This is a genomic window from Microbacterium sp. H37-C3, from assembly GCF_027157935.1.
In the GTDB taxonomy this organism is placed as follows: domain Bacteria; phylum Actinomycetota; class Actinomycetes; order Actinomycetales; family Microbacteriaceae; genus Microbacterium; species Microbacterium plantarum.
In genome coordinates, this window is record NZ_JAPVLR010000002.1 from 508,880 (window position 1) to 620,672 (window position 111,793).

General features: G+C 71.2%; 108 protein-coding genes and 2 tRNA genes (2 of these 110 cut by a window edge). 66 read left to right on the forward strand and 44 right to left on the reverse strand.

Annotation, left to right across the window (positions count from 1 at the left end):
* Positions 1-1,344 carry the 5' portion of an acyltransferase family protein gene (locus tag O1W71_RS07385; RefSeq protein ID WP_269267212.1) on the reverse strand. It extends 1,098 nt beyond the left edge of the window, so only the first 1,344 of its 2,442 coding nucleotides appear in the window; it begins with the start codon at positions 1,342-1,344; the stop codon falls past the left edge of the window.
* Positions 1,345-1,454: 110 nt separating this feature from the next.
* Between O1W71_RS07385 and O1W71_RS07390 the strand changes: the two genes are divergently transcribed.
* The 5 genes from O1W71_RS07390 to O1W71_RS07410 all read left to right on the forward strand — a co-directional run bounded on the left by O1W71_RS07390 (position 1,455) and on the right by O1W71_RS07410 (position 6,553).
* Complete coding sequence (locus tag O1W71_RS07390) at positions 1,455-2,216, forward strand: hypothetical protein (RefSeq protein WP_269267213.1); 762 nt, start codon at positions 1,455-1,457, stop codon at positions 2,214-2,216.
* A gap of 4 nt (positions 2,217-2,220) precedes the next feature.
* Positions 2,221-3,861 (forward strand): RecQ family ATP-dependent DNA helicase, encoded by a 1,641-nt coding sequence (locus tag O1W71_RS07395; RefSeq protein WP_269267214.1) that lies wholly within the window; start codon positions 2,221-2,223, stop codon positions 3,859-3,861.
* 270 nt (positions 3,862-4,131) lie between these two features.
* A complete protein-coding gene (locus O1W71_RS07400) occupies positions 4,132-5,442 on the forward strand; it encodes an LCP family protein (protein ID WP_269267215.1) in 1,311 nt (436 codons plus the stop codon).
* Positions 5,443-5,534: 92 nt separating this feature from the next.
* Positions 5,535-5,626, forward strand: a tRNA-Ser gene (locus O1W71_RS07405).
* Positions 5,627-5,746: 120 nt separating this feature from the next.
* Positions 5,747-6,553, forward strand: coding sequence for a sugar nucleotide-binding protein (locus O1W71_RS07410; protein WP_269267216.1), 807 nt, complete (start codon positions 5,747-5,749; stop codon positions 6,551-6,553).
* A 123-nt stretch (positions 6,554-6,676) separates the two neighbouring features.
* Here O1W71_RS07410 and O1W71_RS07415 read toward each other — a convergent pair whose 3' ends face one another.
* The gene (locus O1W71_RS07415; protein WP_269267217.1) at positions 6,677-7,273 is read right to left on the reverse strand and encodes a TetR/AcrR family transcriptional regulator; all 597 of its coding nucleotides are present in this window, start codon (positions 7,271-7,273) and stop codon (positions 6,677-6,679) included.
* A gap of 62 nt (positions 7,274-7,335) precedes the next feature.
* Here O1W71_RS07415 and O1W71_RS07420 point away from each other — a divergent pair, with 62 nt between their 5' ends.
* Both O1W71_RS07420 and O1W71_RS07425 read left to right on the forward strand, forming a co-directional pair.
* Positions 7,336-9,390 (forward strand): beta-galactosidase, encoded by a 2,055-nt coding sequence (locus O1W71_RS07420; protein ID WP_269267218.1) that lies wholly within the window; start codon positions 7,336-7,338, stop codon positions 9,388-9,390.
* Positions 9,391-9,409: 19 nt separating this feature from the next.
* Positions 9,410-10,423, forward strand: coding sequence for a squalene cyclase (locus O1W71_RS07425; RefSeq protein ID WP_269267219.1), 1,014 nt, complete (start codon positions 9,410-9,412; stop codon positions 10,421-10,423).
* On the opposite strand, the gene O1W71_RS07430 is transcribed toward O1W71_RS07425, so the two are convergent.
* Both O1W71_RS07430 and O1W71_RS07435 read right to left on the reverse strand, forming a co-directional pair.
* Positions 10,402-11,679, reverse strand: coding sequence for a glycosyltransferase family 2 protein (locus O1W71_RS07430; RefSeq protein WP_269267220.1), 1,278 nt, complete (start codon positions 11,677-11,679; stop codon positions 10,402-10,404). The genes O1W71_RS07425 and O1W71_RS07430 overlap by 22 nt on opposite strands.
* Positions 11,676-12,734, reverse strand: coding sequence for a hypothetical protein (locus O1W71_RS07435; protein WP_269267221.1), 1,059 nt, complete (start codon positions 12,732-12,734; stop codon positions 11,676-11,678). The genes O1W71_RS07430 and O1W71_RS07435 overlap by 4 nt, the downstream gene beginning before the upstream one ends.
* A 115-nt stretch (positions 12,735-12,849) precedes the next feature.
* Between O1W71_RS07435 and O1W71_RS07440 the strand changes: the two genes are divergently transcribed.
* From O1W71_RS07440 to O1W71_RS07455, 4 genes are read left to right on the forward strand one after another with little or no spacing between them, the layout of a single operon-like run.
* On the forward strand, positions 12,850-13,977 hold the full coding sequence (locus O1W71_RS07440) for a glycosyltransferase (RefSeq protein ID WP_269267222.1): 1,128 nt from the start codon (positions 12,850-12,852) through the stop codon (positions 13,975-13,977).
* Positions 13,974-15,092: a glycosyltransferase gene (locus O1W71_RS07445; RefSeq protein ID WP_269267223.1), complete on the forward strand. Its 1,119-nt coding sequence runs from the start codon at positions 13,974-13,976 to the stop codon at positions 15,090-15,092. The genes O1W71_RS07440 and O1W71_RS07445 overlap by 4 nt, the downstream gene beginning before the upstream one ends.
* Positions 15,089-16,099: a glycosyltransferase gene (locus tag O1W71_RS07450; RefSeq protein WP_269267224.1), complete on the forward strand. Its 1,011-nt coding sequence runs from the start codon at positions 15,089-15,091 to the stop codon at positions 16,097-16,099. The genes O1W71_RS07445 and O1W71_RS07450 overlap by 4 nt, the downstream gene beginning before the upstream one ends.
* Positions 16,096-16,893: a glycosyltransferase family 2 protein gene (locus tag O1W71_RS07455; RefSeq protein WP_269267225.1), complete on the forward strand. Its 798-nt coding sequence runs from the start codon at positions 16,096-16,098 to the stop codon at positions 16,891-16,893. The genes O1W71_RS07450 and O1W71_RS07455 overlap by 4 nt, the downstream gene beginning before the upstream one ends.
* Here O1W71_RS07455 and O1W71_RS07460 read toward each other — a convergent pair.
* The 4 genes from O1W71_RS07460 to O1W71_RS07475 form a co-directional block, all read right to left on the reverse strand.
* Positions 16,853-18,055, reverse strand: coding sequence for a glycosyltransferase family 4 protein (locus O1W71_RS07460; RefSeq protein ID WP_269267226.1), 1,203 nt, complete (start codon positions 18,053-18,055; stop codon positions 16,853-16,855). The two genes, O1W71_RS07455 and O1W71_RS07460, sit on opposite strands and share 41 nt — an antisense overlap.
* The gene (locus tag O1W71_RS07465; RefSeq protein WP_269267227.1) at positions 18,052-18,354 is read right to left on the reverse strand and encodes a DUF7882 family protein; all 303 of its coding nucleotides are present in this window, start codon (positions 18,352-18,354) and stop codon (positions 18,052-18,054) included. The genes O1W71_RS07460 and O1W71_RS07465 overlap by 4 nt, the downstream gene beginning before the upstream one ends.
* 85 nt (positions 18,355-18,439) lie before the next feature.
* On the reverse strand, positions 18,440-19,900 hold the full coding sequence (locus O1W71_RS07470; protein ID WP_269267229.1) for a glycosyltransferase: 1,461 nt from the start codon (positions 19,898-19,900) through the stop codon (positions 18,440-18,442).
* Positions 19,901-19,907: 7 nt separating this feature from the next.
* Positions 19,908-20,600, reverse strand: a complete 693-nt coding sequence (locus tag O1W71_RS07475) for an SDR family oxidoreductase (protein ID WP_269267231.1) — start codon at positions 20,598-20,600, stop codon at positions 19,908-19,910.
* Between the two features lie 220 nt (positions 20,601-20,820).
* Between O1W71_RS07475 and O1W71_RS07480 the strand changes: the two genes are divergently transcribed.
* The 3 genes from O1W71_RS07480 to O1W71_RS07490 are packed head-to-tail and all read left to right on the forward strand — an operon-like array spanning position 20,821 to position 25,035.
* Positions 20,821-22,725, forward strand: a complete 1,905-nt coding sequence (locus O1W71_RS07480; RefSeq protein ID WP_269267232.1) for a beta-glucoside-specific PTS transporter subunit IIABC — start codon at positions 20,821-20,823, stop codon at positions 22,723-22,725.
* Complete coding sequence (locus tag O1W71_RS07485) at positions 22,712-24,163, forward strand: family 1 glycosylhydrolase (RefSeq protein ID WP_269267233.1); 1,452 nt, start codon at positions 22,712-22,714, stop codon at positions 24,161-24,163. The genes O1W71_RS07480 and O1W71_RS07485 overlap by 14 nt, the downstream gene beginning before the upstream one ends.
* 44 nt (positions 24,164-24,207) lie before the next feature.
* A complete protein-coding gene (locus tag O1W71_RS07490) occupies positions 24,208-25,035 on the forward strand; it encodes a PRD domain-containing protein (RefSeq protein ID WP_269267234.1) in 828 nt (275 codons plus the stop codon).
* 7 nt (positions 25,036-25,042) lie between these two features.
* Here O1W71_RS07490 and O1W71_RS07495 read toward each other — a convergent pair whose 3' ends face one another.
* The 6 genes from O1W71_RS07495 to O1W71_RS07520 are packed head-to-tail and all read right to left on the reverse strand — an operon-like array spanning position 25,043 to position 31,552.
* The gene (locus tag O1W71_RS07495) at positions 25,043-25,846 is read right to left on the reverse strand and encodes an HpcH/HpaI aldolase family protein (protein ID WP_269267235.1); all 804 of its coding nucleotides are present in this window, start codon (positions 25,844-25,846) and stop codon (positions 25,043-25,045) included.
* Positions 25,831-26,616: a 2-keto-4-pentenoate hydratase gene (locus O1W71_RS07500; protein WP_269267236.1), complete on the reverse strand. Its 786-nt coding sequence runs from the start codon at positions 26,614-26,616 to the stop codon at positions 25,831-25,833. Before O1W71_RS07500 ends, O1W71_RS07495 begins: the two co-directional genes overlap by 16 nt.
* Before the next feature lie 27 nt (positions 26,617-26,643).
* Positions 26,644-27,804 (reverse strand): 3,4-dihydroxyphenylacetate 2,3-dioxygenase, encoded by a 1,161-nt coding sequence (hpaD, locus tag O1W71_RS07505; protein WP_269267237.1) that lies wholly within the window; start codon positions 27,802-27,804, stop codon positions 26,644-26,646.
* Positions 27,805-27,857: 53 nt separating this feature from the next.
* Entirely contained in the window at positions 27,858-29,369 is a 1,512-nt protein-coding gene (gene hpaE, locus O1W71_RS07510; protein WP_269267238.1) for a 5-carboxymethyl-2-hydroxymuconate semialdehyde dehydrogenase, read from the reverse strand.
* Positions 29,370-29,396: 27 nt separating this feature from the next.
* Positions 29,397-30,092 carry a GntR family transcriptional regulator gene (locus O1W71_RS07515; protein ID WP_269267533.1) on the reverse strand — a complete coding sequence of 232 codons (696 nt, stop codon included), beginning with the start codon at positions 30,090-30,092 and terminating at the stop codon, positions 29,397-29,399.
* On the reverse strand, positions 30,092-31,552 hold the full coding sequence (locus O1W71_RS07520) for a fumarylacetoacetate hydrolase family protein (protein ID WP_269267239.1): 1,461 nt from the start codon (positions 31,550-31,552) through the stop codon (positions 30,092-30,094). Before O1W71_RS07520 ends, O1W71_RS07515 begins: the two co-directional genes overlap by 1 nt.
* Positions 31,553-31,628: 76 nt before the next feature.
* Here O1W71_RS07520 and O1W71_RS07525 point away from each other — a divergent pair, with 76 nt between their 5' ends.
* Together O1W71_RS07525 and O1W71_RS07530 are read left to right on the forward strand one after the other, a co-directional pair.
* Positions 31,629-33,029: an MFS transporter gene (locus tag O1W71_RS07525; protein ID WP_269267241.1), complete on the forward strand. Its 1,401-nt coding sequence runs from the start codon at positions 31,629-31,631 to the stop codon at positions 33,027-33,029.
* A gap of 22 nt (positions 33,030-33,051) precedes the next feature.
* On the forward strand, positions 33,052-34,941 hold the full coding sequence (locus O1W71_RS07530) for an FAD-dependent monooxygenase (protein ID WP_269267242.1): 1,890 nt from the start codon (positions 33,052-33,054) through the stop codon (positions 34,939-34,941).
* Between the two features lie 9 nt (positions 34,942-34,950).
* Here O1W71_RS07530 and O1W71_RS07535 read toward each other — a convergent pair whose 3' ends face one another.
* Both O1W71_RS07535 and O1W71_RS07540 read right to left on the reverse strand, forming a co-directional pair.
* Positions 34,951-36,603, reverse strand: a complete 1,653-nt coding sequence (locus O1W71_RS07535) for a thiamine pyrophosphate-binding protein (protein WP_269267243.1) — start codon at positions 36,601-36,603, stop codon at positions 34,951-34,953.
* A gap of 156 nt (positions 36,604-36,759) precedes the next feature.
* Positions 36,760-37,116 carry a DUF7882 family protein gene (locus O1W71_RS07540; protein ID WP_269267244.1) on the reverse strand — a complete coding sequence of 119 codons (357 nt, stop codon included), beginning with the start codon at positions 37,114-37,116 and terminating at the stop codon, positions 36,760-36,762.
* 175 nt (positions 37,117-37,291) lie between these two features.
* Here O1W71_RS07540 and O1W71_RS07545 point away from each other — a divergent pair, with 175 nt between their 5' ends.
* The gene (locus tag O1W71_RS07545; protein WP_269267245.1) at positions 37,292-37,801 is read left to right on the forward strand and encodes a MarR family winged helix-turn-helix transcriptional regulator; all 510 of its coding nucleotides are present in this window, start codon (positions 37,292-37,294) and stop codon (positions 37,799-37,801) included.
* 59 nt (positions 37,802-37,860) lie between these two features.
* Here O1W71_RS07545 and O1W71_RS07550 read toward each other — a convergent pair whose 3' ends face one another.
* Positions 37,861-37,983, reverse strand: a complete 123-nt coding sequence (locus O1W71_RS07550) for a hypothetical protein (protein WP_258524624.1) — start codon at positions 37,981-37,983, stop codon at positions 37,861-37,863.
* 104 nt (positions 37,984-38,087) lie between these two features.
* Here O1W71_RS07550 and O1W71_RS07555 point away from each other — a divergent pair, with 104 nt between their 5' ends.
* The 5 genes from O1W71_RS07555 (at position 38,088) to O1W71_RS07575 (ending at position 41,930) form a co-directional block, all read left to right on the forward strand.
* Positions 38,088-38,306 (forward strand): multidrug transporter, encoded by a 219-nt coding sequence (locus O1W71_RS07555; protein WP_269267248.1) that lies wholly within the window; start codon positions 38,088-38,090, stop codon positions 38,304-38,306.
* Positions 38,303-39,478 carry a zinc-dependent alcohol dehydrogenase gene (locus O1W71_RS07560; protein WP_269267250.1) on the forward strand — a complete coding sequence of 392 codons (1,176 nt, stop codon included), beginning with the start codon at positions 38,303-38,305 and terminating at the stop codon, positions 39,476-39,478. Before O1W71_RS07555 ends, O1W71_RS07560 begins: the two co-directional genes overlap by 4 nt.
* Before the next feature lie 24 nt (positions 39,479-39,502).
* Positions 39,503-39,943: an SRPBCC family protein gene (locus O1W71_RS07565; protein WP_269267251.1), complete on the forward strand. Its 441-nt coding sequence runs from the start codon at positions 39,503-39,505 to the stop codon at positions 39,941-39,943.
* The gene (locus tag O1W71_RS07570; RefSeq protein ID WP_269267253.1) at positions 39,940-41,394 is read left to right on the forward strand and encodes a phytoene desaturase family protein; all 1,455 of its coding nucleotides are present in this window, start codon (positions 39,940-39,942) and stop codon (positions 41,392-41,394) included. The genes O1W71_RS07565 and O1W71_RS07570 overlap by 4 nt, the downstream gene beginning before the upstream one ends.
* An 86-nt stretch (positions 41,395-41,480) precedes the next feature.
* The gene (locus O1W71_RS07575) at positions 41,481-41,930 is read left to right on the forward strand and encodes a MarR family winged helix-turn-helix transcriptional regulator (RefSeq protein WP_269267256.1); all 450 of its coding nucleotides are present in this window, start codon (positions 41,481-41,483) and stop codon (positions 41,928-41,930) included.
* 2 nt (positions 41,931-41,932) lie between these two features.
* On the opposite strand, the gene O1W71_RS07580 is transcribed toward O1W71_RS07575, so the two are convergent.
* Positions 41,933-42,232: a DUF7882 family protein gene (locus O1W71_RS07580; protein WP_269267257.1), complete on the reverse strand. Its 300-nt coding sequence runs from the start codon at positions 42,230-42,232 to the stop codon at positions 41,933-41,935.
* A gap of 173 nt (positions 42,233-42,405) precedes the next feature.
* On the opposite strand from O1W71_RS07580, the gene O1W71_RS07585 reads away from it, so the two are divergent.
* The 3 genes from O1W71_RS07585 (at position 42,406) to O1W71_RS07595 (ending at position 44,064) form a co-directional block, all read left to right on the forward strand.
* Entirely contained in the window at positions 42,406-42,702 is a 297-nt protein-coding gene (locus O1W71_RS07585) for a hypothetical protein (protein ID WP_114589261.1), read from the forward strand.
* Between the two features lie 44 nt (positions 42,703-42,746).
* The gene (locus O1W71_RS07590) at positions 42,747-43,706 is read left to right on the forward strand and encodes a Gfo/Idh/MocA family protein (RefSeq protein WP_269267258.1); all 960 of its coding nucleotides are present in this window, start codon (positions 42,747-42,749) and stop codon (positions 43,704-43,706) included.
* 64 nt (positions 43,707-43,770) lie between these two features.
* Positions 43,771-44,064, forward strand: a complete 294-nt coding sequence (locus O1W71_RS07595; RefSeq protein ID WP_112616550.1) for a hypothetical protein — start codon at positions 43,771-43,773, stop codon at positions 44,062-44,064.
* 13 nt (positions 44,065-44,077) lie between these two features.
* Here O1W71_RS07595 and O1W71_RS07600 read toward each other — a convergent pair whose 3' ends face one another.
* Entirely contained in the window at positions 44,078-44,533 is a 456-nt protein-coding gene (locus O1W71_RS07600) for a CinA family protein (RefSeq protein WP_269267260.1), read from the reverse strand.
* A gap of 181 nt (positions 44,534-44,714) precedes the next feature.
* Between O1W71_RS07600 and O1W71_RS07605 the strand changes: the two genes are divergently transcribed.
* Positions 44,715-45,305 carry a DoxX family protein gene (locus tag O1W71_RS07605; RefSeq protein WP_269267261.1) on the forward strand — a complete coding sequence of 197 codons (591 nt, stop codon included), beginning with the start codon at positions 44,715-44,717 and terminating at the stop codon, positions 45,303-45,305.
* 53 nt (positions 45,306-45,358) lie between these two features.
* Here the strand turns inward: O1W71_RS07605 and O1W71_RS07610 are convergent, their stop codons facing one another.
* Positions 45,359-45,964, reverse strand: coding sequence for a response regulator transcription factor (locus O1W71_RS07610; RefSeq protein WP_269267262.1), 606 nt, complete (start codon positions 45,962-45,964; stop codon positions 45,359-45,361).
* Between the two features lie 38 nt (positions 45,965-46,002).
* Between O1W71_RS07610 and O1W71_RS07615 the strand changes: the two genes are divergently transcribed.
* Positions 46,003-46,557, forward strand: a complete 555-nt coding sequence (locus tag O1W71_RS07615; protein ID WP_112616556.1) for a TetR/AcrR family transcriptional regulator — start codon at positions 46,003-46,005, stop codon at positions 46,555-46,557.
* Positions 46,558-46,612: 55 nt separating this feature from the next.
* The gene (locus tag O1W71_RS07620; protein ID WP_269267263.1) at positions 46,613-49,099 is read left to right on the forward strand and encodes an MMPL family transporter; all 2,487 of its coding nucleotides are present in this window, start codon (positions 46,613-46,615) and stop codon (positions 49,097-49,099) included.
* Positions 49,100-49,114: 15 nt separating this feature from the next.
* Here the strand turns inward: O1W71_RS07620 and O1W71_RS07625 are convergent, their stop codons facing one another.
* Together O1W71_RS07625 and O1W71_RS07630 are read right to left on the reverse strand one after the other, a co-directional pair.
* Positions 49,115-50,440, reverse strand: coding sequence for an NtaA/DmoA family FMN-dependent monooxygenase (locus O1W71_RS07625; protein WP_269267264.1), 1,326 nt, complete (start codon positions 50,438-50,440; stop codon positions 49,115-49,117).
* A complete protein-coding gene (locus O1W71_RS07630) occupies positions 50,437-51,774 on the reverse strand; it encodes an O-acetylhomoserine aminocarboxypropyltransferase/cysteine synthase family protein (RefSeq protein ID WP_269267265.1) in 1,338 nt (445 codons plus the stop codon). Before O1W71_RS07630 ends, O1W71_RS07625 begins: the two co-directional genes overlap by 4 nt.
* Before the next feature lie 161 nt (positions 51,775-51,935).
* Here O1W71_RS07630 and O1W71_RS07635 point away from each other — a divergent pair, with 161 nt between their 5' ends.
* Positions 51,936-52,793: a sulfurtransferase gene (locus O1W71_RS07635; protein WP_269267266.1), complete on the forward strand. Its 858-nt coding sequence runs from the start codon at positions 51,936-51,938 to the stop codon at positions 52,791-52,793.
* A 20-nt stretch (positions 52,794-52,813) separates the two neighbouring features.
* On the opposite strand, the gene O1W71_RS07640 is transcribed toward O1W71_RS07635, so the two are convergent.
* The gene (locus O1W71_RS07640) at positions 52,814-53,383 is read right to left on the reverse strand and encodes a flavin reductase family protein (protein ID WP_269267267.1); all 570 of its coding nucleotides are present in this window, start codon (positions 53,381-53,383) and stop codon (positions 52,814-52,816) included.
* A gap of 85 nt (positions 53,384-53,468) precedes the next feature.
* Between O1W71_RS07640 and O1W71_RS07645 the strand changes: the two genes are divergently transcribed.
* The 3 genes from O1W71_RS07645 (at position 53,469) to O1W71_RS07655 (ending at position 56,608) form a co-directional block, all read left to right on the forward strand.
* Positions 53,469-54,281, forward strand: a complete 813-nt coding sequence (locus tag O1W71_RS07645; RefSeq protein WP_269267268.1) for an NADPH-dependent oxidoreductase — start codon at positions 53,469-53,471, stop codon at positions 54,279-54,281.
* Between the two features lie 156 nt (positions 54,282-54,437).
* On the forward strand, positions 54,438-55,457 hold the full coding sequence (locus O1W71_RS07650) for a pyridoxal-phosphate dependent enzyme (RefSeq protein ID WP_269267269.1): 1,020 nt from the start codon (positions 54,438-54,440) through the stop codon (positions 55,455-55,457).
* The gene (locus tag O1W71_RS07655; RefSeq protein ID WP_269267270.1) at positions 55,454-56,608 is read left to right on the forward strand and encodes a cystathionine gamma-synthase; all 1,155 of its coding nucleotides are present in this window, start codon (positions 55,454-55,456) and stop codon (positions 56,606-56,608) included. The genes O1W71_RS07650 and O1W71_RS07655 overlap by 4 nt, the downstream gene beginning before the upstream one ends.
* A 22-nt stretch (positions 56,609-56,630) precedes the next feature.
* On the opposite strand, the gene O1W71_RS07660 is transcribed toward O1W71_RS07655, so the two are convergent.
* On the reverse strand, positions 56,631-57,131 hold the full coding sequence (locus O1W71_RS07660; protein WP_269267271.1) for a J-domain-containing protein: 501 nt from the start codon (positions 57,129-57,131) through the stop codon (positions 56,631-56,633).
* Positions 57,132-57,198: 67 nt separating this feature from the next.
* Here O1W71_RS07660 and O1W71_RS07665 point away from each other — a divergent pair, with 67 nt between their 5' ends.
* The 7 genes from O1W71_RS07665 (at position 57,199) to O1W71_RS07695 (ending at position 65,036) form a co-directional block, all read left to right on the forward strand.
* Positions 57,199-58,275, forward strand: coding sequence for an FUSC family protein (locus tag O1W71_RS07665; RefSeq protein ID WP_269267272.1), 1,077 nt, complete (start codon positions 57,199-57,201; stop codon positions 58,273-58,275).
* A 63-nt stretch (positions 58,276-58,338) separates the two neighbouring features.
* The gene (locus tag O1W71_RS07670; RefSeq protein ID WP_269267273.1) at positions 58,339-58,926 is read left to right on the forward strand and encodes a PadR family transcriptional regulator; all 588 of its coding nucleotides are present in this window, start codon (positions 58,339-58,341) and stop codon (positions 58,924-58,926) included.
* Between the two features lie 185 nt (positions 58,927-59,111).
* Positions 59,112-59,723, forward strand: a complete 612-nt coding sequence (locus O1W71_RS07675; protein ID WP_269267276.1) for a hypothetical protein — start codon at positions 59,112-59,114, stop codon at positions 59,721-59,723.
* Between the two features lie 91 nt (positions 59,724-59,814).
* Positions 59,815-60,834 carry a LacI family DNA-binding transcriptional regulator gene (locus O1W71_RS07680; RefSeq protein ID WP_269267280.1) on the forward strand — a complete coding sequence of 340 codons (1,020 nt, stop codon included), beginning with the start codon at positions 59,815-59,817 and terminating at the stop codon, positions 60,832-60,834.
* Between the two features lie 89 nt (positions 60,835-60,923).
* Positions 60,924-62,537 (forward strand): xylulokinase, encoded by a 1,614-nt coding sequence (locus tag O1W71_RS07685; RefSeq protein WP_269267282.1) that lies wholly within the window; start codon positions 60,924-60,926, stop codon positions 62,535-62,537.
* 28 nt (positions 62,538-62,565) lie between these two features.
* Positions 62,566-64,068 carry an L-arabinose isomerase gene (araA, locus tag O1W71_RS07690; RefSeq protein WP_269267283.1) on the forward strand — a complete coding sequence of 501 codons (1,503 nt, stop codon included), beginning with the start codon at positions 62,566-62,568 and terminating at the stop codon, positions 64,066-64,068.
* A gap of 32 nt (positions 64,069-64,100) precedes the next feature.
* Entirely contained in the window at positions 64,101-65,036 is a 936-nt protein-coding gene (locus O1W71_RS07695) for an aldose 1-epimerase family protein (RefSeq protein ID WP_269267284.1), read from the forward strand.
* A gap of 39 nt (positions 65,037-65,075) precedes the next feature.
* Here the strand turns inward: O1W71_RS07695 and O1W71_RS07700 are convergent, their stop codons facing one another.
* Entirely contained in the window at positions 65,076-65,621 is a 546-nt protein-coding gene (locus tag O1W71_RS07700; protein WP_269267285.1) for a hypothetical protein, read from the reverse strand.
* Entirely contained in the window at positions 65,621-66,037 is a 417-nt protein-coding gene (locus tag O1W71_RS07705) for a DUF4383 domain-containing protein (protein WP_112616587.1), read from the reverse strand. Before O1W71_RS07705 ends, O1W71_RS07700 begins: the two co-directional genes overlap by 1 nt.
* 219 nt (positions 66,038-66,256) lie before the next feature.
* Between O1W71_RS07705 and O1W71_RS07710 the strand changes: the two genes are divergently transcribed.
* The 4 genes from O1W71_RS07710 (at position 66,257) to O1W71_RS07725 (ending at position 68,874) form a co-directional block, all read left to right on the forward strand.
* Entirely contained in the window at positions 66,257-66,685 is a 429-nt protein-coding gene (locus O1W71_RS07710; protein WP_269267286.1) for a YdeI/OmpD-associated family protein, read from the forward strand.
* A 44-nt stretch (positions 66,686-66,729) separates the two neighbouring features.
* On the forward strand, positions 66,730-67,347 hold the full coding sequence (locus tag O1W71_RS07715) for an asparagine synthase (RefSeq protein WP_269267287.1): 618 nt from the start codon (positions 66,730-66,732) through the stop codon (positions 67,345-67,347).
* Between the two features lie 76 nt (positions 67,348-67,423).
* A tRNA-Arg gene (locus O1W71_RS07720) sits at positions 67,424-67,496 on the forward strand.
* Positions 67,497-67,620: 124 nt separating this feature from the next.
* Entirely contained in the window at positions 67,621-68,874 is a 1,254-nt protein-coding gene (locus O1W71_RS07725; protein ID WP_269267288.1) for an FAD-binding protein, read from the forward strand.
* Positions 68,875-68,887: 13 nt separating this feature from the next.
* On the opposite strand, the gene O1W71_RS07730 is transcribed toward O1W71_RS07725, so the two are convergent.
* Entirely contained in the window at positions 68,888-69,958 is a 1,071-nt protein-coding gene (locus tag O1W71_RS07730) for an FUSC family protein (RefSeq protein WP_269267289.1), read from the reverse strand.
* An 89-nt stretch (positions 69,959-70,047) separates the two neighbouring features.
* Here O1W71_RS07730 and O1W71_RS07735 point away from each other — a divergent pair, with 89 nt between their 5' ends.
* Together O1W71_RS07735 and O1W71_RS07740 are read left to right on the forward strand one after the other, a co-directional pair.
* Positions 70,048-71,457 (forward strand): L-serine ammonia-lyase, encoded by a 1,410-nt coding sequence (locus tag O1W71_RS07735; RefSeq protein ID WP_269267290.1) that lies wholly within the window; start codon positions 70,048-70,050, stop codon positions 71,455-71,457.
* Positions 71,458-71,607: 150 nt separating this feature from the next.
* Positions 71,608-72,033 carry an Hsp20/alpha crystallin family protein gene (locus tag O1W71_RS07740; protein ID WP_064956137.1) on the forward strand — a complete coding sequence of 142 codons (426 nt, stop codon included), beginning with the start codon at positions 71,608-71,610 and terminating at the stop codon, positions 72,031-72,033.
* A gap of 138 nt (positions 72,034-72,171) precedes the next feature.
* On the opposite strand, the gene O1W71_RS07745 is transcribed toward O1W71_RS07740, so the two are convergent.
* Both O1W71_RS07745 and O1W71_RS07750 read right to left on the reverse strand, forming a co-directional pair.
* Positions 72,172-73,566, reverse strand: a complete 1,395-nt coding sequence (locus tag O1W71_RS07745) for an HNH endonuclease signature motif containing protein (RefSeq protein ID WP_269267292.1) — start codon at positions 73,564-73,566, stop codon at positions 72,172-72,174.
* Between the two features lie 134 nt (positions 73,567-73,700).
* Positions 73,701-74,132, reverse strand: a complete 432-nt coding sequence (locus tag O1W71_RS07750; protein WP_112616601.1) for a MarR family winged helix-turn-helix transcriptional regulator — start codon at positions 74,130-74,132, stop codon at positions 73,701-73,703.
* Between the two features lie 35 nt (positions 74,133-74,167).
* Between O1W71_RS07750 and O1W71_RS07755 the strand changes: the two genes are divergently transcribed.
* Together O1W71_RS07755 and O1W71_RS07760 are read left to right on the forward strand one after the other, a co-directional pair.
* Positions 74,168-75,967, forward strand: coding sequence for a DUF2207 domain-containing protein (locus tag O1W71_RS07755; protein ID WP_269267293.1), 1,800 nt, complete (start codon positions 74,168-74,170; stop codon positions 75,965-75,967).
* Positions 75,968-76,267: 300 nt separating this feature from the next.
* A complete protein-coding gene (locus O1W71_RS07760; RefSeq protein WP_112616605.1) occupies positions 76,268-76,600 on the forward strand; it encodes a hypothetical protein in 333 nt (110 codons plus the stop codon).
* Positions 76,601-76,623: 23 nt separating this feature from the next.
* Here O1W71_RS07760 and O1W71_RS07765 read toward each other — a convergent pair whose 3' ends face one another.
* From O1W71_RS07765 to O1W71_RS07775, 3 genes are all read right to left on the reverse strand, one after another.
* Positions 76,624-77,688: a sodium:calcium antiporter gene (locus O1W71_RS07765; RefSeq protein WP_269267294.1), complete on the reverse strand. Its 1,065-nt coding sequence runs from the start codon at positions 77,686-77,688 to the stop codon at positions 76,624-76,626.
* A 69-nt stretch (positions 77,689-77,757) separates the two neighbouring features.
* Positions 77,758-78,996: an amidohydrolase gene (locus O1W71_RS07770; protein WP_269267295.1), complete on the reverse strand. Its 1,239-nt coding sequence runs from the start codon at positions 78,994-78,996 to the stop codon at positions 77,758-77,760.
* Between the two features lie 23 nt (positions 78,997-79,019).
* Positions 79,020-79,292: a VOC family protein gene (locus tag O1W71_RS07775; protein WP_269267297.1), complete on the reverse strand. Its 273-nt coding sequence runs from the start codon at positions 79,290-79,292 to the stop codon at positions 79,020-79,022.
* Between the two features lie 86 nt (positions 79,293-79,378).
* Between O1W71_RS07775 and O1W71_RS07780 the strand changes: the two genes are divergently transcribed.
* Positions 79,379-79,507, forward strand: coding sequence for a hypothetical protein (locus tag O1W71_RS07780; RefSeq protein ID WP_256978038.1), 129 nt, complete (start codon positions 79,379-79,381; stop codon positions 79,505-79,507).
* A gap of 95 nt (positions 79,508-79,602) precedes the next feature.
* Here O1W71_RS07780 and O1W71_RS07785 read toward each other — a convergent pair whose 3' ends face one another.
* The gene (locus O1W71_RS07785) at positions 79,603-80,625 is read right to left on the reverse strand and encodes a lytic transglycosylase domain-containing protein (protein ID WP_269267299.1); all 1,023 of its coding nucleotides are present in this window, start codon (positions 80,623-80,625) and stop codon (positions 79,603-79,605) included.
* Positions 80,626-80,855: 230 nt separating this feature from the next.
* Here O1W71_RS07785 and O1W71_RS07790 point away from each other — a divergent pair, with 230 nt between their 5' ends.
* From O1W71_RS07790 to O1W71_RS07805, 4 genes are all read left to right on the forward strand, one after another.
* Positions 80,856-81,329 (forward strand): S-ribosylhomocysteine lyase, encoded by a 474-nt coding sequence (locus O1W71_RS07790; protein ID WP_269267300.1) that lies wholly within the window; start codon positions 80,856-80,858, stop codon positions 81,327-81,329.
* Positions 81,330-81,353: 24 nt separating this feature from the next.
* Positions 81,354-81,995, forward strand: a complete 642-nt coding sequence (locus O1W71_RS07795) for a hypothetical protein (RefSeq protein ID WP_269267301.1) — start codon at positions 81,354-81,356, stop codon at positions 81,993-81,995.
* Positions 81,996-82,077: 82 nt separating this feature from the next.
* Entirely contained in the window at positions 82,078-83,553 is a 1,476-nt protein-coding gene (locus O1W71_RS07800) for a PepSY-associated TM helix domain-containing protein (protein ID WP_269267302.1), read from the forward strand.
* Positions 83,554-83,641: 88 nt separating this feature from the next.
* Positions 83,642-85,735 carry a glucose PTS transporter subunit IIA gene (locus O1W71_RS07805; protein WP_269267303.1) on the forward strand — a complete coding sequence of 698 codons (2,094 nt, stop codon included), beginning with the start codon at positions 83,642-83,644 and terminating at the stop codon, positions 85,733-85,735.
* A 102-nt stretch (positions 85,736-85,837) separates the two neighbouring features.
* Here O1W71_RS07805 and O1W71_RS07810 read toward each other — a convergent pair whose 3' ends face one another.
* On the reverse strand, positions 85,838-87,472 hold the full coding sequence (locus O1W71_RS07810; protein WP_269267305.1) for an FAD-dependent oxidoreductase: 1,635 nt from the start codon (positions 87,470-87,472) through the stop codon (positions 85,838-85,840).
* A 66-nt stretch (positions 87,473-87,538) separates the two neighbouring features.
* On the opposite strand from O1W71_RS07810, the gene O1W71_RS07815 reads away from it, so the two are divergent.
* On the forward strand, positions 87,539-88,093 hold the full coding sequence (locus O1W71_RS07815; RefSeq protein ID WP_112616623.1) for a helix-turn-helix domain-containing protein: 555 nt from the start codon (positions 87,539-87,541) through the stop codon (positions 88,091-88,093).
* Positions 88,094-88,187: 94 nt separating this feature from the next.
* On the opposite strand, the gene pgi is transcribed toward O1W71_RS07815, so the two are convergent.
* Together pgi and aztA are read right to left on the reverse strand one after the other, a co-directional pair.
* Entirely contained in the window at positions 88,188-89,873 is a 1,686-nt protein-coding gene (pgi, locus tag O1W71_RS07820; protein WP_269267308.1) for a glucose-6-phosphate isomerase, read from the reverse strand.
* Complete coding sequence (gene aztA / locus O1W71_RS07825; RefSeq protein WP_269267309.1) at positions 89,870-90,589, reverse strand: zinc ABC transporter ATP-binding protein AztA; 720 nt, start codon at positions 90,587-90,589, stop codon at positions 89,870-89,872. Before aztA ends, pgi begins: the two co-directional genes overlap by 4 nt.
* Positions 90,590-90,643: 54 nt before the next feature.
* On the opposite strand from aztA, the gene aztB reads away from it, so the two are divergent.
* From aztB to O1W71_RS07855, 6 genes are all read left to right on the forward strand, one after another.
* Positions 90,644-91,525, forward strand: a complete 882-nt coding sequence (gene aztB, locus O1W71_RS07830; RefSeq protein ID WP_269267310.1) for a zinc ABC transporter permease AztB — start codon at positions 90,644-90,646, stop codon at positions 91,523-91,525.
* Positions 91,522-92,769 carry a hypothetical protein gene (locus O1W71_RS07835; protein WP_269267311.1) on the forward strand — a complete coding sequence of 416 codons (1,248 nt, stop codon included), beginning with the start codon at positions 91,522-91,524 and terminating at the stop codon, positions 92,767-92,769. Before aztB ends, O1W71_RS07835 begins: the two co-directional genes overlap by 4 nt.
* On the forward strand, positions 92,766-93,668 hold the full coding sequence (locus tag O1W71_RS07840; RefSeq protein WP_269267312.1) for a metal ABC transporter substrate-binding protein: 903 nt from the start codon (positions 92,766-92,768) through the stop codon (positions 93,666-93,668). Before O1W71_RS07835 ends, O1W71_RS07840 begins: the two co-directional genes overlap by 4 nt.
* Positions 93,669-93,697: 29 nt before the next feature.
* Positions 93,698-94,882 carry a zinc metallochaperone AztD gene (gene aztD / locus O1W71_RS07845; protein ID WP_269267313.1) on the forward strand — a complete coding sequence of 395 codons (1,185 nt, stop codon included), beginning with the start codon at positions 93,698-93,700 and terminating at the stop codon, positions 94,880-94,882.
* A gap of 77 nt (positions 94,883-94,959) precedes the next feature.
* On the forward strand, positions 94,960-95,790 hold the full coding sequence (locus O1W71_RS07850) for a hypothetical protein (protein ID WP_269267314.1): 831 nt from the start codon (positions 94,960-94,962) through the stop codon (positions 95,788-95,790).
* A gap of 57 nt (positions 95,791-95,847) precedes the next feature.
* Entirely contained in the window at positions 95,848-97,254 is a 1,407-nt protein-coding gene (locus O1W71_RS07855) for an MFS transporter (RefSeq protein WP_269267315.1), read from the forward strand.
* Here O1W71_RS07855 and O1W71_RS07860 read toward each other — a convergent pair.
* The 4 genes from O1W71_RS07860 to O1W71_RS07875 form a co-directional block, all read right to left on the reverse strand.
* Positions 97,229-98,440: an MFS transporter gene (locus O1W71_RS07860; protein ID WP_269267317.1), complete on the reverse strand. Its 1,212-nt coding sequence runs from the start codon at positions 98,438-98,440 to the stop codon at positions 97,229-97,231. The genes O1W71_RS07855 and O1W71_RS07860 overlap by 26 nt on opposite strands.
* Before the next feature lie 220 nt (positions 98,441-98,660).
* Positions 98,661-99,545: a hypothetical protein gene (locus O1W71_RS07865; protein WP_269267319.1), complete on the reverse strand. Its 885-nt coding sequence runs from the start codon at positions 99,543-99,545 to the stop codon at positions 98,661-98,663.
* Positions 99,542-100,219, reverse strand: coding sequence for a response regulator (locus O1W71_RS07870; RefSeq protein ID WP_269267321.1), 678 nt, complete (start codon positions 100,217-100,219; stop codon positions 99,542-99,544). Before O1W71_RS07870 ends, O1W71_RS07865 begins: the two co-directional genes overlap by 4 nt.
* Positions 100,207-101,475, reverse strand: coding sequence for a sensor histidine kinase (locus O1W71_RS07875; protein WP_269267323.1), 1,269 nt, complete (start codon positions 101,473-101,475; stop codon positions 100,207-100,209). The genes O1W71_RS07870 and O1W71_RS07875 overlap by 13 nt, the downstream gene beginning before the upstream one ends.
* Positions 101,476-101,595: 120 nt before the next feature.
* Here O1W71_RS07875 and O1W71_RS07880 point away from each other — a divergent pair, with 120 nt between their 5' ends.
* From O1W71_RS07880 to O1W71_RS07890, 3 genes are all read left to right on the forward strand, one after another.
* On the forward strand, positions 101,596-102,399 hold the full coding sequence (locus O1W71_RS07880; protein WP_269267325.1) for a Cof-type HAD-IIB family hydrolase: 804 nt from the start codon (positions 101,596-101,598) through the stop codon (positions 102,397-102,399).
* 63 nt (positions 102,400-102,462) lie between these two features.
* The gene (locus tag O1W71_RS07885) at positions 102,463-103,293 is read left to right on the forward strand and encodes an aldo/keto reductase (protein ID WP_112616649.1); all 831 of its coding nucleotides are present in this window, start codon (positions 102,463-102,465) and stop codon (positions 103,291-103,293) included.
* Between the two features lie 23 nt (positions 103,294-103,316).
* Positions 103,317-105,389, forward strand: coding sequence for a S9 family peptidase (locus tag O1W71_RS07890; RefSeq protein ID WP_269267327.1), 2,073 nt, complete (start codon positions 103,317-103,319; stop codon positions 105,387-105,389).
* Positions 105,390-105,480: 91 nt separating this feature from the next.
* Here O1W71_RS07890 and O1W71_RS07895 read toward each other — a convergent pair whose 3' ends face one another.
* The 4 genes from O1W71_RS07895 to O1W71_RS07910 all read right to left on the reverse strand — a co-directional run bounded on the left by O1W71_RS07895 (position 105,481) and on the right by O1W71_RS07910 (position 108,040).
* Positions 105,481-106,206, reverse strand: coding sequence for a YidC/Oxa1 family membrane protein insertase (locus O1W71_RS07895; protein ID WP_269267328.1), 726 nt, complete (start codon positions 106,204-106,206; stop codon positions 105,481-105,483).
* 116 nt (positions 106,207-106,322) lie between these two features.
* Entirely contained in the window at positions 106,323-106,604 is a 282-nt protein-coding gene (locus O1W71_RS07900) for a DUF6412 domain-containing protein (protein ID WP_269267329.1), read from the reverse strand.
* Positions 106,604-107,143 carry a DUF805 domain-containing protein gene (locus tag O1W71_RS07905; protein ID WP_269267330.1) on the reverse strand — a complete coding sequence of 180 codons (540 nt, stop codon included), beginning with the start codon at positions 107,141-107,143 and terminating at the stop codon, positions 106,604-106,606. The genes O1W71_RS07900 and O1W71_RS07905 overlap by 1 nt, the downstream gene beginning before the upstream one ends.
* 111 nt (positions 107,144-107,254) lie before the next feature.
* Entirely contained in the window at positions 107,255-108,040 is a 786-nt protein-coding gene (locus O1W71_RS07910; RefSeq protein ID WP_269267331.1) for a siderophore-interacting protein, read from the reverse strand.
* 100 nt (positions 108,041-108,140) lie between these two features.
* On the opposite strand from O1W71_RS07910, the gene O1W71_RS07915 reads away from it, so the two are divergent.
* The 4 genes in view from O1W71_RS07915 to O1W71_RS07930 are tightly spaced (at most 54 nt apart) and all read left to right on the forward strand, a layout consistent with a single transcriptional unit that may run on beyond the window.
* Positions 108,141-109,127 (forward strand): siderophore ABC transporter substrate-binding protein, encoded by a 987-nt coding sequence (locus tag O1W71_RS07915; protein ID WP_269267332.1) that lies wholly within the window; start codon positions 108,141-108,143, stop codon positions 109,125-109,127.
* Between the two features lie 54 nt (positions 109,128-109,181).
* Positions 109,182-110,156, forward strand: coding sequence for an ABC transporter permease (locus O1W71_RS07920; protein ID WP_269267334.1), 975 nt, complete (start codon positions 109,182-109,184; stop codon positions 110,154-110,156).
* Positions 110,149-111,141 (forward strand): iron chelate uptake ABC transporter family permease subunit, encoded by a 993-nt coding sequence (locus O1W71_RS07925; protein WP_269267335.1) that lies wholly within the window; start codon positions 110,149-110,151, stop codon positions 111,139-111,141. Before O1W71_RS07920 ends, O1W71_RS07925 begins: the two co-directional genes overlap by 8 nt.
* Positions 111,138-111,793 carry the 5' portion of an iron ABC transporter ATP-binding protein gene (locus O1W71_RS07930; protein WP_269267337.1) on the forward strand. It continues 103 nt past the right edge of the window, so only the first 656 of its 759 coding nucleotides appear in the window; its start codon is at positions 111,138-111,140; the stop codon falls past the right edge of the window. The genes O1W71_RS07925 and O1W71_RS07930 overlap by 4 nt, the downstream gene beginning before the upstream one ends.

Sequence of the window (111,793 nt, forward strand, 5' to 3'; positions counted from 1 at the left end):
TGGAACCTCCGGAACGCCCGGGCCGTCGCCGAGGTCCGCGCGGCTCAGCTCAGGAGCGCCGCTCGACGCGCTCGTGGACGTGGCCGAGGGCACCCCGGGGTAGTACCGCGTCCCGGGAGTCCAGCCCGCGGGGCGGGTGCTGAGCGCGCGTGGAGCCGGTGCTGGAGCGGCATCCCGAACCGGCGCCGCAGTGCGAGCCGGCACCGGGGCCGCGGCGGCATCCTCGAGCGGCGTCTCGCTTGATTCGCCGCCGACGGGCCGGCCGTACGGCGCGAACCGGAACGGCCGTTCGACGAGGTGGTACGACGCCACGGCCAGGACGAGGGTGATCGCCAGCACGAGCGCCGTCGTGGCGTCGCGGGCGGGCAGCAGCACCGCGGCGAACACGATGACCGGGAAGTGCCACAGATACAGCGAGTACGACACGTCGCCCGCGAAGACGCTCACCGGGTTCGTCAGCGGGAAGAGATGCCGGTGCCGCGGGTCGCCCGGCACGCCGCCGGCGAGGACGAGCGCCGTCGCGGCGACGGGAAGGACGGCCCACGGAGCCGGGAATCCGCCCGCCTCGGGATCGATGACGGCGAAGGCCACGATGAGACCCCCGACACCGATCCACGACACGAGTCCGCCGACGACGGGCGGGATGCGGCGCAGCAGCGGCACCGCCGCGGCGAGGAGCGCCCCGGCCGCCAGCTCCCACGCGCGGGTGAAGGTGGAGAAGTAGGCCGGGACGGCGGCATCCGCGCTCTGCAGCAGCGCCCACGCGAACGACGCGGCGACGACGACCGCTGCGAGCGCGGCCACGGCCCCGGTCGCCGCGGCGCCGCGACGACGAGCGGCGGGCAGGAGCGAGACGGTCAGCAGGAGCAGCAGCGGCCAGGCGAGGTAGAACTGCTCCTCGACGGCGAGCGACCAGAAGTGCTGAAGCGGCGAGACCGCGTCGTCGGCGTGGAAGTAATCGGTGCCGACCGCGGTGAATCGCCAGTTCGCGGCGAGCCCCGCCGACCAGAGGGCGTCGAGGAGCGTCTGCTCGGCGCGCGGGCGATTGAAGACGACGAAGGCGCTCGCCGCTGTGGCGATGAGTACGACGACCGCGAGGGGCAGGATGCGGCGGGCGCGCCGACCGGCGAAGGCGGCGAGGCGGATGCCGCCCGTCAGCTGCACCTCGCGCAGCAGCGCGCTGGTGATGAGGAAGCCGGAGACGACGAAGAACACGTCGACCCCGACGAATCCGCCACGTGGCCAGCCGACCGCGTGCGCGCCGGTGACCGCGAGGACGGCGAGGGCCCGGAGGCCCTGGATGTCGCGTCGCGGTGTCGGGTGGGAGGGCGTGGGGCTGTTCACATGGCGTCCGGAAGGGCGTCCCCGAGTGTAGTGGGAGCGATCTCATAGCGCATCGACGTCCCAGCGCAACCCCGGTGCGCAAGATGCGGGAAATCGGGTTCGGTGGTGCTATGACAGCTCTTCCTCGAGCACCTCTCGCCCGCGGCGCCGGAATGCTGCTCCGCGGGTTCTTCGGCGCTCTGCTGGTTCTGCGTCGACCGCGTCCGATCCACGTGCGCGGCACGATGCTGACGGGCACGGTCCGCTGGGTCGGGCCCGAGCGCCGGTCGGGCATCTCGTGGATCGACGAGCCGCCGCAGCCGGGTGAGGCGAGGGTCGTCGCCCGACTGTCGCGTTCCGTGGGGCTGCCGGACGCCCTGCCCGATATCTTCGGGCTCGCTCTGCGCCTCTCGGGCGAATCCGCATCACCGGAGGTCGACGCCGGCGACATCGAGTTCGCCTCGACAGGACGGGGCGTGCCGCTGCGCTACGCGCTGCTGCCCCTGCGCCGGCCCGAGCGCGCACGCTTCGGCATCCTGCTGCCCTACCGCGGTCGTCGCGGTCCGGTGCTGCTCTCGGCGACGACCGTGGACGGCAGCCCGGATGCCGCGGACTGGCGGCTCGTGCTCTCGTTCGCCTCACCGCTCGGCCCGTGGCGTCCGTTCGCGCTCGTGCGGCTGACCCGCGCCGCATGGCCGGGTGAGCAGCCCCGATTCGACGCCGGGCGGCGGGTGCTGCCCGGTGCGCGGGTCTACCCCTGGGTGCGCGCCCTGCGCCAGCCGTCCTACGACCGTGTGCAGCGGCGCGGGCTGCAGCCCGCCGACGACGCGCCTTCCACACCGGAAGCGCCGGCGCAACCGGCGTGCACGGTCGCAGCGGGCGCGATGGACTGAGCCGGTGCAGCCCGATGAGATCGCCCGTGTCGCCCGAGAGTCCTTCGGCATCGAGGAGCTGCGCCCGCAGCAGCTCGATGCCATCGAGGCGGCGGTCGCCGGGCGAGACGTGCTGGTCGTCTGGGCGACGGGTGCGGGCAAGTCTGTCGTCTACCAGGTCGCTGCGGCTCTCCGGCCCGGCCTGACCGCGATCGTCTCGCCCCTCATCGCGCTGCAGGAGGACCAGCTCGCGCGCATCGAGGAGGCGCCCGATGCGCCCGACGGCGTCGCCCTGAACTCGAGCCGGGGCGTGCGCGCCCAGCGCGAGGCCTGGGACGCGATCCGGTCGGGAGAGGCCTCTTACGTCCTGCTCGCGCCCGAACAGCTCGCGAAAGACGACGTCGTCGCCGAGCTCGCCGAGGCCGGGGTCTCGCTGCTGGTCGTGGACGAGGCGCACTGCATCGCAGCCTGGGGGCACGACTTCCGCCCGGACTACCTGATGCTCGGCGAGGTCTCCGAGCGTCTGGGGCGGCCGCCGATTCTCGCGATGACGGCGACGGCCACCAGCCCCGTCCGCACCGAGATCATCGAGCGGCTCGGCATGGACGACCCGGCCATCCTCGTGGGTGATGTCGACCGGCCGAACATCGAGCTGAACGTCCGCCGTCACTCCGAGAAGTCGGGCAAGCGCGACGCCGTGATCGACGAGGTGGCCGGGCTGCCCAAGCCCGGGCTGCTGTACACCGCTACCCGGCGGGGCGCCGAGGAGTACGCGGGGGCGCTGCAGGACCGCGGCATCGACGCCGTCGCCTATCACGCCGGTCTGTCATCGAAGGAGCGAAACGGGGTGCACGAGGCGTTCCACGATGGCGAGGTCGAGGTCGTGGTCGCCACCTCGGCGTTCGGGATGGGGATCGACAAGGCCGACGTGCGCTTCGTCGTCCACGCCGACATCCCCGACTCGATCGACGCCTACTACCAGGAGCTCGGTCGCGCCGGCCGCGACGGCGAGCCCGCGACGGCGACGCTTCACTATCGGCCCGAAGACCTGTCGCTGCGACGTTTCTTCGCGGCGTCGGCACCGAAGCGGGGCGAGCTCAAGAGACTCGTCGACGCCATCGCCGGTGCGACGCGGTCGCGCGCCGAGATCGCCGCGGCCGGCGGGCTGTCGGCCCGTCGCCTGACCGCGCTGCTGACGGTTCTCGTGGATGCGGGCGCGGTGCGGACGAGTCGCGCTGGGGTCGCGCTGCGGCGGGGGATGACCGTGGAGCGCGCCGTCGACGCTGCGTTGGAGAGGTCGGCCGAGCGGGAACGCATCGACGCCTCCCGTATCGAGATGCTCCGCAGCTATGCCGAGACCCGTCGGTGCCGGCGGGCGACGCTGCTCGGGTACTTCGGGCAGGACTACGTCGAGCCGTGCGAGAACTGCGACACGTGCGCGGCATCCGCGAACGACCGTGCGGCGCGCGAGGATACCTCGGAGGAACGGGGTGATCACGCCGACGGTCCCTTCCGCGTCGACGACGTCGTGCGCCACCACGAATGGGGCGAGGGAACGGTCATGGCGGTGGAAGACGACCGCGTCACCGTGTTCTTCGAATCGCAGGGGTACAAGGTACTCGCCACGGAACTCGTCGCCGAGCGCGGTCTGCTCGAACCCGCCTGACCGCCGGTCGCGACTCGCCCCTGGGAGCGGTTACCAGTCTCGTCCCGTTCCGGCCGGTTGCCCGCTGGCGGCTGGTTAGCGTGCAGGTGAGCACGGCGACATGTCGGGCGGTGGCGGCTGAATGGGGGGCGTCACCGCCTCGCATGTCCGGGGCGCTCACGGACTTTCCAGACATCCGTCCCTATGATGAGTCGGTCACCGGGAGTGCCTGCGCGACGCGAAGAGCGTGCACCCGAACGCACTCCTCGCCGGCTCGTCGAGAGGACACCCGTGAGCGCACGTTCCGATGCGAAGGCGTCGCGGCGCCGTCGTCGTCCCGTCGCCCGGCACGGCCAGCTGCGGTCGCCGAACCCGCTGACCCAGATCCTGGCGGTGCTCGGCGTCATGGTCGCCGTCGTGGTCGTGAGCGGTGTCGCCGTCGGCGGCTTCTACGTGTGGAACGCCACGCAGGTCGTGGCCGACGCCGGCGTCTCGATCGGCGACGACGACTCGCAGCTCCCCCCGACGATCGGCGAGATCGAGGGCGGCGTGAACATGCTCGTGGTCGGCACCGACTCGTGCGAGGGCGCGAACGCCGAGCTCTCGTCCGCCTGTCAGGCGAAGGACACCGACGGTGAGCGCAACGATGTGACGATGCTCGTGCACATCAGCGACGAGCCGCGGCGCGTGACCGTCATCTCGTTCCCGCGCGACATGATCGTGCCCATCCCCGCGTGCACCGGCGAGGACGGCACCCAGTACTCGGCGATGAGCGCGCAGATGCTCAACGTCTCGTACATGTACGGCGGTCTCGCGTGCTCCGTCAGCACGATCGAAGAGCTGACCGGGATCGACATCCAATTCGCCGCCGCGACCCGCTGGACCGGCGTCATCAACATGTCCGACGCGATCGGCGGCGTCGACGTCTGCGTGTCGGATGACGTCAACGACTCTCACACGGGGCTGAGCCTGACCAAGGGCAACCACACCCTCCAGGGCACGGAAGCGCTGCAGTTCCTCCGCACGCGGTACGCGATCGGCGACGGATCCGACCTCGGCCGGATCTCGAACCAGCAGCAGTTCATGAGCTCGATGGTGCGCAAGCTGCAGTCCGACGGGGTGCTCGGAAACCCCACGGCGCTGCTCAACCTCGCCACCACCGCCGTCGACCAGGTCGCCAGCGGGCAGATCAAGCTGAGCTCGTCGCTGTCGAGCCCGCTGCGGATGGTGCAGATCGCCCTCGCCATGCGCAGCGTGCCCTACGAGGACATCGTGTTCGTGCAGTACCCCACGGCCTACGTCAACGGCGGATCACGTGTGCAGCCGGTCGAGAGCGCCGCCAAGGTGCTGTTCGACGCGCTCGCCGCGAACCAGCCGGTGCAGCTGAGCGGGTCGACGAGTGACGGCTACGGCACCGAGGTCGTCGGCGAGGCGGCTCCTCCCGCGCCCGCTCCGACCGATTCCGCAGCGCCCGCCGACCCGGCGGCGACGCCGGACGCGCCCGCGACGGACGTGCCCGAGGCGGGCGGACCGGTCGTGCTGCCGGAGTCGGTCACGGGCCAGACGGCGGCGCAGGTCACCTGTACCGTCAGCTCCCGGTGAGCCGGGGTGCTCTCCGGTCCTCGATTCGGAGCCTGAGGCAGTCCGGGCTATGATTGCCGGGTGCATCCGCGCCGTCTCGCGTCGGATGCCGTGGAGACGTCGCATAGTCAGGCCTAGTGCACCACCCTGCTAAGGTGGAGTCCCCTCACGGGGACCGAGGGTTCAAATCCCTCCGTCTCCGCCACGAAAGAAGCCCCGGTCCGCCGGGGCTTCTTCGCGTCGGCTGTATCTCCAGGCGAGGTCTCCTGGCTCCCCGGCCCCCTCCCCGGCCCCGGCCCGGGCGCGCCCTGGGAAGATGGGGGGCATGACTGCTCGACGTACGCTCTTGGTCGGATCCGGCAAGGTCGCCACTCGCCTCGGCGAGAGTCTCGTCGATGCGGGGCAGGAGGTCGTCGCGATCCGGCGGAGCGCCGGCGGCATCCGGCCTGCGTTCACGCCGATCGTCGCCGATCTGGCAGCGCCCCTCGACACGACGTTGCCCGCGGTCGACGCGATGGTCGTCACGCTTCCGCCGGGGGATGACCCCGGCTTCTACCGCGCCGCGCTCGAGCGGATCGCTCGCGCGCTGCCGAAACCGCCCGAGCGCTCCGTCTTCGTGTCGTCGACGCGGGTCTTCGAGGGGTGGGATCCGGAGCGTCCCCTCGACGAGGACGACGAGCCCCGGCCGACGAGCACGCGCGGCGAACAGCTCGTCGACGGCGAACGTGCGGCGCGCGAGATGTTCGACGCGATCGTCGTGCGGCCCGCCGGGATCTACGGGCCCGGACGTGAGCGGCTGATCCGGCAGGTGCTCGCGGGCGAGCCGGTCGACTACGAGCGTCGCACCAACCGCATCCACGAGGTCGACCTCGTGCGCGCGATCGCGCAGCTGCTCGACGCGGACGCGCCGCCCACGCTTCTGCACGGCGTCGACCGGCGACCCGCGACCCTCGGCGAGGTGGTCGAGTTCATCGCGGATCGCTTCGGGGTCGACGCTCCGCCGCGCGCGGAGGTCGACCCCGACGCTGACCGCGGCAAGGTGCTCGACGGCTCGCGCCTCGCGGCGATGCTCGACTTGACGTTCCCGACGTTCGTCGAGGGCTACGGTCGCATGATCGCCGATCGAGGCTGATCGCCGAACCCAGAAGCGGCGATACAGTCGTCGGATCGGAGGTGCTGGTGTCGCCTGCAGCGGGCGCCGAGGCCACATCAGCCCCGCCAGTCCGACGAATGTATCGGCTCAGGCGCGGTGGGCTCAGGCGCGGGGCCGCAGCAGGCCGACGAGCAGCAGGCGCATCGCGGCGACGGGGTCGGTGTCGTCGGTCAGCCAGCGGATCTGGATGCCCTCCCACCCGCTGATCACGAGGTCGGCGAGGGCTCGAGGGTCGTCGTCGGCGTCGAGTCGGCCGCGGGCGCGATCGTCGGCGATGGCCGCGGCGTACGTCTCGGTGACCGCGCGGTAGCGCTCGAGCAGCCACGCGTGCGCCTCGTGCTCGGGGTGCGTCGCCTCGGCCGACACGATCGAGAACATGCGCACGAGCTCGCGCCGGGCGAGGTTGCGCTCGACGATCGCCAGCACGCTCGGGATGAACCCGTCGCGGGCTGCGCGCGCGGGGAAGTCGGTGTCGGCGGCATCCTCCTGCTCGAGGACGGCCGCCAGCAGCGAGACCTTCGTGGGGAAGTGGTGCATCACGGTAGTGAGGCTCAGGTCGAGCTGCTTGGCGATCTGCCGGAGCGACCCGCCGCGGTAGCCGTGGGTGCCGAACACGACCGTCGCCGACGCCACGATCTCCGCACGCCGGGCCGCGCTCTTCGCGTACGGCCCGCGGGGGTGAAGGGCGTTGGATGGCATGACCCGAGCGTAGATCACATCAATCCCGTGCATCTGCACGCATTTGGGTCTACGCTGATCGCATGGCAACGGATGACACGACCTACCGCTGGGTGAAGGACGGGGCGCTCGGCCCGGGACGGATGCGCTACGGCGCCGACTACAACCCGGAGCAGTGGCCGCGCGAGGTGTGGGACGAGGATGTCCGGCTGATGCGCGAGGCGGGCGTCAACATCGTCTCGCTCGGCATCTTCTCGTGGGCGCTGCTCGAGCCGCGCCCGGGCGAGTGGAACTTCGGCTGGCTCGACGAGGTCATCGATCTGCTGCACGCCAACGGTATCGACGTCGACCTCGCGACCGCGACCGCGTCGCCGCCGCCGTGGCTCGCGAAGCGGCATCCCGAGATCCTGCCGCAGACGATCGACGGAACGACCCTCTGGCCGGGGTCGCGTCAGCACTGGCGGCCGACGTCGCCAGTCTTCCGCGAGTACGCGCTGCGGCTGACGCGTGCGCTCGCCGAGCGCTACGCCGATCACCCTGCTCTCGTCGCCTGGCACATCTCGAACGAGCTCGGCTGCCACAACCTCTACGACTTCTCGGATGACGCCGCCCGGGCCTTCCGGGTGTGGCTGCAGGCGCGCTACACGACCCTCGACGCGCTCAACGAGGCCTGGGGCACGGCGTTCTGGTCGCAGCACTACGAGGAGTGGGACGAGATCTTGCCCCCGCGTGCCGCGCCGACGCAGCGCAACCCCGGACAGCAGCTCGATTTCGAGCGCTTCTCGTCGGATGCCGTGCGCGACCACCTGCGCGCCGAGAATGCGGTGCTCGCCGAGGTGACGCCCGGCATCCCGCGCACGACGAACTTCATGGTCGCCCAGAACGTCCGCGACATCGACTACCCCTCGTGGGTCGGCGACGTCGACTTCGTGTCGAACGACCACTACCTGCGCCCGGGCGAGCTCGGGCGCGACGACCTGTCGTTCTGGTCGAACCTCACGGGCAACATCGCCGGCGGCCGGCCGTGGTTCCTCATGGAGCACGCGCCGAGCGCGGTGAACTGGCGCGCCGTGAATCCGCCCAAGCGGCCCGGCGAGCTGGTCCGCGACGCCCTGACCCATGTCGGGCACGGGGCAGACGCTGTCTGCTACTTCCAGTGGCGGCAGTCCCGCGCCGGGGGTGAGCGCTACCACTCCGGCATGGTCCCGCACGCCGGCGCCGAGAGCCGGGTGTTCCGCGATGTGGTCGACCTCGGCTCGCAGCTGCGCGACCTGGCGCCGGTCACCGGCAGCCGGCGCGAACGGGCGCGCGTGGCGCTGGTGTTCGACTACGAGTCGTGGTGGGTCAGCGGACGCGACTCGCACCCCTCCGAGTCGCCCGCCTACGACGACGAGACGCTGCTGTGGTACCGAGCGCTCCTCGACCTCGGCGTGCGCGTCGACGTCGTGCCCGTCGCGGCCGACCTCGGTGACTACGAGGTGGTCGTCGCGCCGATGCTCCACGTTGTGCCGGCGGCGCTGCGCGAGCGCCTGACCGCCTTCGTCACCGGTGGGGGTCACCTCGTGACGACCTACTTCTCGGGCGTGGTCGACGAGAACGACCGGGTGTGGCTCGGCGGTTACCCGGGCGCGCTGCGCGAGCTGCTCGGCATCACGATCGACGAGTTCGTGCCGATGCTGCCGGGGGAGACGGCATCCCTCGCCTCCGGCACGGTCGTCCGCGGCTGGAGCGAGCGCATCGCGCGCGTCGAACCGGATGTCGAGGTGCTCGACACCTACGCCGGAGGCGACCTCGACGGCGCCCCGGCCGTGACCCGACGCCGAAGCGGCCAGGGCAGCGGAGGCAGCGCGACGTACGTGTCGGCTGCGATCGGTCGCGCCGGTGCCGCGGACGTCGTGCGGCGCCTGGCCGGCGACATCCCGGCGCTCGCGGCAGACCCCCTCGCGGCCGACGGCGACGTCGACGTGATCATCCGCCGCCACGAGGGTGGGCGCTTCGTGTTCCTCGCGAACCGCACCGACGCCGAGGTGGTGGTGGCCGCAGCGGGCGACCTGATCGCGGGTGCCGCCGAGCGAGGTTCCGCGGATGCCGTCGCGATCGCCCCGCGCGGTGTCGCGGTGCTCGCGCAGGAGGGCTGAGCCGCGCGACAATGACCGCATGACCGACACGGACGGCACGCTGGCGTGGCTTCTGGACACCGACCCGTCGCTGCGCTGGCAGGTGGAGCGTGATCTCGCCGACGCTCCGCCATCCGTGTGGCAGGCCACGCGGGCTCGCGTCGCGACAGAGGGCAACGGCGCACGCCTCCTGCGGGAGCAGGGCGACGACGGTCAGTGGGAGGGCGGCGCGTACTTCCCCGCGGGGTTCTTCGACAGCCCGGAGGCCCGCGCGCCGGGACAGCCCTGGACGGCGACCACCTGGACCCTGAAGGATCTGCGGGAGTGGGGTCTGGACGCCGCCGTCCTCGGCGACACCGCGGAACGGCTCCGGCGCAACAGCCGGTGGGAATACGACGACCTGCCGTACTGGGACGGCGAGATCGACGTCTGCATCAATTCCTTCACGCTCGCGACGGGCGCCTGGCTCGGCGTCGACATGAGCGGCCTGGCGCGGTGGTTCCGCGAGCATCAGCTCGCCGATGGCGGGTGGAACTGCGAGGCGGAGGAAGGACGATCGGTGCGCGGGTCGTTCCACTCGACGCTCAACGCTCTGCGCGGCATGCTCGCGTGGGAGCAGATCACGGGCGACCCGGCCCTCCGCGAGAGCCGGCACCGCGGGGAGGAGTATCTGCTTTCGCGCCGGCTCGCCTTCCGTGCCTCGACCAGCGCGCCCGTCGGCGACTTCGTGACGGAGTTCGTCTACCCCAATCGCCACCGCTACAGCGCGCTCGCCGCCCTCGATCATTTCCGTGCGGCCGCGCTTCTCGAAAACGCCGCACCCGACCCGCGGCTGGCGGAGGCGATCGACATGGTCCGGAACGCTCGCGCCGCCGACGGGACATGGCATCAGGGCGAGCCGCTGGCGGGACGCGTCTGGTTCGACATCGATGCCGCCGCGGGCGAGCCGTCGCCCTGGCTGACGATGATCGCCCTGCGCGTGCTGCGGTGGTGGGATGCGCGCCGCCCGCTACCCGGCGGAGTGAGCCCGGGTCAGCCCCAGCCGCCGAGGTAGGCGGCGAGATCGGGCTCGTCGGTGACGGCGTGGATCGCTCGCGTCGTCACCGACGCCGTCGGGAAGAGATCCCCGCGGCGCCAGCGGTCGCTCCGCGCGCGGGCGCGCACCGAGATGACCCGCAGGAGGGGCTCGCTGTCGGGGGAGCACAGGGTCAGCTCACCGAGGCCTTCGCCGTCGACGCGAGCCAGTGCGGCGGTGAGGACGTCGTCGTCGCCGTCGATGCGGACCGGGCGGAGCAGCTCGATGATGATCCGGACGCGATCGAACGCGGGACCCGGCTCGGTTTCCTCCGGAAGCACGGCGGCGCGCCCCGCAGCCGGCCCCAGAGCCGCCAGCGCGCTGTCGAGAGCGAGGAACCGCTGCCCGTCGCTCCCGCGCGGCGGCGCGATGATCGCGATGTCGGGGTGGGTGGGCCGCAGACCCCGGCCGGCGGAACCGGCGACGGGGATGAGGTCGCTGAGCCGGATGGTCTCCGCGTTGCGGCGCGCCACCGCGCCTTCATCGCGTCCGGCGGCATCCGGTCCGTCGTGCCACGCCACGGCTGCGGGCACGTGGGCGAGCAGCGCGCCATGCAGCCACGCGCGGTAGGCCCATTCCCAGTCCTCCCCGCCGTACGACGTGAACGACTCGTCGAAGCCTCCCGTCGCGTCGAACAGCACCCGCGAGCACGCGATGACGGCCCCGATGACGTGGCGATAGCTGCGGTCGTCAGCGCGGAGCAGGTTCGCGGTTCGGCGATACTCCGCCGCGAGCCATTCCGGCTCGGGCAGGGCCGTGCGCGCCGCCTCTTCGGCGAGCCGGGCGGCGTCGACGCCGCGCAGGTCTGCGTGCCGGCGCCGCCCGACCGTGACGCAGTCCGGCGCGAGTGCGGGCAGCCGGGTCAGCTCTCGGATGAAGGCGGGCTCGGGGGCCGTGTCGGCATCGAGGAACACGAGCACGTCGCCGCGTGCCGCGGTCGCTCCGAGGTTGCGGACGGCCGCGAGCCGGAAACCCCGGTCCGCGTGGCGGACGAGCTCGACCCCGTCCGGAACGGCGGGCGGTTCGGGCGAGCCGTCGTCGGCGACGATGATCTGCAGCCGGTCAGCCGCGTGATCCTGTGCTCGCAGCGCGGCGAGCGTCCGAGCGAGCTGTTCGGGCTGGCGGTAGTGGGCGACGATCACCGAGACGGTCGGCGGCTGTTCGGGCCATCGGCCGTCGAGAAGGTCCCACCGGTTGCCGGGTAGGGCTTCGCCGGGCAGTGGGCCCGAGCTCATCGCGACATCCCGCGCCACCAGTTCAGGTACGCCCCGGCGACGTCGGCCAGGTCGGGACGCAGGGGATGCCCGGGGACCAGACGAGTCGAGGCCGGGTCCTCCCACGCCTCGGCGAGGCGGCCGGTCAGCTCCGCCGGGTCGAAGAGAACCGTCGTTCCGGGTCGCAGGTCGTCCATCTCGTCGCTGTAGCGCGACCGGACGACGAGCGGACGACGTCCGGCCTCGATCCAGTCGAGCATCGATCGCGACGCCGACACGTGCTCGTGCGCGGCGACCGGGATGCCGGGCTCGCGCAGCCGCCGGGCGAACTCGGCGTCGTCGAGGAATCCGGTGATCTCGAAGCGGCCGCCGAGGTCGGCGGCCAAGCGCTGGAGCGTCGCGACGTCGCCCTCGTGGCCCGGCGAGGCGGCACCCAGAGCGCGGACGACCGCTTCGCCGACCGGTCGGCCCGACGCACGCAGCGCGTTCACTGCCGCGGTAGCGGCGCGCAGGGCCGGCTCGTGCCCCTTTCCGGGGTACACGAACCCCGCGATGAGCACGATGAGGTCGGCGGTGGCGCCGGGTCGGTCCGGGGCGTCGGCGGGACCCGGCTCAGGAGCGCGGGCGAGCCGGGTTCCGAGCGGGATCACCTCGGGCCGCAGGTCGTCGCCGAGGTGCTCCGACACGAGCAGCCGCTCGTGCTCGCTGTTGACGGCCACGGCGTCGGCGGCGGCGAAGAAACGGCGATAGGCGGCGACCCGGCGGTCGTATTTCGTGCCGTCTGACGGCTGCGGCAGATCGTGCAGTGTCAGAGTCAGCCGGCAGGCGCGCGAGAGCGTTTCGACCGCGTCGGCGGCATCCTCCAGGCTCGCTCCGAGCAGGCGGTCGGTCGCATGCAGATGCACGGGCTCGCCGGGAGCGACCGCTGTCAGCGCGGCGCTGAGGTCGGTCACGGCGGCGGCGCGCGCGGCCGGGTCGAGACGGTGCGCGGCGGCGGCGACGTCGGAGCCGTAGTCGGTCACTCCGTGTCCGGCAGGACCCCAGACGAGGCACAGGGGAGGGGTGTCGACGGGCATCCGGTCATCGTTACCGGTCACCTGTGGTTCGCGCAAGTGCGAGGCGCCGGGCGTCCCGCTCGGCTAGCGTCCGACTCGGATCGCCCCCGTTTCGGCGGTTTCAGCAAGGAGGACCGTGACCATCGTCACCGCCAGTGCGCCCCTGGACGAGATGTCCGGTGCGCCCGACGTGCGCGTCGTCGCGGTGCCCGCCGGGCATCCCTACGTGCAGCGTGTCACGCACGCCGCGGGCATCGAGCTCCTGCCCGACCCGCCGGTGGCTGGCGCGGCCGAGGGCGTGTGGTGGCCCCCCGTCGCCCTCGACCCCGACTGGATTCGTCAGCACGCCGATCGTGCCGACATCCTGCACGTGCACTTCGGCACCGAGTCTTTCCCCGCGGGCCACCTCACGGCGTGCATCGACGCGGCCCATGCCGCCGGTTGGGCTGTCGTCTTCACCGTCCACGATCTGACTCACCCCCAGCTCGCGGAGCAGGGTCCGTACGCCGCCCAGCTCGACGAGCTCATTCCGCGCGTCGACGCTCTCGTGACGCTCACCGCAGGCGCTGCAGCCGAGGTGCACGAGCGCTGGGGACGCGAGGCGGTCGTGCTGCCGCATCCCGCCATCCTGCGCGAGGGCGAGACCCCGTCGGTCGTCGCGGTGGGCGAAGAGCTGCGGATCGGGATGCATCTGAAGGACCTTCGCCCCGGCACCGATGGGCCGACCAGCGCGCGAACGCTGATCGCCGCGGTCGAGCGCCTCCGCGACGAGGGGCATCACGCTGTCGCGGAGATCCGCATGCACCGGTCGGTCCGCGATCACGACGCCCGCGACGAGGTGCGGGCGGCCGTGGCCGGCCACCCCTACGCGGTCCTCGTCGAGCAGGGCCGACTTCCCGACGCCGCTCTGAACACGGCGCTCGGCGGACTCGACGTCTGCGTGCTGCCCTACCGGTTCGGCAGCCATTCCGGCTGGCTCGAGCTCTGCTGGGACCTCGGCGTGCCCGTCGCCGTCCCCGATGTCGGCCACTTCGCCGATCAGCATGACGACGACTCGATCGCGCGCTTCCACCCGGGCGATGTGAAGACGCTCGCCGCTGCGTTGCGCACGCTGCTGTCGGGCGACGAGGCGGCCCGTCCCGGTTCGGTCGCGCGGGCCGATCTCATCGAAGCGCGTCGCGACAGTCGTCGCGAGCAGGATGCCGGGACGGCGCAAGCGCATGCCGCGCTGTACCGCCGTCTTCGCAGCGAGCGTGCCTCGTGACGGGGCGTCCGCTGCGCATCGCCGTCATCGCGCCGCTCCGGTTTCCGATCCGGAGGCCTCACGCCGGCGGGCTCGAGGCCGCCGTGTGGTCGGAGGTCGAGGCTTTGCGCGCCCGAGGCCACGAGGTGACCGTCGTCGCGGTGACCGGGTCGGACCACGTCGAGCCCGGCAGCCTCTGGGAGATGCCCGAGCTGGGCTGGGACGCCGACGCGGTGCGCACCGACAAGACGTACCCGCCCGCCTACGAAACCCTCAGCGTGCCGATGCTCCGGCGCGCCCTCGAGACGATCGGCGCGCGGGCCGCGGACTTCGACGTGATCTCGAACCACTGCCTGCACGCCCTCCCGCTGCAGCTCGCACCGCAGCTGGACGTGCCGATGGTGACGACCCTGCACACGCCCGTCGACGATGACTTCGTGCGGGCCCACCGTGCCGCGGCGGGCCGGGGCAGCACGTTCCTCTCGGTCAGCGAGCACACGCGTCGGGAGTGGCAGCACGCGGGTGTCGCCTCGACCCTGCTGGCCAACGGCGTCGACCCTCGCGTCTGGACCGCCGGGCCGGGCGGCGACGACCTCGTCTGGTTCGGCCGCATCGTTCCCGAGAAGGCCCCGCACCTGGCCGTGGCCGTCGCCCGATCGCTCGGGCGACGGCTCACGATCGCCGGTCGTGTCGGCGACCGCGCGTACGCCGACGACGTGCTCGGCCCGCTGCTCGGCGACGACGTCACGCTGGCCGGCGAGCTCACCCCTCACGAACTCGCCGCGCTCGTCGGTCGGTCGGCCGTCGCGCTCGCGACTCCCGCGTGGGCCGAGCCGTTCGGGCTCGTCGGTCCGGAAGCGCTCATGTGCGGGACGCCGGTGGTCGGCTTCGCGGTGGGCGGCGTGCCCGAGATCGCGGCGGCCAGCGTCGGGATGCATCTCGTGGCCGCCGGAGACGTCGCCGCGATGGCGGATGCCGTGGCGGAGATGTGGCCGCAGGCGCGTGATCCGCGCTTCCGCCGCGCGGTTCGCGCGCGGGCGGTGGAGCGATTCTCTCTCGACGCGCGCATGAGCGCCCTCGAGGAGATCTTCGCGTCGCTGAGCACCCGCGCGGCGCCCGCCGAGCTGCCGGCATGACGGGGCGCATCGGCTGGTACGTGCACCATCATGGTCGCGGCCACCTGACCCGTATGCTCGCCATCGCGCCCCACCTCGATTCCGACGTCGTCTGTTTCAGCTCGATGCCCGCTCCCGCCGAGCTGCCCGCGAACGTCTCGTGGGTCGAGCTCTCCCGCGATGACGTGCCCGCACCGGCCGTCCCCGCCGATGACCCGACGGCGGGCGGCCTGCTCCACTGGGCTCCGTTGCACCACGTCGGCCACCGTTCGCGGCTCGCGGTCATCGCCGCAGCGGTCGGGGCGGGCGACATCGACGCGTTCGTCGTCGACGTCTCGGCCGAGGTGACGTTGTTCGTCCGGCTCCTCGGCGTGCCCGTGGTGATCATCACGCAGCCCGGTGACCGCACGGACGAGCCGCACCGGCTGGCTTATGCCGCGGCGCGGCGGGTCATCGCGCCCTGGCCGGAGGAGATCTATGCTCCCGAGCACCTGACCTCGCTTGGTGACCGCGTCGCGTTCGTCGGCGGGATCTCGCGGTTCGCCGGTCGTCGTCGGCCCGCGCAGCCGCGCGGCGACGAGGTCGTCCTGCTCGGCGGCGGCGGTGGCGCCGACGTCTCGGCCGACGACATCGCGGCCGCGGAGCGCGCGTCGGGGCGTCCGTGGCGTGTGCTCGGCGCCGGTTCCGGAGCGTGGGCCGCCGACCCCTGGGATGCGTTGACGACGGCAGCCGTCGTCGTGTCGTGGTGCGGTCAGAACGCGGTCGCCGATCTCGCCGCCGCGGGCGCACCTGCGATCGTCATCCCGCAGGAACGTCCGTTCTCCGAGCAGCGGGCGACCGCCCTGGCGCTCGGGCGGTCGGGCCTCGCCGTCGCCGTGCCCCGGTGGCCCGAGCCGGCGCGCTGGCGGGATCTGCTCGACCAGGCCTCGGCCTGCGGCGAGGGATGGACCGCGTGGCGCGCCGACGGAGCGGCGCAGCGCGCGGCCGACATCATCCGTGCCGAGGCGGCGGCGGGAGCCGGTGCATGAGCGACATGGCGATCGTGACGCTCTGCTCGGCACCGCGCCTCGAGCACCTGCGCAATCAGCTGCGCGCGACGGCGGGTGTGCCGCGGGTCGTCGTGTGGATCGGCGACGACGATGCGCCCCTCCTCGACGCCGAGTCCGTGGTGCGCGTTCCCCCCGGGGCGGCCGGTCTCCGGCTCGCGGCGGCGCGAAACGCCGGCGCCCGTGCGGCCGAGGCGCTCGGGGCGCGCCTGCTCGTCTTTCTCGACGCCGATTGCATCCCCGGGCCCGAGCTCGTCGATCGCTACCGGGATGCGGCGAGCCAGCACCCCGATGCGGTCCTGTGCGGGCCGGTGACGTATTTGCCCGCGGGGGCGGCGCTCGACGCGGCATCCCTCCGCGCGGCCACCGCGCCCCACGCCGCCCGCCCGGCTCCGCCCGCCGGCACCCTGCAGCGCGCCGACCCCGCCGACTACCCGCTGTTCTGGTCGCTCTCGTTCGCGACCACGACGGCCGTATGGCAGGCCGTCGGCGGGTTCGACGAGCGATACGAGGGTTACGGCGGAGAAGACACCGACTTCGCGTTCTCCCTGCGTCGCGCCGGCGTCCCGATGGTCTGGGTCGGCGGCGCCGACGCGTATCACCAGCATCACGAGACCTCGTCGCCGCCCTGGCAGCACCTCGACGACATCCTGCGCAACGGCGCCCTCTTCGCTGAGAAGTGGGGCGAGTGGCCTATGACGGGCTGGCTGGAGGCTTTCGAACGAGCCGGAGCGATCACCCGCCAGGGCGACGGCTGGCGTCGAGTCGCGGGCTGACCGCGCCGACGAGCAACTCCGTCGCGGCGGCGATCAGGTCGCGGGCGACGGGGTCGGGGGCGAAGTCGGCGACCTGCGCGCGCCCATGCTCTGCGAGCGTCCGTGCCCAGGCAGGATGCCGCACGGCGACGCTGATCGCGGCGGCGAGACGTTCCGGGTCGGCGGGCGGGACGCTCTGGCTGTCCTGACCGTCGGTGCAGAAGTCGTCGTACCCGCTGCCGGAGGTCACGACGAGGGGAGTGCCGATCGCCTTGACCTCGAGGGCGACGTTGCCGAAGCCTTCCCAGCGGGAGGGGCAGATGACGACATCCGCTCGTGAGATCGCTCCGTAGAGCTCCTCGCCCGGCATGTGCCCGAGCCAGATCACGCGGTCGCGCGCCGTCGGCGGCAGCATCTCGAGGAGTGCGGCGCGCGTCGGCTCGTACCGGGCATCCCCACCCGCGCCGGCGAGGACGAGGCGGGCGCCCGGCACGTCGTCATGCACGAGCCGGAACGCCGCGAAAGCGTCCTCGACGCCCTTCCGTCGCTCGGAACGGCCGAGGAAGAGCACGACCGGCGCGTCATCGTCGGGCCAGCCGTCGGGTGCGGCCGCGCGCGTCGCTGCTGCCGCGACCGCGGCGACGTCGATGCAGTTGCGGACGACGCGAGCCGGCGGCAGGCCCGGGTACAGGTCGCTGGTGCGCTCGAGCATCGCCCGCGAGATGGCGATGAGACCGGCGGACCGGTACAGCTGACGCCGTTCCGCCGACGCCTGCCGCAGGCGGGCGAGCCGCTGCCCGATCGGCAGGTCTCCCGGCGTGAGCCCGGACACTTGGTCGGCGAGGCGGACGCCGGTCGCCAGATTCGTCAGCAGGGGTGCCGTGCGGGGGAGCGGCGCGGCCAGGCCGCCCCACTCGGGAGCGAAGACGACGTCATGGTGATGAGCGCGGTAGGCGCGACGCACGCCGCCGTCGACCAGCCTGACCCCGTCGCCCGGGTCGTCGGACACGAGATCGTCCCTCGTCTCGAGCGCGAGGTCGACGGCGACCCCCTGGCGAGCCAGGGCCGGGAGCAGCGCGGCGTAGTGGCGACCGATCCCGCCGGTGTAGGCGGTGACGCCGGCGTACTCGGGAGTCGCGACGAGCCAGCGCGTTCCGGTCCGCGAGGTGAGCAGGCCGGTCATGGGGAATCGAGCGGCAGCGTGCCGAGGGAGAGTCCCGTGACCGCAGCGGCCTCGGTGAGCATCGCCCGCACCCGCCGCGGATCGGTGGCGACGGGATGCGGCGACGCGAAGTCGAATCGGAGCGGGATCGAGCGCTCGAGCCACAGCGTGCTGCGCCCCTGTCCGTCGCCGTGTCTCCAGCTCACCGTGAATCCTTCGCCCGCGCCGAGCTTGGCGGCGACCACGACCTGCAGGTGGGCGAGGATGTCGTCGGGCATGGCGACGGGGATGAGGCCCGACCCGTATCGCAGTTCTCCCATCGCGGCGCTCTCCCCTCGTGCCACGACAGGGTGCACCAGGGGCCCGCTGTTGCGAGTGCCCCTTGACGAGCCGGCGGACGGCGGGCTAGCGGGTGGAGCGGTGCAGGCGTCGGCGTACACCGGAGACGACGCGGCGCACCGCCGCGGAGGGCTGGCGCAGCCGGCCGCGAGAGCGATGCCGGCGACGAGCCGCCCGCAGGATGCTCGCCCAACGGCGCCGGATGCGCGCGTCGCTGTACTCGGATGCGGTCGCTCGGGCGTTCTCCCGCATCGCGGCCCGCCGGGCGGGGTCGAGCTCGGCCGCGGCTCGCACGGCGTCCGCGAGGGCGCCGACGTCGCCGTCCGCGACGAGCCATCCGTTCTCGCCGTGGCGGATCAGCTCGGCCGGTCCGTAGGCGATGTCGTAGGCGATGGGGAGGCAGCCCGCGGCCATCGCCTCGAGGAGGACCAGACCGAACGCCTCCGATCTGCTCGTGAGCAGGAGGACGCTGGCGGTGGCCATGGCCGCTGCCGGCTCATCGGTGTGCCCGTGGAAGCGGATCGCGTCGTCGTCCTCGGCGAGGACGGCGAGCTCGGCGGCGCGAGAACCCGTGCCGTAGATGTCGAGGGGGACGCGCGGTCCGTCATCGCTGTGCACGAGGCGCATGGCCGCGACGGCATCCTCCACCCGCTTGATCGCTTCGAGCCGGGCGATGACGACGGCGCCGGTTCGTGCGGCCTCCGTCGGCAGGGTCGCGGCGTCGATGAGCGAGACCGGGTGGGCGACGCTCGTCAGGAACGGACGCGGCCCCACGATCGCCCTCACGTCGGCGGCCTGGGCGTCGGTGGCGAATGCGACGGCGTCGAAATCGGTCAGTCGCGAGAACACCGCCTGGCGCGATGCTCGCACCGAGCCCGGTTTCGGCCCCCGGTGCGAGCCATGGATGACGTGCACGGTCGTGACCCGGCGTCGCCGGTATCCCGCCGCGAAGGGCGCAACGGTTTTGCTGTCGACGATGAGGAACGCCTCGCCCTCGCCCGCGAGGTGGTCGAGCCAGTCGGCGTAGAAGTCGTAGCGTCGGCGCCAGGCGCGGACTGGTCGGCCGTCGGCGTCGCGGGCCAGGAGGAGGCGGCCCCGGGCGCCGACCCGTCGTTCCGACAGCGCGATCGTGCCATCGGGGCGGAGGTGGTCGATGTCCACCGGCTTGCCGTCCACGCCGAGCCGCAGGCGGCGGAGGATGACGTCGTTCGCCTCATCGATGATGACGCCGTCGTCCGCGGGATCGAGCGCGGGCGGTGCGTCGGGGAGCCCCGTGCCGGGATGCACGCCGCCGGTCCGTAGCCAGTCGTAGAGGTTGCGAATCGTCACGGGCGTCGTGGCGTCGGGGTCGGTGACCGGCGGCAGGGGGAACGCGCGGTCGTCGAGGGTGAGCACGTCGACCGGAGTTCCGGCCTCGGCGAAGAGGCGGCTGCGATCGAGCAGGGCGGTGGTCATGCCCCCGTAGGGAACGGCGATGCCCCAGGTCAGTGCGAGGTGACGCCCGGGAGGAAGGTCGGAGCCGGCCACGTCGACGTCACCGGGGGCCGGGACGCACGGACACGTCCGGGACCAGGGCGTCTCGTGGCAGGTCGAGGGCGGCGAGCACGGTCGTCGCGACCGACTCGGGATCGATGAAGGCGGCGGGGTCGTAGTCGCGGCCCTCCTGGCGGTGCACCTCCGCCTGCATCGGCGTGGCGGTCCGCCCCGGGTAGACCGTCGTCACGCGGACGCCGTGGGCGGCCTCCTCGCCGCGCAGCGCGTCGGCGAGGGCCTTGAGTCCGTGCTTCGACGCGGCGTAGGCGCTCCACGCCGGGTGCGCCGTGAGGCCGGCGCCGGAGTTGACGAACAGGATCTGACCGCGCGCGGCCCGTACCGCCGGCAGAGCGAGGCGGGTGAGTTCGGCTGCCGCGATGAGGTTGACGGTGAGCTGATCGGTCCATGCGGCGACGGGCAGCTCGGCAACAGGACCCAGCTCGACGACGCCCGCGCCGTGGATGACGGTGTCGATCGCCTCCGGCAGCCGGTCCGCGAGCGCGCCGGCGAGTGCCGCGGGCTCGCGCAGGTCCGCGGCGACGCCGACGGCGTTCGGGAAGAGCCCCGCGAGCTCGGCCGCGCGGGCCTCGTTCCGGCCGACGAGCAGGAGCCGGTCGCCCCGGTCGGCGAGTCGGCGGGCGATCGCGAGTCCGATACCCGAGCCCGAGCCCGTGATGAGATGCGTCTGCGTCATGCACCCATCGTCGCATCCGCGCGACGGCCCCGCCGTGCTCGTTTGCGTGCCGCCGTGGAACGTGCGACGATCATCTCGGACATGTGACTGGTCATGCAGGCAGGATCCGAACGTACGTGCATCGCACGGCGGTCGGGTCCTTTTTTTATTGCCTCCGACCGGGGCCGGAGCGGAGCCGCTCCGGCGGTACGGTCCGGGATTCCACAGGAGGAAAACGAAGATGACCACCACGAAGGACGCCGCGGGCGCGATCCTCGAGCACGTCGGCGGACCCGAGAACATCGCCGCCCTGCAGCACTGCTCGACGCGGCTCCGATTCAATCTCGTCGACGACGCCCGCGCCGATGAGGCGGCTCTGAAGGCGGTGCCCGGCGTCATCGGCGTCGTGCGCGGTCCGCAGACCCAGATCATCGTCGGGTCGAAGGTGGGCGACTACTTCACCGAGATCGAGAAGCTGCGCGGCGGGCGTGCGGCGGCACGTGCGGCGGGGGAGACCCGTCCGAAGCTGACATGGAAGCGCGCGGGCTCGGCGATCATGGACTTCGTCGTCGCGGTGTTCACCCCGATCATCCCGGCCATCGCCGGCGCGGGCATCTTCAAGTCGTTCCTGATCCTCGCCTCGGCGCTCGGGTGGATGCAGACGACCGACCCCAGCTACCAGGTGCTCTCGGCGATCCCCGACGCGGTGTTCTTCTTCCTGCCGCTGCTGGTGACCTACACCGCCGCGAAGAAGCTGGGCGTCAACATCCCGCTGGCTCTCGGCATCGTCGGGCTCTTGGTGTTCCCGACGTTCTCCGGTCTGCTGACGCAGGAGGGCGGTGTCGCGCTCTTCGGCCTCGCCATCCCCGCGATCTCCTACAACGCCCAGGTCTTCCCGCCGATCCTCGCGGTGCTGCTGCTGTGGCCCGTCGAGAAGCTGGCGACGAAGATCACGCCCGGGCCCATCCGAACCTTCTTCGTGCCGCTGCTGTGCTTCATCGTGGTCTCGCCGATCATGATCTTCGCCCTCGGGCCCCTCGGTTACGGCCTCGGATCGCTGCTCACCGGCGGCATGCTCTGGCTGTACGGCACGCTCGGCTGGGTCGCTATCGCGCTGCTGGCAGCCGTGCTCCCCTTCATCATCTCGGTGGGCATGCACAAGGCGTTCATCCCGCCCACGATCGCCACGGTCGCACAGCAGGGGCGTGACCCCTTCTACCTCGTGGCCTCGCTCGCCCACAACATCGCCGAATCGGGCTCGAGCCTGGCCGTCGCTATCCGCACCCGCAACAAGACTCTGCGCGGCACGGCCATCTCGTCGGGCATCTCCGCGTTCTTCGGCATCACCGAGCCCGCGCTCTACGGCGTGACGCTGCAGAACCGCCGTGCGCTGTTCGCGGTGATCGCCGGCTCGCTGACCGGCGGCGTCTACCTGGGCATCGCCGCCGTGGGCGCCTTCGCGCTCGTCAGCCCGGGGGCTGCGAGCATCTCGATGTTCATCGACGTGCTCAACCCGTGGAACCTCATCCATGCCGTCATCGGGGCGCTCGTCGCCTTCGCGACCGCCTTCGTCGTCGCGCTCGTCATCTGGAAGGACTCCGACTCGGGCACGATCCGCGCCCTCGAGGCTCAGACCGGCCCGGCGGGCGGGATCGCGCCCGACCCGGTCGGCGACGGCCGCCTCGTCGCCCCCGTCGCGGGCGAGGTCGTCCCGCTCGACCGCGTCGACGACCCGGTCTTCGGCGGCGGCATCCTCGGCGACGGCGTCGCGATCCGCCCCAGTGCGGGCGCCGTGTACGCGCCGCTGTCGGGAGTGGTCTCGAGCCTGCTGCCCTCGAAGCACGCCTTCGGCATCACCGGCGACGACGGCGTCGAGATCCTCGTCCACGTCGGGCTCGACACGGTCAAGCTCGACGGAGCTCCCTTCGTCGCCCACGTCGCGCAGGGCGATCGCGTCGAACGCGGGCAGCTGATCCTCGAGGCCGACCTCGAGGCGATCCACCTCGCCGGCTTCGACACGATCACCCCGGTCGTCGTCCTCAACGGCGACGCGTTCGAGGTCGTCGAAGCCCTCACCGGGCCCGTCGAGGCGGGCACCGGCATCTTCACCGCTCGTACCAAGGAGGCCGCTCGTGGCACTGTCTGATTCGTTCCTGTGGGGCGGCGCGCTCGCCGCCAATCAAGCCGAGGGCGCGTGGCGCGAGGGCGGCCGCGGTCCGGCCGTCTCGGACATCGCGAAGTATCGTCCGAATGTCGACCCCCGCGAATACGCGATCCATCACGCGCACACGGTCGAGAGCATCACCGCCGCCATGGCCGATGACGACGAGACGTATTACCCCAAGCGCCGCGGCATCGACTTCTACCACCGGTATCCCGAGGATCTCGCCCTGTTCGCCGAGATGGGGTTCACGGTGCTGCGCGTGTCGATCGCGTGGACGCGGCTGTACCCGACGGGGGAGGAGACGGAACCGAACGAGGAGGGCATCGCCTTCTACGAGGGGCTGTTCACCGAGATGCGGCGGCTGGGCATCGAACCGCTCGTCACGCTCTCGCACTACGACCCGCCGCTCGCCCTCGCCCTGAAGAACAACTGCTGGGTCGATCGCGGCACGATCGCCCTGTTCGAGCGCTTCGCCCGCACGTGCTTCGAGCGCTTCGGGCACCTGGTCAAGCTGTGGCTGTCATTCAACGAGATCGACGGCATCGTGCGGCATCCGCTCACTTCGGGCGGCATCATCGAGGAGACCGTCGAAGGCAGCATCCTGCAGGCCTGCTACACCGCCCTCCATCACCAGTTCGTGGCCTCGGCCTCGGTGACGCGGATGCTGCACGAGATGTGGCCCGAGTCGCAGATGGGCTGCATGCTGACCATGCTGAAGACCTACCCGCTGACGTGCCACCCCGACGACATCGCCGCGACCCAGGCGAAGGACCGGCTGCTCTACCTCTGCACGGATGTCCAGGCCGGCGGCGCCTACCCCCGCCTCGCCCTGAACGCGCTCGCGCGACAGGGCGTCGAGATCCCGTTCGCCGAGGGGGATGCCGAGCTGCTGCGCGAGCACCCCGTCGATTTCATCTCGCTGTCGTATTACATGACCCTCGCCGAGTCCGTCGACCCGGATGCCGAGCGGACCCCGGGGAACACGGTGCTCGGAGTCAAGAACCCCTACCTCGAGTCCAGCGAGTGGGGCTGGCAGATCGACCCGGTCGGGCTGCGGATCTCGCTCATCGATCTGTACGACCGCTACGGCAAGCCGCTGTTCATCGTCGAGAACGGGCTGGGCATGCGCGATGAGCTGACCGCCGACGGGCGCATCCACGACCCGTACCGCATCGGCTACTTCCGGGCGCACTTCCGCGAGATGATCCGGGCCGTCGACGAGGGTGTCGAGCTCATGGGCTACACCAGCTGGGCGCCGATCGACATCATTAGTGCGTCGTCGTCGCAGATCTCGAAGCGATACGGTTTCATTCACGTCGACCTCGACGATCTTGGTCAGGGCAGCGGTGAGCGTCGGCGCAAGGATTCGTTCTGGTGGTACCAGCGGGTGATCGCCACGAACGGCGCAGATCTCGGGTGACCCTCCTGCTCCACGAGCGTGAGGCCGGGTCGATGAGGACGGGCATGCAGATCATCAAGAAGGTGCTCAACTCGAGCGTCGTGCTCGTCGATGACGAGCGCGGCGTCGAGCGGGTGCTGCTGGGCAAGGGCATCGGATTCGGTGCCAAACCCGGCGACGTCGTAGACGAGGGCGCGACCGACCGGGTGTTCGTCGCGCTCGACGACGCCGATCAGCGGAACCTCGTCGAGCTGCTCGCGCAGATCCCGGGTGAGTTCGTCGAGCTCACCCGGGAGATCGTCCGTGACGCCGTGGCCTCGGGGCTCGATCTCGACCCGCACATCTACCTCACGCTGACCGACCACCTCCACTTCGCCGTCGAGCGTCACCGTCGCGGTCTCGTCGTCGTGAACCGGCTCGCATGGGAACTGCGCACCGTCTACCCCGACGAGTACGCTGTCGGCTCCCGCGGTGTCGAGCTGCTGCGGGCGCGCATGCGCGTGGATGTGCCGGACGAAGAGGCCGCCAACATCGCGTTCCACCTCGCGAACGCCGCCAACGGGCGGGCCGGTGCCGACACGATGCATGTCGTACGGCTCATCTCGGCGGCGACCACGATCGTGTCGAACACCACGGGGATCGCCTTCGGCGACGACCTGCATTCGTCGCGTTTCCTCGTGCACCTGCAGTTCTTCGCCGAGCGGGTGTTCTCGGGGCGCATGCTCGACAGCGACGACGGCTTCCTGTTCGCGAGCATGAGCCGGCGGCATCCTCGGGCGACGGCGACGGCCGAACGCGTGCGTGCGCTCGTGCGGACGCAGCACGACATCGAGATCACCGACGAGGAGGTCGCCTACCTCGCTCTCCACATCGCACGCGCCGTGCCGGGGTGATCCCGCGTCAGTATCCGGCGCGGGTGGTGCGGTCGGCCTCGGGCACCCAGGCCGCCGCGAGCGCTTCCGAGCCGCGGGCCAGCAGCGCGACGTCGGCGCCGACGAGCAGGAAGTCCGCCCCGGCCTCGGCGTAGCCACGCGCGAGCGCGGGGTCGAAGGCGTTCACGCCCGCCGGTGTGCCGGCGGACCGGGCGTCGGCGAAGACGCGACGGACGGCGGCGACCACGTCGGGGTGGGACTGCTGTCCGAGCAGCCCCATCGAGGCGGCGAGATCGCTCGGGCCGACGAACACGCCGTCGATCCCGTCGACCGCAGCGATGCCCGCGGCGGCGTCGACCCCCGTGGCGGTCTCGATCTGCACGACGAGCGACACGTGCTGCTCGGCCTCGGCCAGGTAGTCGTCGACGCGGTTCCAGCGGGCCGAACGGGCGAGGGCGGAACCGACGCCCCGGATGCCGCGGGGAGGATAGTGCACCGCGCGCACGACCGCCTCGGCCTCGGCGACCGACGACACCATCGGCACGAGCAGGTTCTGCGCACCGAGGTCGAGCACCTGCTTGATCACGACGGGGTCGGCGGTCGGAACCCGCACCATCGTCGTGACCGGTGTCGCGGCGGCGGCCTGCAACTGGGCGAGCACGGACTCGATTCCGTTGGGAGAGTGCTCCATGTCGATGAGCAGCCAGTCGAGTCCGGCGCCGGCGCAGATCTCGGCGACCAGCGGCGACCCGGAGCACACCCAGATCCCCGCGAGCGGGCGGTCCGCGCGACCGAGGGCGTCGCGGAAGGTCGGTGTCAGACGAAACGGCATGCGATCACTCCCATCGGGCCATAGTCGCAGCGGACCTCGTCGCCGCGCGACACCCACATCGGCCGCGTGAACGACCCGGCGAGGATCAGCTCACCCGCCTCCAGGCGCGCGCCGTGCTGCGACACCTTGTTGGCGAGCCAGGCGACCCCCGTCGCGGGATGGCCGAGGACACCCGCCGCCACCCCGGTCTCCTCGATCTCGCCGTTGCGCGAGAGCAGCGCCGGCACCCACCGCAGGTCGATCTCGTCGGGACGTCGCCGCTCGGCGCCGAGCACCATCGCACCGTAAGCGGCGTTGTCGGCGATCGTGTCGACGATCGTGCGCCCCTCGAGCTCGATGTGCGAGTTGAGGATCTCGAGGGCCGGGACGGCATAGTCGATCGCGTCGAGCGCGTCGTCGAGCGTGCAGTCCGGCCCGGCGAGGGGACGGGCGAGCGCGAAGGCGAGCTCGACCTCGACGCGCACGTTCGAGAACCGCTCGGTGGCGATCTCGGCGCCCGAGCCGTAGACCGTGTCGTCGAACATGACGCCGTAGTCGGGCTCGGTGATCCCGGTCGCCTGCTGCATCGCTTTCGAGGTCAGACCGATCTTGCGTCCCACGAGCCGGCGGCCCGAGGCGATCATCCGGTCGCGCCACACGCCCTGGATGGCGTACGAGTCCTCGACAGTGGCGCCGGGGTACCGCGCCGTGATGCGCGGGATGACGCTGTGCGTGCGATCGGCCTCGGCCAGGTCGTCCGCGATAGCGGCGATGTCGTCGGGGGAGAGCATGAGCGTCCTCTCAGAGCTGGTTGCAGATCAGAGCTGGTTGCCGAGCTTGTACTCGCCCTGTTTGTACTCGGGCAGCCCGTCGTCGCCCGGCCGGGTGTACGAGAACCCGTCCGCGCCGATCGTGACGGCCATCTCGGAGTCGTCGGTGCGGGCGCGCAGCGGCTGGGGTTCTCCGTCGAGGTCGAGGACGAGGGATGCCTCGGTGTACCAGGAGGGCACGACGGGGTTGCCCCACCAGTCCCGGCGCTGGTTGTCGTGCACGTCCCACGTGACGACGGGATTGTCGGGGTCGCCGGTGTAGTAGTCCTGCGTGTAGATCTCGACGCGGTGTCCGTCGGGGTCGCGCAGGTAGAGATAGAACGCGTTCGAGACGCCGTGGCGCCCCGGCCCCCGCTCGATCGCGTCCGATCGGCGGAGCGCGCCGAGCTTGTCGCAGATCGCGAGGATGTTGTGCTTCTCGTGCGTCGCGAAGGCCACGTGGTGCATTCGGGGGCCGTCACCGCCGGTCATCGCGGTGTCGTGGACGGTCGGTTTCCGCCGCATCCATGCCGCGTACACCGTGCCCGCGTCATCCTGGATGTCCTCGGTCACCCGGAACCCGAGCGTCTGCATGAACTGCACGGCGCGCGGGACGTCCGGGGTCACCTGGTTGAAGTGATCCAGACGCACGAGCTCGCCGGGCGTGTGGAGGTCGTAGCGCCACGAGAGGCGCTCGACGTGCTCGGTCTGGAAGAAGAACTCGTACGGGAAGCCGAGCGGATCCTCGACGCGGACAGAGTCGCCGATGCCTCGCACGAACCCACCCGGCCGCCGCTCCACCCGGCAGCCCAGCTCGGTGTAGAACGCGACGGCGCGGTCGAGGTCGTCGGCCGACCGGACGCGGTACGAGAACGCCGCGACGGCGGCGACCGGTCCCTGACGCAGGATCAGGTTGTGGTGGATGAACTCCTCGGTCGAACGGAGGTAGACCGCCTTGTCGTCCTCCTCGGTGACGTAGAGCCCGAGCACGTCGACGTAGAACTCGCGTGAGGCGGCGAGGTCGGTGACGACCAGCTCCATGTACGCGCAGCGGAGGATGTCGGGCGCCGGCGCCGTCGGCGTCGGGATCGGGTCGTCGCAGGTGATCGGCGCCTCCTGGCTGACGAAGTAGCCCGAGGAGGTCCGGGTCATCTGGTCGCGGTGGGTCATGACAGCGTCCTTGCTCTCGATGTCGGGTGGGTCCGGCGGTTCCGGGCGGCGGGTCAGCTCTTGCCGAAAGTCGGGTTGTGGACCCCGCCGAGGGTGATGTGCACCGCTTGCTGGTGCGTGTAGAAGTCGATCGACCGGTAGCCGCCCTCGTGGCCGAGGCCGGACGCCTTGACCCCGCCGAACGGGGTGCGCAGGTCGCGCACGTTGTTGGAGTTGAGCCAGACCATCCCCGCCTCCACGGCCTGCGAGAAGTTGTGCGCCCGCTTCAGGTCGTTGGTCCAGACGTAGGCGGCGAGCCCGTATTTCGTGTCGTTGGCGAGGTCCAGCGCCTCGGCATCCGTGTCGAACGGGGTGATCGCGACGACCGGGCCGAAGATCTCCTCCTGGAAGATCCGCGCCGTCGGAGCGACGTCGGCGAACACGGTCGGGGCGACGAAGGTGCCGCTCTCGAACCCCTCGGGGCGGCCGCCGCCGGCGACGATGCGGCCCTCGCTCTTTCCGAGCTCGACGTACGACATGACCTTCTCGAAGTGCTCGGGATGCACGAGCGCGCCCACCTCGGTCGCCGGGTCGTGGGGGAAGCCGACTCGCACCCGCTGGGCCTGCGCGGCGTAGCGTTCGACGAACTCGTCGTACACCGCGCGCTCGACGAGGATGCGGCTGCCGGCCGTGCAGCGCTCGCCGTTGAGAGAGAACACACCGAAGATCGTGGCGTCGATCGCCGCGTCGAGATCCGCGTCGGCGAAGACGATCGCCGGGCTCTTCCCGCCGAGCTCCATCGACAGCCCCTTGAGGTGCGGCGCCGCGTTGGCGAAGATCAGCTGCCCCGTCGAGCTCTCGCCCGTGAACGAGATGAGCGGCACGTCGGGGTGCTTCACGAGCGCGTCGCCCGCGTCCTCGCCGAGGCCGTTGACCAGGTTGAAGACCCCCGGCGGCAGTCCGGCCTCCTCGAAGATGCCCGCCCACAGCGACGCGGACAGGGGCGTGAACTCGGCGGGCTTCAGCACGACCGTGTTGCCGGTGGCGAGCGCCGGGGCGAGCTTCCACGACTCGAGCATGAACGGGGTGTTCCACGGAGTGATGAGCCCGGCGACGCCGATGGGCTTGCGGTTGACGTAGTTGATCTGACGGCCGGGCACCTTGTAGGTGTCGTCGGCCTGGGCGACGATCAGGTCGGCGAAGAACCGGAAGTTCTCGGCGGCCCGCCGGGCCTGGCCGAGCGCCTGCGTGATGGGGAGTCCGGAGTCGAACGACTCGAGCTCGGCGAGGCGGGCGTCGCGAGACTCGACCAGGTCGGCGATGCGGTGCAGCACGCGCGAGCGCTCGCGCGGGAGCATCCGCGGCCACGGCCCCTCGGTGAACGCGCGGCGGGCTGCCGCGACGGCCGCGTCGACGTCGGCCTTCTTGCCGGCTGCCGCCTGCAGGTACACGCGTCCGGTGACGGGGTCGAGCACGTCGAACGTCGCGCCGTCGACCGAGTCGACGAGCGACCCGTCGATGTAGTGGCGGATGGCGCCGGGCAGGTCCGCGGGCGTGTGGGGGGCGGTGAGCGTCGTGTCGGTCATCTCGTGCGTCCTTGCAGCAGGGGGCGGTCAGAAGTTGGGCAGACCGAGCGCCTGATCGGGGTGCTCGTGCGTCATGTAGGCGTCGAGGGTGGCCGAGCGGTGGCGCCGCGCGGCGTGCTCGATCTCGGTGAGGGGCGCCCCTCGTTCGATCAGCGCCAGGATGTGCTCGTGCTCCCGCACCGACTCCTGCGCGCGGCCCGGGACGAAGCTGAAGGTCGAGTCGCGCAGGTGTCCGAGCCGTGCCCATTCGGCCTGCACGAGTTCGAGCATTCGAGGGTTGGCGCACTGCTCGAACAGCGTCGCGTGGAACTCCTGGTTCAACCGGGTGAACGAGCGCGGATCGAAGTGATCGAGAGACTCGGTCATCAGCGCGTTGATCTCGCGCGCACGCCGGATGTCGTCGACGCTCAGCGCACGCGCGGCGAGCGCCGTCGCGGCGCCCTCGAGGATCGACAGCGCCTGCATGCTGAAGCGGTACTGCGAGTCGTCGACCATCGCCACGCGGGCACCGATGTTGCGCTCGAAGGTGACGAGGCCCTCGGCCTCGAGCTGACGGATCGCCTCGCGCACCGGGACGACGCTCATGTCGAGGTCGCCGGCGATCGTCCCCAGCACGAGCCGGTAGCCGGGGGTGAACTCCTGCTCGGCGATGCGCTCGCGGATCCAGTGGTACGCGCGCTGCGATTTGCTCTGCGTCCCGGCCTCGGGAGGCGTCGGCGACATCATGCGCCGCGCTCGCCGTCGTACCGGGCGCGCCAGGCCGCGTTCATCGGGAACAGCCCGTCGACCGAGGCGCCTTCCGCGACGCGCGCGGCGATCCAGGCGTCCTCGTCCTCCTGTGCGAGGGCAGCATCGACGACCTCGGCCACGAGAGAAGGCGGAATGACGATCACGCCGTCGGCGTCGCCCACGATGACGTCCCCGGGCTGGACGGTCGCGCCGCCGCAGGCGATGGTCCCGCCCGCCTCCCACGGGACGTGCTTGCGCCCGAGGACGGCCGGATGCGCGCCCGCGGTGTAGACGGGGAGCCCGATCTCGGCGACGGCGGCGTAGTCGCGCACGCCGCCGTCAGTGACGACGCCGGCGGCTCCCCGGGTCCGGGCGCGGAGGGCCAGGATGTCGCCGAGCGTGCCCGATCCGGTCTCGCCGCGCGCCTCGATGACGATGACCTCGCCGGGCGAGACCGCGTCGAACACCTGCTTCTGCGCGTTGAAGCCGCCGCCGTGCCGGGCGAAGAGGTCGGGGCGGAACGGCACGAACCGCAGCGTGGCGGCCGTTCCGACGAGCTTGCTGGCGGGGTGCATCGGCCGCACGCCGTCGATCGTCACGTCGTCGAGCCCGCGCTTGCGCAGCTGCTGCGACAGTGCCGCGACGGGCACGCGCTCGAGCTTGGCCCGGAGATCGTCGGTGAGGCCGGATGCCGGCTCGTCCGGCAGCCCGGCAGCTTCGCGCGATCCCCAGGCCTCCTCGCGCTGGATGTCGTCGACCGTGGGAAGCGAGCCGAGCGCGGGATCGAACGCGGCGCCCTCGTCGGCGACGACGGTCGTCACGAGTCGTCCCGACGTGGCGCCGGTGTCGAGCGCGTCGACCTCGATCTCGACGACGTCGCCGGGGACGATGACCGACGATCCGGCCGGCGTGCCGGTCAGGATGACGTCGCCGGTCTCGAGGGTCAGGTGCTGCGAGAGGTCGGCGACGATCTGCGCCAGCGGGAACAGCAGGCCGCCGGTGGTGTCGTCCTGCACGAGGTCGCCGTTGACCCAGGCGCGGACGCGGAGACGGTGCGGGTCGACGGTCCGGGCGTCGATGAGGTCGGGGCCGAGGGGAGTGAAGCCGTCGCGGCTCTTCGCGCGGAGGTTCGATCCCTTGTCGGCGGCGCGCAGGTCGTAGACGCCGAGGTCGTTGGCCGCGGTGACGGCGGCGACGTGGTCCCAGGCCTCGGCGAGGCCGACCCGGTGCGCGTCGCTCCCGATGACGAGCGCGATCTCGCCCTCGAACGCCAGCAGCTCGGTACCCGCCGGGCGTTCGACCGTGTCGCCGCTCCCGGCGATCGAGCTCGACGCCTTCAGGAAGTACGAGGGGGCGGTGGGCGTGCGCCCGCGCTGCGCGGCCCGGGATGCATAGCTCAGGTGGACCGCGATGATCTTGCCCGGTCGACCGGAGCTTTCTCGCTCTTGTCTCATATTCGAAATCGTATATGATCATCGCCAGCAGAACAACGTCTGCAGACAACGTCGTCGACACCTCGGGAGCACGAAGTTGAGCACCCCCACATCCACCCCCGGTCCGGCCGCACGCAGCGGCTTCACCCCGACCGGGACCATCGCCACCGCCGCCGACCGCCGCCGCGTGGTCTTCGCCACCGTCGTCGGGACGACGGTGGAGTGGTACGACTTCTTCATCTACGCCACGGCGGTCGGGCTGGTCTTCGGCCAGCTCTTCTTCGCCCCGCTCGGCGCCAACAGCGCGCTGATCGGTTTCGCCACCGTCGGGGTGAGCTTCCTCTTCCGGCCCCTCGGCGCCTTCCTCGCCGGCCACCTCGGCGACCGGCTCGGGCGCAAGCTCGTCCTGATGTGGACGCTCATCCTCATGGGCGTCGCGACGGCACTGATCGGCCTGTTGCCCACGTACGAGACGATCGGCCTCGCCGCGCCGGTCATCCTCGTGCTGCTGCGCATCGTCCAGGGCATCTCGGCGGGCGGCGAATGGGGCGGTGCCGTGCTCATGGCCGTCGAGCACGCCCCGAAGACGCGCCGTGGCGCATTCGGCGCGTCGCCGCAGATCGGCGTGCCGCTCGGCCTTCTTCTCGCGTCCGGCGTGATGGCGCTCATGGCCATGATCGCTCCCGGCGAGGCGTTCCTGGCCTGGGGCTGGCGGGTCCCGTTCCTCCTGAGCGTCGTGCTCATCCTCGTCGGCTGGTACGTGCGTCGCCGCGTGGAGGAGAGCCCCGTGTTCACCGAGCTCGCCGAGCGGCGCGAGAAGGCCCACATGCCGATCGTGCAGCTCTTCCGCAAGCACGCCGCTCTCGTGATCATCGCCGCGTTCGTCTTCGCGGGGAACAACGCCGTCGGCTACATGACCACCGGCGGCTACATCCAGAACTACGCCACCAACCCGGAGGGACCCCTCGGTTTCGACCGCGAACCGGTCCTGTGGGCGGTCGCCGGCTCGGCGGTCACCTGGCTCGTCACGACGCTCATCGCCGGGTTCCTCTCCGACCGCATCGGGCGGCGCACGACCTACATCGCCGGCTGGATCCTCCAGCTCGCGGGCGTGTTCGCCCTCTTCCCGCTCGTGAACACCGGAAGCATCGGCCTCCTCTTCGCCGGGCTGGCGATCCTGACGATCGGCCTGGGCCTGACGTACGGCCCGCAGGCCGCCCTGTACGCCGAGCTCTTCCCGGCATCCATCCGGTTCTCGGGCGTCTCGATCTCCTACGCCATCGGCGCCATCCTCGGCGGGGCGTTCGCGCCGACGATCGCGACCGCGCTCGTGCAGGCGACGGGATCGACCATGTCGGTGACCTGGTACCTGGCGGGGATGACGGTGCTCGGGCTCGTCGCGACGCTGCTGCTGCGCGACCGCAGCGGCATTCCGCTCGACCCCGACCACGAGGCCGAGCAGTCGGTCAGCCCGATCGTCGGCACCGGCCGGCGCTGATCGCGGCGGCGAGGAGGGCACGATGCAGTTCCATCATCACGGCTACGTCTCGGGAGATCCGCGCGTGCAGCCCGCGGCCGGTCGCGGGCCGCGCCGCCCCGCCGAGCTGCCCGACGAGACCGACGTCCTCATCGTCGGCTCGGGACCGGCGGGGATGCTGCTGGCGGCGCAGCTGTCGCAGTTCCCCGACGTCGACGTGAGGTTGATCGAGCGCCGCGAGGGGCGTCTCGAGCTGGGGCAGGCAGACGGCATCCAGCCGCGCAGCGTCGAGACCTTCCAGGCGTTCGGGTTCGCCGAGCGCATCATGGCGGAGGCCTACAACATCGGCTGGATGAACTTCTGGGCACCCGACCCGGAGGATCCGACGCGCATCGTGCGCACCATGCGCACGGAGGACTATGCGCTGCGGATGAGCGAGTTCCCGCACCTGATCGTCAACCAGGCGCGCGTGCTCGACTACTTCGCCGAGGCCGCGGCGCAGGGGCCGGGGCGCGTCGTCCCCGACTACGGCGTCGAGTTCCTCGGGCTGACCGTTGGCGACGAGGGCGAGTTCCCCGTCGAGGTGCGGGTGCGTCATGTCGCGGGCGCTTGGGCGGGGGAGGAGCGCACGATCCGTGCGAAGTACGTCGCGGGGTGCGACGGCGCGCGTAGCCGCGTGCGCGACGCGATCGGCCGGGTCCACGTCGGAGCCGCCTCGGCGCACGCCTGGGGCGTCATGGACGTGCTGGTGAACACCGACTTCCCCGACTGGCGCATCAAGTGCGCGATCAACTCAGCGGCGGGCAACATCCTGCACATCCCGCGCGAGGGCGGCTACCTCAGCCGCATGTACATCGATCTCGGCGAGGTCGCCCCCGACGACGATCATCGCGTGCGGCAGACGCCGATCGACGAGATCATCCGGCGAGCCAACGCGATCCTGCACCCGTACTCGATCGACGTGAGAGAAGTCGCCTGGCACAGCGTCTACGAGGTGGGGCATCGCGTCACCGACGGCTTCGACGACGTGCCGGCGGCCGCCCCGCGCGCGCCGCGCGTGTTCCTGACCGGCGACGCCTGCCACACCCACAGCGCGAAAGCCGGCCAGGGGATGAACGTCTCGATGCAGGACGGCTTCAATCTCGGGTGGAAGCTCGGCCACGTCCTGACGGGTCTCGCGGCGCCGTCGCTCCTGTCGACGTACGGGGCGGAGCGGCGCCCCGTCGCGCAGCAGCTGATCGACTTCGACCGGGAATGGTCGGCCCTCATGGCGCGCAAGCCCGAGGAGATCACCGACCCGCAGGATCTCGCGACCCACTACCTCGCGACGGCGGAGTTCCCCTCCGGCTTCCGCACCCGGTACGACCCGTCGGAGATCGTCGCGGATGCCGCGCACCAGGTCCTCGCTTCGGGCTTCCCGATCGGCATGCGATTCGCGTCGGTCGAGGTCGCGCGCGTCGCCGACGGCAACGCCGTGCACCTGGGTCACCACGCCCGCGCCGACGGGCGGTGGCGCATCTACGCGTTCGCCGACGCCCCGTTGCCGGGCGCGCCGTCCGCGCTCGATGACTTCGCGCGGTGGCTCGCGTCGCCCGTGTCGCCGGTGTCCGTGCACACCCCCGCGGGCGCCGACGTCGACGCGGTGTTCGACGTCAAGGTGGTGTACCAGCAGCGGTACGACGAGATCGAGCTGCCGCTCGTGCCCGACATCTTCCGCCCCCGCACCGGCCCGCTCGGCCTGATGGACTGGGAGAAGGTGTTCGCCGCAGCGCCGAGCGCCTGGCACGATGCCGACATCTTCGACGAGCGCGGGCTCTCGCGCGACGGAGTCGTCGTCGTCGTCCGCCCCGACCAGTACGTCGCCGCCGTCCTGCCGCTGACCGCGACGGACGAGCTCGCCGCCTTCTTCGCGGGAGCCCTGCTGCGGGCCTAGGAGTCCGCGCTAGGAGTTCACACGGAGGATCTCCTCCTGGTACGGGGCGCGGATCGCCGCCGACACCCGCAGGTCGAGCAGGAGGAACGGGCGGTCCTCGGCGGGGCGTTCGCGCCACCGGGCGAGGGCCTCGAGATCGTCGAGCGTGCGCACGACGACGCCCTCGCCACCGACCGCACGGCACAGTGCGGCGAAGTCGACCTCGGGGATGAGCATGGGGGCGGGGGCGAGGCCCTGCGCGCCGTACAGGTGCACCTCGGCCCCGTACGCGCGGTCGTTCCACACGACGGCCAGGCCGCGGCCGCCGGCGACCCGGACAGCCGACTCGAGGTCGCTGACGGCCATGAGACCGCCGCCGTCGCCCGTCGTCAGCACGATCGTCGCGTCGGGACGGGCGCGGGCTGCACCGGGGACCGAGGGGAAGCCGAGGCCGATCGACTGATAGGCGGTGCCGACCATCATCATCCGGTCGGGAGACGACACGGGCCAGTACATGTTCGCCCATCCGATGAAGTGGCCACCGTCCGACACGACGACGCGGTCCTCGGGCAGCAGCTCTCCGATCCGCCGCGCGGCGGACCGCGGGTCGAGACGCCCGTCGGGGGCGAGGGCGTCGCCGGGGAGATGGTCGCGCAGGGCGGCGATGTCGAGCGACTCGCGCCATCCGCTCGCCGGAGCGACGAGCGCGGCGAGCTCGTCGGCGATCGCCCGGGCCGCGAGGGCCGCGTCGGCGCGCAGGTAGAGCCCGACGTGCGGATGCGTCGCCGTGGCGGCCGTGTCGATCTGCGCGACCGTCGTCCCGGGGGCGAACAGGGTCCCGAACCGCATCGTGAACTGGTTGAGAGACGCGCCGACGACGAGCACGACATCGGCGTCGTGGATGACGGACATCGCCCCGTCGGCGCCGAATCCGCCGGTCACGCCGAGATCGAACTCCGGACGCGGGAAGACCCCGCGCCCGAGAGCCGTGGTCGCGGTCACCGCTCCCGTCGCATCGGCGATGGCGCCGAGAGCGGTGCCCGCTCCGGCGAGCCACGCGCCGCGGCCCGCGAGGAGGAGGGGCCGCTGCGCGCCCGCCAGTGCACGGGCGATCTGCGTCACGGTTCCGGTCGCGAACGGCGTGGCGGGAGCGAGCCCAGGCGCTCGTCGCGGCTCGGGGGTATGGGTGAGCGGGCCGGCGTCCGCTTTGGCGACGTCGTAGGGGATCGCCAGCACGACGGGGGAGGAGTACGCGAGGGCGTGCTCGATCGCGATGACGGTCGTGGCCGCGGCATCTGCCCGGCCCACCGTGTAGGTGCGGACTCCGACCGCCGAGGCGAGCGCGATCTGGTCGACGTCCCACGGGCGCGGGCCGGACGTCGGCGCATCGCCGACGACGAGGACCAGCGGGGTGCGTGCCTGCGCTGCCTCCGCGAGCGGTGTCAGGGTGTTGGTGAACCCCGCTCCGTACGTCGCGGTCGCGGCCGCGAGGCCTCCGCCGGCACGGTAGTGGGCATCGGCGGACACCACGCCGCCCGCCTCATGACGGAGCGCGGTGAAGGTGACGCCGGGGGAGCGCTCGAGCGCATCGAGCAGGTGTGCGTTGCCATTGCCCATCACGCCGAAGACGTGCGAGACGTGTCGGGAGAGGGCGGCGGCGACGTGCGCGGAGACGGAGGGCATGGCGATGCCTTTCGAGACGGAACGGTGATGGAGGCCGTATGTGTCTCACGCGCGGATGCCGCTTCGTGCCCATTTTTCGAGCACCGACGGCAACGCCGCCGCCGGACGTTCCGATTATAGGAACGACCGACGACGGCGTGAAGTGTTCGGTACGGGTTACGCCGGGACCTTCAGTCGCGGCACTCCGGCGGTCACCGGCCGCAGCTCACGCTGCGGGGCCTCGGGGATCTCCTGGTCCAGCGCGACGACGAGTCCGGCGGACGACGTCGCCGCATTGGCCATGTCGCGGATGGCGGCCGGGTTGAGGACCTCCATGTCGGCGCTTTCGAAGACGAAGCGCAGCGGGATGGACGGCTGCAGCCAGATCGAGGAACGACCGTCGTCGGCCGTCCACGACATCATGAAGCTCTCGTTGCGCCGCAGCTTCGTCGCGATGACGACTTTGAGGTGCGCGAGCAGGCGGTCCGGGATCTCGATTCGGGTGTCGGAGTTTCCGTAGTGGAGCTGTCCCATGCTGTCCTCCTGAGATCGTCGATGAGCGAGTGAAGTGTTGGTTCCCTCGTTAAGTATCTAGCCAGACAAGACAGTTTCTGTCAATTCTTAGATCCTATGTATCTCACCATCTGTGAAAGACAGAATCTGTCAAGCTGGGCTAGTGTTCTAGGATGTCGGAGGAGGTGGCAACCCGATGCCTCAAAACGTCGTCCGTCATGAAGGACTTCACCTGTACGCGGATCAACCTCGTGACGAGGTCGGTCGTCGGCTGAGCGACGCCGTCCTGCGTCTGCGGCGTGCGGAACAGGTGCAGGCCGGGCTCGCCGTGCGCGCCTCCGAGCTGTCGGCGATCGACTTGACCGCTCTGCGCTACCTCGTTCAGGGACACCGCGACGGCCGCGATCTCGGGCCCAAGGACCTCATCGTCATGCTCGCCACCTCGAGCGCCACGGTCACCAATGTCGTCGAGCGTCTCGCCTCGAAGGGCCTGGTCGAGCGCGTGCAGCACCCCAGCGACCGCCGCGCGCACTACCTCGTTCCGACCGCCGCCGCCGTCGAGCGGGTGGATGCCGCCTTCGCCGCCCATCACCGGGCGGTTGTGACGGTCATCGATGAGCTCGACCCTGAGCGTACCGCCATCGCGGCCGAGGTCATCGACCTCCTCGCTTCCGCCCTCGACGAGATCGCCGAGCGCAGCACCTGACTCCCGAACGAAGCGGGGGCCGACTCCATATCAGTGGTGTCGGCCCCCGCTTCGTCGTGTCAGCTGTCTTCGCCCTCAGCCTGCGAGGGGTGTCCCGTCTCCTCTTCCGGGGCTTCGCCCGTGTCGGGGTGATCGGGGTCGGCGCCCTCGGCCTGGCTGGGCTTCGCGTCGTCTCGTGACATCGACGGTCTCCTTCCGAGATGGGGTCGTCGTCTCTGGCTATCACGCTTGTCCGACCCCCGCCATCCCCTCGCCCCGGGCGGGACGATGTGCCTACGGTCGCCTCATGTCCGACGCATCTGAACCCCTGACCGACGAAGACGCCCGCCGCGAGGAACTGCTGCGCGCCGGCGGATCGACCGAGGCCGACGCGGCGCCGCGGATCGAGACGAGCGAGCACGACGGCGTCACGCGCATCGACATCGCCGACTCGGCCGCCGTGCGTCCGGGACCTGGGCCCGGTACGCCCGACGCCGACGGTGACGAGCCGGAGGTCGAGCGATGAAGGCCCTCACCTGGCAGGGGCGCCGCAACGTCTCCGTCGAGACGGTACCCGACCCCGAGATCCTCGAGCCCACCGATGCGATCGTGCGGATCACCTCGACCGCGATCTGCGGCTCCGACCTGCACCTGTATGAGATCTTCGGGCCGTTCATCGACAGCGGCGACGTGCTCGGACACGAGCCGATGGGCGTCGTCGTCGAGGTCGGCTCGGCCGTCACGAACCTGGCGGTCGGGGACCGCATCGTCGTGCCGTTCAACATCTCGTGCGGGCACTGCTTCATGTGCCGGCGCGGGCTGCAGTCGCAGTGCGAGACGACGCAGGTCACCGAGTACGGCAGCGGCGCGTCGCTGTTCGGCTACACCAAGCTGTACGGCCAGGTCCCCGGCGGTCAGGCCGAGTACTTGCGGGTGCCGCTCGCGGACTACAACCACATCCGCGTCGGCAACGACCTCCCCGACGACCGGTACCTCTTCCTCAGCGACATCCTGCCGACGGCGTGGCAGGGCGTGGAGTACGCCGATGTTCCCGAGGGCGGCACTCTCGCGGTGATGGGGCTGGGGCCTGTCGGCCAGTTCGTCGCGCGTGTCGGTGTGCACCGGGGGTACCGGGTGCTCGCGGTCGACCCGGTCGCCGAACGGCGAGCGATGGCGGAGCGGCACGGTGCGGACGTGTTCGACCTGACCGACTCGGTGGTCGACGAACTCCGCGACCTCACCGACGGGCGCGGCGCGGACGCCGTCGTGGATGCCGTCGGCATGGAGGCCCACGGGAACCCCGCCGTCTCGACGGTGCACAAGGCGTTGGGGCTGCTGCCCGATGCCCTGGCTCAGAAGGTCATGGAGACCGGCGGGCTCGATCGGCTGGCGGCGCTCCACTCGTCGATCGACATCGTCCGCCGCGGCGGCACCGTCTCGCTCAGCGGCGTGTACGCCGGCGAGGCCGACATGATGCCGATGAAGACGATGTTCGACAAGCAGCTGAGCCTTCGGATGGGTCAGTGCAACGTCAAGCGGTGGATCGATGACCTGCTGCCTCTCGTCGAAGACCCCGCTGACCCGCTCGGCGTCATGGATCTGACGACCCACCGCGCGCCGCTGTCCGACGCGCCGGGCCTCTACGAGACTTTCCAGAAGAAGGAGGACGGCTGCATCAAGGTGGTGCTGCAGCCGTGACTCCGCCCCGGGGAGGAGACGGCCATGTCGCGTAACGTCCGACTCATGCACTGCGCCCCCGAAGACGTCTTCGGGGTCCTGAACGACGGCTGGCTGTTCCCGGCGTGGGTCGTCGGTGCGTCGCGCATGCGCGATGTCAGTCCCGCCTGGCCCCAGAAGGGGTCGCGTCTGCACCATTCCTTCGGGGTGTGGCCCTTCGTCATCGACGACAGCACGTCGGTGCTCGAATTCGATCCGCCGCACCGCATGGTGCTGCAGGCGCGCGGCTGGCCGATCGGTGAAGCCCACATCACCATCGACGTCAAGCCCCGAGGCGATGACTGCGTCGTGCGCATTCAGGAAGTGGCCGCGGAGGGGCCGGGGTCGTTCATCCCGCAACCGCTGCTCGACCTGCCCCTGCACGTGCGCAACGCCGAGACCCTGCGTCGGCTCGCGCACCTCGCGGAGGGCGGCGCGGGACGGTGACGACCGAGTACGACGCCGTCATCGTCGGCTCCGGGCCGAACGGGCTGGCGGCGGCCGTCACCCTGGCGCGCTCCGGGCTCTCGGTCGCGGTGTTCGAAGCCGAGGATCACTTCGGCGGCGGGGCGGCCTCCGGGGAGGTCACCCTCCCCGGCTACCTGCACGACCTGTGCTCGGCGGTGCACCCGCTCGCATTCGAATCCGCCTTCTTCCGCGAGTTCGGACTGCGCCACCGCGTCGAGTTCGTCGTGCCCGAGGTGTCGTACGCGCACCCTCTCGACGGCGGCGCGGCGCTGGCGTACCGCGATCTCGATCGCACGGCCGAGGGGCTCGGTGCCGACGGCCGCGCGTATGCCCGGCTGATGGCGCCGCTCGTCGAGCGCGTGCGCGGCATCGCGGACTTCACCGGTGGATCGCTGCTGCGCGTGCCCGGCGATCCGATCGCCGCGGCCTGGTTCGGCCTGCGCACCCTCGAGCAGGGGACACCGGCATGGAACCTGCGGTTCCGCGAGCAGGCGGCGCCGGCCCTCATGTCGGGGGTCGCGGCCCACACCATTCTCGGCCTCCCGAGTCTCGCGGCAGCCGGCGGCGGCCTCACCCTCGCGACATACGGTCATGCCCGCGGGTGGCCGATCCCGATCGGCGGAAGCGGGGCGATCGTGGCCGCCATGGTCGACGACATCCGTGCGCACGGCGGCGAGCTGTTCGTCGGACGCCGCATCCGCTCGCTCGATGAGCTGCCGAGCGCGCGGGCGGTGATGCTCGACGTGACGCCGCGCGCGCTCATCGAGATCGCGGGGGAGCGGATGCCGACGCGCTATCGGCACCGCCTCGAGCGATTCCGCTACGGCGATGCGGTGGCGAAGGTCGACTTCGCCCTCTCCGCGCCGGTGCCGTGGCGCGATCCCGCGATCGCGCAGAGCGGCACTGTCCACGTCGGCGGGACCCGGCCGGAGATCGCCGCCTCCGAGAACGCGGTGCGCGCCGGCCGGCTGCCCGACGCGCCGTATGTGCTCGTCGCGCAGCCGTCGCTGTTCGATGCGGGCCGGGCGCCGGATGGCCATCACACCCTGTGGGCATACACGCACGTTCCCGCGGGCAGCGAGGTCGACCGGACCGAGGCGATCGTGCGCCAGATCGAGCGGTTCGCGCCGGGCTTCCGCGACACGATCCTCGCGACCCACTCGGAGACCGCGCAGCAGGTCGCCGCGCGCAACCTCAACTATCCCGAGGGTGACATCTCCGCCGGCATCCCGTCGCTCGATCAGCTGATCGCCCGCCCGTTGCTCGCACGCGACCCGTGGCGGACGCCCATGGGCGGCGTCTATGTGTGCTCGTCCTCGACGAGCCCGGGCCCGGGCGTTCACGGGCTGGCCGGATGGTGGTCGGCTCTGAGCGCTCTGCGGCACGAGTTCGGGGTGCTCACGCGTCCCGACCTCTCACCGCGTCTCTAGGGGTGGGAGGCGCCGGAGTCAAGCGGAAGAGCGCCCCGTCGCCGCGCTCGTACAGTGGACGCACCATCGTCGTCTGCGGGAGGTTCATGGTGTCCGGTGCTTCCGAGCCCGAATCCGTCGCGCGAGCCGTCGAACGGCTCCGTCTGGCCGAGGCCAGCCTGGCTCGGCGGCGTCAGAGCGACTGCGGTCCCAGTGAGACGGCGCGCGCCGCAATGCGGGTGGTGTACGACAGCGCGGATGCCGGCCGGCGCGTCACCCCGACCGACATCGCCGCCTCGCTGGGCATCTCGACGCCGACGGCGACGACCATGCTGAAGCGTCTCCGCGACGGGGGACTGGTGGCGTTCGAGCGCAACCCCGACGACGGTCGGAGCAAGTACGTCGTGCCGACCGATCGCAACGCGGACGTCGAGGGTGTCGATCCACTGACGCTGCGTGTGCGCGACATCGCGCGCGGGCTGGATGACGACACCGCCGCGAAGCTGACGACCCTTCTCGACGCGATCGCGGATGCGGTCGACGAGGAGTGTCGCTGAGGTCAGGCGTCGGCGGTCGCGGGCTCCGGGACGACACGCAGGCCGTTCGCTCCGCCCGCTTCGAGCAGGAGGGCCTCGACCCAGTGTCGATTGATCGTCGGAGGACGGCTGCCGCTGAAGAGGAACACCATCGGGACGGCCGGGTGCACCCACACGCTGAACAGCCCGCTGTCGGTCGAACGGTGGAACATGAACGGCTCGTTGCGGCGCAGCTTGTTCATGAACACGACCCGCAGGTGCGCGAGCAGACGGTCTTCTACGTCGAACGTCCGTCCTTGACTGCCGTAAACGAGTGTTCCCACGGACGCGAGGGTACTGGCGGGGGTCCGCCTAATTAATTCCGGTTAGTTAGGCGAACTAGTTAGAGCAGGGATGGCGCGTAAACCCCTCGTGAACTTCTGTCAAGCGGGTAGGTGCAGACGGCTCGGGCCGCGATAGTCGTGTCAGAGCGACGGGAGTGGTCATGGTCTTGGATATGTCACCGATCGCCCGCAAGCCCAGCGCGGTGCGCCTGGCCACGTCGGGCGCCCTGCGTCAGCTGCCGTCGCGGCGGCCGGAAGCGCCGAGCACCGAGGCGGACGTCCGCTGGGAGCTCGTCGACGTCGACCGTTACGAGGTGCGAGAGGGAGAGGTCACCCTCGGCTACATCGACGTCGTCGGCGCGGTCTTCGTAGCCCTCGGCGGGCCCTGGTACTCGGCTGCCGTCGAGCTGCGTCAGACGCTCCGCTTCGATGAAGCGGTGCAGACGCTGCGCTCGACCCGGCGTCACTGAGGCGCGGCCCGGCAGCGGTCCTCCGGCCTCCTAGGCTGGGGGACATGATCCGCATCGCCACCATCGGCACGAGTGTCATCACCGACGCCTTCATCGGTGCGGCCTCTCGCACCCGGGGGATCGAGGTCGTCGCGGTGTCGTCTCGAGATGCGGTGAAGGCGCAGGCCTACGCCGATCGTCTGGGTGTCGCACGGGCGATCGCCGGCCTCGATACCGTCCTCGCCGATCCCGAAGTCGACGCGGTCTACATCGGTTCGCCGAACGCCGCCCACGGCTCGCAGGTCGAGTCCGCCATCGCGGCGGGCAAGCACGTGCTCGTGGAGAAGCCCGCGGTCGCCACAGCCCGGGAGTGGGATGACCTCGTCGACCGGTCGCGCCGCGCGGGCGTGATCCTGCTCGAGGCGATGCGCACGGCGTACGACCCCGGCATCGCGGCCGTCCGCGAGCAGCTCGGATCGCTCGGAACGCTCCGCCGCGCCTCGTTCCACTACGCCAAACGGTCGTCGCGCTACGACGCCGTGCTCGCGGGTGGGACGCCGAACATCTTCGATCCCGCCATGGGCGGCGGAGCGCTCGCGGATCTGGGTGTCTACGGCGTGCACGCGGCGGTCCTCCTGTTCGGTGAACCCACCCGCGTGGCCGGGTCGTCGGTGACGATCGCCACGGGCGCTGACGGCGCCGGTCTGGCGGTGCTCGAATACCCGGGGCTGGTCGTCGACGTCGCCTACTCGAAGATCACCACCGCTCTCCGGCCGAGCGAGATCCAGGGCGAGGATGCGACGCTGCTCATCGATCACCTGGCCAGTCCGCGCCGCGTGACACGGGTCGGTCTCGACGGTGCGGAGTCCGCGTGGACGTCGGATGCTGCCGTCGACACGCTCGACGGCGAGGTCGCGCGCTTCGTCGAGCTCGTGGGCGGCGCGGTCGCTCCGGACGAGGACCAGGCGCGCACGGCGGCAACGCTGCGGACCATGGAGCGCATCCGCCAGGCGACAACCGGCTGACGCATCCGCCGAGCGCCCTGTCAAGGCCCTGGGGTTTCACCCGGTGTCGACGCAGGCTCGTCCCATGCACCACACGGGACTGCGCTGGGATGAGATCGCTGAGGATGCCTGGCGGGTATGCGATCCCACGCGCCCGTCCTCCGATGCCGATGCCGTCGTCGCCTACGTCGAACGGCGCCGGGACGGTGTCTTCGAGGTGGTGTGGCTCTGCGGCACCGCGGGGACCGAGACCTTCGTCGCGATCGGTGAGGCCGCCTGCGCGATCGCCGACCGACACGCCGCATCCCGCCGCACCGGGTCGCCGCTGGCGACCAAGCCGATTCCCATCGCCCACCGTCCGCCGCTTTCGCGGGCCTGAGGCTCGGGTGCGGTCAGCGCCGCATCCGATCGATCAGCAACCCGACGGCTGCGTTCGCGCTGTCGTCGATGACCTGTTCGGGCTCACCGTCGAGGTCGAGCAGGACGTGGCCCGTATCTGCGCCGTCGCTCCACCCGAGGTACACCGTACCCGGCTCGTGGCCGTCGTGCGGCTCCGGACCCCCGACGCCCGTCACCGACACCGCCAGATCCGCGCCTGTCAGGTCGCGGACCGCACGTGCGAGGTGCTCGGCGCATTCCGGGGAGCAGGGGTCGATCCCCTCGGCCAGGCCCAGGACGCGGTGCTTCGTCTCCAGTCGGTAGGCCACGACGCCGCCGGCGAACCAGTCGCCCGCGCCCTCCGCCGCGCCGATGGTGGCGGCGAGGTTGCCCGAGGTCAGCGATTCCGCCACCGCGATCACGGTGCCGCTCTCCTGTGCCAGCCGGGCGAGTTCATCGATGTGGGTCATTTCTACTCCTGGCGCGACCCTAAGCACCGGTGGCGGAGACGCGTGCGGGGATTGTCTGCGATTCGGCACGGTGATATCGCGCGGGAGGCGCAGAGCTCGACTGGGACTTTGGTCCCTGGTGGAGTCATCGCGAATGCGAGATGGTTATGTGGTCAGACCACATACGACGAAGGAGACAGAAATGACCACGCACGCGGTCCACGCAGCCATCCCCCGCACGGAGGCTCGGACCCGCACTCAGGCGATCGCCCGCCAGGACGAGATCGTGACCTCGCTCGCCGGGCGCCGCACTCTCGCTGCGCTGCGCTACGCGACCGGCTTCATCTTCCTCTGGGCGTTCCTCGACAAGCTGTTCGGCCTCGGATTCTCGACGCCGTTCGAGCGGGCGTGGATCAACGGCGGCACCCCGGCGCAGGGCTTCCTCAACAGCCCCGCCGTCACCGGCCCCCTTCAGCCCTGGTTCCAGAGCATGGCGAGCCCGCTCGCCGACGTCCTGTTCATGGCGGGCATGCTGGCCATCGGAGTCGCCGTCATGTCGGGCATCGGTCTCCGCGTCGCAGCGGTAGCCGGAAGCCTCGTCATGCTCCTGATGTACCTCGCCGAGTGGCCGTTCGCCTGGGGTGCGGCATCTACCAACCCCCTCGTCGACTACCACATCGTCTACGCGCTCGCGCTGATCGTGATCGCCGTGCTCCACGCCGGCGACACCTGGGGCCTCGGCGCCATGTGGAAGAAGCTGCCTCTCGTGCAGCGCTTCCGGTGGCTCGTCTGACACCGAGTCGCCCCGCCGAAGGCGCGGATCCCCCCGGGGGTCCGCGCCTTCGCTCATTCGTGCGCGGGCTGCGCCGCGCGAAGAGCGGCCTGCGTGCGGCTGGTGACGCCGAGCGTTCGCATGATGCCTGTCAGATGGTTCTTGACCGTCTTCTCGGCGATACCGAGCTCGGCCGCGATCGCGCGATTCGACAGCCCGCGGGCCACGAGCGCCAGCACTTCCCGCTGGCGTCGGGGGAGAGGGTCCGAAGACGGCGCGGAGGACGCGGTCGTATGCAGCGTCGCGCCCAGCGGATGGCCCGATCCCACCCGGCGCACGGCGTCGATCAGCTCTCCGGCCGCGACGTCCTCGAGGAGGAAGGCGGACGCGCCCGCCGATGCGCTCTCGCGACGCGCCTCGTCGTCGTCCGAGGCACAGAGGATGATGCAGTGCAGGCGCGGATCCGCTGCGCGCAGGGCGGCGCAGACCGCCGCGCCGGTGCCGTCTGCCAGCTGATAGCCGAGGATCGCGACATCCGGTCGTGTCGCCCCGGCGCGCGCCTTCGCCTGGCGTGCGGTCGCCGCCTCGGCGACGACCTGCATGCCCGCGGCCGCGTCGATCAGGTCGGCGACGCCGCGGCGGACCAGGTCGTGATCGGCCAGGACCAGCACGGCGAGCATGGCCTCCACCGTAGCGTTCGGCTGGATACGGTGGGGGGATGGAGGAGCACCGGGCCGGTCCGCGGCGGAGCGAACAGGCCCGCCTCGCGGTCCTGACGGCGGCGGCCGACCTGCTCGCGCAGAACGGCTATGAGAATCTCACCATCGAGGCCATCGCGCGGCAGGCATCGGTCGGCAAGCAGACGATCTACCGGTGGTGGCCCTCGCGTGCAGCGATCCTGACGGAGGCGCTGCTCGAGGGCATGATCTTCCGACAGCAGCTCGCGGTGCGGAACACCGGAGACCTGCGCCGCGATCTCACGGAGTGGATGTCGCGGGTGTGGTCGGTCCTCGATGCGCCGCAGGGCCGGATGCTGCTGCGTTCGCTCGTCGCCGCGGCGACCGAGCACCCGGCCATCGGCGAGCTGATGCGCGATCGGCTGAGCGCCGACGGCGGCATCCGGGCGCGGGTCGTCGCGCACGGAGATCCCGCGGTCGCCGCGGTCGAGATCGGCGACGCGATCGCCGGCTGGATGATGATGCAGGTGCTCATGGGCGCGGCTCCGACGCCGGACGGCATCCGGGCGATCGTCCACGCGCTGGTCCCGGGTTAGGGTTGACGAGACGCTGCGTCTCGTCAAGGGCGTCCGCATTCCGAAGGAGTCGCTGATGGCCGAGCTGCTGTACCGCCTGAGCAAGGGAGCCGCGCGTCGCGCATGGCTCGTCGTCGTCGCCTGGGTCGCCGTGCTGGGGATCGCCGGCGGCGCCTTCGCGCTCGGCTTCGGCGGACTCTCATCGAGCTTCGACATCCCGGGCACCGCTTCGTCGAAGGTCACCGACCAGCTCGCCGAGGAGCTGCCCGACTTCGCCGGAGCGGCGGGCACCGTCGTGTTCCACGCTGAGGACGGTGCGCTCACCGACGATCAGCGTGCGGCGATCTCCGACCTCGTCGCCTCCGCCACGGATCTGCCCGACGTCGCGACCGTCAACGACCCGTTCGAGGCCGAGGCGCAGCGCGCGGCGCAGGCCCAGCAGCTGGCTGACGGTCAAGCGCAGATCTCCTCCGCGCGCGACCAGCTCGACGCCGGACAGGCGCAGCTCGATCAGGGCACGGCGCAGCTCGAGGCGGGCCAGGCCCAGCTCGACGCCGCGCGCGCCCAACTCGAGGCAGCCGGTGCTCCGGCCGCGCAGCTCGCCGCGCTCGACGCTCAGCAGGCTCAGCTCGACGCGGGCCGCGCCGAGCTGGAGCGGCAGCAGGCGACCCTCGACTCCGGGCGGACCGAGCTCGAGGCGCAGGCCGAGACCGCCGACCTCGGCGGGCGCCTGCTCGACCTCGCCGACGGTATCGCCCTCGTCTCGCCGGACGGCTCGACCGCGACCGTGAACGTCGCCTTCACCCTGCCGCGCCTCGAGCTGCCGCAGGATGCGAAGGACGCCGTCGTCGAGCACTTCACCGCCGAGCCGATCGACGGCGTCGAGGTGGGCTTCTCGACCGAGATCTCCCAGGGCGTGCCGAAGATCCTCGGCGTCGGCGAGGCCGTCGGCGTCGCGGTCGCCGCCGTGGTGCTGCTCGTCATGCTCCGCAGCCTCATCGCCGCCGCCCTCCCGCTCGTCACCGCCGTCGTCGGAGTGGGCGTCGGCGTGCTCGGGGTGCTCGCACTGTCGGGAGTCGTGCAGATGGCTTCGGTGACGCCCGTGCTCGGCGTGATGCTCGGGCTCGCGGTCGGCATCGACTACGCCCTGTTCGTGCTCAATCGGCACCGCAAGCAGCTGCTGCGCGGGATCGACCTGCACGAGTCGATCGGCCTCGCCGGGGGAACCGCCGGAAACGCCGTCGTGTTCGCCGGATCGACCGTCGTCGTCGCCCTCCTCGCCCTCAACATCACCGGCATCCCGTTCCTCGGTCTCATGGGTACGGCGGGAGCCGTCTGCGTCGCCATCGCGGTGCTGATCGCGATCACGCTGCTGCCGGCGCTCCTCGGGCTGCTCGGGATGCGCGTGCTCGGCCGTCGTGCGCGTGCGCGCGTAGGCCAGCCCGACGCGGTATCGACCCCGACGCGCGCGATGCCGACCTGGCGCGCCATCACGACCGCCGTCGTGTCGGTCGGGCTCCTGCTCGCCCTCGCGGTTCCGGCGCTGTCGATGCGGGTGGGCCTGCCCGACGGAGCGTCCGAGCCGGAGGGATCGTACGGCCAGCGTGCGTTCGAGCTCACCGAGGACGCGTTCGGCCCCGGTGCGAACTCGCCGCTGCTGGTGACCGCGAGCCTGCCCGAGGGCCTCGACGACACGGGGCGGCTGCGAGCGCAGGTCGCTGTGGCCGAGGCGATCGCCGACCGCGACCACGTCAGTGCCGTCGCGCCGATCGCGGTCTCCGACAGCGGCACCATCGCGGCGTTCCAGGTGATCCCCACGGATGGGCCGAGCAGCGTCGCGACCGAGGACCTGGTGCGTGACCTGCGCTCACTGCCACCGGTCGACGGCGAGTACGCGCTGGGTGTCGCCGGTCAGGCCGCCATCAACATCGACATCTCCGAGGGGCTCGTCGGCATCCTGCCGATCTACCTCGCGGTCGTGGTCGGGCTCTCGCTCGTGATCATGATCGTCGTCTTCCGCTCGCTCGTCGTGCCGCTCATCGCGACCGGAGGCTTCATCCTGTCGCTGTTCGCGACCTATGGCGCCGTCGTCGCGGTCTTCCAGTGGGGATGGGGCGCCGAGCTCATCGGTCTGCACACGACCGGTCCGATCCTGAACTTCCTCCCGGTGATCCTCGTCGGCATCCTGTTCGGGCTCGCGATGGACTATCAGCTGTTCCTGGCGTCGGGGATGCGCGAGGCGTTCGTGCACGGCTCCGAGGCGAGGCTCGCCGTCATGCAGGGCTACCGTGCCGGGCGTTCGGTCGTGATCGCGGCCGCGCTCATCATGGTGTCCGTCTTCGGCGGCTTCATCTTCGCCGAGGCCACGATCATCCGCTCGATGGGCTTCGGCCTGGCCTTCGGCATCCTCGTCGACGCGCTCGTCGTGCGCATGCTGCTCATGCCCGCGCTCATGCACCTCATCGGGCGCGGTGCGTGGTGGCTGCCCCGGTGGCTCGACCGCATCCTCCCGGATGTCGACGTCGAGGGCGCCAAGCTCGAGCGCACGCACCCGCACGTCTGAGCGCGCCCGCCGGGGTCAGAACGCGTCGAGGTCGGCGCGCAGGCCCTGCCCGGTGTGCTCCGAGCGCAGGATGCCCCGCCGCCGCAGTACCGGCACGAGCTCGTCGAGAGCGCGGTGGAGCGTCACGGGGTGGAAGTCGCCCGAGAAGATCAGCCCGTCGTTGTCGGCGTCGTCGCCGAGCGCCTGGATGACGTCGGCGATCTCCTCCGCGGTCCCCACCGTGCCTCCGGCGCCGTCGGTCACACGTCCGAGCCGCGCCTTGCCGGCGAGGATGTCGCGCAGCGGCGCCTCGGAGAAGTCGGAGTACCGCCCGAGCAGCCCCCGAATGGTGCCCTTCGAGACGTGATCGCCGAAGATCGCGGGATCGAGCGGGCGGTCGAGGTCGAGCGACGTGAGGTCGGTCTCGAGATCGCTCGACCATGCCTCGGCCACGTCGACGAGCGTCGCCTCGTCGGGATGCCGCGATGCCTCGACGATGCGCTCCGCCTCCTCGACCGAGCTCGCGACGATCGGTTTGACGACGAAGAGAGTCTTGATCGCGTCGGCGTCCCGCCCCGCGGCGATCGCCGCTTCGCGCACGCGGCCGCGGTACGCGCGGATGCTCGCGGGGTCGAGGTTCGACAGGGCGAGCTGGATCTCGGAGTTCGCCCCGGCGAAGCCGATGCCCCGCGGCGAGCCGCCGGGGGAGGCGACGATCGGGTCGCCGGCGGGCAGGGGCTCGGCGTTGAGGGGACCGTCGAACGAGAAGTACTCGCCCCGGTGCTGGACGGCGTGGATTTTCGAGCCGTCGGCGTAGATCTGCGTGTCGGGATCGGCGATCAGGGCGTCGTCGTCCCAGCTGTGCCACAGCAGGCGCAGCGCATCGAGCCATTCCTGCGCACGGTCGTAGGCAGCGTCGTGCCCGAGGCGCTCCGTGCCGAAATGATGCGCCGACCCGACGTCCGTGACGACGTTCAGGCCCAGCCTGCCGCCGCTGAGGTGCTGCAGCGACGCGAACTGGCGAGCGGCGAGGTACGGCGGCCACGCGGCCGGGTTGACGGTGGGGATGACGCCCAGGTGCTGCGTCGCGGCGAACAGGTACGGGGCGAGCGTCCACGGGTCGTGCTTGGGCCCGCCGTACGCCTTGCGGACTCGAAGGTTCAGCGTCTCGGGAGTGATGCCGACCGAGAGCGCGTCTTCGATCAGGACGAAGTCGAACCCCGCCTGCTCGAGCTCACGGGCCGAGTGCTGGTAGAGGTCGGGCTTCTGCCACGGCCAGTTCCACCGCTGGTACGGCCGCGCCCAGCCGTGGGGACCGAACCCGCGCGAGAGGAACCAGCCGAAGTGCTGGGCGCGCGTCATGCCGACACCGCTTCCGGTGCTGCTGCGGTCGCGGCTCGGGCGGCATCGAGTCCGCGGTCGAGGTCTGCGATGAGGTCGCCGGCGTCCTCCAGGCCGACCGAGAGCCGCAGCAGGCCCGGCCCGACCCCGATGCGCGCCAGGTCGGCGTCACTGCGGCTCGCGTGGGTCGTGGTCGCCGGATGCAGCACGAGCGACCGCACATCGCCCAGGTGGGTCATCGGGGTGAACAGCCGCACGCTGCGCGTGAAGGCCTCCGCAGCTGCCCGCCCGCCGGTGAGGGTGAAGGAGAACAGCGCGCCCTGCCCCGCGGGGAGAAGGCGCACGGCGAGGTCGTGGTCCGGATGCGAGGGGAGTCCGCTGTAGTCGACGCCGGCGACCTCCGGACAGGTCTCGAGCCAGGCGGCGAGGGTCGCCGCCGTCTGCGATTGCCGCTCCACTCGCAGCGACAGGGTCTCGATGCCCTGCAGCAGCAGGAAGGCGTTGAGGGGCGACGGTGAGGGGCCGAAGCGCATCGCGACGCGGCGCGCGGTGTCGAGGAAGGCGCGCTCGCCCGAGCGTTCGACGAACGTGCGGCCGTCGGGTCCGGTCTCGGCCGCGATCTGGCGGAAACGGCCGGGCGCGGCATCCCAGGCGAAGCGTCCGCCGTCGACGATGACGCCGCCCAGACCCGTGCCGTGGCCCGACAGGGATTTCGACGCCGAGTGGATGACGATGTCGGCCCCGAGCTCGAGCGGGCGCAGCAGGTACGGCGTCGCGAGGGTCGAGTCGACGACGAGCGGGATGCCGTGCCGGTGTGCGACCTCGGCGACGGTCGGGATGTCGAGCACGCCGCCGCGCGGATTCGCGATCGTCTCGGCGACGAGGGCGCGGGTGCGCGGGCCGATCGCCGCCTCCCAGGCGGCCGGGTCGCGCGGATCGTCGACGAAGTCCGTTGTGATGCCGAGGCGCCCGAACTCGGAGCGCAGCAGCTCGCGCGTGCCCTCGTAGATCGCGGAGGCCGCGACGATGTGGTCTCCCGACTCGAGGATCGTCAGCAGCGCCGTCGAGGTCGCCGCCTGGCCGCTGCCGACGAGCAGGGCTCCCACGCCGCCCTCGAGGTCGGCGATGCGCCGCTCGGCCGCCGCCGCGGTCGGGTTGCCCACGCGCGTGTAGCTGAACCCGGTGGCGGGGTCCGCGAAGCGGCCCTCGCCGTCGGCGATGTCGTCGAATTCGAAGCCGGCGGTCAGGTAGATGGGAGTCGCGCGCGAGCCGTACGCGTCGAAGCCACGGGCGCCCGCGTGCAGCTGGCGCGTCGCGAAGGCGAGGGATTCGGAGTGGTTCTCGAGAGCGGGCATGGGGGGAAGAGTACGGCGGGCGGCCGCGGCGGCGCTTCTCCGCCGTCATCCGGAGTCACGCGGTGACCAGAGCTCGCCCTCGTGTGTCTCTCTGTGTTCTCCGGTTTCCGACTGTTTCGGCCCCGTTCACGATGGGAGCGCGCGGTGGCGAGCATGGGGTCATGTCCCCCCTGGTGAGTGTCGACGACCTCGCCGCCGAACTTGCCGCGGACGCTCCGGTGCGTCTGCTGGACGTCCGGTGGCGCCTGGACCGTGCCGAAGGACGACCCGACTATCTGCTCGGGCATCTGCCCGGCGCCGTGTACGTCGATCTCGAGCGCGAGCTCGCTCGTCCCGGCGTTCCGGAACAGGGACGGCATCCGCTTCCCAGCCGCGCGGATCTCGAGGCCGCTGCCCGGCGGTGGGGTGTGAACGCGGGCGACCGGCTCGTCGCGTACGACGACAACGACGGGGTCGCCGCGGCTCGTGCGTGGTGGCTGCTCCGTCGTCACGGCCTCGACATCCGGGTGCTCGACGGCGGCTTCCGCGCCTGGGTCGGATCGGGCCGTCGCCTGGAGCACAGCGACCGCGCCGCGGCGACCGGTGACGTCGATCTCCCGGAGGGGAGCGGAGGCCTCGCCGGCATCGACGACGCGGCTGTCGCCCCGGCACGCGGGGTTCTCCTCGATGTGCGCGCACCCCAGCACTACCGCGGTCAGGCGGTGGGGGCCGACCCCGTCAGCGGCCACATCCCGGGGGCTCGCAACCTTCCGACCGTCGTCCACATCGGCCCGGACGGTCTTCTCCGCGACCCGGACGAGATCCGCACGTCGCTCGCGGCCGTCGGGGTCGGGCCCGACACGGACGTCGTCATCACGTGCAGCTCGGGCGTCGCTTCAGCCCACACCGCGCTGGCGTTCGCGGTGGCCGGGTACCGCCGGGCGCGCGTGTTCGCGGGATCGTGGAGTCAGTGGTCCCGCGATCCGGGACGCCCCGTCGCGACGGGGCCGAGTCCGGCGGCCACGATCGGAGTGGTCTGACCGGGCGACGGCGAACCGCGTCAGTTGCGGATCGCCGAGCCCTCGCTGAGCCGGTGCCACGTGCGGTTGTGGTAGACCAGCGCATCGCCGTGCCCGCCCGGCTCCACGTCGCGCTCGACGTGCGACTGCAGGGCATGGCCGGCGATGACGATCGAGCCGCCGGCATCCATGCGAGAGACGACGGCGCAGCGGACCCAGGCGCGGACGCCGCGGTAGACCGGCTCGCCGGTGGTCAGCCGTGACCAGGCGGAGGCGTCGGCGAAGCGGTCGATGCCGCTGGTCGCGCCCAGCTTCGCCAGCGCGAGGTCGTCGGCGTCGAGCAGGTGCACCACGACGGTCTCGGCCGTCGACAGCACGGCGGAGGCGGAGGACTGCGCCGACACCGAGAACACCAGCAGCGGCGGGTCGGCGCTCACCGAGGAGACCGACGTCGCCGTCAGGGCGACCGGACCATCGCCGGCGTCGGCCGTGATGACGGCGACACCGCCGGGGTGCCCGCGGAAGAGCGTCTTGAACTCATCGGCGGACAGCGAACCGCCCAGATGACGGGAGGGGTGCTCCGCGGACGGGTCGAGGTTCGGCTGCGACATGATCACGACGTTAGTAACCACGACGACCCGTCGCATGTTCCGTGAACGTCGGAGACGATCGATGACGCCGTGTAACGTGCCCCGCGTGACGACGGAACAACACGACGGCTGGACTCGGCGGTACGGTTCGCCCGCTCCCGAGGGCCTCCCGCGCAACGATGTGCTCGATCTGCTCTACCGTCACCGTTCCGTGCGGCGATTCGGGCCCGGCGAGATCGACGATGCGGCGCTGACCGCGATCATCGCCGCTGCTCAGTCGGCCTCGACGAGCTCGAACCTGCAGGCGTGGTCGGTGATCGAGGTGCGCGACCCCGACCGACGCGATGCGCTCGCACGACTCGCGGGCGACCAGGACTTCATCCGCCGGGGCGGCGTCTTTCTCGTCTTCGTCGCCGACTGGGCGCGGGCGCGCGAGCTCGCGCATCGCGCGGGGGAACCGTCGGATGCCGTGGAGTACATCGAGAGCACGATCGTCGGCTTCATCGACGCGGCGCTGGCCGCCCAGAACGCGGTGATCGCCGCCGAGTCGCTGGGCCTGGGCGCCGTCTACGTCGGGGCGGTCCGGAACCATCCCGAGCAGATCGCCGACCTGCTCGAGCTTCCCGACGGGGCCTTCCCGGCGTTCGGCGTCGTCCTCGGCCACCCCGACCCGCACGACCGGGCGGGGGTGAAGCCCCGGTTGCCGCAGCGGGTCGTCCGTCACCGCGAGACCTACCGTCTGCCGGACGACGCCGAGATCGCCGCATACGAGGACGCCGTCACGGGGTACTACCGCACGCAGGGCGAGCCGCGGGGCTGGCTCCGCGCTGCGATCGCCCGGGTGCGGGATGCCGCGAGCCTGCACGGGCGCCACACGATGCGCCGCTCGCTCGAACGCCGCGGTCTGTCGTCGCGCTGAGCCCGACAGCCGGAGCCCTCGACAGCGGCGTGGCCCTGGCTTAGGGTGGACGCGTGCAGACCTGTCGTTGTTGTCGCTGAGCGCCGCCGCGCTCACCTCAGACGACCCCGACAGCACCCGCGCCTCTGAGCGCGCGGACACCGTGAGGAAACCCTCGTGCGCTACGCAGAGAACATCGCCGATCTCGTCGGCAACACCCCGCTCGTTCGTCTGACCCGCGTCGCCGCCTCGACGCGCGCGACCGTGCTCGCCAAGGTCGAGTACTTCAACCCGGGCAGTTCGGCGAAGGACCGCATCGCCGCGAGGATCATCGAGGCCGCCGAGCGCGACGGATTGCTGCGCCCGGGCGGCACGATCGTCGAGCCCACGAGCGGCAACACCGGTGTCGGACTCGCCCTCGTCGCGCAGCAGCGGGGCTACCGGATGGTCTTCGTCGTGCCCGACAAGTTCGCCGGCGAGAAGGTGGCCGTGCTGAAGGCGTACGGCGCCGAGGTCGTGATGACCCCCGCGAGCGTCCCGCCCGAGCATCCGGACTCGTACTACAGCGTCTCGGACCGGCTCGCGCGCGAGATCCCCGGCGCGTTCAAGCCGAACCAGTTCGCCAACGCCGCCGGACCGCGGGCTCACTACGACACGACCGGACCCGAGATCTGGCGTGACACGGTGGGACGCGTGACGCACTTCGTCGCTGGGGTCGGCACCGGCGGCACGATCACCGGGACGGGGCGTTACCTGCGCGAAGCCTCCGGCGGCGCGGTCACGATCGTCGGCGCCGATCCGGATGGATCCATCTACAGCGGCGAGGTGGGGCGGTACCTCGTCGAGGGCGTCGGCGAGGACTTCTGGCCGGAGACCTTCGACCCCTCGGTGGTCGACCGGTACGAGCGCGTCGGCGACCGGGAATCGTTCGCGATGACCCGACGCCTGGCTCGCGAAGAGGGGCTGCTGGTCGGCGGTTCGTCGGGCATGGCGGTCGTCGCCGCTCTGCGGACGGCGCGCGACCTCGGACCCGACGACGTCGTGGTGGTCGTGCTTCCCGACCACGGCCGCGGTTACCTCTCGAAGATCTACGACGACGACTGGATGCGGACCCACGGGTTCGCCGACCTCGTCGACGAACCCGGCACCGACACCCCTGATCCCCGCACGACCCACGACACCAGGAGTGACGCATGAGCACGCACGATTCCGCCCGCGGCCTCGCCAGCCTCGCCGTCCACGCCGGCCAGCAGTTCGACCCCACCACCGGGGCCGTCATCCCGCCGGTGCACTTCTCGACCACCTTCGCTCAGGACGGCATCGGCGGCCTCCGCGGCGGGTACGAGTACGGCCGCTCGGGCAACCCGACCCGGACGGCGCTCCAGGTGCAGCTCGCGGCGCTCGAAGGCGGCGCGCACGGCTTCTCGTTCGCGTCGGGCCTCGCGGCCGAGGACGTGCTGCTGCGTGCCGCGCTGACGCCCGGCGACGAGGTGCTGCTCGGCAACGACGTCTACGGAGGCACCCATCGCCTCATCGCCCGTGTCTTGGCGCCCTGGGGGGTCGAGCTGCGTGTCGTCGACATGAGCGACCTGGCCGCAGTGCGGGCCGCGGTCGCCGAGCGGGCGCCCCGTGTGCTGTGGGTGGAGACGCCGTCGAACCCGCTGCTGCGGATCACCGACATCGCCGGGCTCGCGGCCATCGGACACGAGGCCGGATCGCTGGTCGTCGTCGACAACACATTCGCGACCCCCGCGCTCCAGCGTCCGCTCGAGCTCGGGGCCGACGTCGTCGTGCACTCCACGACGAAGTACCTCGGCGGACACTCGGATGTCGTCGGCGGTGCGCTCGTGCTCGATGACGACGCGCTCGCCGAGAAGATCGGCTTCCTGCAGTACGCCGCCGGTGCGGTGTCGGGACCGATGGATGCCTGGCTCACGACGCGCGGCATCAAGACGCTCGATGTCCGCATGCAGCGTCACAGTGAGAACGCCGGGGCCATCGCCGCGTTCCTCGAGGGGCACGAGCGTGTCGCCCGCGTGTTCTACCCCGGGCTCGCCTCTCACCCGGGGCACGAGCTCGCCGCGTCGCAGATGACCCGTTTCGGGGGCATGCTCTCGCTCGCGCTCGAGTCCGGCGAGGCGGCGCGTCGCTTCGCGGAGTCCACGCGGCTGTTCCAGCTCGCCGAGTCGCTCGGCGGGGTCGAGTCGCTCGTGAACTACCCCGATGCGATGACCCACGCCTCGGTCCGCGGCACGGAGGCCGCCGTGCCGGTCGAGGTCGTGCGGCTGTCGGTGGGCATCGAGTCGGTGGACGATCTGCTCGCCGACGTGGAGCAGGCGCTGCGCTGACGTCCGGGCGCCGGCGAACCGCTCAGCGCCGGAACAGCCGCCGACGGCGTCGAGGCTCGACCGGGGGAGCGGCGGATGCCGCGGCGGCGGCATCCGCGCGACGCTGACGCCAGGCCGCGACCTCGGTCTTGACGTCGCGCGTCGGCGTCACCACCGGTGGGCCGCCCTGCAGCTGCCGGCGGGCCTCGACGACGCGCCGGTTGAAGTCGGCGACGTACTCGCGCACATCGTCCTCGCGGGTCAGCGCGTCGACGCGGGCATCGAACTCGGCGTGCTCGATCCGCAGGGTCAGCGCCGGCGGACCGAGGCCGGTGAGCTGCTCCTCGCGGATCTTCCGTTTGATCCACCAGTCGGGGTCATGGTGCGGGCCGAGGTCGGCGATCGGCTTGCCGGCTCCCGGCAGGTCGTCGAAGTCGCCGCGGCGGATGGCCTGCTGGATCGCCGTCTCGATGTAGGCGGCTCGTTCGCGCGCGCCGGGCGCGGGCGTGTCCGGCGTCGGGGATGCGGGGGAATCGTCGCTCATGTCGTTCTCCGCCTCCAGGGTACGTGCCGGTGCGCGGGCGTCGCCGTTCTCGCGAGACAATGGGGTAATGCCGTTTTCGCCCGAACCGACGCCCAACAGTTCCGGCCGGTGGCGGCGTGAGGCGGGCGAGCTGGGCCGCAGCCTGACGCGATTCGGGCCGTCGCCGGGGCCACGCTGGCATCTGGGGCTGCAGGCCGCGCTGGCGATGGCGGCGCCGGTCATCGTGCTCTCGGCGCTGGGGCTCGAGAGCATCGCGCTGCTCGCGGCGACCGGAGCGTTCGCGACGCTCTACGGTGGGCGTCTGTCGCCGCTCGAGCGCCTGCGCTTCGTCCCGATCGTCGCGGCGGTGCTGTGGTCGTGCGCGGCGGTCGGGGTCGCGGCGGCGGCCATCGGTCCCGTCGCGGTGGCCGTCGGCCTCATCGTGGTCGCCGTCGCGGCATCCGTTCTGGTCTTCGGGCGCTCGGTGGGGCCGCCGGGCCCGCTGTTCGCCGTGCTCATCTACGGGCTGTCGGCGCACGTCACCGCGCCCCAGTCGTCGCACGCGGTGAACCCGGCGCTGTACCTCGGTATCCTCGCGGCGTCGCTCCTGTTCGGGTGGCTGGTCACGGCGGCCCCACTCGTGCGGCGCGCGCACCGCGGCACGCAGCCTCGCGCGCTGGGCTCTCTCTTCCCCGCCGCCTGGGGTGGGGCGACGACGCGGACACTTGTCGCGCGCACGGCGGCGGTGGCGGTCGTCGGCACGGCGATCGCGCTCCTCGTCGATCCCGAGCGCGCCTATTGGATCGTCGGGGCGGGGATCGCCGTGCTCGGGGTCAGCGCGAGTCGGCGCGTCGCGCTGTCGCGCGGCATCCACCGGGCGCTCGGCACCGCGGCTGGTGCGGCGGTGTTCCTCGCGATCAGCGTCGTGCCGCTCGGCGGCGTCGTGCTCGGCATCGTGCTGGGGGCCCTGCAGTTCGTCATCGAGCTCGTCGTCGTGCGTCATTACGCGCTCGCGCTCGTCTTCATCACGCCGCTCGTGCTGCTCATCCTGAGTGCGGCGGGCGCGGGCGGTGCGGAGCTCGCGGCAGAGCGCGTCGTCGACACCGCGGTGGGCGTCGGGCTCGGCATCCTCAGCAGCCTGATCGTGGTGGGGCCGCGCCGGTAGGTCGTTCGATACCCGGTATGCATATACTCGCAAACTACATACCCGGTATGCGAAAGGATGATCGTGTCGGTTCGACTCAGCCTTCTGGCGATCCTCGATCAAGGCCCCTGCTACGGCTATCAGCTGCGGGCGGAGTTCGACCGTCGGACCGGGTGGACGTGGCCGCTGAACGTCGGCCAGATCTACAACACCCTCGACCGGCTCGAGCGGGACGGGCTCGTCGAGAAGGGGGCGGTCGATGGGCAGGGCCACGTCTACTGGCAGATCACGGATGCCGGGCGCGCCGAGGTCGCGTCATGGTTGGGCTCGCCCGTCGAACGGCCGGCGGGCACACGGGATGAGCTCGCGATCAAGCTCGCGGTCGCGGCGACCCTCCCCGGAGTCGACGTCGGCGAGGTGATCGCGGCGCAGCGTCGCTCCTCGCTCGCGCGGCTGCAGGAGCTCCGCACTTCCGAGTACGCCGGCGCGAACCCCGGGGGCCCCGAGGAGCTCGCCTGGTCGCTCGTGGTCGATTCCATGGTCTTCGCGGCCGAGGCCGAGGTGCGGTGGCTCGACCACACCGAGCAGCGCCTCGCGCAGCATCCGGGACGCGCCATGGCGATCGAGCTGTCGACCGACAAGCCCAAGCGCGGGCGCCCGGTCAAAGCCTGAGCCGGATCGACCGCTCTCAGGCGACTGCCAGGAAACCGCCGCGATCCGCATGAGGGCGCGGATCGCAAGCGGCCCGAACGGGGGCGGATGCACGGTTTTCGCTCGAGGTGTCCAATCCGCATCCGGGGGTCGTCCCGGATAGCCCCACGTGCCGCAATCCAGCGCACGTGACGGAAGGAAGAGACATGCGTACGAACCTGAAGCGAGCAGCAATCTTCGGCACGGCGGGCCTGGGTGCCGCCGCGATCGCCACCGCCGGATTCGCCCTGCCCGCGTCGGCTGACGACACCACCGCAGTCGACTCGTCCACCACCGACACGACCACCACCACGGATGTCGCATCGTCGTTCGATGCGCTTTCGACGTGGATCGACGGCGTCCTCGAGGCCAACGGCAACGGCGTGGGCGAGAACGCGAACGTCGGCAACCTCGGGCTCGAGGGCGGCCTCGTCAACGGTCCGCTGATCAGCGACGTCGGCAACGGCGCGCTTCTTTCGGGCAACGACACCCCGATCGCCTCGGGCAACGACACCGCCGTGGACGCCCCGGTCGACGCCCCCATCGTCTCGGGCAACGAGACCGGTAACGGCAACGAGGTCGGCAACGGCAACCAGACCGACACCGACTTCGGCAACGGCACGGACGTCGGCACCGGCGACGTTAGCACCGGCGAGGTCAGCACCGGCGACGTCACGAGCGGAATCGGCAGCACCGTCGACAACCTCGTCGGCGGCATCACCTCGGATGTGACCTCCGACGTCGACGACCTCGTGGGCGGCATCCTCGGCGACCGCTGATCCACCGGATCCGGTCCGACCGAGAGTTCTCGAAGGGCGGCACGCGGCTTCGGCCGGTGCCGCCCTTCGGCGTGCCCGCTAGCCTGGCGCAGTGAGCGAAGCGATGTCCGGGCGGGCGCGAGTGGGCGTGCGGGATGTCGCCGCCGCCGCGGGGGTGTCGACGCAGACGGTCTCGCGTGTCATCAACGACCACCCCCACATCCGGCGCGAGACGCGGGAGCGCGTGATCACAGCGATGGCCGAGCTCGGCTACCGCGTCAACAACGCGGCCCGTGCCCTCGGCACCGCGACGACGCGCACGATCGGGGTGATCGCCTCCGACACCGACCTCTACGGCCCCGCGGCGGGCATCGGCGCCCTCGAACGCGCCGCGCGCGCGGCGGGCCGGTGGATCGCCACGGCGTACGCCGACGGCGCGGATGCCGCCAGCGTCACCGCTGCCGCCGATCACCTGCTGGCCCAGGGGGTGGACGGGATCGTGGTCGTGGCGCCGCATACCGCCGCCCTCGAGACTCTTGCTGCGGCATCCCTCGGCGTTCCCGTCGTGCCGTTGCACGCACGAGTGGATGCCGCGGGGGAGCGAGCGAGCGGGGGCGGCGACCGCGGCGCCGAGGGAGCGGCGCTCGCCGTCGATCACCTGCTGGACGCCGGGCACCGCCGCATCGCTCAGTTGTCGGGCCCCGCTGCCTGGCTCGAGGCCGTCGCGCGCGACACCGGTGCCGTGTCTGCGCTCGCGCGCCGGGGACTGCAGCTCGCGGGTCGATGGCGCGGCGACTGGTCCGCCGGCTCGGGTGCAGCCATCGCTTCCCGCATCGCCGCCGCCGTCGGCGAGACGGCCGGGCCGACCGCGATCGTCGTCGCGAACGATCAGATGGCGCTCGGCCTGATCTCCGGGCTGGCCCGCCTCGGGGTGGATGTGCCCGCGGACGTCAGCGTGGTCGGTTTCGACGACCATCCCGACGCCGCGTTCTACCGGCCCGCCCTCACCACGGTGCGTCTCGACATCGCGGGGGAGGCGCAGCGGTGCGTGCGCATCCTGCTGGGCGACGATGCACCCGCCGAACCCACGTCGCCCCGGCTCGTCGTGCGCGACTCGACTCGCCGGGTCTGAGGTTCGTCGTTCCGTCCCCGCCGGCACTCGCGTCGGCGCTGTGTTACCGGTAACATGATCCCACCGCGGCACGACCAATGGAGGCATCCGTGACCCACACCGCCACGCGCGACCGATCGGCAGAGCGCGACGACATCCTCGCTGGTCGCACGAGCCTGGGCATCGAGTTCGGTTCGACGCGCATCAAGGCGTGCCTCATCGGCTCGGACCCCACGCAGGTGCTCGCGACCGGTTCGCACGCGTGGGAGAACCGCTTCGAAGAGCGGCGCTGGACGTATTCCCTCGACGATGTCTGGTCGGGTCTCCAGGCGGCCTACGCCGACCTGGCGGCCGCGGTCGAGTCGGCGTACGACGTCGTGCCCGCGACCTTCGGCGCGATCGGCGTCTCGGCGATGATGCACGGCTACCTCGCGTTCGACGCCGACGACGAGTTGCTCGTGCCGTTCCGGACGTGGCGCAACACGAGCACGGGCCCGGCCGCGGCCGAGCTCACCGAGCTGCTCGGCATCAACATCCCGCTGCGGTGGTCGGTCGCCCACCTGCACCAAGCGGTGCTCGACGGCGAGGCGCACGTCGCCGACATCCGTCACGTGACCACCCTCGCCGGGTACGTGCACGCGAGCCTCACCGGCGAGAAGGTTCTCGGAGTCGGTGATGCATCGGGGATGTTCCCGATCGACCCGGTGACGCGCGACTACGACCAGCGCCGCGTCGACCTGTTCGACGCACACAGCGCCGGGCGACTCTCCGCGAACCTCCGTGCTCTGCTGCCCGAGGTCCGCGTGGCGGGTCAGGTCGCCGGCTCGCTCACCGCGGCTGGTGCCGCGCTGCTCGATCCGTCCGGCGTGCTGCGCCCCGGCATCCCCTTCTGCCCACCGGAGGGCGATGCGGGCACCGGCATGGTCGCCACCGAGGCTGTCGCGCCCCGCACCGGCAACGTCAGCGCCGGGACGAGCATCTTCGCGATGGTCGTGCTCGAGCGCCCGCTGCAGTCGACGCATCACGAGATCGACGTCGTCACGACCCCCGCGGGCGATCTCGTCGCGATGGTCCACTGCAACAACGGAGCGAGCGAGCTCGCGGCCTGGGTCGGGATGTTCGAGCGGTTCGCCGCGGCATCGGGATCGACGCTCGACGCGGACGCGGTGTACGACACCCTGTTCCGAGAGGCGCTGACGGGCGACCCGGACGCCGGCGGCCTGCTGGCCTACAACCACCTCGCGGGCGAGCCGATCGCCGGCACCGAGGAGGGCCGTCCGCTCTTCGTGCGCACCCCCGACAGCCGGTTCACGCTCGCCAACGCGATCCGGGCACAGCTCTACGGCGTGTTCGGCACGCTCGCGCTCGGCATGCGCGTGCTCGACCGCGAGGGGGTGCAGCTCGACCGGATGTTCGCCCATGGCGGCATGTTCCGCACCGCCGGGGTCGCCCAGCGATTCCTCGCCGCCGCCCTCGGCGCCCCGGTCGCGGTCGGCGACACCGCCTCCGAAGGCGGGGCCTGGGGCATCGCCGTCCTCGCCGACTACCTCGTCCACGGCGACGGTCTTGATCTCGACGCCTATCTCCGCGAGCGCGTGTTCGCGTCGGCGTCGATCGATGTCGCCGAGCCCGACGAGGCGGATGCCGCCGGCTTCGCCGCCTACCTCGACCGTTACGACGCGGGGCTCGCCGTCGAGCGCGCCGCCGTCGCCGCCCTCTCCTGACCCGTCCGACATCACCGGAAGAAGAACAATGACCCTCTCCACCTCTCTCGAGCAGTACACCGTCTGGTTCGTGACGGGCAGCCAGAACCTCTACGGCGAGGAAACCCTGCGCCAGGTCGCCGAGCAGTCGCAGCAGGTCGTCGACGGCCTCGCCGGGTTGCCGGTGCGCGTCGAATGGAAGCCGGTGCTCAAGGACTCCGAGTCGATTCGCCGACTTGCGCTCGACGCCAACGCCGACGACTCGGTGATCGGCGTCATCGCGTGGATGCACACCTTCAGCCCCGCCAAGATGTGGATCACGGGCCTCGACGCTCTTCGCAAGCCGCTGCTGCACCTGCACACGCAGGCCAACGTCGAGCTGCCCTGGGCCGACATCGACTTCGACTTCATGAACCTCAACCAGGCCGCTCACGGCGACCGCGAGTTCGGCTACATCCAGACCCGCCTCGGCGTCTCGCGCAAGACCGTCGTCGGCCACGTCTCGAACCCCGAGGTCACGCGCCAGATCGAGGACTGGCAGCGAGCCGCGGCCGGGTGGCAGGCCGCTCGCACGCTCAAGCTCGCACGCTTCGGCGACAACATGCGCTACGTCGCCGTGACCGAGGGCGACAAGACCGAGGCCGAGCTGCAGTTCGGCGTCCAGGTCAACACGTGGGGCGTGAACGAGCTGGCGGATGCGGTCGCCGCGGCCTCCGACGCCGACATCGACGCGCTCGTCGAGGTGTACCTCGCGCAGTACGACGTCGCCGAGGAACTTCTTCCCGGGGCCGAGCGTCACCAGTCGCTGCGCGACGGCGCGGCGATCGAGATCGGGCTGCGGTCGTTCCTCGAGTCGGGCGGGTTCGGCGCCTTCACGACGTCGTTCGAAGACCTCGGCGCGCTCAAGCAGCTGCCCGGGCTCGCCGTCCAGCGCCTCATGGCCGAGGGGTACGGCTTCGGCGCCGAGGGCGACTGGAAGACCGCGATCCTCGTGCGCGTCGCCAACGTCATGGGTTCGGGCCTGCCCGGCGGGGCGAGCCTCATGGAGGACTACACCTACGACCTCGTTCCCGGTTCGGAGCGCATCCTCGGGGCGCACATGCTCGAGGTGTCGCCGTCGCTGACGACCGCGAAGCCGCGTCTGGAGATCCACCCGCTGGGTATCGGCGGCAAGGACGACCCGGTGCGCCTCGTCTTCACCGCCGACCCGGGTCCCGCCCTCGTCGTCGCGATGAGCGACATGCGCGACCGCTTCCGCCTGACGGCGAACGTGGTCGAGAACGTCGAGGCTCCCGACCTGCCGAAGCTGCCCGTGGGCCGGGCGATCTGGAAGCCGGCCCCCGACTTCGCCACGTCGGCCGCGTGCTGGCTCGCCGCCGGTGCCGCCCACCACACCGTCATGACGACGGCCGTCGGCATCGAGGTGTTCCGCGACTTCGCCGAGATCGCCGGCTCGGAGCTCGTGGTCATCGACGAGGACACGACGGTGCGAGGATTCCAGAAGGAGCTCCGCTGGAACCAGGCCTACTACCGCCTGGCCCGCGGACTGTGAGCTCCGAGGACCAGAACCGAGAGGGGACGCCCGTGGCGGCATCCGGAACGTCGTACGTGCTGCGATTCGGCGACGCCGAGGCGATCGTGGCGAGCGTGGGCGCGTCGCTGCGCTCCTTCCAGGTCGCCGGACGCGACCTCGTCGTGCCCTACGGCGAGGACGAGGTGCGCCCGGGATACCGCGGTGCGACGCTCGCACCGTGGCCCAACCGCGTCGTCGACGGTGAGTACGAGGTGGCGGGCACGCGCTACCGCCTCGCGCTCACCGAGCCCGAGCGCCACCACGCGCTGCACGGCCTGGTGGCGTGGCTCGACTTCGAGCCCCTGGTCGTCGGGGCCGACCACGTGACGCTCGGCGCCACGATCGTCGCGCAGACCGCCTACCCGTGGACCGTGCGCATCGAGACGACCTACCGGCTCGGGGCCGACGGCCTGACGCAGACAGTGCGTGCGACGAACGAGAGCGCGGATGCCGCGCCCTTCGGCACCGGCCCGCACCCGTATCTCGTCGCCGGATCGGCGCCGCTGGACGAGTGGACGCTCGAGCTGCCTGCCGACCGTGTGCTCGAGGTCACCCCCGATCGGCTCTCGCCGGTTGGGCTGGCCGACGTCGCGGATGTCGCCGAGTTCGACTTCCGCCAGCCCCGGACGCTGGGCCCCGTCGAGATCGACCACGCGTTCACGGCGCTCTCACGTGCCGAGGACGGCATCGCCGCCGTGCGGGTGACCGACCCGTCGGGGACCGGTGTCGCGATCTCGTGGGATGCCGCGTGCTCCTGGGTCCAGGTTCACACCGCAGACCTCCCCGGCGGGCCGGCTCAGCCGGGGCACCGCGCGGGTCTGGCCGTCGAGCCCATGACGTGCGCGCCGGATGCCTTCAACGCCTCACGGTACGACTACGACGCGGGGCTCGTCTTCATCGAGCCAGCCGACACGGTCGATGCCTCCTGGCGCATCAGCGCGATCTGACCGGATCCGAGCTGTGCGAGCCGCCGAGCGGCGGCTGGATCAGTGGTTGTGCTCGGTGGAGAAGAGCGGGTGGTCGGAGTGGCTCGGGGCGGCCCGGCCGGCTTCCGTCGCGCCCAGCGCGGGCGTGACGAGCCCGGCGACGATGACGCAGCCTGCGACGAGTCCGATGACGCTCGTCCGCGGGGCGACGCGGGCGTCGGCGGGGGAGGTGCCGGCGGACGCCGAGCGCGCCCGACGCACGACGGCCGCCGCGGCTACGCCGTACGCCACGTGGAGAAGCGCGGTCACGCCGACGGCGTGCACGCTGATCCGCATCGGGTCCGCTGCGAGAGCGAGCCCCGATACGACCGTGCCGACGACGGCGATGGCCATCGCGACGCGGGGAGCGACGAGGCGGCCGCGGGTCAGGGCGGCGACGCCCCACCCGAGAGCGGCCGCCCCGACGACGGCCGCGAGGACACCGACGCCGCGGTCAGCGACGCCGGTGCCCTGCGTGATCATGCCCGCGCCCACGCCGAGCTGAAGCAGGCCAGCCCCCCACGCGGCGAGCGTGGGCCAGGAGCGGGTGAGCGCGGCGGTGTTCATCAGGCGACGGCGTGGCGACGGTTGTCGACGGCGCGGTCGGTGCCGAGGCCGACACCCAGCAGCACGAGGGCGCTGGCGAGGTGGAGGAAGTGGTCGGCGGTGTTCAGGGCGAGCACGTTCGCAGCGCTGTCCTGGATGAAGAAGCCGACGATGCCGAGCAGCAGGTAGGCCGCTCCGACGGTGACGTTGACGCCCTTGGCAGCGCGGACGCCCGAGAGGCCGCCGATGAGCAGCGCGGCACCGATCAGAAGGTGCGCGATGTTGTGCAGCGGGTTGACCTCGAAGATGCCGAGCAGCAGGCCACCCTCGGTGGCGATGAAGTCGACGCCCGCGGTCACGGTGAAGCCGAGGAGGCCGACGAGGATGTAGACGGCGCCGAAGATGATCGCCACGAGGCGGTTCGGTGATGTACGCATGAGGGTTCCCTCCCATTGGGCGACGGATGTCGCGGTGCTGCGGTTGTTCGGTGACAGTGGCAGATCGGTTTGCCTCTGACGGAGCCCGGGGCGTCCGATCTTGTGTGAGTCGTCGATATCGATGGGGAGTACTGCCCAGGCCGTGACGCGAGGCTACGGTCAGCGATCTCACGGCTCACAGGCCTTGTGCGCCCTTATTGGGCGGTGGTATGGAGGAGCGTGCGATTCGAGACCACGCTGTCCCAATTCGGCAACAACACCGGCATCGAGGTGCCGTTCTCGGTGCTGGATGCCCTCGGCGGCGGCCGTCGCCCGGCGGTCTCGGTCACGGTCAACGGATTCGCTTTCCGCAGCACGGTGGGGTCGATGCGGGGTCTCGCCCTCATCCCCTTCTCAGCGGAGCGACGGCGCGAGAGCGGGCTTGCGGGAGGCGACCGGATCGTCGTCGACATCGAGCTCGACGACGCGCCGCGCGAGGTCGAGGTGCCGGCCGATCTCGCCACCGCCCTGACGGATGCCGGGGCGAGTGAGGTGTTCGCCGCGCTGTCGCCGAGCGCGCGCAAGGCGCACGTCGTGAACATCGAGTCCGCGAAGGCGCCCGAGACGCGCGCGAGGCGGATCGCGGCGGTCGTCGCCAAGCTCGGCTGACACGCGCGCCCCGTAGGATTGGGGTGAGGTGAGGAGGGGCAGCGTTGGCCACCCGTCAAGCGCGTACCAAGAGCTCGGAGATCGTCGCCGAAGGTTTGTACATCGCCTCCGCGGCGACCCGCCTCGCGCTCAAGAACGCCATCCTCGTCGACATCCTCGCCGATGGGCGCGACTTCGAGGCCGATCGTTTCCTCGACGACGCGCGTGACGCGCTGATCTCGCTCGCCGAGGAGGCCGAGGCCGACGCCGAACGCACCCACCGTGAACGCAAGGCGGCGAGCGGCCGCTACAGCGATTCGAGCGGAACGCACGACTATCGCAGCCGTGATGTGTCGAACCTGCGGCGACGGCGGAAGCAGTCGCTGCGGATCGCGAAGGAGCTGCGCGAGCGCGCCGCCGACGAGGCCGAGCTGCGCAAGCTCATCGCCGACGCGCGCGAGGCCGCGTGGGGCGAGGTGGCCGGAAACATCGATCGCACGCTGCGGATCGAGGCGGCGCGGCCCGATCTCGAGCCCGACTACGAGCGCATGCGCACGGCCCGCATGCAGGCCCTGCGGATGGTCGATCTGCCGCGCCTGCGCTCGCAGCGGCGCAATGCTCAGCGCCAGGCGGTCGAGCGCGACGAGGCCGTGGATTCCGCGGTCGCGCCGGTGATCGATTAGCCACTCCGCGCTCGATTCGCTCTTTGTGCGAGAGCGGGCTATGCTTGACGACGGCCCGGGAGAGATTCCGGGACATGCGCCCGTAGCTCAATGGATAGAGCATCTGACTACGGATCAGAAGGTTAGGGGTTCGAGTCCCTTCGGGCGCACACTGTGTTGAGACAGTGAACGAGAAGCCTCCGCTCTGCGGGGGCTTCTTTGTTTTCCTGACTGCTGCCGCCGACTTTGTTGCGTCGCTATACATTCTCGGCGGGTATCGCGTAGCGTGGGTTCGTGACCGAACGGAACTGGGCCGGAACGCACACCTTCGCCGCCGAAGCTGTGCTGACACCGACGACGATCGCCGAGGCGCAGCGGATGGTCGCCTCGCACGAGCGCATCCGGACGCTGGGAACGCGGCATTCCTTCAACGATCTGGCCGATACTCCCGGCACCCTTCTCGACCTGACGGCGATCGCGCCCGACATCGAGGTCGACGACACCGCCCGCACGGTGACAGTGGGGGCCGGCACGCGCTACGCCGTGGTCGCGCGACACCTCGCCGATCACGGCTGGGCGCTGCACAACATGGGGTCACTGCCCCACATCTCCGTCGGAGGTGCGACGGCGACGTCGACGCACGGCTCGGGGGATCGCAACGGATCCCTCGCCACCGCCGTGCGAGCGCTGGAGTTCATCGGCCGGGGCGGCGAGCTCCGCACGGTCTCCGCGGGCGACGCCGACTTCGCCGGCAGTGTGGTCCACCTCGGCGCCCTCGGGCCGGTCGTCCGGCTGACGCTCGCGATCGAGCCGACGTATCAGGTGAGGCAGGACACCTACGCCGGCCTGACGTGGGATGACCTCTTCGAGCGATTCGACGAGGTGACGGCAGCCGGTTACAGCGTCAGTGTCTTCACACGCTGGAACACGCCCGACGTCGGCGAGGTGTGGGTCAAGGAGCGCCTCGACGACACCTCGGCTCCTGACATGCCGGAACGGGTGCTGAGCGCACGCCGGGTGACGGCGAAGGCGGACTCGCCGGCGGCCGACGGGGTCGACAACACGACCGAGCAGGGCGGCGTCCCGGGCGACTGGTGCGAGCGTCTGCCTCATTTCCGCATCGATGCGACGCCGTCCAACGGCGACGAGATCCAGACGGAGTACTGGGTCGACCGGGCTGTCGCCGTCGACGCCATCGCCGCCGTCCGCTCGATCGCCGACCGGGTAGAACCCGCCCTCCTCGTCACGGAGCTGCGCACCGTCGCCGCCGATGACCTCTGGCTCTCTCCCGGGTTCGGACGCGACAGCGTGTGCATCCATTTCACCTGGAAGAACGAGCCGGATGCGGTGCGCACGGCCATCTCGCACGTGGAGCGGGTGCTCGCCCCCTTCGATCCGCGCCCGCACTGGGGCAAGGTCTTCTCGATGCCCATCGGCGGATCGCTGCCGCACCTCGATGACTTCCGGGAGCTCGTGGCGCGCGTCGACCCGGCGGGGAAGTTCTCGGGCCCCTACCTCGAGCGGGTACTGGGCATCCCCGCGCGCTGACGTGCCCCGCGGCTCAGGTGAAGGGTCGCGAGGCGTCGATGATGCGGCTGAGGTCGACGGCGGTCCGCGTCCACGGTGAGATGCGCCCGTCGTTGCGGGCGGGAACCGTCTCGACGACGCGGGCGAGCGCCTTCTCGGCATCCTCGACCGTGGTCGCGGCGGCGGGGTCGCCCAGAGGGCGAGCCACGGCTCGGGCGGTCGCACGGACAGCCTCGGCGAGTGCGGCACGCGGGGGCGCGGCATCCGGTGTGAGGGGCAGCCCGTCGATGCCGTCGGCCAGCTCGATCGTCTGGCGGACGGTGTTCTCGAGGGCGCGCAATCGGCGGTTGTTCTCCGTCTCGATGCCCCGTCGGCGACGGGCGAGCGGATGCGCTTTGCGGCTGCGTGCGGCCTCGCGGACGTCGGTCGACACCGCGTCGAGGATCTCCTCGAGATAGCGCTGACCGGCATCGTCGGCCGGTTCGCCGTCGGCGATCGAGGTCGCGAGCATCTCGAGCCGGTCCGATACGGCGTCGCGCAGCTGCGACAGGCGTGTGGAAGCGCGGCGGAGGTAGAGGGGCGGAATGATGGCGAGATTGACGGCGACGCCGATGACGACGCCGAACGCCATCGTGACCAGGTACGACACCGAGAAGCCGCCCGCGTCGTTCGCCCCGAGCAGCAGTACGAACAGGGCGGCGATGGCGATCCAGTCTCGGCCGGTGCCGAGCGCCCGGATGCCGCCGACGGCGACGCCGACGCCGACGACGATCGCCACACCCACGATGCGGGGGCTGGGGCCCGACACGAACCACAGGCCCACCAGGCCGATCGCGATGCCGATCGCCAGGCCGCCGACCGCCTGCAGGCCGGCCTTGGCCGAGTCGGCGATCGTCGGATACATGCTCACGAGCACGCCGAGCGGTGCGTAGTAGGAGTACTCGTCGTGCGCGAAGGGTACGTACGGCGCGAGATACCAGGCGATCGCCGCGGCGAGGGCCGCCTTGCCGGCGAGCAGCAGACGAGAGAGCGCGAAGGCCTCGCCGCCCGCGGTCCGCGCCGCGGCTTTCAGCGAGACAAGGCGGGGATGGGGTAGGGCGGTCATCGATCGCGACGATAGGCGTACAGTGCGCCCGACAGCAGCCCCTTGACGCCGCCGGGCCCGTACGGCAGATGCTGGCGTAGCCTGGGCGAGTGAGCGCTTACGTCTCGGCGTTCGAGCTGTTCTCCATCGGTGTAGGACCCTCGAGCTCCCACACGGTCGGCCCGTTGCGTGCTGCCCGTGCTTTCGTCGTCAGGCTGGAGGCCGCGGGGCGGCTTCCCGAGGTCGCACGTGTCGGCTGCGTGCTGTACGGGTCGCTCGGAGCGACCGGGATCGGGCACGGCACGCCCGACGCCGTGGTCGCAGGGCTACAGGGTCATGCGCCCGAGACTGTCGATCCCGACGTGGTTCGCGGCGCGTGGACCGAATGGGTCGACGGGTCGCCCCTGGTGCTCGCGGGGTGGCACGCGGTGCCGTTCTCGCGGAGCGACGTGACCTTCGAACCGCGGACGCGGCTTCCGGAGCATCCCAACGCGATGACCCTGAGCGCGTGGGACGCCGCGGGCGATCTCGTCGCGTCGGAAACGTATCTCTCGGTCGGGGGTGGCTTCATCCGACGCGCAGGCGAAGCCGCCGAGGCGGGCGGGCGGCGCGGAGGTTCGGGCGCTGTCGTCTGGCCGTATCGGTTCAGCACCGCGGCGGAGCTGCTCGAGCTGTGCGAGCGCGAGCAGATGAGCATCGCCGGCCTGGCGCGCCGCAACGAGGAGGCACTCCGACCCGAGGCCGAGGTCGCTGCCGGCCTCGACGCGATCTGGGATGCCATGGCGGGGTGCGTCGAGGCGGGGCTTCGAGCCGACGGCACCTTGCCGGGGATGCTGCGCGTGCGGCGCCGGGCGGGGGCGATGCGGGCGCAGCTCGAACAGGCGGAGGCGGCCGGCGGGCGTGAGCTGCCGGGGGAGTGGCTCGGTGCTTTCGCGCTCGCCGTCAACGAGGAGAACGCGTCGGGTGGACGCGTGGTCACCGCGCCCACCAACGGTGCCGCAGGAATCCTTCCGGCGGTGGCTATGTGCTGGTGGCGGTTCGCGGCGGAGTCGCGGCTCGCGTCGGAGGATCTGGATCGGCGCCGCGGCATCAGGCGGTTCCTGTTGACCGCGACGGCTCTGGGGTCGCTGTTCAAGGCGAACGCGTCCATCTCCGGTGCGGAGGGTGGCTGCCAGGCCGAGGTCGGATCTGCGTGCGCGATGGCGGCGGGAGGCCTGACGGCGGTCATGGGCGGCAACAGCGCGCAGATCGAGAATGCGGCGGAGATCGCGATGGAGCACCACCTCGGGCTCACGTGCGACCCGGTCGGTGGCCTCGTGCAGATCCCGTGCATCGAGCGCAACGCGATCGCGGCATCGACGGCGGTCACCGCGGCGCGACTCGCGTTGCGGGGTGACGGGCAGCATTACGTGTCGCTGGATGCCGTCGTCGAGACGATGCGCCAGACCGGGATCGACATGTCGCACAAGTACAAGGAGACGAGCGAGGGCGGTCTCGCCGTGAACGTCGTCGAGTGCTGAGAGGCCCTCTCGCGCCCCGTCTTCGGGGCGCTGTTCGCTGTGCGAGAACCCTTGGCACTCGATGGGGGAGAGTGCTAATCTGGATGCAGTTGAGCCGAGACGGCTCAACTTTCAGATCTCAACACGAAGCATCAGAGAAGGGAAAGATCGATGGCTACTTATGACCCGTTCCGCGACCTCGACCGCATCGCCTCGAGCCTCTTCGACACGCGCCGCGGCCCCCGTCGCATGCCGATGGACCTCTACCGTGACGGCGACCACTACGTGATGACCGCCGACCTGCCCGGCATCGACCCGGGCTCGGTCGACATCGACGTCGACGGCCAGCTGCTGACCATCCGCGCCGAGCGAACGCTCGCGAGCGGTGACGGAGTGAAGTGGATCACGCGCGAGCGTGAAGCCGCGAGCTTCCTGCGTCAGCTGAACCTCGGCCAGGGTGTCGACACGGAAGGCATCGCCGCGACCTACAACAACGGCGTCCTGACCGTGACCATCCCGGTCAGCGAGAAGGCCAAGCCGCGCAAGGTCGAGGTCACGACCGACGCAGCCGCGCCGGTGGTGCCGATCGAGAACTGATCGCGCAGATCCGCGTTCGCACGACGGGCGGCCGCAGCTCTTTCGGGGGCGGCGGCCGCCCCTTCGCGTATATCCCCCAGCGCCCGCGACCGATTCGAAGGTGCGCGATGCGCGCGCCCGACTGCGTGGCTGCAGCCCTCAGAAGGGTGGCGGTTCGTCCGCCGGCGGTCCGCCGCGTGTCGCATCCGGTGGCGGGTCCGTGGTGGCGATGGTGAAGCAGACGGCCGGTATGGGGACGTCTTCGCGGTAGACCCGGCCGAGGGGTGAGGTCCATTCGAGGACCCCGCCACCGACCTGCCGAACCTCCCACTTCGTGAACTGCTTCATCGAGTGGTGTCGCTGGCACAGGTGGGCGAGGTTGAAGATGTGGGTGTGCCCGCCGAGGGCGTGGTCGATGGTGTGGTCGAGCTCGCAGCGGATCGCGGCTCTGCGGCATCCGGGGAACCGGCAGTGCTGATCCCGGGCCATCAGGAGTTTCTTCATCGAAGCCGTGGGCCGGTAGGCGTCGATCTCGACCGGGGTGCGGGTGACCGGGTCGATGAACAACCGGTCCCACTCCGACACCTGCCCCGCGAGCTGCCGCACGGTCTCGGCATCAACGAGCCCGGCCCCGACTGCTTCGGCGGGGTTCTCGTCACGCCCCATTAACGTCTCCGCCGTGACCGCGACCTGAACGCGCGCCCGGATCGCCCCGAGCCCACCGGCCCGATCGGTCCCATACGTCGGATCGACGACCGGCGCCCCGCCGAGCACCAGGTCGCCCAGGATGTCGGCGCGCAGCTGATCCATCGTCCGCGTGTCGGCGGGCTCAGCCGCCTCCGCAGCATCCGCCGCCCCCGCGGCATCCGCTCCCCCCTCCGGACCAGTCGCGACCCGCGCGTCCTTCACCGACTGCCCCATCTGCGTGAGTCGGTCGAGCATCCCCGCGGCGATGACCGTCGGAAGGTTCGCGACGAGATTCGACATCCCATCCGACCCGTGGAACACCCGCACGCACCGCTCCGCCGCCGCGGCCTTGTGCCGCTCCGTGAACGTCTGCGTATGCAACCGGGCCGCCAACGCGTCCAGCGCACCCCGCACCCGCGACGGCACATCCCGCTCGCACACCGCGATCGCGGCCTCCGCGAACGACCCCCGGACCTCCGCAGGCACTCCCGCGCCGACCCGCACGACCACATCCACGTGTCCGCGTTCGATCCGCCGCTGCACCCACGCCTCGAACACCGCGGGGTAGTCGTCGATGACGGTCATCGCGTGGTCGATCTCGCCCTGCAGCCGCCGGTCCGTCAACCGCGCCATGCCCGCTGCTTCGGCCGCGACCGACCGCAAGTCCATGTTCGACGCCATACCCCGCACCCCGTCGCGGCGCGCGTCGTGCAGGGCGGCATGACCCAGGTCGGCCAGCGCCCGGGTGCGAGCGATGTCAGCGGCGTGAGAGAGGTCAAGGGCCTCCGCGTATCTCGCAAAAGCGAGCGCTTGCGACGGCGTGACGTCGTCGCGTCGCGCCTCGCCACCCCCGTCACTCGCCGTCATGTTCCCATTGTGACAGCGGGGTACGACATCCGAGTCGAACCTATGTTCGGTTGTCGAAAGTCGGGGCACCGTTCCGCCTGGGGAGGAAACGACCCCGAGCGACACCGCGCGACCGGCTCCGGTCCGCGCGGTCGTCAGGACAGACGTCGCAGCTTCGTCGTCAGCTGCTCGAGCTGCTCGAGCTCTTCGGTCGACAGCACCGACATGCGTTCGGCGATGGAGCGGCCGTGGGCGGCGGCGAGTCGACGAAACGCCGACAGCCCCTCCGGCGTCGCCGTGAGCATTGCGCCGCGGCCATCCGTCGGGTCGCCGCACTTGGTGATGAGGCCGCGCGCGACCATCCGATCGACCAGGCGCGAGACGCTCGGCTGGCTGATGAGCATGTTCGCGGTGACGTCTCGCAGGCGAGCGCGATGGCCCGTGCCTCGCGCGACCGTCAGGAGCACGTCGTACTCGGCCTGGGTCAGCTCATCGCCGGCGAAGTCATTGCTGATGTCGTCGAAGATCTCGTGCTGCGCGCGGAAGAGACTCTCCCACGCGGCAACGGCGCGACGACGATCGTTCATGGCGACAACTTTACTGCCCGCCTAAGCTGGTCGGCATGATGCGTCGCGCCCGGGCGGCACTCGCGATCGGGGTCCTCGTGCTGATCACGGGCCTTTTCGGGCTGGCGGTCCCTGCCGTGGCATCCGCCGACGAATCCGCCGATCTCGACGCCTTCGTCTTCGATTCGCTCGCCGTGGACTACACCCTCAGTCGCGACGAGGACGGCACGGCCAGGATGCGGGTCGTCGAGACCTTCGTCGCCGATTTCCCCCCGTCCGATCAGAACCGGGGCATGCGCCGCCTTCTGCCCGAGACCTACAACGGGCAGCCGCTGCATCCGGAACTCCTCTCGGTCACCGACGAGAACGGCGATGCCCGTCCCGTCGAGACCGACAGCGAAGACGGCACCCTCGGCGTCCTGACGCGCGGGCCCGAGTACCTGCACGGGCCGAACACCTTCGTCTTCACCTACGACCTCGAGAATGTCGTGTGGGACTTCCCGGACACCGGGCTCGAGTTCTACTGGGACGTCAACGGCACCGACTGGAATCAGCCGTTCCGGCAGGTGACGGCCACCTTGCGGGTCGACCCCGCTATCGCGGACGCCCTCGCCGGCCGGCAGGCCTGCTATGTCGGCGAGCAGGACAGCACCACGCCGTGTCCTGAGATCGTCGCCTCACCGGACGGAACCGCGGTCACCGCCTCGGCGACCGACCTCGCGCCGCACGAGACGCTCACTTTCGCCGTCGGGTTCGAGGAGGGCACGTTCGAGGTGTACGACACCGGGTTCCTGGCGTCGCCGCTCGGATGGCTCCAGTCCGGGTCGACGGCGCTGCTCGCCGGCGCCACCGGCTGGGCGCTGCGCAATCGCCGGCGGTACCTCCGCGACGAGCCCGGGCGCCCGACGGTCATCGCCGAGTACGCGCTACCGCGCCGCATCGATGCGATCGACGCGGCGGTGCTGTTGCAGAAGACGTCGAAGGCGATTCCCGCCGAGGTCCTCGAGCTGGCACTGGTGGGCGCCATCCGCATCGTCGACGATGGGAAGAGCCGCTGGGGACGTGCGAAGCTGCAGGCGGAGCTCGTCGATCCTCGGGCCGCCGACGAGAACGGGCGCAGACTCCTGCGCGGCATGTTCCCGCATCACCGTCGTGGCGAGGTCTACCGCTTCGGCTCCTCCGACACCCGGCTGTCCACCGAGACCCAGCGGGCGCTGAAGATGGCCAAAGACAGTCTCCGCGGTCGCGGCATGTACAAGCCCGTGCCGGCGGGAGCGCGTGGCTGGCCCGTCGCCGCATGGGCCCTCGCGGCGAGTCTGGTCATCCTGTTCGGTGCGCTCGCGCTGAACGCTTACGTCCACCCCGCACTGCCCATCGTCGGCATCGTTCTGGCGGCGGCGTCGTTCCTGGTGGTCGTCTTCGCGGTCGCCGGTGAGCCGCTGTCGGACACGGGGGCGGAGATCCGCGACCACCTGCGCGGGCTCGACCTCTTCATCCGGTGGGCCGAAGCCGACCGCATCCGGATGCTGCAATCGCCGACCGGCGCTGAGCGCGAGCCGGTCGCAACGGACGACCCCCGGGAGATGCTCCGGATCTACGAGCGGCTGCTGCCGTACGCCGTGCTGTTCGGCCGCGAGAAGGAGTGGGCTGCGCACCTGACGGCGCTCTACGGCGACGCGGGCATCGCGACGCCGGGGTGGTACGTGGGAACGGCGGCGTTCGATGCGTCGTCGTTCGCGGCAGGCATCGGCACGCTGTCGTCGGCGGCATCGTCGTCGTCGTCGACCTCGGGCGGGTCGAGCGGGGGCGGGTCTGCCGGCGGGGGAGGCGGCGGAGGAGGTGGTGGCGGCGCCTGACGCGTCGTCACGCGCGGTCGTCACGCGCGGTCGGCTCTCGCGGCCGGAAAGCAGTTGAGGGTCCGACCGAAGAGGCATTCGGTCGGACCCTCGTCCCTTTGCACCAAGAGTTTCCTGCAATCACATGCCGGTGGCTGCCACAGCAAAACAGCTACCGTGCGAGCACTCTATAACGGCGAGGTAACGACGAGCAAGGGTTTTCCCGTTATCTTTTCGTAATCATCGGGAACGCTGAGCCGGCACCTCGACGACATCCGGTTTTCGGCCTCCGCAGTGCCTCGGGTCTGTCAGGATGAGCGCGTGCACGCCCACGGCCGAGACACCGCCAGCGGACCCTTCGTGGTCACGCTCGTCGTCGACCTGCCGATCGCCAAGCCCGATGCCCTCGAAACGATCGCCTTCGTATCGGACGGGGCGATCGAGAACGCGGGTACGGCCTTCCCGCGCGTCGGGCTGGGCCGGGACGTGTGGGCCGAGGTGCAGATCCCGAAGTTCGCCGACCCGCCGCCGCTCGCCGTCGACGTCTGCTCGGACGTGTCCTGGGATGTCGCGGCGACAGAGGCCGCGCGGTTGGCCGATGCGCTGCGGCGGGTCGGATGGTCGGTGCGGTCGCCGCGCTCCGACGAGGTCTGAGTCGCCCGCCCGTCGCGGTCCGGTCACGCGGCGACGGCGAAGAGCCCCGCGATCCCCGCGCCGTAGAGAACGAGCACGGTCAGCGAGTCGACACCCATCCCGGCGATCCGCTTCGCCGGCCGGAAGATGAGTCCGACGACGTAGACGAGCGTCAGCAGCGCGGCCAGCGCGGTGAGGTAGATGTCGGCTCCATTCGCCTGCGGCAGCACCGCCTGGCCCGAGATCAGGGTGGCCACGAGGAACAGCACGGGCAGGAACGCATTGCCGCCGAAGATGTCGCTCATCGCGAGATTGTCGTCGCCCTGACGGATGGCCTGCAGCCCCGTGGAGATCTCCGGCAGCGCGGTCGCGAGCGCGAGGATGGTCGCGCCGAACAGCACACCCGACAGGCCGATCTCGTCGGCGATGGCGTCGCCGACCCGCTCGAGCACGACACCGGCTCCGAGCGTCGCGAGCGCGGAGACCGCGAAGATCGCGACGACCGCCCCGGTGCTCATCGAGTGATGCGGATGCCGCGGCTTGGCGCGCCGGTGCCCCGGGGTGTGTTCACTCGCACCCGGCGACGTGCCGTTCTCGTGCCAGGGAAGGTGCTTGCCGGCGCGCTGCACGAGGAAGAGCCCGGCGAGCCACAGCGCCGCGATGAGCACGACATCGGGGGTGACACGTGCGACGACGAGGTCGCTGGGAAGCTGGCTCCCCGCCATCACGACCGCGAGCACGGCGACCACGATCACGGCTTCGAGCACGAGGGCGAGGGATGCGGCGCGATAGGTCAGCGGCCTGACCCCGCGACCGCGCTTGCCGAACAGGTCGAGGATCACCAGCACCACGGTCTGCAGCGCGATGCCACCCAGGATGTTGCCCACGGCGACTTCGAGGTTGCCCGCGATGGCGGCACTGACGGTGATGGCGATCTCGGGCAGGTTCGTGGCCACAGCGAGCACGATCAGCCCGCCGAACGCGCTGCCGATGTGCCAGCGATCGTCGATGACGTCGGTCGACTTCGAGAGCTGGATTCCGGCCACCCACACCGCGGCGGCGGCAGCGGCGAAGACCAGGAGGAGCAGCCAGAGGGGCAGGTTCGACATCCCCTCAGTGCACACCCGAACCGGCGCGACGGCTTACCGCTTGCGTTCGCGGCCGGAATGGACTCCGGCTCAGCGGAGCCAGCTGGACCGGCCGAACCGCTCCCACCGCTCGACGATGTGCACATCGCCGTCGTCCGTGGTCTCGAGCACCGTGGTGCCGCCGATGACGACGTGCTCGACTCGCGACTCCACCGCGAGCGGGTCGCCCGACCACAGGACGAGATCGCCGTCGCGACCGGCCTCGAGCGCGCCGACGCGGTCGTCGAGCCGCAGGATGCTGGCCGGGTTCGTCGTGAGCGCCTGCAACGCGACATCCGCCGGGAGGCCCTCGCGCACGGCGAGGATCGCCTGCAGACGGATCTGGTCGATCGGCACCACCGGGTGATCGGTCGTGATGGCGACGGTGACGCCGGCCTCGGCGATCAGGGCGAGCGCCCCGATCGCCCGGTCGCGCAGCTCGACCTTCGAGCGCGAGGTGAGCATCGGCCCGAAGATGACGGGGATGCCCTTCTCGGCCAGGACGTCCGCGATTTTGTGGCCTTCGGTGCCGTGGTTCACGACGAGCCGGTAGCCGAACTCCTCGGCGAGCCGGATCGCGGTGACGATGTCGTCGTGACGGTGGCTGTGCTGATCCCACAGCAGCGTGCCGTCGAGCACCTGAGCCAGCGTCTCCTTTCCAAGGTCGCGCTCGAACGGCTCGCCCTTGGCCGCCGCGGCATCCCGCTTCGCGACGTAGTTCTGGGCGCCGACGAAGGCGTCGCGCAACACGGACGCGACGCCCAGGCGGGTCGAGGGCGTCTGCTTCTTGTCGCCGTAGACGCGCTTGGGGTTCTCGCCGAGGGCGGACTTCACCGACACGTTCTCGGCGATCACCTGCTCGTCGACGGTGCGCCCGCCCCACGTCTTGATGGCGACGGTGCGTCCGCCGATCGGGTTGCCCGACCCCGGCTTGATCACGACGGAGGTGACGCCGCCGCGCAGGGCGTCGCGGAACCCGACCTCATCGATGTCGATGCCGTCGAGCGCGCGGAAGCGGGCGCCGTTGGGGTCGGTCATCTCGTTGGTGTCGTTGCCCGACCAGCCCTCGCCGTCCTCGTGGACTCCGAGGTGGCCGTGGGCCTCGACGAACCCGGGCAGAACCCAGCGCCCCGCGGCATCCACGATCTCGGCGCCGTCGGGCACGGGCGTCTCGGCCCCGCCGACGGCGGTGATCACGCCGTCCGTGACGATCACCGTCCCGCTCTCGATGACGGGCGCGGACACGGGGACGATGCGGCCGTTCACGACGGCGAGGATGCGGGGGGCCATGCCCTCGACCCTATGCCGGACGATCACGGGAGGCAGAACTCGTTGCCTTCGGGGTCTCGCATCTGCCAATACCGCTCGGGCCAGGGGCCCCACTGCTGTTCCACCAGCCGCACGACGCTCGCCCCGAGCCCGACGAGACGATCCTTCCCGGCATCCACGGCCTCGGCCGTCGCGCGGAGAGCACCGTCGACGGGTGCGACCGACACGTCGACGTGCAGGCGGTTGCGCCCCCGCTTCGAGCCGGTGACCTCCTCGTCGCGACCGACGGTACTCCCGCCCTTCGACAGTGGGTACACCCGGTATCGCCGGACGGCAACGGGGCTGACCGCTTGCGGGCGACGTCGTAGCGTGAGCCACTCACGAACTGCAGGGAGGAACCACCATGAGCCTCAATGGAAACGTGCCCTTCGTCGCACCCGGTGAGATGCCCATCGACCCGATCGAGGAAGCTCCGACGCTCGAGGTCACGGCTGAGGACCCCCTCGACGAGGACCCCCTCGACGAGGACTGACCCCGCTCCGGAACGGCGAAAGCGCACGTCCGCACGGTCTCCGCGTGAGCGGACCGAGCGGACGTGCGCTTTCGCGAACCGTCAGCGAGCGGTGATCAGTACCAGCCGACCGACTGCGAGTGGCCCCAGGCGCCGCAGGGCGAGCCGTAGCGGCCGGAGATGTAGCCGAGGCCCCAGCGAACCTGGGTGACGGCGTTGGTCTGCCAGTCGCCACCGGCCGAAGCCATCTTGCTGCCCGGAAGCGCCTGCGGGATGCCGTACGCGCCGCTGCCGCTGTTGTAGGCCTGGTAGTTCCAGCCCGACTCCTTGTTCCAGAGCGAGACGAGGCACGAGAACTGGTCCTGGCCCCAGCCGAACTCGCCGAGCATGTTGCTCGCGGCCTGCTGCGCGGCGCCGGGGGAGTTGTCCCCCGTCGAAGCGACCGCCGAAGCAGCGGGCGCGGACGACGACGACGAGGACGACGAGCGCGAGCCGCTCGAACGCTGGGCTGCGGCTGCGGCGGCCTCTTCCTCGGCCTTCGCCTTCGCGGCGGCCTCAGCGGCTGCGGCCTCTTCGGCGGCGATCCGCGCGGCCTCTTCCTCGGCGGCCTTCTGCGCCTGTGCGGCCTCGAGACGTCCGCGGAGGTCGGCCGTCTCGGCCTGCACATCGTCGGTCGCGTCCGTGAGCTTGTCGGTGAGGTCGGGCAGGAGCAGCGTCGGGATGACCTCGGTGTCCTTCAGGCCCTCGATGCGCTCGCGAAGCTGCGTGGTGTCGATCGTCGTGTCGCCCTCGATCGGAAGCGCGGCGGCCGAGACGTCACCGGTCACGGTGGCGGCCTCGACGACCGATGCCTCAGCCGCGGCGACGGCGTCGCTCGTGGCCTGCTCGATCGCGCTGAGCGGCTTCGCCGTCGACGTGGCCGCGGCGGTCACCAGCGCAGCGCGCTGCATCACCGGTGCGGGGCCGGATGCCGTGGGCAGTGCGGCCGAGGCCGTCGTGCCCACGACCGCGGTCAGCCCCATGGCCAGCCCGAGGGTGAGGGCGGCGGGACGGACGAAGCGGCGGGATGCGGAGCTGGAGCTCACGCTGGCGGAGCGCCGCAGGTCGCGGCGGGTGGTCTGGCTCGACGAAGAAGTCATGCGAACAGGGGCGGTCCTTCGATGTTTGCGGGCACCGCGACAGGCGGCGGGCGTCTCGGGCGGACGCACAAAACTCCCCGAGTCTGCGGGTTGAGTCTGGACGAGTCCCGGACAGTCCCTGGACGTAACCTGAATGCCCGAGCGCGCCGACCCCATGACGGGGAGCGTTACTCTGGCCGGAACGGCGGCGCTCGGCGGCCGTCCGACCGTCCGCGTCGAAGGAGGAATACGTGGCTGAAATCGAGAGCTTCACGCTGGATCACACCGCTGTGCTGGCTCCGTACGTGCGCCGGATCGGCGTCGAGCACGGACCGGACGGCGGAACCATCACCAACTTCGACGTTCGCTTCGTGCAACCCAACGCGGGCGAGATCCCGACCGCCGGCATCCACACCATCGAGCACATGCTCGCGGGTCTGCTCCGCGATCGGATCACGGGGGTCATCGACATCTCGCCGTTCGGATGCCGCACCGGCTTCCACCTGCTCATGTGGGGCGAGCCCGAGGTCGCCGATGTCGTCGCGGCGCTCACCGGCAGCCTGCGGTTCATCGCCGAGGAGGCGGTCGAGGCCGACATCCCGGGCGTCTCCGCTCTGGAGTGCGGCAACTACCGCGACCACTCGCTGCACTCGGCGCGGGAGTGGTCGAAGACCGTCCTCGACCAGGGCATCAGCCTCGACGCCTTCTCCCGCGTCGGCGTCTGACGCCGGCCGACCGACCGCCGCGACGTGACCCCGTCTCGCCACCAGCGTGCGCTGCGAGCCGCCGCTGCCGCGACCCTGGCCACGTTCGTCACGCTGCTGTCGCACGTCGCAGCAGGAGGCGAACCGCCCTCGGCGCTGGGTGCCGCCCTCCCGTGGGCGCTGTCGCTGATGATCAGCCTCGCCGTCGTCGGGCGCCGCGTCTCGGTCGTGCGCCTCGGGGCCGCGGTCACGGCGGCGCAGACGCTCTTCCACGTCATGTTCGCGCTCGGAGTCGTGCCGCTCGCAGGCTCCGCACGGATTGCCACCCCGTCGGGCCTGACGGGGCCGTTCAGCCTGCACGCGGGACATATGTCGCTCCCGGCATCCCCGTCCGCGCCGGGTGCGGTCGCTGCAGCAACCCCGGACGCCGCGATGATCGGCGCCCACATCCTGGCGGCCGCCATCACAACTCTGCTGCTGCATCGCGGCGAACGGCTGCTCGCGGCGCTCGCCGATCTCGCGCGGCGCATCGCGACGCGGCTGCGGTCTGTGACTCGGGATGCCGTCCCTTCCGCGCCGATGCCGCCGCGTCTGCGCCCCCTCGCGTCGAGCGTTCGCACACCGCGCCGTCGCGCCCTCGTCGCGGCGCCCGCGCGTCGAGGTCCGCCCGCTCTCCTCGCTCTCTGACGCCCCGGCGCCCGTCGGGGCGATCCGTCGTGCGCGCTGACGATGCTTCGCGCGCCGGCACCCCCGATGACCGAGGAGTCCCATGTCCATCACCGAGCCACGCGCGTCCACCGACGGCGCCCCGTCCCGCGAATTCGCCCCGCCCTCGCGGCGCCGTGCATGGGTCATGCCGCTGCTGCTGCGGATCCACTTCTTTGCCGGCATCCTGGTCGGCCCCTTCATCCTGATCGCGGCGCTCAGCGGAGCGGTCTACGTCGTGACGCCGCAGCTCGAGCGCGTCGTCTACGCCCATGAGCTCAGCGCGCCGGTCACCGAGACGACACTCCCGATCGGCGACCAGGTCCGCATCGCCGAGGGGTACATCGGTGACGCCGCCTCGCTCGCGGCGGTGCGGCCCGCGCCCGCAGCGGGCGACACGACGCGCGTCATGTTCGCCCAGGAGGGGCTCGGTCCGAGCCAGACCCGCGCTGTCTTCGTCGACCCCGGAACGGGCGAGATCCGAGGCGACCTGACGGTCTACGGCACGAGCGGCGCGCTGCCGCTTCGCGCGTGGGTCAGCGACCTGCACCGCAATCTCCACCTCGGCGAGCCGGGCCGCCTCTACAGCGAGTTCGCCGCCTCGTGGCTCGGCATCGTCGTGGTGGCCGGGCTCACGCTCTGGATCGTGCGGCTGCGGAGGGCACGCGTCAAGAGGGACCTGTTCCGCCCGAAACGAGGGGCCCAGGGTTACCGACGCCTGTTCGGGTGGCACGCGTCACTCGGGGTGTGGCTCGTGGTCGGAGCCCTCTTCCTGTCTGCCTCGGGAATCACCTGGTCGACCTACGGGGGAGCAAACGTCTCCACGCTGCGAGCGGCACTGTCGTGGCAGAACCCGGCGCTGTCGACGGCGCTCGGTGACACCGGCTCCGGTGGTGCTGCGGGAGCCCATGCGGACCACGGGGTCGTCGCGGCGCCGACCGCCGCGGTCTCACCCGATACGTTCGACGACGTGCTCGCGGTCGCGCGCACCGAGAACGTGAACGTCGGCCTCATCGAGATCCGGCCGCCCTCGGCTGCGGGGCAGGCGTGGGTCGTCCAGGAGATCCAGCGCAGCTTCCCGACGGAGGTCGACGCAGTCGCGATCGACGGCGACGCCCTCGCCGTCGTGGACCGGGTCGACTTCGACGACTACCCGTTCATGGCGAAGCTCGCGCGGTGGGCCGTCGACCTCCACATGGGGTCGATGTTCGGCCTCGTGAATCAGCTGGTGCTGTTCGTGGTCGCCGCCGGAATCGCGACGATGGTCGTGCTCGGGTACCTGATGTGGTGGAAGCGCCGCCCCACCCGCGACCCCGCACGTCGGGTCGGCGCGGTGCCCGGCGAGGCGCTTCCGAACGCGCCGGTATGGGGCGTCGCGCTCGTGGTGGCCGTCGCGATCGGCATCGGGTACGTCCTTCCCCTCGTGGGTCTGCCCCTCGCCGCGTTCGTCATCGGGGACGCGCTCGTCCAGGGTGCGCGGGTGCGGCGCGCGCGGAGATCTTCCTCCGGGGGAGCGGAAACGAGTGTGGTCAGGCCATGACAGGTCAACCCCTCGTTCCCGGCGAACTCTCAGGGTAGAGTTCCGGGCGAAGAACTCCGGCCACCCGTCGGAGAACAGGAGAAGAGCCATGGCGACAAGCCCCGCTGAATCGATCGTCGACGCCGTCGGCGGTCCGGGAAACATCGAGAGTCTGACGCACTGCGCCACGCGCCTGCGCTTCCAACTGCGCGATTCCTCGAACGTCGATCAGTCGACGGTCGAGGCGATCCCGGGCGTCATGGGCGCCGTGCCGCAGGCCGGAAACCGCTACCAGGTCGTCATCGGCGGAGCCGTCCAGAACGTCTACAACGACATCAACGCGCTCCCCGCGATGTCGGGCGCCGGCGGTGGTGCTGTGGATGAGGACGACATCGACTCGGTCAAGGCGCGCGAGCGTGCCAAGGGACCGCGCGGCAAGGTCGCCTGGCTCGACTCCCTGTTCGAGTTCCTCTCGGACTCGTTCCGTCCCATCCTCGGCGCGCTGCTGGGCGCGTCGCTGTTCATCACCTTCATGGCGCTGATGGCGACCCTCGGCGTCATCCCGGCGTGGAATGCCCCGGGCGTCGTCCTCGACCCGTCGTGGCAGTTCATCAACCTGATGTGGCAGTGCGTCTTCATCTTCCTGCCGCTCATGGTCGCCTACAACGCGGCCAAGAAGGTCGGCGCGGACCCGTGGGTCGGTTTCGCGATCATGGCCGTCGTGATGCTCCCGCAGTTCTCGGGGCTGGCGGACCAGGACGGCGCTCAGCAGATCAACTTCCTGGGCTCGAACATCACGACCGTCCCGGTGTTCGGCATGCCCCTGACGATCTTCGATTACAGCTCGCAGGTGTTCCCGCCGCTGCTCATGGCGGGGGTGCTCGGGCTGCTCTGGAAGGGTCTGCGCAAGGTCATTCCGGAGAACATCCAGCTGATCTTCGTGCCGTTCCTGGCGATGCTGGTCATGATCCCGCTCACCGCCTTCCTCATCGGCCCCATCGGCGTCTACGCCGGTGCCGGTCTGGCGAACCTCCTGAGCTCGATCAACGACTTCTCGCCGTTCATCTTCGCGATCGTCATCCCGCTCGCGTACCCCTTCATGGTGCCGCTCGGTCTGCACTGGCCGATCAACGCGGTCATGCTGCTGAACATCCAGACCCTCGGCTACGACTTCATCCAGGGCCCCATGGGCGCATGGAACTTCGCCTGCTTCGGTGCGACCGCCGGTGTGCTGTGGATCTCGTGGCGTGCCCGCGACAAGCAGATGCGCCAGACGGCGACGGGAGCCCTCGCGGCTGGTCTGCTCGGCGGCATCTCGGAACCCTCGCTCTACGGCATCCACCTGCGCTTCAAGCGCATCTACCCCCGGATGCTCGTCGGATGCCTCGTCGGTGGTCTCATCATCGGCATCGGAGGTGGCGTCAAGACGCAGGCGTTCGTGTTCACGTCGCTCCTGACGATCCCTGCCTTCGACTCGGTCGTCCTCTACGGCATCGCCGTGCTCGCGGCGTTCGTCGTCGCGATGGCCCTCGTCATCATCAGCGACTACCGCACGCCCGAGCAGCGCGCCGAGTTCGAGGCGCAGCGCGATAAGGCCGAGGCGAAGGCCGGCGCGACGGCTGCCGGTGCTGCGGCCGCGCCCGCTGCGGCTGCGGCCTCGGGCTCGTCGACCGCGGCACCCGCGCAGACCGCGCAGGGGACCGCGACCGCGACCCTCGACAAGCCCGGCGCCACCGATGAGGTGTCGGCGGCGATCGAGATCGCGTCTCCGCTCGACGGCACGGCCGTCGCGCTCTCCGAGGTGCCGGACCCCGTTTTCGGTGGCGGCGTCATGGGTCCGGGTGTCGCGATCGAGCCGACGGGCAACACCGTCGTCTCGCCCGGTGCCGGAACCGTCGCGGCTGCACAGCCGACCGGTCACGCGTTCGGTCTCGAGCTCGACAACGGGGTGGAACTGCTCATCCACGTCGGCATCGACACCGTCAACCTGAAGGGCGAGGGCTTCGAGGTCCACGTCAAGGCCGGTGACCGCGTCGAGCAGGGCACGCCCCTCGTGACGTTCGACCGCGCCGTGATCGAGAAGGCGGGCTACCCGCTGATCACGCCGGTCATCGTTCTCAACGGCGACGCCTTCGCGACGGTCGACCCCGTGGGCTTCGGCCCGACGACGGCCGGCGCCCCCCTCCTGGTCCTGGAGAAGTAACCCCCCAACCCCCGACCCCCAACGTCGACTCGCCACGAATCGCGGATGCCGGGCCCCCGGCATCCGCAGATTCTGGCGAGTCGACGTTTTACGTACGCGGGGTCAGGGGAGGCGGCGGAGCAGGAGGACGCCGTCGAGCAGGTGCGGGGGACGAGATGCCGCGTGGCCCGATGCCGCAGAGGCCCCGTGCTCGCGGATCTCTCGGCGCTCGACGATCTCCTCGCGCTCGACCACCCAATCAGCGGGGTCGAGGTCGAGCGCGGCGCGCTCCTCGGCGGGCGTGGGGAACGGAGGATGGTCGGGATGGTCGTGCGGCTCGCCGTCCTCGGGGCCGCGCGGCGGTCCGCCGGCATGCGACACGACGAGCAGTCGCCCGCCCGGGGCGACGTGGCGGAGGGCGGCGCGCAGGAGCGGGATGCGGGAGAACTCCGGGTCCCACGAGTGCAAGAAGCTCGTCGTCACGAGGTCGAACTCGCCGAGCTCGGCCGCGTCGATCTCCCCGGCGACGAAGGTCGCGTCGACCTGAGCGTCACGGGCGGCCGCCTGGGCCCGTGAGACCGCCGTCGGCGACAGATCGACGCCGGTCACCGACCACCCGCGCGATGCGAGCCACAGGGCGTCGCCGCCCTCGCCGCAGCCCAGATCGAGCGCTGTGGCCGGAGTGAGCGAGCCCGCGGCCTCGAGCTCGGCGATCACCGTCGAGGTCGTCTCGTTCACCTGCCCCGACCACACCCGGTCCGTCTCGGCGTATCGGGCTTCCCAGTCGGCGGCGTGACCCCGGCGGCGCTCGAGCGCCGCGGCGGCGTCGCGGGCGACGAGCGCGGCGTTGACCGCGGCACCGGCCATCGACCCGGCGCCCATCGAGAGGGGGACGTTCGCCATCGGCGCGACGACATTGCCGGCGGCCCAGACGAGGGGGTGACTCGTCGCCCCCGCCGCATCGACGGCGATGAACGACCCGACCGGTCCGTCGGCGCGGGCGAGGTCGAGCCCGGCTAGGAAGTCGTCGCGAGGCTCGAGGTGTCCGCCGGTGAAGATCGCGTCGATCGCCACGTGCTGCCCATCGGCGGTCACGACAGCGCCGATCGCCGCGTCGTGGGCGTCGTCCGCCGCTTCCGCCGGGCCGGTGACGGCGACCACGGGCGAGGAGACGGTGCGGATGCCGCGAGCGCGCAGCCGCTCCCGCACGTCGTCCCCGAGGTCACCCGCCGCAGCGGTGAACGCCACGACGTCGGGGCTCCACTGCCGTACGAGCTCGATCTGGTGCAGGCTCATCGGCGACGTCGCGAGCACGCCGATACGGCGATCGCGCACTTCCCAGCCGTGGCAGTAGGGGCAGTGCAGCACGGTCCGTCCCCAGCGCTCGGCGAGCCCCGGCACATCGGGCATGCGGTCGGAGACGCCGGTCGCGACGAGAAGCGCTCGCGTCGTGATCCGCTCGGTGCCGCCGGCAAGGCCGACCTCGAGGCCGCCGTCGATCTCGGTCACCGATGAGACGCGCGCCGAACGGAAGGCGACGCCGTAGCGTTCCGCCTCTGCGTGGCCGCGTCGGCGGAGCTCGGTCGGCGAGGTGCCGTCGAAGCCCACGACGGCGTGCATGTGCTCGGCGAACCGATTGCGCGGGCTGTCGGAGTCGAGCACGAGGGTGCGGCGGCGAGCCCGCCCGAGCATCTGCGCGGCGCTGAGGCCGGCGGGGCCGGCGCCGACGATGACGACGTCCTGATCGAGAATCTGCATGTCGAACAGCATCCGGATTCGAGTGCGCTCTGGCAAACAGGTTTGCAGAAATGGCAAACTGGATGCATGACCGGACTGGATCAGATCGGCCCGCGCCTGCGCGCGGCCAGGCAGGAACGCGGGCTCACCCTCGAAGAGCTCGCGGAGCGGGCGGGCATGTCGACGAGCACGCTCTCGCGGCTCGAGTCGGGCAAGCGTCAGGCGAACCTCGAGCTTCTCGTGCCGCTGACGCGGCAGCTCGGCATCCGGATCGACGATCTCGTGCCCGCCGAGCATCCCGATCCCCGGGTGCGTCGGCCCGCGACGACCCGGCACGGTCATGTCGTCGCGCCGCTGACGCGCGAGAGCTCACCCGTGCAGACCTACAAGGTGACGTTCCCGCCGTCCGATGAGGCGCCGGCGCCTCGGGTCCACGACGGCTTCGAGTGGTTCTACGTGCTGAGCGGGCGCATCCGGCTCGTGCTCGACGACCAGGAGCTCATCCTCGCGCGGGGCGAGGCGGCGGAGTTCGACACCCGCACCCCGCATTCCATCAGCGCGGTGGGCACGCGCCCCGCCGAGGTCATCAGCATCTTCAACGCCGCCGGTGAGCGCATGCATACCCTGACGGCCCCCTCCTGACACCCGCCCCCTACGCGTCGACTCGCCGAGAACTGCGGATGCCGGTGTCCCGGCATTCGCGTTCTCTGGCGAGTCGACGGTCTGTGTTCGTGGGTCAGGAGCCGCGGTGCGTGCGGTAGTAGGCGAGGAGGGCCTGGGTCGAGGCGTCCTGCGCGGCGAGCGCGTCGGCGTCGCCCTCGATCGCGGGCGCGATCTGCAGGGCGAGCTGCTTGCCGAGCTCGACACCCCACTGGTCGAACGAGTTGATGCCCCAGATCGTGCCCTGCGTGAAGGTGATGTGCTCGTAGAGCGCGATGAGCTCGCCGAGCACTCTCGGGGTGAGCGCGGGCGCGAAGATCGACGTCGTCGGACGGTTGCCCGCGAACGTCCGCGCCGCGACGAGCGCTCCGGTCGTGCCCTCGGCCTCGACCTCCTCGGCGGTCTTGCCGAAGGCGAGCGCCTTCGTCTGCGCCAGGAAGTTCGCGAGGAACAGCCCGTGCACGTCGCGCCCGCCGTCGGTGAGCGGGTGGGCCGGGTTGACGAAGGCGATGAAGTCGGCGGGGATCAGGCGCGTGCCCTGGTGGATGAGCTGGTAGAACGCGTGCTGGCCGTTGGTGCCGGGCTCACCCCAGAAGACCTCGCCGGTGTCGGAGGTGACGGGCGTGCCGTCCCAGCGCACCGACTTGCCGTTCGACTCCATCGTGAGTTGCTGCAGGTAGGCCGCGAAGCGGTGCAGCTGCTGAGCGTAGGGGAGCACCGCGTGCGTCTGCGCGCCGAGGAAGTTGGTGTACCAGACGTTGAGCAGGCCCATGAGAACGGGCACGTTCTTCTCGAGCGGGGTGGATGCCACGTGCTCGTCGACCGCGTGGAAGCCGGCGAGCAGGTCGCGGAACGCGTCGGGGCCGAGCTCGATCACGAGCGACAGGCCGATCGCCGAGTCGACGGAGTAGCGGCCGCCGACCCAGTCCCAGAATCCGAACGCATTGGCGGGGTCGATGCCGAAGGCCTCGACCTTGTCGAGCGCGGTCGAGACGGCGACGAAGTGGTGGGCGACGGCGTCCGTCTTCTGCGCCTCGCCGTCGTCGATCGCGCCGGCCTCCTTCAGCCCGGCCCACAGCCAGTCGCGGGCGAGGCGCGCGTTGGTGAGGGTCTCGAGGGTCGTGAAGGTCTTCGACGCGACGATGAACAGCGTCGTCTCGGGGTCGAGGTCGGCGGTCTTGTTCGCGATGTCGAACGGGTCGATGTTCGACACGAACCGCGCCTGGATGCCGGCGGTCGCGTACGGCCGAAGCGCCTCGGAGATCATGACCGGTCCGAGGTCGGAGCCGCCGATGCCGATGTTGACGACGTGGGTCACCTTCTTGCCGGTGATGCCGGTCCATTCGCCCGAGCGCACCCGGTCGGCGAAGGCCGACATCTTCTCGAGCACGGCCTGGACGTCGGCGTCGATATCCTGGCCGTCGACGACGAGCTCGGGTGAGGCGCCGGCGGGGCGACGCAGGGCAGTGTGGAGCACCGCGCGGTCTTCACTGGTGTTGATGTGCTCGCCCGAGACCATCGCGGCGTAGCGCTCGGCGACGCCGGTCTGCTCGGCCAGGCGCACGAGGGCGGCGACGATCTCGTCGGTGACGAGGTTCTTCGACAGGTCGACGTGCAGGTCGGCCAGCGGCAGGCTCAGACGCTCGACGCGCCCGGGGTCGCTGTCGAACCACCCGCGGAGGTCGGGGGTGAAGCCCTTCTTCAGCGACTCGAGGTCGGTCCAGGCGGCGGTGGTGGTGGCATCGATGGGAGCAGCGGTCACGCTCTCACGGTAGCCGCGCCACGGTGTCCGCGTCCACGCGGCGCGGCGGGAGAACTCTCCACGACGCGGCCGTCGACGAGCCGGCACACGGCGTCGACCTCGCCGAGCTCGGCCAGATCGTGCGTGACGGCGACGACGGCCGTGCCCGTGCTCGCCACGGCGGCGAGAGCGGATGCGACGGCGTCGCGGGATGCCGCATCCAGTCCGCTCATCGGTTCGTCGAGCAGCAGCAGGTCGGCCTCCTGCGCGAGGGCTTGCGCGATGTACGCCCGCTGGCGCTGGCCGCCCGAGAGCAGGCCGAGCGGCCGCCGGGCGAGAGGGGCCAGCCCGACGGTGTCGATCGCTTCGGCGATGCGCGCGCGGTCGCTGCGCCGCAGCGGCAGGAATGGTCCCCGCTCGCGCCAGCGCCCCATCGCGACCAAGTCGGTCACGGTCAGCGGCAGGCGGGCGCCGTCGTTCGAGGTCTGCGGTACGAGACCGACGCGGATGCCGGGTTCCCGGCGCACCGTTCCCGAGGTGGGGGAGAGGAGCCCGGCCGCGACGGCGATCAGGGTCGACTTCCCCGACCCGTTGGCGCCCACGATCGCGTGGACCTCTCCGCCGGTCACGTCGAGATCCACGCCGCGAAGGGCGAGGTGCCCGTCGAAGGCGACGGTCACCTCCCGCAGGGCGACGACGGAGCCACCGGGGACGAGTGGGGTAGTGGAGCTGGACATCCACCCAGTATTGCAAATGAAAACGGTTCTCACTTTCATGTAAGGTCGTCGACCGTGTCCCTCCTCCTCGATCCCTTCGCCGTCACGTTCGTCCAGCGCGCCCTGCTCGGCGGCGCGCTCGTGGCGATCGTGTGCGGCATCGTCGGCACGTGGGTCGTGCTGCGCGGCATGGCGTTCCTGGGCGAGGCCATGGCGCACGGCATGCTTCCCGGGGTCGCCGTCGCGACCCTCACGGGGTTCCCGCCGATGGCGGGCGCTGCCATCAGTGCGGCGGCGATGTCGCTCGGGGTCGGAGCCCTGCAGCGCCGGGGCCGCCTCTCGGCCGACACCAGCATCGGACTCCTGTTCGTCGCAAGCCTCTCGCTCGGCATCATCGTCATCTCGGCGTCGCGGAGCTTCGCGACGGATGCCTCGGCCATCCTCTTCGGCGACATCCTGGCCATCGGTCCCTCCGAACTCGTCGCCCTCGCCGTCGCGGTCATCGTCACCGTCGTCGTCGCAGCCCTCGGGCACCGCGCGTTCGTCGCGCTGACCGTCGACCCGCGACAGGCGCAGCTGCTCGGTCTCCGTCCCCGCGCCGCCCACATCGTCCTCGTCGGGCTCGTCACGCTCGCGGTGGTCTCGGCCTACCAGGCGGTCGGCTCGCTGCTGGTGGTCGGCATGCTCCTCGGCCCCGCCGTCGCGGCCGGACAGTGGACCCGGCGCATCGTGCCCACGATGATCCTCGCCGCCCTGATCGGCACGCTCTCCGTCGCCGTGGGCCTGCTCATCTCCTGGCACGCCGCCACCGCTGCCGGCGCCACGGTCGCATTCACCGCGATCTGCTCCGGTGCCGTCTCCACCGGCATCCGCGCGCTCGTGCGCGCTCTGACCCGCCCGGACGGGCGCCGCGCGCCGGCATCCGTCATCCCGAACACCCCGGAAAGGACCGCATGAGAACTCGTGCACCTCTCTCGCTCATCGCTCTCACCGCCGGTGCCGCCCTGCTCGCCGGCTGCCAGGCCACTCCGTCGGACTCGGCCGCCGCGACTCCGGATGCTGATGCCACCGCGCGTGGCGAAGCCCTCGGCGACGGTCACGGCGCCATCGCCGGGGCGCGCGAACTCGCCGAGCCCGCGCTGCACCTCACCAGCATCGGCACCGACGGCGCCGTGCACCACCTCGACCTGATCGACGAGCAGTCCGAGGTCCTCGGCGACATCGCTCCCGCCGACACGCTCGACAGCGAAGGACGATTCCTCTTCGCGGCCCGCGAGGGTGAGGTGTCGATCATCGACAGCGGCGTGTGGACGTGGAACCACATCGATCACTTCCATTACTACGAGGCACCGTCCCGCATCCTCGGCGAGCTCGAGGGTTCCGGCACACCGCGCACCGTGACGAGCGACCTCGGCGTCGGCGTCTACTTCGACGACGGCGACCGCGGGGGCGAGGCCGTGCTGCTCGACTTCGACGCGCTCAAGAAGGGCGACATCGTCGAGAGCTTCCGCCTCGACCTCGATGCCCCCGGGTCCCTCGTCGCACCGATCCCCGGGGGAGCGCTGATCGCCGACGCCGGCTCGGGCGAGATCCGCCGCGTCGACGCCTCGGGGTCGGAACTCGACACCACGCCCTGCGTCGAGCCGGCGGGGTCCATCGCGACCAACGTGGGCGTCGTCATCGGATGCGCCGACGGTGCCGTGCTCGCCGTCTCGGATGCGGCTGGCACGGCTCTCGAGAGCATCCCGTATCCCGCGGGCGGGCCGAGCCGCGCTCTGTCGTTCGCGAACCGCGAGGGTCGCCCCACCGTGGCCGGTCGTACCGAGTCCTCGGCGTTCTGGCTGCTCGACACCCGCGAGCGCTCGTGGACGGCGCACGACGCCGGCCTGCCGATCGTCCGTGTGACGGCCGTCGACGACGCCGACGAGACCGTGGTCGCGCTCGCCGCCGACGGCTCGGTGATCGTCATCTCCGGTGCGACGGGCGAGCAGCTCTCCCGCACGGAGCCGCTGGTGGCGGCATCCGTCGCCGACCCGGCGCTCGCTGCGGGCGTCGACCTCGTCGCGGACCAGCGTCGCACCTACCTCAACGGGCCCGCGGAGCGGACGCTGTTCGAGCTCGATCCCGCCGACGGCGGGCGGGTGGCCCGAAGCTTCCCCACCGAGCACGCCCCCGCCCTCTTCGCGGAGACGGGCCGATGAGGCGGGTAGCGCTGGCTCTCGGCCTCGTCGTCGCCGGGGTGGTCTCGCTCGCGGGCTGCTCGGGAGCCGGAAGCGACCGTCCGACCGTCGTCGTGACGACCAACATCCTGGGCGACATCGTGCAGAACCTCGCCGGTGAAGAGCTCGAGGTCGTCACCTTCATGCCGCGGGACGCCGATCCGCACTCGTTCGAGCTCTCGGCCCAAGATGCGGCGACGATGCGCAGTGCCGATCTCGTGGTCTCGAACGGGCTCGGGCTCGAAGAGGGGGTGCAGCACCACGTCGACGCGTCCGCCGCGGACGGTGTGGCCCAGTTCGTCGCGGGCGATCACGTCGAGACCCTCGGTTACCTCGACTCCGACGCGGTCGACCCGCACTTCTGGACCGATCCGACCCAGACCGCGAGCGTCGTCGAGGCACTCGCCCCGGTCCTCGCCGACCTCGCCGGCGACGGCGGAAAGGCCGTGACGGATGCCGGCGACGCGTACCTCGCGGAACTCGAGACGGTCGACGCCGAGATGACCGCCGGTCTGGAGTCCATCCCCGCCGAGCACCGCGCGCTCGTCACCAACCATCACGTGTTCGGTTACCTCGCGCGCCGCTACGACGTCCGCATCCTGGGGGCGGCCGTGCCGGGCGGCACGACGCTCGCAGCGCCCAGCGCGTCCGACCTGCAGGAGCTCGTCGACGCGATCGACGCGGCCGGGGTCCGCACGATCTTCGCCGACTCGTCGCAGCCCGACCGGCTCATGCGCGTCCTCGCCGACGAAGCCGGGCGCGACGTGTCCGTCGTGCCGCTGCTGACCGAGTCGCTCGCGCCGGAGGGGCAGCCCGGCGACACCTACCTCGACATGATGCGCCAGAACCTCCAGCGCATCACCGACGGCCTCACCCGATGAGGCATTTCCCTGGAAAGGAAACCCACCCCATGAAGAGAACCCTGCAGTTCGGCGCCCTCGCCGGCGCCGCAGCCCTGGTGCTGGCGGGATGCTCGTCCTCGCCCTCCGCGACGTCCAGCCCGTCCGGCGACGCGTCGGCCGAGGCATCCGTCCCCGCCGGTCCCCGGGTCGCGCTCGGCTACGAGGGCGGTGTGCTGGTGCTCGGCGGCGACGAGCTCGAGGTGATCGGAGACTTCGACTCCGAGGACTTCATCCGGCTCAACGCGGCCGGTGACGGCCGCCACGTCATGGTCACCACGTCGGAGGGCTTCCAGCTGCTCGACGTGCAGCAGCCCGAGCTCACCGACCTCGTCGTCCCGGCGGCCGCCGCCGGACACGTCGTCGTCCACGGCGGCAAGACCGTGCTCTACGACGACGCGACGAGCGATACGACGATCTTCGACACCGCCGACCTCGCGCAGCTCGACGGCAAGCTACCCGACGCCGAGGTGATCGCCGGCGTCGAGGCGCACCACGGCGTCTCGGTCGAGCTCGAGGACGGCACACTGCTGACCACCGTCGGCGGCGAGGCCGGGCGCACCGGCATCCGCGTGCTCGACGCGAACGGCACCGAGGTCGCGTCCAACGCCGACTGCCCGGGCGTCCACGGTGAGGGCACCGCCGAGGGCGAGCGCGTCGTGTTCGGCTGCGAGAACGGCGCGATCATCTACGACGGCGGCGAGATCACCAAAGTCACCTCGCCCGACTCGTACGGCCGGATCGGCAACGCCTTCGTCGCGGAGGACAGCCCGCTCGTCGTCATGGACTACAAGGACGACCCCGACGCCGAGGGCTACCTGCTGCGCAACATCGCCCTCGTCGACACCGAGGCGAAGTCGCTGACCAAGATCGCGCTGCCCGCCGGCGTCGAGTACACCTTCCGCGGCATCGCGCGCGGGCCGGCCGGCGAGGCCGTGCTGATCGGCACCGACGGATCGCTGCACTGGATCGATCCCGCCACGGGGGGCATCACGAAGTCCCTGCCCGTTGTCGACCCGTGGGAGGGTCCGGCCGAGTGGCAGGCTCCGCACCCGGCCGTCAAGGTCGCGGGCGACATCGCCTACGTCACCGACCCGGCGGACAGCGAGCTCGTCGCGGTCGACCTCACGACGGGTGAGATCGTGCAGACGGTGAAGCTGCCGCACGTTCCGAACGAGATCGCCGCCGTCTCCTGACGCGCCGCGCCGCCGCATCCGCTCCGGTCACCGGGGCGGATGCGGCGGACGTCCGACCTCGCCGTTAGCCTGACGTCGTGCCGGCCGTCTCGACCTCGCAGCGCACGTATCGCTACCTGCGCCTGACCCTCGCGGGCGCACCCGTCGCGATCATGCTCGCGGTGCTCTTCGCGATCCCCGACGCGGGAGTGCTGCCCAGCGTCAGCCACTACTTCTACAGTTCGGCCCGCACCGTCTTCTCCGCCGCCCTCGTCGCGGCCGCGGCCTGCCTGCTCGCGCTCTCCGGGCGGGGCCCGCAGCGGGTGCTGCTGGATGTCGCGGCGCTCCTGGCCCCGCTCATCGCCATCATCCCGACGCCGATCTCGGCCGGCGAGGTGCCCGGCGTCGTCGTCGACTGCGCCGCCCCGTGCGTCCCCGCCGGGTTCACGGACGACCTCGACAACGCTCTGGCGACGTACCTCGTGATCGGCGCCGTCGTGCTCGCGATCGGTCTCGTGCTGGCGCGACGCGGAGACGTCGCTCTCCGCGACACGGGGCCGACGCTCGCCCTTGCGGCGACGGTGCTCGCGGGCGTGGCCCTCGTGTGGACGCTCGCACCGCAACTGCTCGTCCGCTACGGTCACGCCGTCGCGGCCTTCGGCTTCTTCATCCTCATCGCCCTCGTCGCGCTCGCCGAGGCGCTGCGGCCCTCCGATGCGCACCCACCGGCGAGGCGGACGCGGATCGGGTACGTCATCGTCGCGATCGCGCTCCTGCTCGACCTCGCCGCGACCGTCGTCTCGGCGGTGCTGTTCGACCTCCCCGTCGTGCTGGGGGGAGAGCTCATCGCCCTGGCGCTGTTCCTGGTGTTCTGGATGATGCAGACGGCCCAGAAGTGGTCGCTCGCCGATCCCGCGGTGCGAGCCTGACCGTCGACCCGAAACGCGTTCTTCTCCGTGTCCGCGAGCGGGTCTACTGTTCGTCCCATGACCGCCCCGCTCAGCGCGCTGGAGACCTCGCGCATGCGCGCGTTCCACCAGGTGCTCGGCAACACTCTGCTCGCGAACGTGACCTCGAGCTTCCTCTGGTTCGCCCTGACGTTCTGGGCCTACCTCGCCACGGAGAACGTCCTGGCGACATCCATCATCGGCGGCTCGTACATGCTGCTCGTCGCCGTGTTCGGGGTGGTCTTCGGGGCCCTCGTCGACCACATGAAGAAGAAGGCCGTGATGGTGCTCTCGAGCCTCATCACCCTGGCGACCTATCTCGGTGCCGGCGCGGTCTACCTGCTGTTTCCCGAGTCGATCCTCGTCGATTGGGGGCGCCCCTGGTTCTGGGTGTTCGCGGGCCTGATCCTCGTCGGGGGAGTCGTGGAGAACCTGCGCAACATCGCGCTGTCCACCACCGTGACCCTTCTCGTGCCGAGCGACCGCCGCGACCGGGCGAACGGCCTCGTCGGAACGGTGCAGGGTGTGGCGTTCATCGTCACGAGCGTCTTCTCCGGTCTCTCGATCGGCCTCCTCGGGATGGGCTGGACCGTCGTGATCGCGGTGTCCGCGACCGCGTTGGCCCTCGCGCATCTGACATTCGTGTCGATCCCCGAGCGCGGCATCGCCGCATCGCACGAGGCCGCGGCACCGGCCTTCACGTTCCGCGGCGTCGTTCCGGCGATCCGATCCGTCCCGGGGCTGTTGGCCCTGATCCTGTTCACGACCCTCAACAACCTCGTCGGCGGGGTGTTCATGGCGCTCATGGATCCATACGGGCTGACGCTCTTCACCGTCGAGGCGTGGGGGATCGTGCTCGCGGTCACCGGCACGGGGTTCATCGTCGGCGGCGCGCTGGTCGCCGCCCGCGGTCTCGGCCGTAACCCCGTGCGCACCATGCTGCTGGTCAACGTCGGCGTCGCGGTGCTGGGGATGACTTTCGCGATCCGCGAGTTGTGGTGGCTATACGCCCTGGGGATCTTCGTGTTCATGATGCTCATGCCCGCAGCCGAGGCCGCCGAGCAGACCGTCATCCAGCGCGTCGTGCCGTTCCAGACCCAGGGCCGCGTCTTCGGCTTCGCGGCGTCGGTCGAGTCGGCCGCTTCGCCGATCTCGGCGTACCTCGTCGGACCGCTCGCGCAGTTCGGTCTGATTCCCTTCATGCGCACGGATGCCGGTGAGCGCAGCTTCGGCTGGCTCCTCGGCGGCGGTGAGGCGCGGGGCATCGCCCTGGCTTTCGTCGCCGCGAGCGCGCTCATGCTCGTGGTGGTGCTGCTCGCGTTCCTCTCGCCGCAGTACCGGCGACTGAGCCGGGCCTACGCCGACGCAGCGCCGCCGGAGCCCGAGGCTGCCGCCGCTGCGCTGCCGGGCCCGACCCCGGTCAGGCCGGCTGACGCGGCGCCCTGAGCCCGAGCACCGCGAGCAGGCCGGCGACGGCGACCATCACCAGGGTGCATCCGGCGACACCGGCCCAGCCGAGGTCGTGGAAGGCATATCCCAGGAGCCAGCCGAACAGGCTCGAGCCACCGTAGTACCCGAGGTAGTACAGCGACGCGGCTTGAGCGCGCGTCTCCGGCCTCGCCGCCGCGGGAGCCCAGCCCGAGGCGATCGCGTGGGCGCCGAAGAAGCCGGCGGTGAGGATCAGGAGCCCCACGAGCACCGCGATCACGTGGGGCACCGCCGTCACGACGATGCCGATCGCCATGACCGCGAGCGCCGCCAGCAGCACCGGCAGACGCCCGAACCGCCCCGCGAGCGACCCGGCCCAGGGAGAGGCTACGGTCCCGGCGAGGTAGGCGAGGAAGAGGAAGCTGACGATCCACAGCGGCAGCGAGTACGGCGGCGCGACGAGGTGGAACCCGAGGTAGTTGTACACGGCGACGAAGCCGCCCATGAGCAGGAATCCCTGCGCGTAGAGCGACAGCTGGCGGCGGTCGCGCAGGTTCGTCGCGAGCCGGGAGACCAGAGACGGGCCCGTGACGCCCGCCGAGCGCTGCGGCGCGAAGCCGCGGGCCGGCGGGGTGAGCCACAGGAAGAGCACGGCCGACGCCGCGCACACCGCCGCGACGGCGAACACGCCGCCGCGCCACAGACCGACGTCGCCGAACGGGCCAGCGACGAGCCTTCCGAGCAGTCCGCCGATCGTGGTGCCGGCGATGTAGCTGCCGGCTGCCGTCGCGGTGTGGGCGGCGTCGACCTCTTCTGACAGATAGGCGAGGGCGATGGCGGGCACGGCCCCGAGTGCCACACCCTCGAGCAGCCGGGCGGAGAGCAGCAGCGGCAGCGTCGGGGTGAGCGGGGCCAGCAGGCCGAGCACGGTCGCGGCGATGACCCCGGTCGCCATCGCGGGCACGCGACCGATGCGGTCGGCCACGACCGACCAGGGGATGACGCCGACGGCGAGACCGAGCGTCGAGACCGAGACCGCCAATGCGGCGGTGGCCGGTTCGACCCCGAACTCCGAGCCGATGAAGGGGAGGACCGCCTGGGGCGAGTACAACTGCGCGAAGGTCGCGACGCCGGCGAAGAACAACCCGGCGATGAGCCGGCGGTAAGCGGGCGACCCGGGAACATGACCGGTGAACGCACGCACCGGGCCAGCCTACGACCGCGGCGACCGCCAGCCTGATGTGAGAAGGGCCGGTCGACTCAGAATCGTCGACCGGCCCTGTCATCCCTTGCACCAGAGATCACACCGCGCAGTTGGGGGGAACTGCGTGCCTCGAAGTTATAACGACCAGGTAACGGGATGCAACGGCTGGGCCGTTCTCATCAGCGCTGCATAGTGATCGTTCAGGATCGCGGCAGGACCCTCAGCGACCCTCCCGAAGGACGACCGACCCCGCCGAGACCCGGACCTCGACGCGGTTGGGCGACGAGGGGTCTTCGGTCAGGCCGTTGACGAACGAGCCTGCCTCCTGGGTCGAGCTGACGGCGTACTCACCACGGGGGAGCGCGAGGTCGACCCCGCCCGCCTCGGCGGCGATCGTCACCGACGTCGGAGCGGTGCCCGCGAGGGAGCCCGACACCCGGCCGGCGCTGACGTCGACGGTCGCCTCACGGACCCCGTCGAGCTCGACCGAAACGCGTCCGGCGGACACTCGGGTGTCGAGGCTCGTCGCGGAGCCGGCCGTATCGATCGACCCGGCATCGGCGCGCAGCGCGAGAGCGCCGAACTCCCCGTCCGCTCGCAGGGCCCCCGCCCCCACGGTCAGCTGGGCGTCAAGTCCCGCGAGGTCGTCGGGAAGGACGAGCGTCGCCCGCGACGTTCCGCCCCACAGGCGCCATCCGCTCCACCAGTCACGGTCCGAGTCGACCACGAGGCGGTCGCCGTCGCGGGCGAGCTCCCACGCCTCGGCGCCTCCCGTCCCGGTCACGGTGAGGGTCGCCTCGTCGACATCGCCGAAGGAGACCTCGACGTCGGCAGCCGCGGCATCCATCTCCAGCATGCTCACACCCGTGGTCGGCGCTGAGATCGTCGAGGTCGCGGTGCCGCCGCTGACGACCGTCGACACGACACTGGTTCCGGCGCTGAACACGAGGAGGCCCGCGCCTGCGGCGATCGTGAGCCCGGCGATCACGCGAGCGGCGGACGACGGCGTCGACGTCGGCCCCGTCGGGGACGGCCCGCCCGCCGACGGCGGCCCGTCGGGGGCTCCCGGCGGCGTGGTAGGAGGCGGGGTCAGGGTCGTGCTCATCGCACTGCTCCGTTCTGCGGCTGTGAGCCGCCGTGTTCAAGATGGACGAGAGCGGCGAGCACGCGGCGGTTTCCGTGTTCGTCCTGCTCGAGGTCGAGCTTCTGGAAGAGCGAGGTGATGTACTTCTCGACGCTCGCCTCGCTGAGGAACATCGCGGCGGCGATCGCCTGATTGCTGCGCCCTTCGGCAATGAGGGCGAGCACCGTCCGCTCGCGTTCGGTGAGCCGCGACATCCGCTCGTCGCGCGATCGGCGCATGAGCAGCTGCGCGACCACCTCGGGGTCGAGAACCGTGGCTCCCGCGCCGATGCGTTCGATCGTCGCGAGGAACTCGCCGACGTCGGCCACGCGGTCTTTCAAGAGGTAGCCCAGGGCCGCCCCCTGCGAGGTGATGAGCTCGCTCGCGTAGCGTTCCTCGACGTACTGGCTCAGGACGAGGATGGGCAGCCGGGGGTTCTCGGCACGCAGGGCGAGGGCCGCGCGGATGCCCTCGTCGGTGAACGTCGGCGGCAGCCGGACGTCGAGGATGCAGAGGTCGGGCTGGGTCTCGGCCACGGCGGCGGAGATACCGTCGGCATCGGGGAGGGCCGCGACGACCTCGTGGCCCGAGTCAGCCACCAGCCGGGCGATCCCCTCGCGCAGCAGCGTTGAGTCCTCGCAGATCAGGATGCGCACGGGACGCTCACCTCCAGAGCGGTCGGTCCACCGGCCGGGCTGTCGAGGCGTGTCGTGCCGCCCGCGGCGGTGATGCGGTTGATGATGCCGTCGAGCCCGCCTCCGGGGATGACCCGGGCTCCACCGACGCCGTTGTCCTCGACCCGCGCCCAGAGGGTGTGATCGTCGCGGTGACGGACCACCACGCGGCATTCCCCGGCCCGCGAGTGCTTAGCAGCGTTGGTGAGCGACTCCGCGATCGCGAAGTACACCGCCGCCTCCGCGGTGCGACTGCACCGCTGGTCGACCCGTACGTCGAGGCTGACGGGCACGTGCGAGCGGGCGGCGAGGGCGGACAGTGCCGCGTCGAGTCCGCGATCGTCGAGCACCGAGGCGTGGATGCCGCGGGCGAGCTGACGCAGTTCGGTGATCGCGGCCTTCGTCGAGGTGTGGGCCTCGGCAAGCAGTTCCTTCGCGGCGTCCGGGTCGTCGTCGATCTTCTGCTGGGCGAGTCCCAGCGTCATGCCCACCGAGACGAGCCGCGGCTGCACGCCGTCGTGCAGGTCGCGCTCGATGCGGGTGCGCTCGAGCTCACCGGCGCGGACCGCGCCCTCGCGCTGTACCCCCGCGGTGCGGGCAGCCTCGACCAGCTGCGCTTCGCGCGAGGGGACGAGGATCGCCTTGGCGAGGATGCCGTGCAGAAGGGTGATCCCCACGAGGAGGGCTGCCGGCACGAGGACCAGGAGCACCCCGGCCACGACGGCGCCCTCGCGGGGAACGCTGATCCAGGTCGAGGCGACGGTGACGGTCTGCTCCGCGTAGAGCGGGGCGAAGATCAGGGCGAAGCCCGACGCGAGCAGTCCGGACAGGCTGAGCGCGATGAGCCCCAGCACCGTCGAGATCGCTGCGTGGGCGATCCCGCGCCACATCCGGCCGTCGGTGAACTGCAGCCAGACCGTGCGGAGCCAGCCGCCGAACCCGGGCCGGCCGCTGCTGCGCGGCGAAAGCGAGGGCAGGCCCCACCCGTACAGGCCGTCGACGCGGGCGTATTCGAGCCAGCCGGTGAGCCAGAGCGCGTAGACGAAACCCACCAGGATCGGCAGGCCGAGTCCGAGTGCCGGAGTCAGGCCGATCCCCGTCGCCATGAGGGTGAGGAGCACGGTGAACACGGCGGTGCCCGCGAAGCCGAGGGCGGCGAGCTGGGCGAGCGCTCCGAGCGGGCGCAACCAGGTCAGAGCACGGGATGGAGGGGCGGTGCTGGCGACGGCGGTGGTCATGGCTCAACGCTAGGACCGCGGCCGGGTGCCGCGCAGGCGAGCCGCCCGGAGACTCCCTTTCGGGTTATCCCCCGGGGGCGCGCGGCCGCAGCCGCCGGTCGTGTCGGAGAGGATGGGGGAGTGACCTCTCCCGACATCCGCCTGATCGCCGTCGACATGGACGGCACGCTCCTCGACGCGGACGGCCGCATCCCCGAGGGACTGTGGCGGCTGCTGCCGCGGCTGCGCGATCGGGGCATCGTGTTCGCTCCCGCCAGCGGACGCCAGCTCGCGACGCTCCGCCGGCAGTTCGCGGATGCGCCGGTCGAGCTCGACTACATCGCTGAGAACGGTGCGTACGTCGTCCGAGACGGCGCCGAGGTCAGCTCGGACGCCGTCGACCCCGCGTTCGCGGCATCCGTCGTCCGCCGCATCCGCGGTCTCGACCACCTCGATGTCGGCCTCGTCGTCTGCGGCAAGCGGTCGGCCTACATCGAGCGCGCGGACGCAGCCTTCTTCGCCGAGGCCGACAAGTACTACGCGGAGCTCGCTGTCGTGGACGACCTGACCTCGGTCGACGACGAGATCCTCAAGCTCGCCGTCTACGACTTCGCGCTCGCCGAGGACTCGGTCGCACCCGAGCTGTTCGATCTCCGCGAGACGCACCAGGTCGTGGTGTCGGGGCAGCACTGGGTCGACATCATGAACCCCGGGGTCAACAAGGGGCGGGCGCTGTCCCGTCTGCAGGAGACGCTCGGGGTCGGCCCCGAGCACACGATGGCGTTCGGTGACTACCTCAATGACCTCGAACTGCTCCAGCAGGCCCGCTACTCGTACGCGATGGCCGAGGCGCACCCCGAGATCGCGGCCATGGCCCGCTACAGTGCCCCCTCGCACACCGAGGCGGGAGTGCTGACGGTCATCGAGGAGTTCCTCGCCCGCTGAGCGACGGGATCGTTCTGCGCAAGCCCGCACCGAAGACCACGGCGACGGCGTAGCGTGTGCGGCATGGTCACGATTCCCACGGTCTCGCTCAACGACGGCTCCGACTTCCCCGAGCTCGGGCTCGGCACCTACAACCTGCGCGGCCCCGAGGGCATCGACGCCATCGCCGCCGCGATCGACTCCGGCTACCGGCTGCTCGACACGGCGGTGAACTACGAGAACGAGTCGGAGGTCGGGGAAGCCGTGCGTCGCAGCGGCATCCGCGACCAGCTGATCATCACGACCAAGGTGCCGGGGCGCGACCACGGCTTCGACGAGACGATCCGCAGCGCCGAAGGCTCGCTCGGCCGGCTCGGCGTCGAGAAGATCGACCTGTACCTCATCCACTGGCCGAACCCGAGCCAGGGCAAGTGGCTCGAGACCTACCGCGCGATGCTGGCGCTCCGCGACGAGGGGCAGGTCGGGTCGGTCGGGGTGTCGAACTTCACCGAGCCGATGCTCGCCCGCCTCATCGAGGAGACTGGAGTCGCCCCGGCGGTCAATCAGGTCGAGATGCACCCCTACTTCCCGCAGGCCGGCCTGCGCGCGTTCCACGCTGCGAACGGCATCCGCACCGAGAGCTGGAGCCCCCTGGCTCGGCGCAGCGAGCTGCTGAACGAGCAGGTCATCGCCGACATCGCGGCATCCCACGGTGTCACTGGAACGCAGGTCGTGCTGCGCTGGCACACGCAGCTGTCGTCGACCCCGATCCCGAAGTCGGCTGACCCGGTCCGCCAGCGCGAGAACGCCGACGTCTTCGACTTCCTGCTGTCGGGCGATGAGATCGCGGCGATCAGCGCCCTCGAACGCGGCCGGCTCTGGGACGGCGACCCCGACACCCACGAGGAGATGTAGCACGCGCCGGATAGCGTGGAGGCATGACGACGCCGTTCGACTCTCTCGACGACTACTACGCCCTTCCCCGCATCGACGCGGCGGCGACCGCGCCCGACGGCTCGCACGTCGTGCTGACGGTCGCGACCCTCACGAAGGACCGCACCGGCTACGAGCGCTCGCTGTGGTCGGTGCCCGCCGATGGCGCCGGTGCGCCGCGACGCCTGACCCGCTCGACGACCGGCGAGTCCGGCGCCGTGTTCACCTCCTCCGGCGATCTGCTGTTCGTGTCGGCCCGCCCCGACAACGACGCCGCGGACGGCGCACCCGCTCAGCTCTGGCTGCTTCCGGCCGCCGGCGGCGAGGCGCGCCCGGTGACCCGGCTGGCCGGCGGCGTCTCCGCGGTCGTCACCGCTGCGGACTCCGACCGCATCGTGATCGCGTCGTCGCTGCGCCCCGAGGCCGCCACGATCGAGGCCGACGCGAAGCTGCGGGCGGAGCGGAAGAAGCTCAAGGTTTCCGCGATCATCCACGACACCTACCCCGTGCGGTACTGGGACCACGACCTGGGTCCGCACGAGCCCGCGCTGTTCGCCCTCGACCTGAGCGAGCTGGGCGACGCGCCCGCCGTCATCGCGACCGCCGACCAGGCCGTCGACGAGGTCGTCGGCACTGGCGCCGAAGCAGGGGAGGCTGCCGACGAGCCCTACCCCGCGGGGCTGCCGCGCCCGCGCATCCTGCTTCGTGGTCGTGCGGCCTCGACAGCGGGTATGGCGCTCACGCCCGACGGTGCGACCCTCGTCGCCTCGGTGCCCGAGCCGCAGGGGCGTGACGCCCGGTACCGTCTCGTCGCGATCGACACCGCGACGGGCGAGCTGCGCGTCATCCGCGACGAGGTCGACGTCGACATCGAGATGCCCGCGATCAGCCGCGACGGCGCCCGTGTCGCCTACGTCCGCACGGCGAAGTCCACCCCCGCGGGGCCCGCCGATCACGAGCTGTGGGCGAGCGCCCTCGACGGCGCCGACGCGCAGCGCCTGGCCTCGGACTGGGACCGCTGGCCGAGCAGCATCCGATTCTCCGATGACGACGCGGCGCTCGTGGTGACCGCCGACCACGACGGACGCGGACCGGTCTTCAGCATGCCGATCGACGGGGGCGCCGTCGCGCAGACGACGCACGACGACTTCGCGTACACGCACGTCGAGCCGGTCTCGGGCACCACGGACGTCATCGCGCTCCGCTCCAATTGGATGACGCCGCCGCATCCGGTCCGTGTCGCCGCCGACGGCTCTGTCACGCCGCTGGCGAACCCGGCGCCGTCGCCGGCTACGACCGCCTCGATGGTCGAGGTCGAGACGACCGCCGATGACGGAGCCCGCGTGCGCGGCTGGCTCGTGCTGCCCGAGGGGGCGGATGCCGCGACCCCGGCGCCGCTTCTGCTGTGGATCCACGGCGGACCGCTCAACAGCTGGAACGCGTGGAGCTGGCGGTGGAGCCCGCTGCTGGCCGCGGCCCGAGGCTATGCCGTGCTGCTGCCCGACCCGGCGCTGTCGACCGGTTACGGGCTCGATTTCATCGCGCGCGGGTGGGACGCGTGGGGCGCGGCGCCCTTCACCGACCTCATGTCGATCACGGATGCGGTTGTCGCGCGCGATGACATCGACGAGACCCGGACGGCCGCGATGGGCGGATCGTTCGGCGGCTACATGGCGAACTGGGTGGCGGGTCACACCGACCGCTTCGACGCGATCGTGACCCACGCGAGCCTGTGGGCGTTCGACCAGTTCGCCGGCACGACCGACTTCGCGCCGTACTGGCAGAGCATCTTCAGCCCCGAGGGTGCGGTCGCCAACTCGCCGCATCGCTTCGTCGCCGACATCCGGACGCCGATGCTCGTGATCCACGGTGACCGTGACTACCGGGTGCCGATCGGCGAGGGTCTGCGGCTGTGGGCCGACCTCAACGAGCACCACGCCGCCGAGGACGGCACGAGCCCGCATCGGTTCCTGTACTACCCCGACGAGAACCACTGGATCCTCTCGCCGCAGAACGCGCGGGTCTGGTACGAGACGGTCTTCGCGTTCCTCGAGGAGAACCTGCCCGCGCGCGCCTGAGTCGCGTCTCAGTCGCGCCTTGCGGCGCTCGCCTGACAGAAGTGGCCCCTTCCCCGCGTGGGAGGGGGCCACTCCTGTCAGATGAACGGGTTCACGCGGCGACGGGCGGGAGGATGCGACGGAGGATGAGCCGCTGCGCCAGCGTCCAGGCGACCGTCACGACCAGGTACAGGCCCGCCGCGAGCGGAACGAACACCGCGACGATGGCGGTCGCGAACTGCGCGACCCCGAGCACCCCCGACAGGGCGGCCGGAGCATCCGTCACCCGGAAGGCTCGCCGCGTCAGCTCGCCGACGAGCGCGATCGAGGCGATGACGGCGCCGAACACGAGGGCGGCGGCGAGCGGCAGTGTGCCCGACGCGACGGTGCCCGCCAGGCTCGACCCGAGGGGGACCCCGGCGAGCGTCTCGGCGAGCAGCCCGTTGGTGTGGCCCGCGATCGTCGAATGGATGAACACCCCGTACAGCAGCCCCACGACGGGAGCCTGCACCAGCAGCGGCAGACAGCCTGCCGTCGGCGAGACGTTCTCGTCGCGATAGAGCTCGAGCGTCTCGCGTTGCAGCTTCTCGCGGTCGGTCCGGTATCGCTGCTGGAGCTCGCGCAGCCGCGGCGCCAGGCGTGCACGAGCGCGATCCGCTCGCGCCTGGGCGACGCCCGCGGGGATCAGTGCTGTGCGCACGACGACGGTGATGAGGATGACGGATGCCGCGGCGGCGAGGTCGCCGAGCGCGGGTTCGAGCGCCGCGGTCAGTGCGGCGAGGATCGAGGCCACGGCGTCGAGCGCGGCGGCGATGGGCGGGAAGGAGTACAGGTCCATGGAGAGTCCGATCGACGAAGCTGAGCACGGGGGGTCAGCCGCGAGGGGACGCCGGACGGCGCGATGCACGGGGCCTGCGGTGCGGGTGCGCGCGTGTGGAGCCGTTCCGGACGTGGCTACGCGGCTGAGGCCGCGAGCCCCGGGGCGCGGGGGCGCCGTCTCCCGGGAGCGTCCGGGTCGCTCTGCGCCAGCAGAGTCGACGGCGAGATGGATCGCCGCGGGTGGGGGCGCCGCGAGCCCGCCGCCCCCGTCGCCGTGACGGCGCCCGCGATCGAGGCGACCGCGATCGCGATCGTGAGCAGCGCCACCGCGGTCGCCGCTGCGAGCCCGCTCGAGTCGCCGAGCGAGAGGGCGCCGATGACCGACAGCAGCATCGGGAGCGTGGAGAGGAGGGACATCACGCCACCCCTGTCGGGGCCCAGCCCGCGGCGCGCTCGAGCAGCGCGGCGTCCCCGTCGAAACGCGCGCCCTCGGGGCGCGACCGTCGCAGGGCGAGCAGGAGAAGCACGAACCCGCCGATGGGCATCAGGTTCAGCAGCCCCCACCATCCCGACAGGTTCGAATCGTGCAGCCGCCGCACCGCGACGGTGAAACCCGGGATGAAGGTGGTCACCACCCACACGGTCGAGGTCCACAGGTAGACCGCCACCAGGGTCGAGAGGGGATCGGTCGGAGCGATCGGCCCGAAGAGCTCGATCCCGCGCCATCCCCACCAGCCGAAGGGGTGCAGCCCGAGGTCGAGCTGCGGCCAGCGCCCCGACAATATCCGCGGGATCACGAGGAGGAAGACGACGGCGGCCGTGAAGCCGACGGCCATCCACCACCAGTACTCGCTGCGGCTGGCGCGCCCGCGCAGGCGGAAGGCGTGCACCACGAAACGGCGCATGGCCTGGGGCAGCGAAGCGTTCGGCAGCGGTGCTGTCGAGACGGCCTCCATCCCGCGATGCTAGCGGAGCGTCGCGGAGCGGCGCAGTCTTCGCCTGTCAGTTCTGACCCCATCCCGCGCGGGGAAGGGGCCAGAAGTGTCAGGTGAACCGACCCGTGCGCGTCAGTGGGGTGCGTGATATTCGGGCTCGCCCCGCTTCCAGTAGCCCTTCACCGTGATCTGCTCGGGATCGAGGCGCCAGCGGTCGAGGAGCAGCGCTCGAGCGGAGCGCACGATCGACTGCTCGGCCGCCACGAAAGCGAAGAGGGCGCCGTCCGGTCGGTCATCGTCGCCGAGCGCGGCGAGACGAGCGGCGAGGGGAGCGCCGGCGGATGCCGATCCGCGGTGCACCTGCTCGACGACGACGCCCGGGGGCGTGGAGATGGGCAGCTCGTGATCGGCGTCGGGCACCTCGATGAGCACGCGCCCGACGGCAGCGGCATCCATGTGATGGGCGAACCGCCGGATCGCGGGGACCGCGGTCTCGTCTCCGGCCAGGAACCAGCCGTCGGGGTGCCCCGTGAGCACCGCGGATCCGCGCGGTCCGCCGATGCCGATCGTCGACCCGATCTCCGCCGTCGCCGCCCAGTCCGCAGCCACGCCGTCGCCGTGCAGGGCGAACTCGAGGTCGAGCCAGCCCTCATCGGCGTCCCAGGCGAGCGGGGTGTACTCGCGGCTCGGCGCTGCACGCATCTCGTCGATGCTCTCGGGCGCCACCTCGGGGAAGAACACACGCACGTGGTCGTCGCACCCCGGGGAATCGAAATCGCGCAGATCGGCGCCCTCGAGCCGCACCCGGACATAGGCCGGAGTGAGCCATTGTCGGGCTGCCAGGCGGACGAAGCGAAAACGCAGGTCGAGCGCTCGGCGAGCGATCCGGAACGAGGGGGTTGCGGTCGAGGCGGACATGAAGGTTAGGCTAACCTACACAGCCGTCGGGGTCTCGATCCCGGCATCCGGTCGCCCGTCGACCAGCATCCGATACGCACCGCACCAGGAGTTACGTCACGTGAGCCATGCCATCCGCCGTCCCGCACTCGTCTCGATCGCGCTCGTCGCAGCGCTCGGCCTCGCCGGGTGCGCGTCGTCGGCGAGCCCGGATGCCGCGCCCAACGGCGACGCGACCTCGGCCACGACCGTCACCGTGACCGACAACCACGGCGAGATCGAGGTGCCCGTCGCCCCCGAACGCGTCGTCGCGCTCGACAACACGACGTTCCAGACGCTGAGCGACTGGGACATCGACCTCGTGGCGGCACCCAAGCCGCTGATGTACGACCTGTGGCCCAACCTGTCCGGGGGCGACGACGTGCTCGACGTCGGGCTGCACCGCGAGCCCGACCTCGAGGCGATCATCTCGGCTCAGCCCGACCTCATCGTCGGCGGGTACCGCTTCCGCGACATCTACGACGACCTGACGGCGATCCAGCCCGCGACGATCGAGACCAGTGCTCGCGAGGGCGAGGAGCAGGTCGCCGAGCTGAAGCGCCAGGTCGAGATCCTCGGACAGGTCTTCGATCGGGAGGCTGACGCGAAGAAGCTCGCCGACGCCCTCGACGGCGCCGTCGCCGACGCGAAGGCGGCCTACAACGACACCGACACGGTCGTCGGCCTGCTCACCTCGGGCGGCAAGATCTCGTTCGCGGCCCCGGGGGAGGGGCGCGGCGTCGGTGCCGTCTTCCCCACGCTCGGACTCGTCCCCGGCATCGATCGCGGAGCGGAGAACGCCTCGCACGGCGACGACATCAGCGTCGAGGCGATCGCGGCGGCGAACCCCGAGTGGCTGATCGTGCTGGACCGGGACGCCATGTTCGGCGAGGACGGCTATGTCTCGGCGAAGGAGCTCATCGAGGGGTCCGAAGCGCTGCAGAACGTGCCCGCCGTGCAGAAGGGGCAGATCGTCTACCTCGCACCGAGCTTCTACCTCGACGAGGGCATCCAGGCGTACACCAAGCTCTACGCCGACATCGCGACGGCGTTCGCCGCGGCGGCCTGATCGTCCTGCGCGGTGCCCCGTCCGGTACTGCCTGCCGGGGCGCCGCGATCGGTCATGACTGCGCTCACCGCCCCCGCCCGCATCCGCGGGCGTCTCGCCCTCCCGGCCGCGATCACCGTCGTGGCCGGTCTCGTCGTGCTCTCCCTCTTCGTCGGCGTCTACGACCTCGCCTCGGACGGCGTCGGCTCGGAGATGCTGTGGATCACCCGGATTCCGCGCACACTCGCGCTGGTCCTCGCGGGCTGCGCGATGGCCGTCTCCGGCCTCGTCATGCAGCTGCTGACGCAGAACCGCTTCGTCGAGCCGACCACCACCGGGACCACCGAGTGGGCAGCGCTCGGCCTCCTCGCGACGGTGCTCCTCGTGCCGGACGCTCCGCTGGTCGTACGCATGCTCTTCGCGAGCCTCGCGGCGTTCGTCGGCACGATGGTCTTCCTCGCGATCCTGCGTCGAATCCAGCTGCGCTCGTCGCTGATCGTGCCGCTCATCGGCATCATGCTCGGTGCCGTCGTCTCGTCCTTCACGACCTACCTCGCGGTCAGTGCGAACGCCCTGCAGATGCTGGGCACGTGGTTCATGGGCAGCTTCACCGCCGTCGTCCGCGGTCGCTACGAGGTCCTGTGGGTCGTCGGCATCGTCGTCGTGCTCGTCGCGCTCTTCGCCGACCGGCTGACGGCGGCGAGCCTCGGGAAGGATGTCGCGACGACGCTCGGTGTCGACTATGACCGGGTGCTCCTCCTCGGCACCGCCCTCGTCGCCGTCGCGACCGGCGTCACGACCGTCGTCGTGGGGTTCCTGCCTTTCCTCGGGCTCGTCGTGCCCAACCTCGTGTCGATGTGGCGGGGAGACAATCTCCGCGCGAACCTCCCCTGGGTGTGTCTCGGCGGAGTGGCTGTCATCGTCGTCTGCGACATCGTCGGCCGCGTCATCCGGATGCCGTTCGAGGTGCCCGTCTCGATGATTCTCGGCGTCCTCGGTGCTGCCGTGTTCGTCGTGCTGCTCCTGCGGCAGCGAGGGCACGATGGCTGAGACGCTGCGCGGCACTGTCCGGCCGCGGGTGTGGCTGCGGTTCGTCGTTCTCGTCATCATGGTCGCCGCGGCGGCCGTCCTGCTGCTGACCTGGAACATCCCTCTCGATCCGGCGCAGCGCGGCTATTGGCTCGCCGTGGAGCTCCGGGTCACGACGGTGGCGACGGTCGCGATCGTCGCCTGCTGTCAGGCGGTCGCGACGGTGCTGTTCCACACCGCGACGGGCAACCGCATCCTCACGCCCTCGATCATGGGGTTCGACGCGCTGTACGTCGTGATGCAGACCGGCCTGGTGTTCTTCTTCGGGGGAGCTGCGCTCGCGGCCACCGACGGGCTCGCCAAGGTGGCCCTCCAGAGCCTGCTGATGGTGGCGTTCGCGACGCTCCTCTACGGGTGGCTCTTCGCCGGCAAGCGGGGAAACCTGCACATCATGCTGCTGATCGGAATCGTGCTCGGGGTCGGTTTCGGCTCGCTCTCGACGGTGATGCAGCGGCTGCTGACTCCGAGCGACTTCGACCTCCTCTCGGCGCGCCTGCTCGGCAACCTGAGCAACTCGAACCCCGAGTACCTGCCATGGGCCGCGGTGATCGTCGCGATCGTCCTCGTCGTGGTGTGGCGCCGCCGCCGACGTCTCGACGTGCTGACCCTCGGGCGCGACGTCGCCACGAACCTCGGCCTCGCGTACAAGCGCGAGGTCACCGTCCTGCTGATCCTGGTGGCCGTGCTCATCTCGGTCTCCACGACGCTCGTCGGCCCGATGACCTTCTTCGGGTTCATCGTCGCGACCCTCGCCTACCAGCTCGCCGGATCGTCCCGGCACGCCGTGGTCCTGCCGTTCGCCGCGTTGCTGGGCATGGCGACGCTCCTCGGCGGCTACTTCGTGCTGCGGCACGTGTTCTACGCCGCGGGCATGCTCACGGTCATCATCGAGTTCGTCGGCGGCCTCTTCTTCATCGTCTACCTGCTGCGAAAGGGCGCGCTGTGATCACCCTCACCGACGTCTCGAAGTCCTACGGGGGCCTGCGCGTGCTGGGTCCCATCGACCTCCAGATCCCGGCCGGCGGGGTGACCGCCCTCGTCGGGCCCAACGGCGCCGGCAAGTCCACGCTGCTCACGATCGTCGGGCGCTTGACCGAGCCCACCACGGGTACGGTCACGGTGGGCGGTCTCGATGTCGCGCGCACCCCGAGCCGCGAGCTGGCGCGGGTGGTGTCGATCCTGCGGCAGGAGAACCACTTCGTCACGCGGCTCACGGTGCGCGACCTCGTCGGCTTCGGGCGGTTCCCCCACTCCGGGGGACGCCTCACTCCCGACGACCGGCGCCACGTCGACGAGGCGCTGCGCTTCCTCGATCTGGAGGACCTCTCGCACCGCTACCTCGATCAGCTCTCCGGCGGGCAGCGCCAGCGCGCCTACGTCGCGATGGTGCTCGCGCAGGACACCGACTGCATCCTGCTCGACGAGCCGCTCAACAACCTCGACATGCGTCACGCCGTGGGGATGATGCGGCAGCTGCGGCGTGCGGCGGATGAGCTGGGCAAGACCGTCGTCGTCGTCATCCACGACATCAACTTCGCCGCCGCCTACGCCGACCGCATCGTGGCCCTCACCGGGGGAAAGGTGGCGTGCGCGGGGAC

Coding starts and splice junctions, on each gene's coding strand:
- O1W71_RS07595 (WP_112616550.1), top strand. CDS start 43,771: ATGCACCACACGGGACTGCGCTGGGATGAGATCGCTGAGGATGCCTGG.
- O1W71_RS07745 (WP_269267292.1), bottom strand. CDS start 73,566: ATGACGGCGAGTGACGGGGGTGGCGAGGCGCGACGCGACGACGTCACG.
- O1W71_RS07630 (WP_269267265.1), bottom strand. CDS start 51,774: ATGCCCGCTCTCGAGAACCACTCCGAATCCCTCGCCTTCGCGACGCGC.
- O1W71_RS07655 (WP_269267270.1), top strand. CDS start 55,454: ATGAGCACGCACGATTCCGCCCGCGGCCTCGCCAGCCTCGCCGTCCAC.
- hpaD (WP_269267237.1), bottom strand. CDS start 27,804: ATGACCCACCGCGACCAGATGACCCGGACCTCCTCGGGCTACTTCGTC.
- O1W71_RS07545 (WP_269267245.1), top strand. CDS start 37,292: ATGCCTCAAAACGTCGTCCGTCATGAAGGACTTCACCTGTACGCGGAT.
- O1W71_RS07475 (WP_269267231.1), bottom strand. CDS start 20,600: ATGACGCAGACGCATCTCATCACGGGCTCGGGCTCGGGTATCGGACTC.
- O1W71_RS07875 (WP_269267323.1), bottom strand. CDS start 101,475: ATGACCACCGCCGTCGCCAGCACCGCCCCTCCATCCCGTGCTCTGACC.
- aztA (WP_269267309.1), bottom strand. CDS start 90,589: ATGTCCAGCTCCACTACCCCACTCGTCCCCGGTGGCTCCGTCGTCGCC.
- O1W71_RS07515 (WP_269267533.1), bottom strand. CDS start 30,092: ATGTCGCCGACGCCTCCCGAGGCCGGGACGCAGAGCAAATCGCAGCGC.
- O1W71_RS07730 (WP_269267289.1), bottom strand. CDS start 69,958: ATGACCGCCCTACCCCATCCCCGCCTTGTCTCGCTGAAAGCCGCGGCG.
- O1W71_RS07755 (WP_269267293.1), top strand. CDS start 74,168: ATGATGCGTCGCGCCCGGGCGGCACTCGCGATCGGGGTCCTCGTGCTG.
- O1W71_RS07425 (WP_269267219.1), top strand. CDS start 9,410: ATGACCGACACGGACGGCACGCTGGCGTGGCTTCTGGACACCGACCCG.
- O1W71_RS07900 (WP_269267329.1), bottom strand. CDS start 106,604: ATGTCCCTCCTCTCCACGCTCCCGATGCTGCTGTCGGTCATCGGCGCC.
- araA (WP_269267283.1), top strand. CDS start 62,566: ATGACCCTCTCCACCTCTCTCGAGCAGTACACCGTCTGGTTCGTGACG.
- O1W71_RS07750 (WP_112616601.1), bottom strand. CDS start 74,132: ATGAACGATCGTCGTCGCGCCGTTGCCGCGTGGGAGAGTCTCTTCCGC.
- O1W71_RS07600 (WP_269267260.1), bottom strand. CDS start 44,533: ATGACCCACATCGATGAACTCGCCCGGCTGGCACAGGAGAGCGGCACC.
- O1W71_RS07565 (WP_269267251.1), top strand. CDS start 39,503: ATGTCGCGTAACGTCCGACTCATGCACTGCGCCCCCGAAGACGTCTTC.
- O1W71_RS07460 (WP_269267226.1), bottom strand. CDS start 18,055: ATGACCGGCCTGCTCACCTCGCGGACCGGAACGCGCTGGCTCGTCGCG.
- O1W71_RS07895 (WP_269267328.1), bottom strand. CDS start 106,206: ATGGACCTGTACTCCTTCCCGCCCATCGCCGCCGCGCTCGACGCCGTG.
- O1W71_RS07615 (WP_112616556.1), top strand. CDS start 46,003: ATGGAGGAGCACCGGGCCGGTCCGCGGCGGAGCGAACAGGCCCGCCTC.
- O1W71_RS07560 (WP_269267250.1), top strand. CDS start 38,303: ATGAAGGCCCTCACCTGGCAGGGGCGCCGCAACGTCTCCGTCGAGACG.
- O1W71_RS07575 (WP_269267256.1), top strand. CDS start 41,481: ATGGTGTCCGGTGCTTCCGAGCCCGAATCCGTCGCGCGAGCCGTCGAA.
- O1W71_RS07410 (WP_269267216.1), top strand. CDS start 5,747: ATGACTGCTCGACGTACGCTCTTGGTCGGATCCGGCAAGGTCGCCACT.
- O1W71_RS07490 (WP_269267234.1), top strand. CDS start 24,208: ATGCAGATCATCAAGAAGGTGCTCAACTCGAGCGTCGTGCTCGTCGAT.
- O1W71_RS07555 (WP_269267248.1), top strand. CDS start 38,088: ATGTCCGACGCATCTGAACCCCTGACCGACGAAGACGCCCGCCGCGAG.
- O1W71_RS07785 (WP_269267299.1), bottom strand. CDS start 80,625: ATGACTTCTTCGTCGAGCCAGACCACCCGCCGCGACCTGCGGCGCTCC.
- O1W71_RS07420 (WP_269267218.1), top strand. CDS start 7,336: ATGGCAACGGATGACACGACCTACCGCTGGGTGAAGGACGGGGCGCTC.
- O1W71_RS07810 (WP_269267305.1), bottom strand. CDS start 87,472: ATGCAGATTCTCGATCAGGACGTCGTCATCGTCGGCGCCGGCCCCGCC.
- O1W71_RS07840 (WP_269267312.1), top strand. CDS start 92,766: ATGAGGCGGGTAGCGCTGGCTCTCGGCCTCGTCGTCGCCGGGGTGGTC.
- O1W71_RS07675 (WP_269267276.1), top strand. CDS start 59,112: ATGCGTACGAACCTGAAGCGAGCAGCAATCTTCGGCACGGCGGGCCTG.
- O1W71_RS07920 (WP_269267334.1), top strand. CDS start 109,182: ATGACTGCGCTCACCGCCCCCGCCCGCATCCGCGGGCGTCTCGCCCTC.
- hpaE (WP_269267238.1), bottom strand. CDS start 29,369: ATGACCGACACGACGCTCACCGCCCCCCACACGCCCGCGGACCTGCCC.
- O1W71_RS07430 (WP_269267220.1), bottom strand. CDS start 11,679: ATGAGCTCGGGCCCACTGCCCGGCGAAGCCCTACCCGGCAACCGGTGG.
- O1W71_RS07535 (WP_269267243.1), bottom strand. CDS start 36,603: ATGCCCTCCGTCTCCGCGCACGTCGCCGCCGCCCTCTCCCGACACGTC.
- O1W71_RS07770 (WP_269267295.1), bottom strand. CDS start 78,996: ATGGCCCCCCGCATCCTCGCCGTCGTGAACGGCCGCATCGTCCCCGTG.
- O1W71_RS07520 (WP_269267239.1), bottom strand. CDS start 31,552: ATGAGACAAGAGCGAGAAAGCTCCGGTCGACCGGGCAAGATCATCGCG.
- O1W71_RS07610 (WP_269267262.1), bottom strand. CDS start 45,964: ATGCTCGCCGTGCTGGTCCTGGCCGATCACGACCTGGTCCGCCGCGGC.
- O1W71_RS07815 (WP_112616623.1), top strand. CDS start 87,539: ATGACCGGACTGGATCAGATCGGCCCGCGCCTGCGCGCGGCCAGGCAG.
- O1W71_RS07450 (WP_269267224.1), top strand. CDS start 15,089: ATGACGGGGCGCATCGGCTGGTACGTGCACCATCATGGTCGCGGCCAC.
- O1W71_RS07660 (WP_269267271.1), bottom strand. CDS start 57,131: ATGAGCGACGATTCCCCCGCATCCCCGACGCCGGACACGCCCGCGCCC.
- O1W71_RS07765 (WP_269267294.1), bottom strand. CDS start 77,688: ATGTCGAACCTGCCCCTCTGGCTGCTCCTCCTGGTCTTCGCCGCTGCC.
- O1W71_RS07605 (WP_269267261.1), top strand. CDS start 44,715: ATGACCACGCACGCGGTCCACGCAGCCATCCCCCGCACGGAGGCTCGG.
- O1W71_RS07435 (WP_269267221.1), bottom strand. CDS start 12,734: ATGCCCGTCGACACCCCTCCCCTGTGCCTCGTCTGGGGTCCTGCCGGA.
- O1W71_RS07640 (WP_269267267.1), bottom strand. CDS start 53,383: ATGTCGCAGCCGAACCTCGACCCGTCCGCGGAGCACCCCTCCCGTCAT.
- O1W71_RS07855 (WP_269267315.1), top strand. CDS start 95,848: ATGACCGCCCCGCTCAGCGCGCTGGAGACCTCGCGCATGCGCGCGTTC.
- O1W71_RS07705 (WP_112616587.1), bottom strand. CDS start 66,037: ATGCGTACATCACCGAACCGCCTCGTGGCGATCATCTTCGGCGCCGTC.
- O1W71_RS07625 (WP_269267264.1), bottom strand. CDS start 50,440: ATGACGCGCGCCCAGCACTTCGGCTGGTTCCTCTCGCGCGGGTTCGGT.
- O1W71_RS07805 (WP_269267303.1), top strand. CDS start 83,642: ATGGCGACAAGCCCCGCTGAATCGATCGTCGACGCCGTCGGCGGTCCG.
- O1W71_RS07885 (WP_112616649.1), top strand. CDS start 102,463: ATGGTCACGATTCCCACGGTCTCGCTCAACGACGGCTCCGACTTCCCC.
- O1W71_RS07865 (WP_269267319.1), bottom strand. CDS start 99,545: ATGAGCACGACCCTGACCCCGCCTCCTACCACGCCGCCGGGAGCCCCC.
- aztD (WP_269267313.1), top strand. CDS start 93,698: ATGAAGAGAACCCTGCAGTTCGGCGCCCTCGCCGGCGCCGCAGCCCTG.
- O1W71_RS07905 (WP_269267330.1), bottom strand. CDS start 107,143: ATGGAGGCCGTCTCGACAGCACCGCTGCCGAACGCTTCGCTGCCCCAG.
- O1W71_RS07700 (WP_269267285.1), bottom strand. CDS start 65,621: ATGAACACCGCCGCGCTCACCCGCTCCTGGCCCACGCTCGCCGCGTGG.
- O1W71_RS07585 (WP_114589261.1), top strand. CDS start 42,406: ATGTCACCGATCGCCCGCAAGCCCAGCGCGGTGCGCCTGGCCACGTCG.
- O1W71_RS07635 (WP_269267266.1), top strand. CDS start 51,936: ATGTCCCCCCTGGTGAGTGTCGACGACCTCGCCGCCGAACTTGCCGCG.
- O1W71_RS07540 (WP_269267244.1), bottom strand. CDS start 37,116: ATGGGACAGCTCCACTACGGAAACTCCGACACCCGAATCGAGATCCCG.
- O1W71_RS07480 (WP_269267232.1), top strand. CDS start 20,821: ATGACCACCACGAAGGACGCCGCGGGCGCGATCCTCGAGCACGTCGGC.
- O1W71_RS07390 (WP_269267213.1), top strand. CDS start 1,455: ATGACAGCTCTTCCTCGAGCACCTCTCGCCCGCGGCGCCGGAATGCTG.
- O1W71_RS07550 (WP_258524624.1), bottom strand. CDS start 37,983: ATGTCACGAGACGACGCGAAGCCCAGCCAGGCCGAGGGCGCCGACCCC.
- O1W71_RS07495 (WP_269267235.1), bottom strand. CDS start 25,846: ATGCCGTTTCGTCTGACACCGACCTTCCGCGACGCCCTCGGTCGCGCG.
- O1W71_RS07925 (WP_269267335.1), top strand. CDS start 110,149: ATGGCTGAGACGCTGCGCGGCACTGTCCGGCCGCGGGTGTGGCTGCGG.
- O1W71_RS07800 (WP_269267302.1), top strand. CDS start 82,078: ATGTCCATCACCGAGCCACGCGCGTCCACCGACGGCGCCCCGTCCCGC.
- O1W71_RS07780 (WP_256978038.1), top strand. CDS start 79,379: ATGAGCCTCAATGGAAACGTGCCCTTCGTCGCACCCGGTGAGATGCCC.
- O1W71_RS07590 (WP_269267258.1), top strand. CDS start 42,747: ATGATCCGCATCGCCACCATCGGCACGAGTGTCATCACCGACGCCTTC.
- O1W71_RS07620 (WP_269267263.1), top strand. CDS start 46,613: ATGGCCGAGCTGCTGTACCGCCTGAGCAAGGGAGCCGCGCGTCGCGCA.
- O1W71_RS07500 (WP_269267236.1), bottom strand. CDS start 26,616: ATGCTCTCCCCCGACGACATCGCCGCTATCGCGGACGACCTGGCCGAG.
- O1W71_RS07415 (WP_269267217.1), bottom strand. CDS start 7,273: ATGCCATCCAACGCCCTTCACCCCCGCGGGCCGTACGCGAAGAGCGCG.
- O1W71_RS07835 (WP_269267311.1), top strand. CDS start 91,522: ATGAGAACTCGTGCACCTCTCTCGCTCATCGCTCTCACCGCCGGTGCC.
- O1W71_RS07665 (WP_269267272.1), top strand. CDS start 57,199: ATGCCGTTTTCGCCCGAACCGACGCCCAACAGTTCCGGCCGGTGGCGG.
- O1W71_RS07890 (WP_269267327.1), top strand. CDS start 103,317: ATGACGACGCCGTTCGACTCTCTCGACGACTACTACGCCCTTCCCCGC.
- O1W71_RS07740 (WP_064956137.1), top strand. CDS start 71,608: ATGGCTACTTATGACCCGTTCCGCGACCTCGACCGCATCGCCTCGAGC.
- O1W71_RS07465 (WP_269267227.1), bottom strand. CDS start 18,354: ATGGGAGAACTGCGATACGGGTCGGGCCTCATCCCCGTCGCCATGCCC.
- O1W71_RS07455 (WP_269267225.1), top strand. CDS start 16,096: ATGAGCGACATGGCGATCGTGACGCTCTGCTCGGCACCGCGCCTCGAG.
- O1W71_RS07530 (WP_269267242.1), top strand. CDS start 33,052: ATGCAGTTCCATCATCACGGCTACGTCTCGGGAGATCCGCGCGTGCAG.
- O1W71_RS07910 (WP_269267331.1), bottom strand. CDS start 108,040: ATGTCCGCCTCGACCGCAACCCCCTCGTTCCGGATCGCTCGCCGAGCG.